This window comes from Paraburkholderia sp. GAS448 (genome assembly GCF_050435685.1).
Lineage (GTDB): Bacteria > Pseudomonadota > Gammaproteobacteria > Burkholderiales > Burkholderiaceae > Paraburkholderia.
The window spans coordinates 1-114,287 of sequence record NZ_JBNDKT010000010.1 but is presented as its reverse complement, the minus strand read 5'-3'; the positions used below and the strand labels follow the sequence as shown (position 1 = coordinate 114,287).

Annotated in this window: 96 protein-coding genes, 5 tRNA genes, 2 pseudogenes and 1 riboswitch (1 of these 104 running past the window's edge); of the genes and pseudogenes, 59 read left to right on the top strand and 44 right to left on the bottom strand. The window is 63.5% G+C overall.

The window, feature by feature from the left end; translation table 11 throughout:
* Nucleotides 1-493, bottom strand: partial view of a LysR family transcriptional regulator gene (locus tag P3T23_RS19840; RefSeq protein WP_429317842.1) — the 5' portion only. It extends 443 nt beyond the left edge of the window; 493 of the gene's 936 nt are visible here — the first part of the coding sequence; the start codon lies at nucleotides 491-493; its stop codon lies beyond the left edge, outside the window.
* Nucleotides 494-667: 174 nt separating this feature from the next.
* Here P3T23_RS19840 and speB point away from each other — a divergent pair, with 174 nt between their 5' ends.
* The gene (gene speB / locus P3T23_RS19835; RefSeq protein WP_429317841.1) at nucleotides 668-1,660 is read left to right on the top strand and encodes an agmatinase; all 993 of its coding nucleotides are present in this window, start codon (nucleotides 668-670) and stop codon (nucleotides 1,658-1,660) included.
* A gap of 89 nt (nucleotides 1,661-1,749) precedes the next feature.
* Here the strand turns inward: speB and cytX are convergent, their stop codons facing one another.
* Nucleotides 1,750-3,066 (bottom strand): putative hydroxymethylpyrimidine transporter CytX, encoded by a 1,317-nt coding sequence (gene cytX, locus P3T23_RS19830; protein ID WP_429317840.1) that lies wholly within the window; start codon nucleotides 3,064-3,066, stop codon nucleotides 1,750-1,752.
* Between the two features lie 256 nt (nucleotides 3,067-3,322).
* Here cytX and P3T23_RS19825 point away from each other — a divergent pair, with 256 nt between their 5' ends.
* From P3T23_RS19825 to P3T23_RS19815, 3 genes are all read left to right on the top strand, one after another.
* Nucleotides 3,323-4,636 (top strand): replication-associated recombination protein A, encoded by a 1,314-nt coding sequence (locus P3T23_RS19825; protein WP_429317839.1) that lies wholly within the window; start codon nucleotides 3,323-3,325, stop codon nucleotides 4,634-4,636.
* Nucleotides 4,637-4,734: 98 nt separating this feature from the next.
* Complete coding sequence (serS, locus tag P3T23_RS19820) at nucleotides 4,735-6,033, top strand: serine--tRNA ligase (RefSeq protein WP_429317838.1); 1,299 nt, start codon at nucleotides 4,735-4,737, stop codon at nucleotides 6,031-6,033.
* 154 nt (nucleotides 6,034-6,187) lie between these two features.
* A tRNA-Ser gene (locus tag P3T23_RS19815) sits at nucleotides 6,188-6,278 on the top strand.
* Between the two features lie 515 nt (nucleotides 6,279-6,793).
* Here P3T23_RS19815 and P3T23_RS19810 read toward each other — a convergent pair.
* Nucleotides 6,794-7,108, bottom strand: coding sequence for a DUF4148 domain-containing protein (locus tag P3T23_RS19810; RefSeq protein ID WP_429317837.1), 315 nt, complete (start codon nucleotides 7,106-7,108; stop codon nucleotides 6,794-6,796).
* Nucleotides 7,109-7,464: 356 nt separating this feature from the next.
* On the opposite strand from P3T23_RS19810, the gene P3T23_RS19805 reads away from it, so the two are divergent.
* From P3T23_RS19805 to P3T23_RS19770, 8 genes are all read left to right on the top strand, one after another.
* Nucleotides 7,465-9,807: an EAL domain-containing protein gene (locus P3T23_RS19805; RefSeq protein WP_429317836.1), complete on the top strand. Its 2,343-nt coding sequence runs from the start codon at nucleotides 7,465-7,467 to the stop codon at nucleotides 9,805-9,807.
* Nucleotides 9,808-9,894: 87 nt separating this feature from the next.
* Nucleotides 9,895-10,998 carry a DUF2817 domain-containing protein gene (locus tag P3T23_RS19800; protein ID WP_429317835.1) on the top strand — a complete coding sequence of 368 codons (1,104 nt, stop codon included), beginning with the start codon at nucleotides 9,895-9,897 and terminating at the stop codon, nucleotides 10,996-10,998.
* 286 nt (nucleotides 10,999-11,284) lie between these two features.
* Complete coding sequence (gene map, locus P3T23_RS19795) at nucleotides 11,285-12,070, top strand: type I methionyl aminopeptidase (RefSeq protein ID WP_429317834.1); 786 nt, start codon at nucleotides 11,285-11,287, stop codon at nucleotides 12,068-12,070.
* Between the two features lie 179 nt (nucleotides 12,071-12,249).
* Nucleotides 12,250-12,786, top strand: coding sequence for a GNAT family N-acetyltransferase (locus tag P3T23_RS19790; RefSeq protein WP_429317833.1), 537 nt, complete (start codon nucleotides 12,250-12,252; stop codon nucleotides 12,784-12,786).
* 161 nt (nucleotides 12,787-12,947) lie between these two features.
* A complete protein-coding gene (minC, locus tag P3T23_RS19785) occupies nucleotides 12,948-13,745 on the top strand; it encodes a septum site-determining protein MinC (protein ID WP_429317832.1) in 798 nt (265 codons plus the stop codon).
* Between the two features lie 107 nt (nucleotides 13,746-13,852).
* Nucleotides 13,853-14,668 (top strand): septum site-determining protein MinD, encoded by an 816-nt coding sequence (minD, locus tag P3T23_RS19780; protein ID WP_429317831.1) that lies wholly within the window; start codon nucleotides 13,853-13,855, stop codon nucleotides 14,666-14,668.
* Nucleotides 14,669-14,682: 14 nt separating this feature from the next.
* Nucleotides 14,683-14,937, top strand: a complete 255-nt coding sequence (gene minE, locus P3T23_RS19775; protein ID WP_133662032.1) for a cell division topological specificity factor MinE — start codon at nucleotides 14,683-14,685, stop codon at nucleotides 14,935-14,937.
* Between the two features lie 327 nt (nucleotides 14,938-15,264).
* Entirely contained in the window at nucleotides 15,265-15,576 is a 312-nt protein-coding gene (locus tag P3T23_RS19770; RefSeq protein ID WP_429317830.1) for a YXWGXW repeat-containing protein, read from the top strand.
* Between the two features lie 208 nt (nucleotides 15,577-15,784).
* Here P3T23_RS19770 and P3T23_RS19765 read toward each other — a convergent pair whose 3' ends face one another.
* Entirely contained in the window at nucleotides 15,785-17,179 is a 1,395-nt protein-coding gene (locus tag P3T23_RS19765) for a chloride channel protein (protein WP_429317829.1), read from the bottom strand.
* A gap of 719 nt (nucleotides 17,180-17,898) precedes the next feature.
* On the opposite strand from P3T23_RS19765, the gene P3T23_RS19760 reads away from it, so the two are divergent.
* Entirely contained in the window at nucleotides 17,899-18,027 is a 129-nt protein-coding gene (locus P3T23_RS19760) for a hypothetical protein (RefSeq protein WP_429317828.1), read from the top strand.
* Nucleotides 18,028-18,141: 114 nt separating this feature from the next.
* Here the strand turns inward: P3T23_RS19760 and P3T23_RS19755 are convergent, their stop codons facing one another.
* From P3T23_RS19755 to rph, 7 genes are all read right to left on the bottom strand, one after another.
* The gene (locus P3T23_RS19755; RefSeq protein WP_429317827.1) at nucleotides 18,142-18,321 is read right to left on the bottom strand and encodes a hypothetical protein; all 180 of its coding nucleotides are present in this window, start codon (nucleotides 18,319-18,321) and stop codon (nucleotides 18,142-18,144) included.
* A 208-nt stretch (nucleotides 18,322-18,529) separates the two neighbouring features.
* Nucleotides 18,530-19,837: an MFS transporter gene (locus P3T23_RS19750; RefSeq protein WP_429317826.1), complete on the bottom strand. Its 1,308-nt coding sequence runs from the start codon at nucleotides 19,835-19,837 to the stop codon at nucleotides 18,530-18,532.
* Between the two features lie 417 nt (nucleotides 19,838-20,254).
* The gene (locus tag P3T23_RS19745; RefSeq protein ID WP_429317825.1) at nucleotides 20,255-20,758 is read right to left on the bottom strand and encodes an energy transducer TonB family protein; all 504 of its coding nucleotides are present in this window, start codon (nucleotides 20,756-20,758) and stop codon (nucleotides 20,255-20,257) included.
* Nucleotides 20,759-21,064: 306 nt separating this feature from the next.
* Nucleotides 21,065-21,154, bottom strand: a tRNA-Ser gene (locus tag P3T23_RS19740).
* A gap of 53 nt (nucleotides 21,155-21,207) precedes the next feature.
* Nucleotides 21,208-22,428, bottom strand: coding sequence for a radical SAM family heme chaperone HemW (gene hemW, locus P3T23_RS19735; protein ID WP_429317824.1), 1,221 nt, complete (start codon nucleotides 22,426-22,428; stop codon nucleotides 21,208-21,210).
* Nucleotides 22,425-23,075 (bottom strand): RdgB/HAM1 family non-canonical purine NTP pyrophosphatase, encoded by a 651-nt coding sequence (rdgB, locus tag P3T23_RS19730; RefSeq protein ID WP_429317823.1) that lies wholly within the window; start codon nucleotides 23,073-23,075, stop codon nucleotides 22,425-22,427. The genes hemW and rdgB overlap by 4 nt, the downstream gene beginning before the upstream one ends.
* On the bottom strand, nucleotides 23,068-23,808 hold the full coding sequence (rph, locus tag P3T23_RS19725) for a ribonuclease PH (RefSeq protein ID WP_429317822.1): 741 nt from the start codon (nucleotides 23,806-23,808) through the stop codon (nucleotides 23,068-23,070). The genes rdgB and rph overlap by 8 nt, the downstream gene beginning before the upstream one ends.
* A 203-nt stretch (nucleotides 23,809-24,011) precedes the next feature.
* Between rph and P3T23_RS19720 the strand changes: the two genes are divergently transcribed.
* The 5 genes from P3T23_RS19720 to P3T23_RS19700 all read left to right on the top strand — a co-directional run bounded on the left by P3T23_RS19720 (nucleotide 24,012) and on the right by P3T23_RS19700 (nucleotide 29,049).
* Entirely contained in the window at nucleotides 24,012-24,935 is a 924-nt protein-coding gene (locus P3T23_RS19720; RefSeq protein WP_429317967.1) for a YicC/YloC family endoribonuclease, read from the top strand.
* A gap of 7 nt (nucleotides 24,936-24,942) precedes the next feature.
* Nucleotides 24,943-25,626 (top strand): guanylate kinase, encoded by a 684-nt coding sequence (gene gmk, locus P3T23_RS19715; RefSeq protein WP_429317821.1) that lies wholly within the window; start codon nucleotides 24,943-24,945, stop codon nucleotides 25,624-25,626.
* A 58-nt stretch (nucleotides 25,627-25,684) separates the two neighbouring features.
* Nucleotides 25,685-25,888, top strand: a complete 204-nt coding sequence (rpoZ, locus tag P3T23_RS19710; protein ID WP_006025620.1) for a DNA-directed RNA polymerase subunit omega — start codon at nucleotides 25,685-25,687, stop codon at nucleotides 25,886-25,888.
* A gap of 93 nt (nucleotides 25,889-25,981) precedes the next feature.
* Nucleotides 25,982-28,348 (top strand): RelA/SpoT family protein, encoded by a 2,367-nt coding sequence (locus tag P3T23_RS19705; RefSeq protein ID WP_429317820.1) that lies wholly within the window; start codon nucleotides 25,982-25,984, stop codon nucleotides 28,346-28,348.
* 212 nt (nucleotides 28,349-28,560) lie between these two features.
* Entirely contained in the window at nucleotides 28,561-29,049 is a 489-nt protein-coding gene (locus tag P3T23_RS19700) for a phage protein NinX family protein (RefSeq protein WP_429317819.1), read from the top strand.
* 103 nt (nucleotides 29,050-29,152) lie between these two features.
* On the opposite strand, the gene P3T23_RS19695 is transcribed toward P3T23_RS19700, so the two are convergent.
* Together P3T23_RS19695 and P3T23_RS19690 are read right to left on the bottom strand one after the other, a co-directional pair.
* Nucleotides 29,153-29,229 (bottom strand) — tRNA-Arg (locus tag P3T23_RS19695).
* Between the two features lie 80 nt (nucleotides 29,230-29,309).
* Nucleotides 29,310-29,386 (bottom strand) — tRNA-Arg (locus P3T23_RS19690).
* 115 nt (nucleotides 29,387-29,501) lie between these two features.
* On the opposite strand from P3T23_RS19690, the gene greB reads away from it, so the two are divergent.
* On the top strand, nucleotides 29,502-30,071 hold the full coding sequence (gene greB, locus P3T23_RS19685; protein WP_429317818.1) for a transcription elongation factor GreB: 570 nt from the start codon (nucleotides 29,502-29,504) through the stop codon (nucleotides 30,069-30,071).
* 147 nt (nucleotides 30,072-30,218) lie between these two features.
* Here greB and P3T23_RS19680 read toward each other — a convergent pair whose 3' ends face one another.
* Both P3T23_RS19680 and P3T23_RS19675 read right to left on the bottom strand, forming a co-directional pair.
* A complete protein-coding gene (locus P3T23_RS19680; RefSeq protein ID WP_429317817.1) occupies nucleotides 30,219-31,427 on the bottom strand; it encodes a porin in 1,209 nt (402 codons plus the stop codon).
* A 536-nt stretch (nucleotides 31,428-31,963) separates the two neighbouring features.
* Nucleotides 31,964-32,209, bottom strand: coding sequence for a hypothetical protein (locus P3T23_RS19675; RefSeq protein WP_429317816.1), 246 nt, complete (start codon nucleotides 32,207-32,209; stop codon nucleotides 31,964-31,966).
* Nucleotides 32,210-32,615: 406 nt separating this feature from the next.
* On the opposite strand from P3T23_RS19675, the gene P3T23_RS19670 reads away from it, so the two are divergent.
* Together P3T23_RS19670 and P3T23_RS19665 are read left to right on the top strand one after the other, a co-directional pair.
* Nucleotides 32,616-32,819 carry a cold-shock protein gene (locus P3T23_RS19670; protein WP_133662048.1) on the top strand — a complete coding sequence of 68 codons (204 nt, stop codon included), beginning with the start codon at nucleotides 32,616-32,618 and terminating at the stop codon, nucleotides 32,817-32,819.
* A 386-nt stretch (nucleotides 32,820-33,205) separates the two neighbouring features.
* Entirely contained in the window at nucleotides 33,206-34,375 is a 1,170-nt protein-coding gene (locus tag P3T23_RS19665) for an exonuclease domain-containing protein (protein WP_429317815.1), read from the top strand.
* Here the strand turns inward: P3T23_RS19665 and P3T23_RS19660 are convergent.
* Together P3T23_RS19660 and P3T23_RS19655 are read right to left on the bottom strand one after the other, a co-directional pair.
* Nucleotides 34,372-34,968 carry a chorismate mutase gene (locus P3T23_RS19660; RefSeq protein ID WP_429317814.1) on the bottom strand — a complete coding sequence of 199 codons (597 nt, stop codon included), beginning with the start codon at nucleotides 34,966-34,968 and terminating at the stop codon, nucleotides 34,372-34,374. The two genes, P3T23_RS19665 and P3T23_RS19660, sit on opposite strands and share 4 nt — an antisense overlap.
* 225 nt (nucleotides 34,969-35,193) lie before the next feature.
* Nucleotides 35,194-35,343 (bottom strand): hypothetical protein, encoded by a 150-nt coding sequence (locus tag P3T23_RS19655; RefSeq protein WP_429317813.1) that lies wholly within the window; start codon nucleotides 35,341-35,343, stop codon nucleotides 35,194-35,196.
* A gap of 223 nt (nucleotides 35,344-35,566) precedes the next feature.
* On the opposite strand from P3T23_RS19655, the gene P3T23_RS19650 reads away from it, so the two are divergent.
* Nucleotides 35,567-35,956 (top strand): DUF2946 domain-containing protein, encoded by a 390-nt coding sequence (locus P3T23_RS19650; protein WP_429317812.1) that lies wholly within the window; start codon nucleotides 35,567-35,569, stop codon nucleotides 35,954-35,956.
* Between the two features lie 65 nt (nucleotides 35,957-36,021).
* Here P3T23_RS19650 and P3T23_RS19645 read toward each other — a convergent pair whose 3' ends face one another.
* A complete protein-coding gene (locus P3T23_RS19645) occupies nucleotides 36,022-36,171 on the bottom strand; it encodes a hypothetical protein (RefSeq protein ID WP_429317811.1) in 150 nt (49 codons plus the stop codon).
* Between P3T23_RS19645 and P3T23_RS19640 the strand changes: the two are divergent.
* Nucleotides 36,107-36,755: pseudogene (locus P3T23_RS19640) on the top strand (TonB-dependent receptor plug domain-containing protein); the annotation flags it as partial. The gene P3T23_RS19645 and the pseudogene P3T23_RS19640 sit on opposite strands and share 65 nt — an antisense overlap.
* Here P3T23_RS19640 and P3T23_RS19635 read toward each other — a convergent pair.
* Nucleotides 36,678-37,838 carry an aldo/keto reductase gene (locus P3T23_RS19635; protein WP_429317810.1) on the bottom strand — a complete coding sequence of 387 codons (1,161 nt, stop codon included), beginning with the start codon at nucleotides 37,836-37,838 and terminating at the stop codon, nucleotides 36,678-36,680. The pseudogene P3T23_RS19640 and the gene P3T23_RS19635 overlap by 78 nt on opposite strands.
* 134 nt (nucleotides 37,839-37,972) lie before the next feature.
* Here P3T23_RS19635 and P3T23_RS19630 point away from each other — a divergent pair, with 134 nt between their 5' ends.
* A complete protein-coding gene (locus tag P3T23_RS19630) occupies nucleotides 37,973-38,893 on the top strand; it encodes a LysR family transcriptional regulator (RefSeq protein ID WP_429317809.1) in 921 nt (306 codons plus the stop codon).
* Nucleotides 38,894-38,917: 24 nt separating this feature from the next.
* Here the strand turns inward: P3T23_RS19630 and P3T23_RS19625 are convergent, their stop codons facing one another.
* Complete coding sequence (locus P3T23_RS19625; RefSeq protein WP_429317808.1) at nucleotides 38,918-39,850, bottom strand: LysR family transcriptional regulator; 933 nt, start codon at nucleotides 39,848-39,850, stop codon at nucleotides 38,918-38,920.
* Nucleotides 39,851-40,032: 182 nt separating this feature from the next.
* Between P3T23_RS19625 and P3T23_RS19620 the strand changes: the two genes are divergently transcribed.
* On the top strand, nucleotides 40,033-41,295 hold the full coding sequence (locus P3T23_RS19620) for a CaiB/BaiF CoA transferase family protein (RefSeq protein ID WP_429317807.1): 1,263 nt from the start codon (nucleotides 40,033-40,035) through the stop codon (nucleotides 41,293-41,295).
* The gene (locus P3T23_RS19615) at nucleotides 41,288-42,427 is read left to right on the top strand and encodes an acyl-CoA dehydrogenase family protein (protein ID WP_429317806.1); all 1,140 of its coding nucleotides are present in this window, start codon (nucleotides 41,288-41,290) and stop codon (nucleotides 42,425-42,427) included. The genes P3T23_RS19620 and P3T23_RS19615 overlap by 8 nt, the downstream gene beginning before the upstream one ends.
* A 30-nt stretch (nucleotides 42,428-42,457) precedes the next feature.
* On the opposite strand, the gene P3T23_RS19610 is transcribed toward P3T23_RS19615, so the two are convergent.
* A complete protein-coding gene (locus tag P3T23_RS19610) occupies nucleotides 42,458-45,127 on the bottom strand; it encodes an excinuclease ABC subunit A (RefSeq protein ID WP_429317805.1) in 2,670 nt (889 codons plus the stop codon).
* Nucleotides 45,128-45,403: 276 nt separating this feature from the next.
* Between P3T23_RS19610 and P3T23_RS19605 the strand changes: the two genes are divergently transcribed.
* Nucleotides 45,404-46,072 carry a 6-bladed beta-propeller gene (locus P3T23_RS19605; protein WP_429317804.1) on the top strand — a complete coding sequence of 223 codons (669 nt, stop codon included), beginning with the start codon at nucleotides 45,404-45,406 and terminating at the stop codon, nucleotides 46,070-46,072.
* A gap of 176 nt (nucleotides 46,073-46,248) precedes the next feature.
* Here the strand turns inward: P3T23_RS19605 and P3T23_RS19600 are convergent, their stop codons facing one another.
* A complete protein-coding gene (locus P3T23_RS19600) occupies nucleotides 46,249-47,628 on the bottom strand; it encodes a sensor histidine kinase (protein ID WP_429317803.1) in 1,380 nt (459 codons plus the stop codon).
* Nucleotides 47,615-48,298 (bottom strand): response regulator transcription factor, encoded by a 684-nt coding sequence (locus P3T23_RS19595; protein WP_429317802.1) that lies wholly within the window; start codon nucleotides 48,296-48,298, stop codon nucleotides 47,615-47,617. The genes P3T23_RS19600 and P3T23_RS19595 overlap by 14 nt, the downstream gene beginning before the upstream one ends.
* A 154-nt stretch (nucleotides 48,299-48,452) precedes the next feature.
* Between P3T23_RS19595 and P3T23_RS19590 the strand changes: the two genes are divergently transcribed.
* The 4 genes from P3T23_RS19590 (at nucleotide 48,453) to P3T23_RS19575 (ending at nucleotide 55,119) form a co-directional block, all read left to right on the top strand.
* The gene (locus P3T23_RS19590; protein WP_429317801.1) at nucleotides 48,453-49,130 is read left to right on the top strand and encodes a response regulator transcription factor; all 678 of its coding nucleotides are present in this window, start codon (nucleotides 48,453-48,455) and stop codon (nucleotides 49,128-49,130) included.
* Between the two features lie 93 nt (nucleotides 49,131-49,223).
* A complete protein-coding gene (locus P3T23_RS19585) occupies nucleotides 49,224-50,792 on the top strand; it encodes an efflux transporter outer membrane subunit (protein ID WP_429317800.1) in 1,569 nt (522 codons plus the stop codon).
* Nucleotides 50,793-50,875: 83 nt separating this feature from the next.
* A complete protein-coding gene (locus P3T23_RS19580) occupies nucleotides 50,876-51,997 on the top strand; it encodes an efflux RND transporter periplasmic adaptor subunit (protein WP_429317799.1) in 1,122 nt (373 codons plus the stop codon).
* Entirely contained in the window at nucleotides 51,994-55,119 is a 3,126-nt protein-coding gene (locus tag P3T23_RS19575) for an efflux RND transporter permease subunit (protein ID WP_429317798.1), read from the top strand. Before P3T23_RS19580 ends, P3T23_RS19575 begins: the two co-directional genes overlap by 4 nt.
* Before the next feature lie 220 nt (nucleotides 55,120-55,339).
* Here P3T23_RS19575 and P3T23_RS19570 read toward each other — a convergent pair.
* Nucleotides 55,340-56,642: pseudogene (locus tag P3T23_RS19570) on the bottom strand (epoxide hydrolase family protein).
* A 240-nt stretch (nucleotides 56,643-56,882) separates the two neighbouring features.
* Here P3T23_RS19570 and P3T23_RS19565 point away from each other — a divergent pair.
* Nucleotides 56,883-57,029: a hypothetical protein gene (locus P3T23_RS19565; protein ID WP_429317797.1), complete on the top strand. Its 147-nt coding sequence runs from the start codon at nucleotides 56,883-56,885 to the stop codon at nucleotides 57,027-57,029.
* The gene (locus P3T23_RS19560; protein WP_429317966.1) at nucleotides 57,011-57,223 is read left to right on the top strand and encodes a LysR substrate-binding domain-containing protein; all 213 of its coding nucleotides are present in this window, start codon (nucleotides 57,011-57,013) and stop codon (nucleotides 57,221-57,223) included. Before P3T23_RS19565 ends, P3T23_RS19560 begins: the two co-directional genes overlap by 19 nt.
* Nucleotides 57,224-57,855: 632 nt before the next feature.
* On the opposite strand, the gene P3T23_RS19555 is transcribed toward P3T23_RS19560, so the two are convergent.
* From P3T23_RS19555 to P3T23_RS19545, 3 genes are all read right to left on the bottom strand, one after another.
* Nucleotides 57,856-57,931, bottom strand: a tRNA-Thr gene (locus tag P3T23_RS19555).
* Between the two features lie 54 nt (nucleotides 57,932-57,985).
* Nucleotides 57,986-59,002: a class 1 fructose-bisphosphatase gene (locus P3T23_RS19550; RefSeq protein ID WP_429317796.1), complete on the bottom strand. Its 1,017-nt coding sequence runs from the start codon at nucleotides 59,000-59,002 to the stop codon at nucleotides 57,986-57,988.
* Nucleotides 59,003-59,094: 92 nt separating this feature from the next.
* Nucleotides 59,095-60,027 carry a LysR family transcriptional regulator gene (locus P3T23_RS19545; RefSeq protein ID WP_429317795.1) on the bottom strand — a complete coding sequence of 311 codons (933 nt, stop codon included), beginning with the start codon at nucleotides 60,025-60,027 and terminating at the stop codon, nucleotides 59,095-59,097.
* A gap of 136 nt (nucleotides 60,028-60,163) precedes the next feature.
* On the opposite strand from P3T23_RS19545, the gene metE reads away from it, so the two are divergent.
* The gene (gene metE / locus P3T23_RS19540) at nucleotides 60,164-62,470 is read left to right on the top strand and encodes a 5-methyltetrahydropteroyltriglutamate--homocysteine S-methyltransferase (protein ID WP_429317794.1); all 2,307 of its coding nucleotides are present in this window, start codon (nucleotides 60,164-60,166) and stop codon (nucleotides 62,468-62,470) included.
* 135 nt (nucleotides 62,471-62,605) lie between these two features.
* Here metE and pepN read toward each other — a convergent pair whose 3' ends face one another.
* On the bottom strand, nucleotides 62,606-65,308 hold the full coding sequence (gene pepN, locus P3T23_RS19535) for an aminopeptidase N (RefSeq protein ID WP_429317793.1): 2,703 nt from the start codon (nucleotides 65,306-65,308) through the stop codon (nucleotides 62,606-62,608).
* Nucleotides 65,309-65,504: 196 nt separating this feature from the next.
* On the opposite strand from pepN, the gene P3T23_RS19530 reads away from it, so the two are divergent.
* Nucleotides 65,505-66,200: a DUF4136 domain-containing protein gene (locus P3T23_RS19530; protein WP_429317792.1), complete on the top strand. Its 696-nt coding sequence runs from the start codon at nucleotides 65,505-65,507 to the stop codon at nucleotides 66,198-66,200.
* A 102-nt stretch (nucleotides 66,201-66,302) separates the two neighbouring features.
* On the opposite strand, the gene P3T23_RS19525 is transcribed toward P3T23_RS19530, so the two are convergent.
* Nucleotides 66,303-66,875: a TMEM165/GDT1 family protein gene (locus P3T23_RS19525; RefSeq protein WP_429317791.1), complete on the bottom strand. Its 573-nt coding sequence runs from the start codon at nucleotides 66,873-66,875 to the stop codon at nucleotides 66,303-66,305.
* 11 nt (nucleotides 66,876-66,886) lie between these two features.
* A riboswitch (yybP-ykoY riboswitch) is annotated at nucleotides 66,887-67,102 on the bottom strand.
* A 458-nt stretch (nucleotides 67,103-67,560) separates the two neighbouring features.
* Between P3T23_RS19525 and P3T23_RS19520 the strand changes: the two genes are divergently transcribed.
* Genes P3T23_RS19520 through P3T23_RS19435 form a run of 18 tightly spaced genes read left to right on the top strand, consistent with a single transcriptional unit; the run spans nucleotide 67,561 to nucleotide 84,274 of the window.
* A complete protein-coding gene (locus P3T23_RS19520) occupies nucleotides 67,561-68,256 on the top strand; it encodes a beta-ketoacyl synthase chain length factor (RefSeq protein WP_429317965.1) in 696 nt (231 codons plus the stop codon).
* Nucleotides 68,240-69,034, top strand: a complete 795-nt coding sequence (locus P3T23_RS19515; protein WP_429317790.1) for a lysophospholipid acyltransferase family protein — start codon at nucleotides 68,240-68,242, stop codon at nucleotides 69,032-69,034. The genes P3T23_RS19520 and P3T23_RS19515 overlap by 17 nt, the downstream gene beginning before the upstream one ends.
* A complete protein-coding gene (locus P3T23_RS19510) occupies nucleotides 69,009-69,308 on the top strand; it encodes a phosphopantetheine-binding protein (RefSeq protein ID WP_133662146.1) in 300 nt (99 codons plus the stop codon). The genes P3T23_RS19515 and P3T23_RS19510 overlap by 26 nt, the downstream gene beginning before the upstream one ends.
* Before the next feature lie 3 nt (nucleotides 69,309-69,311).
* Entirely contained in the window at nucleotides 69,312-69,563 is a 252-nt protein-coding gene (locus tag P3T23_RS19505; RefSeq protein WP_429317789.1) for an acyl carrier protein, read from the top strand.
* A complete protein-coding gene (locus P3T23_RS19500; RefSeq protein ID WP_429317788.1) occupies nucleotides 69,563-70,204 on the top strand; it encodes a hypothetical protein in 642 nt (213 codons plus the stop codon). Before P3T23_RS19505 ends, P3T23_RS19500 begins: the two co-directional genes overlap by 1 nt.
* Entirely contained in the window at nucleotides 70,201-71,889 is a 1,689-nt protein-coding gene (locus P3T23_RS19495) for an AMP-binding protein (protein ID WP_429317964.1), read from the top strand. The genes P3T23_RS19500 and P3T23_RS19495 overlap by 4 nt, the downstream gene beginning before the upstream one ends.
* Nucleotides 71,886-73,667, top strand: coding sequence for a glycosyltransferase family 2 protein (locus tag P3T23_RS19490; RefSeq protein ID WP_429317787.1), 1,782 nt, complete (start codon nucleotides 71,886-71,888; stop codon nucleotides 73,665-73,667). Before P3T23_RS19495 ends, P3T23_RS19490 begins: the two co-directional genes overlap by 4 nt.
* Entirely contained in the window at nucleotides 73,654-75,249 is a 1,596-nt protein-coding gene (locus tag P3T23_RS19485; RefSeq protein ID WP_429317786.1) for an HAL/PAL/TAL family ammonia-lyase, read from the top strand. Before P3T23_RS19490 ends, P3T23_RS19485 begins: the two co-directional genes overlap by 14 nt.
* Nucleotides 75,242-75,673, top strand: a complete 432-nt coding sequence (locus P3T23_RS19480; protein ID WP_429317785.1) for an acyl-CoA thioesterase — start codon at nucleotides 75,242-75,244, stop codon at nucleotides 75,671-75,673. The genes P3T23_RS19485 and P3T23_RS19480 overlap by 8 nt, the downstream gene beginning before the upstream one ends.
* On the top strand, nucleotides 75,661-76,332 hold the full coding sequence (locus tag P3T23_RS19475; protein WP_429317784.1) for an outer membrane lipoprotein carrier protein LolA: 672 nt from the start codon (nucleotides 75,661-75,663) through the stop codon (nucleotides 76,330-76,332). The genes P3T23_RS19480 and P3T23_RS19475 overlap by 13 nt, the downstream gene beginning before the upstream one ends.
* Entirely contained in the window at nucleotides 76,332-78,731 is a 2,400-nt protein-coding gene (locus P3T23_RS19470) for an MMPL family transporter (RefSeq protein ID WP_429317963.1), read from the top strand. Before P3T23_RS19475 ends, P3T23_RS19470 begins: the two co-directional genes overlap by 1 nt.
* On the top strand, nucleotides 78,728-79,912 hold the full coding sequence (locus P3T23_RS19465) for a beta-ketoacyl-[acyl-carrier-protein] synthase family protein (RefSeq protein WP_429317783.1): 1,185 nt from the start codon (nucleotides 78,728-78,730) through the stop codon (nucleotides 79,910-79,912). The genes P3T23_RS19470 and P3T23_RS19465 overlap by 4 nt, the downstream gene beginning before the upstream one ends.
* A gap of 8 nt (nucleotides 79,913-79,920) precedes the next feature.
* Nucleotides 79,921-80,421: a hotdog family protein gene (locus P3T23_RS19460; protein ID WP_429317782.1), complete on the top strand. Its 501-nt coding sequence runs from the start codon at nucleotides 79,921-79,923 to the stop codon at nucleotides 80,419-80,421.
* Entirely contained in the window at nucleotides 80,418-81,143 is a 726-nt protein-coding gene (locus P3T23_RS19455; protein WP_429317781.1) for a 3-ketoacyl-ACP reductase FabG2, read from the top strand. Before P3T23_RS19460 ends, P3T23_RS19455 begins: the two co-directional genes overlap by 4 nt.
* Nucleotides 81,143-82,369: a beta-ketoacyl-ACP synthase gene (locus P3T23_RS19450; protein WP_429317780.1), complete on the top strand. Its 1,227-nt coding sequence runs from the start codon at nucleotides 81,143-81,145 to the stop codon at nucleotides 82,367-82,369. Before P3T23_RS19455 ends, P3T23_RS19450 begins: the two co-directional genes overlap by 1 nt.
* Nucleotides 82,366-83,607: a beta-ketoacyl-[acyl-carrier-protein] synthase family protein gene (locus P3T23_RS19445; protein ID WP_429317779.1), complete on the top strand. Its 1,242-nt coding sequence runs from the start codon at nucleotides 82,366-82,368 to the stop codon at nucleotides 83,605-83,607. Before P3T23_RS19450 ends, P3T23_RS19445 begins: the two co-directional genes overlap by 4 nt.
* A 40-nt stretch (nucleotides 83,608-83,647) precedes the next feature.
* Nucleotides 83,648-83,821, top strand: a complete 174-nt coding sequence (locus P3T23_RS19440) for a hypothetical protein (protein WP_429317778.1) — start codon at nucleotides 83,648-83,650, stop codon at nucleotides 83,819-83,821.
* Between the two features lie 18 nt (nucleotides 83,822-83,839).
* Nucleotides 83,840-84,274, top strand: a complete 435-nt coding sequence (locus P3T23_RS19435; protein WP_429317777.1) for an excinuclease ABC subunit A — start codon at nucleotides 83,840-83,842, stop codon at nucleotides 84,272-84,274.
* Nucleotides 84,275-84,378: 104 nt separating this feature from the next.
* On the opposite strand, the gene P3T23_RS19430 is transcribed toward P3T23_RS19435, so the two are convergent.
* Nucleotides 84,379-85,104, bottom strand: coding sequence for a class I SAM-dependent methyltransferase (locus P3T23_RS19430; protein WP_429317776.1), 726 nt, complete (start codon nucleotides 85,102-85,104; stop codon nucleotides 84,379-84,381).
* 130 nt (nucleotides 85,105-85,234) lie between these two features.
* Here P3T23_RS19430 and P3T23_RS19425 point away from each other — a divergent pair, with 130 nt between their 5' ends.
* Nucleotides 85,235-86,482: an NAD(P)/FAD-dependent oxidoreductase gene (locus P3T23_RS19425; protein ID WP_429317775.1), complete on the top strand. Its 1,248-nt coding sequence runs from the start codon at nucleotides 85,235-85,237 to the stop codon at nucleotides 86,480-86,482.
* A gap of 889 nt (nucleotides 86,483-87,371) precedes the next feature.
* Here P3T23_RS19425 and guaD read toward each other — a convergent pair.
* From guaD to P3T23_RS19390, 7 genes are all read right to left on the bottom strand, one after another.
* Nucleotides 87,372-88,703, bottom strand: a complete 1,332-nt coding sequence (gene guaD / locus P3T23_RS19420) for a guanine deaminase (protein WP_429317774.1) — start codon at nucleotides 88,701-88,703, stop codon at nucleotides 87,372-87,374.
* Between the two features lie 73 nt (nucleotides 88,704-88,776).
* Nucleotides 88,777-89,826 (bottom strand): adenosine deaminase, encoded by a 1,050-nt coding sequence (locus tag P3T23_RS19415; protein WP_429317773.1) that lies wholly within the window; start codon nucleotides 89,824-89,826, stop codon nucleotides 88,777-88,779.
* Between the two features lie 69 nt (nucleotides 89,827-89,895).
* The gene (gene xdhC, locus P3T23_RS19410) at nucleotides 89,896-90,903 is read right to left on the bottom strand and encodes a xanthine dehydrogenase accessory protein XdhC (protein ID WP_429317772.1); all 1,008 of its coding nucleotides are present in this window, start codon (nucleotides 90,901-90,903) and stop codon (nucleotides 89,896-89,898) included.
* 91 nt (nucleotides 90,904-90,994) lie between these two features.
* A complete protein-coding gene (gene xdhB / locus P3T23_RS19405; RefSeq protein ID WP_429317771.1) occupies nucleotides 90,995-93,418 on the bottom strand; it encodes a xanthine dehydrogenase molybdopterin binding subunit in 2,424 nt (807 codons plus the stop codon).
* A complete protein-coding gene (gene xdhA, locus P3T23_RS19400; RefSeq protein WP_429317770.1) occupies nucleotides 93,415-94,965 on the bottom strand; it encodes a xanthine dehydrogenase small subunit in 1,551 nt (516 codons plus the stop codon). Before xdhA ends, xdhB begins: the two co-directional genes overlap by 4 nt.
* 358 nt (nucleotides 94,966-95,323) lie before the next feature.
* On the bottom strand, nucleotides 95,324-95,830 hold the full coding sequence (locus P3T23_RS19395; protein WP_429317769.1) for a disulfide bond formation protein B: 507 nt from the start codon (nucleotides 95,828-95,830) through the stop codon (nucleotides 95,324-95,326).
* Nucleotides 95,831-95,923: 93 nt separating this feature from the next.
* Nucleotides 95,924-97,300: an amidase gene (locus P3T23_RS19390; protein WP_429317768.1), complete on the bottom strand. Its 1,377-nt coding sequence runs from the start codon at nucleotides 97,298-97,300 to the stop codon at nucleotides 95,924-95,926.
* A gap of 242 nt (nucleotides 97,301-97,542) precedes the next feature.
* On the opposite strand from P3T23_RS19390, the gene P3T23_RS19385 reads away from it, so the two are divergent.
* The 3 genes from P3T23_RS19385 to P3T23_RS19375 all read left to right on the top strand — a co-directional run bounded on the left by P3T23_RS19385 (nucleotide 97,543) and on the right by P3T23_RS19375 (nucleotide 101,809).
* A complete protein-coding gene (locus P3T23_RS19385; RefSeq protein WP_429317767.1) occupies nucleotides 97,543-99,300 on the top strand; it encodes a cation:proton antiporter in 1,758 nt (585 codons plus the stop codon).
* A gap of 127 nt (nucleotides 99,301-99,427) precedes the next feature.
* Nucleotides 99,428-100,801, top strand: coding sequence for a gamma-glutamyl-gamma-aminobutyrate hydrolase family protein (locus P3T23_RS19380; RefSeq protein WP_429317766.1), 1,374 nt, complete (start codon nucleotides 99,428-99,430; stop codon nucleotides 100,799-100,801).
* 288 nt (nucleotides 100,802-101,089) lie between these two features.
* Nucleotides 101,090-101,809 (top strand): DUF2968 domain-containing protein, encoded by a 720-nt coding sequence (locus tag P3T23_RS19375; protein ID WP_429317765.1) that lies wholly within the window; start codon nucleotides 101,090-101,092, stop codon nucleotides 101,807-101,809.
* Between the two features lie 70 nt (nucleotides 101,810-101,879).
* Here P3T23_RS19375 and P3T23_RS19370 read toward each other — a convergent pair whose 3' ends face one another.
* Together P3T23_RS19370 and P3T23_RS19365 are read right to left on the bottom strand one after the other, a co-directional pair.
* Nucleotides 101,880-102,803 carry a hypothetical protein gene (locus P3T23_RS19370; RefSeq protein WP_429317764.1) on the bottom strand — a complete coding sequence of 308 codons (924 nt, stop codon included), beginning with the start codon at nucleotides 102,801-102,803 and terminating at the stop codon, nucleotides 101,880-101,882.
* Between the two features lie 234 nt (nucleotides 102,804-103,037).
* Complete coding sequence (locus P3T23_RS19365) at nucleotides 103,038-103,580, bottom strand: N-acetyltransferase family protein (protein WP_429317763.1); 543 nt, start codon at nucleotides 103,578-103,580, stop codon at nucleotides 103,038-103,040.
* Nucleotides 103,581-103,883: 303 nt separating this feature from the next.
* Here P3T23_RS19365 and P3T23_RS19360 point away from each other — a divergent pair, with 303 nt between their 5' ends.
* Nucleotides 103,884-105,182 (top strand): MFS transporter, encoded by a 1,299-nt coding sequence (locus P3T23_RS19360; protein WP_429317762.1) that lies wholly within the window; start codon nucleotides 103,884-103,886, stop codon nucleotides 105,180-105,182.
* Nucleotides 105,183-105,277: 95 nt separating this feature from the next.
* Here P3T23_RS19360 and P3T23_RS19355 read toward each other — a convergent pair whose 3' ends face one another.
* The 3 genes from P3T23_RS19355 to P3T23_RS19345 all read right to left on the bottom strand — a co-directional run bounded on the left by P3T23_RS19355 (nucleotide 105,278) and on the right by P3T23_RS19345 (nucleotide 110,138).
* The gene (locus tag P3T23_RS19355; protein ID WP_429317761.1) at nucleotides 105,278-106,840 is read right to left on the bottom strand and encodes a SulP family inorganic anion transporter; all 1,563 of its coding nucleotides are present in this window, start codon (nucleotides 106,838-106,840) and stop codon (nucleotides 105,278-105,280) included.
* An 87-nt stretch (nucleotides 106,841-106,927) separates the two neighbouring features.
* Nucleotides 106,928-107,533: a carbonic anhydrase gene (locus P3T23_RS19350; RefSeq protein ID WP_429317760.1), complete on the bottom strand. Its 606-nt coding sequence runs from the start codon at nucleotides 107,531-107,533 to the stop codon at nucleotides 106,928-106,930.
* A 757-nt stretch (nucleotides 107,534-108,290) separates the two neighbouring features.
* Entirely contained in the window at nucleotides 108,291-110,138 is a 1,848-nt protein-coding gene (locus tag P3T23_RS19345; RefSeq protein ID WP_429317962.1) for a tetratricopeptide repeat protein, read from the bottom strand.
* 231 nt (nucleotides 110,139-110,369) lie between these two features.
* On the opposite strand from P3T23_RS19345, the gene P3T23_RS19340 reads away from it, so the two are divergent.
* Nucleotides 110,370-112,103, top strand: a complete 1,734-nt coding sequence (locus P3T23_RS19340; protein ID WP_429317759.1) for an FAD-dependent monooxygenase — start codon at nucleotides 110,370-110,372, stop codon at nucleotides 112,101-112,103.
* Nucleotides 112,104-112,172: 69 nt separating this feature from the next.
* On the opposite strand, the gene P3T23_RS19335 is transcribed toward P3T23_RS19340, so the two are convergent.
* Both P3T23_RS19335 and fdhF read right to left on the bottom strand, forming a co-directional pair.
* Entirely contained in the window at nucleotides 112,173-112,415 is a 243-nt protein-coding gene (locus P3T23_RS19335) for a formate dehydrogenase subunit delta (RefSeq protein ID WP_429317758.1), read from the bottom strand.
* A gap of 9 nt (nucleotides 112,416-112,424) precedes the next feature.
* On the bottom strand, nucleotides 112,425-114,287 hold a 1,863-nt coding region (gene fdhF, locus P3T23_RS19330), incomplete at its 5' end, for a formate dehydrogenase subunit alpha (protein WP_429317757.1).

Sequence of the window (114,287 nt, the reverse complement as noted above, 5' to 3'; positions counted from 1 at the left end):
GCGATGGCACCCGATGCCAGAAGTAGCCGATGCCAACCTGGATGCGCTCGCTCAGCAACAGTTCTTCGAGTTCTCCCGGCGAGCGCACGAGAATCGAGAAGCGCACCGACTCGTCGCGCGTCCGAAAGCGCCGGATTGCCTCGCTGATCCGCGCGCTGGCGGCGACCGGCGTGTGGCCGATCATGCCGATGCCAAGCGTACCCACCAGTTTTCTGCCGACATTGCGCGCCTGCATCCCGAACGTATCGATCGCCGACAGCAGCGTGCGGGCGGCATCGACGAACTGCGCGCCGCGCGCCGTCAGACTGAAGCCGCTGCGGCCGCGTTCGCACAGCCTGTAGCCGAGCCGCGTTTCGAGCGTCGCGAGCTGCGTGCTGATTGTCGACTGGCCGATGTTGAGCGTCGCCTGGGCGGGCGTGACGCCGCCTGCATCGACAATGGCGAGGAACACGCGGATTAGCCGTAGATCGAGGTCGGTGAGCTGGGAAAACATGGGGTCGGTGGACGTGGAAACGGATACATCGATGCTTATCGATGTGAAGTTTAATCTGTTCGCATTTTATCTTGATGGAAAATGCACAAGAATGAAGATTCAACCGGCTCGGGTCGCATCGGGTTTCCCCCTGGCCGCCAGATTTCCCCGTTTCTTCTTCATTGGCCAGCCACGATGAAACCTTCCTCCTTCGCTTTCCCGGACGCCACTGCCGAGCGGCCGCAACCCCTTTCCGGCAACGAAATGGCTCGCTGCGGCGGCATCACGACGATGATGCGCCTGCCGTACGTCGCGTCGGCAGAAGGTCTGGACGCGTGCTTTGTCGGCGTGCCGTTCGATCTGGGCACGTCGAACCGTACCGGCGCACGTTTCGGTCCGCGCCAGATCCGTTCCGAATCCGTGCTGCTTCGCCCGTACAACATGGCGACGCGCGCCGCACCGTTCGATTCGCTTCGGGTTGCCGACATTGGCGACGTCGCGATCAATCCGTATAACCTGCTCGATTCGATTGCGCGCATCGAAACGGCGTACGACGAGATCCTTCAGTACGGTACGAAGCCGATCACACTGGGCGGCGACCACACGATCGCGCTACCGATCCTGCGCGCCATTCATCGCAGGTACGGCAAGGTCGGGCTGATTCATGTGGACGCGCACGCGGACGTCAACGACACCATGATGGGCGAGAAGATTGCCCACGGCACGCCGTTTCGCCGCGCAGTTGAAGAAGGGCTGCTGGATACCTCGCGCGTCGTGCAGATCGGTCTGCGCGGCACGGGCTACGCAGCCGAAGACTTCGACTGGTGCCGCGACCAGGGCTTTGAGGTGGTGCAGGCGGAGGCGTGCTGGAACCAGTCACTGGCGCCGCTGATGTCGCGTGTACGGGAACGGATGGGCGACGGCCCGGTGTACATCACGTTCGATATCGACGGCATCGATCCGGCGTTCGCTCCGGGGACAGGTACGCCCGAAATCGCCGGACTGACCGTGCCTCAGGCGCTGGAAATCATTCGTGGCGCACATGGACTGAACATCGTTGGCTGCGATCTGGTCGAGGTGGCGCCGCCGTACGATCCGTTCGGGACGACTGCGCTGCTCGGCGCGAATCTCGCGTATGAACTGCTGTGTGTGTTGCCAGGCGTCGAGTATCGGGCAGCGACGCATTGAACTTTGCGGGCGGGCGCTTTAGCTTTATCACATCGCGTTCGCGTTCGTCACGACACCGGAAAGGCCCGCATTGCGCGGGCCTTTCTCATTTACGCGTAGGCTTCGCGCCGCGCCGATATGAACGCGAGATAGCACAGCGCGCCAATCGCGAGTGCGGGCAGTGTGGCACCGAGATTCGGTAGCCATTGGTTGATCACCTGGTACGCCGCGATACCGATCGCCCACGCGATGAACGCGCTCACGTGCCAGCCGCCCGTGAAGCCATAGCGGCCGCCGGGATCACCGAGCACGGCGGCTTCGATGCGGCGCTTGCGGACAATGAAGTGGTCGACGAGCACGACGCCAAAGAGCGGCGCGAATATCGAGCCGATCAGCAGCAGGAAGTTCTGGTACTTCGCCATCGGCACGGCCAGCGCGATGAGCGTACACAACGCGCCGAACGCGAGCGACAGGACCGGCACACTTCCGCGCGTCCAGAACGTGCCTGTCGACACGGCGGCCGAGTGAATATCGGCGAATGCGTTGTCGATTTCATCGATCAGAACCAGCAGCAGTGCGAGTCCGCCGCCCGCCTGCGCGAGCGCCGTGGTCAGCAGCGCATCGCCGCCACCGGCTGCAAGGCCGTAGATGGCCCCAAGCCCGTAGAACCAGATGTTTGCAATGCCGTAGCCAAGCAGCGTGCCGCGGAACGTCTCGCCTGGGCGGCGACCGAAACGCGTGTAGTCGGCGATCAGAGGCAACCACGACAGCGGCATTGCCACCACCAGGTCGATTGCGCCGCCGAAAGACATCTCGCCCGTGCCCGGACGCCGCATCAGCGCGCCGAGGTCGTGCCTGGCGAGCAGGTTCCACGACAGCCACGCGGCGCCGGCGAGCAGCAACCAGATGCCCCATGTGCGCAGGAAGCGCCGCACGAAAGAAAGCGGGCCGCTGATCGCGAGCAGCGTTGCCAGCAGGCCGAAGATCACTGTCCACACAAGGGGCATCGAGAGGCCGAACGACTGTTTGGCCAATGCGTCGGCGGAATCGCGCATCACGATGACTTCGAATGAGCCCCAGCCGACCAGCTGCACCGCGTTCAGCACAGCCGGCACTGAGGCGCCGCGTACTCCGAGGGTAGGACGCAGCGACGACATGGCGGCGAGCCCCGTATCCGTGCCGATCACGCCCGCGAGCGCGAGCAGCACGACGCCGATCGCCGTGCCGATGACGATCGCCGCGATGGCTTGCGGCAGCGACAGGCCAGGCACGAGCAGCGCGCCGGCCTGCGCGACCAGCAGGCCGATACCGAGCGAGAACCACAACGCGAAGGCGTCGCCGGTACGGAACGCGCGGCGCGAGTCGGGCACCGGCGTAAGCGGTGCGTAAGTGGGACCGGCTTCGCCGGTGAGCGGATCGTTTGCCATCGAAGGATGTTCCTGAGCGTTGCTGATCGTTATCTGGTTAATCGGTCGGTACAGGACTGACTGCATTGTGCCTCGCGCGCGGGCAACTGCGCCCCAGGCCGGATGGCTAACTTCACGTCGTTCCGTCTCGCGCTCGCGCGCGGCTGTCATAATGCAGGACCGTGCCGCAGCACATGCCGGCCTCGCACTGCCTTTCGCTCAATGTCCATGCATGCGCCTTGCTGCACCGAAAAGCCGAGATTATCCCCAAAACGCCATGTTTGAAGAAACCCGTGCCAACGTGCCGCTCGCAGAACGCCTGCGGCCCCGCACCATCGACGAAGTGATCGGCCAGAAACATCTGCTCGGGCCGAACAAGCCGTTGCGCGTCGCATTCGAATCTGGCGAAGCCCATTCGATGATCCTCTGGGGGCCACCCGGCGTCGGCAAGACCACGCTCGCGCGGTTGATGGCCGATGCGTTTCACGCGGAATTCATCGCGCTGTCGGCGGTGCTCTCGGGCGTCAAGGACATTCGCGAGGCGGTCGAGACCGCGCAGATGCATCGCGCACGCGGGCGCCAGACGCTCGTGTTCGTCGATGAAGTGCACCGCTTCAACAAGAGCCAGCAGGACGCTTTCCTGCCGCACGTCGAGTCGGGGCTGTTCGTGTTCGTTGGCGCGACGACGGAAAATCCGTCGTTCGAGGTCAATAGCGCGCTGCTGTCGCGGGCCGCAGTATACGTGCTGAAGAGTCTCGACAACGACGAGCAGTGCGAACTGCTCGACCGCGCGCAAAAGGAGCTCGGCGGCCTCACGTTCAGTGACGAAGCCCGCGACGCGCTGATCGGCTCAGCCGACGGCGACGGCCGCAAGCTGCTGAACAACCTCGAGATCGTCGCGCGCGCGGCTGCCCAGCAAAAAACCACGGAAATCGACGGCGCGCTGCTCGGCAGCGCGCTCGCAGAAAACCTGCGCCGCTTCGACAAGGGCGGCGACGCGTTCTACGACCAGATCAGCGCGCTGCACAAGTCGGTGCGCGGCAGCAACCCGGACGGCGCGTTGTACTGGTTCTGCCGCATGCTCGACGGCGGCGCGGACCCGCGTTATCTGGCGCGGCGCATCGTGCGCATGGCGTGGGAGGACATCGGTCTGGCCGACCCGCGCGCGGCGCGAATCGCGCTCGATGCCGCCGAAACCTACGAACGGCTCGGCACGCCGGAGGGCGAACTGGCGCTTGCCCAGGCGATCATCTATCTGGCGGTGGCGCCGAAGTCGAACGCCGGCTACATGGCCTACAACGAGGCGCGGCGCTTCGTCGGCAAGGACCAGTCGCGCCCGGTGCCGGTGCATCTGCGCAATGCGCCGACGAAGCTGATGAAGGAACTCGGCTATGGCCACGAGTACCGCTATGCGCACGACGAACCCGACGCGTACGCGGCAGGCGAGACCTATTTGCCCGACGGCATGCGCGAGCCGCATTGGTACGAGCCGACCCCGCGCGGGCTTGAAGGCAAGATCGCCGACAAGCTCACGCGTCTCGCCGAACTCGATGCGCAGTGGCGCAGCGAAAACAGGTCGAAGAAGAGCTGAGCATGCACACGACGCCCGCATCGCCGCCGCGCGCGAGTTGATCCACCTGCCGGTGCGCTAAAATCGCATCCTCATACAACGAACACCCGCCCCATCCCATGCTCGACATCCAGCTGCTGCGCAAAGACCTCGACGGCGTCGCCAAACGCCTCGCCGACCGCGGCTACACCCTCGACGTAGCGGCGTTCTCCGCGCTCGAGGCAGAACGCCGTTCCATCCAGACCCGTACTGAAGAGCTGCAGGCGCGCCGCAACAGCCTGTCGAAGCAGATCGGGGCGATGAAGGGGCGAGGCGAGGACACGTCGGCGGTGATGGCCGAAGTGGGCGGGCTCGGCGACGAGATGAAGGCGTCGGCGGCGCAGCTTGAAGAGATCCAGAAGGGTCTGTCGGATCTGCTGCTCGGCGTGCCGAACCTGCCGCACGAAAGCGTGCCCGCTGGCAACGACGAAGCCGATAACGTCGAAGTACGCCGTTGGGGCACGCCGCGCCAGTTCGATTTCGAGGTGAAAGACCACGTCGATGTGGGCACGCCGCTTGGTCTCGATTTCGAAACCGGGGCAAAACTGTCGGGCGCACGGTTCACGATGTTGCGTGGACAGATTGCGCGGCTGCACCGTGCGCTCGCGCAGTTCATGATCGACACACACACGCTGCAACACGGCTATACCGAGATCTACACGCCTTACATCGTCAATCCGGAAATCCTGTACGGCACGGGCCAGTTGCCCAAATTCGCCGACGACATGTTCCGCGTCGAGAAGGGTGGTGGTGAGAACACGGTCACGCAGTACCTGATCTCGACGTCCGAAATTTCACTGACGAACACCGTGCGCGACAGCATCGTCGAAACCAGCGCGCTGCCGATCAGGCTGACTGCACACTCACCGTGTTTTCGCTCGGAGGCCGGCTCGTACGGCCGCGATACGCGCGGCATGATTCGCCAGCATCAGTTCGACAAGGTCGAGATGGTGCAGATCGTCGCGCCCGAAACGTCGTACGACGCGCTCGAGCAGATGGTCGGGCATGCCGAGGCGATTCTGCAGAAGCTTGAACTGCCGTATCGCGTGATCACACTGTGTACCGGCGACATGGGCTTCTCCGCGACGAAGACCTACGATCTCGAAGTGTGGCTGCCGGCACAGAACACGTATCGCGAGATCTCGAGCTGCTCGAACACCGAAGCGTTCCAGGCACGCCGGATGCACGCGCGCTATCGCAATGCCCAAGGCAAGCCGGAACTCGTGCATACGTTGAATGGCTCGGGCCTGGCAGTCGGCCGCACGCTGGTTGCGGTACTCGAAAACTTCCAGAACGCGGATGGCTCGGTGACGGTGCCTTCGGCGCTGCGTCCGTACCTCGGTGGGATCGAGCGGCTGGAAGTGCCGGCTGCAAGCTGAGGTTGTGTGAACGAAACCGCGAGCAGGCGTCTTTCTGCTTTTTGCTAAAAGGGACTTGGAAAGCGGTTTCAACTGTTCTATAATCTTCGCTTCGCCAAGCAGCGACCCGCTTGGTGCAGAGACGGTGGCGTATTAACAGGCCGTCAACAATGCCGGAAAGGTGGCAGAGTGGTCGAATGCGCCGGACTCGAAATCCGGTGTACAGTTATGCTGTACCGTGGGTTCGAATCCCACCCTTTCCGCCAGAACATTAGAGAAGCCCCGCAGATCCAAAAGTCTGCGGGGCTTTTCGCTTTCCGGCTTGACCATCGCACCGGTAAGCGGAGCCGATTCATTGTTCATGATGCTGCCTCGTGGCGCACAGGGACTTGCCCGTCGGCATGTTGGGGAGGCGCGCAAGGCGATCCATCTGGTTAGTACTTCTTGAGAATCCGAGCATGTCGGACACAGCCTGACGCGATTCGGAATCGGGGGCGCGCGCCGTGCGCTGCGATAGCCTCGAAGGCCAGGCAGGCATCGCGTCCCGCAGACGAAAAAAAGCCCAGACCGGGAAGCTGGACAAATCCAACAGGATTGGATGATCCGTTGGAGGAGGTATCGATACACGAAGGCCTGGCCCGCTATCGGAGTTACCGCGATAGCGGGCCACGTCTTCTTTGATCGGGGGCGCGGAGCGATGCTGCAACCATGCGCCCGGACTACGATGCCCGGCTTAAGTACGCTCTACGTCCTGCCTTAGCGATGCGCATCAATCAACCGATCAGGGATGGCTGTACATCGCGTTCCAGTCGGTTGACGAAACAGCTGCGCGGCCACCCGAGTTCGACGAACCGCTCGCGACGCCCCCATAGCTGTTTGCCGCGCCGTTCTCTGCTGCTACGCGTGCTTCGGCGGCCTGGATCTCAGCCGGGTAGGTGGCATCGTTGCGGCTTGCCTGGTTGTAACCCGCCTTCTCGAGCTGGACCAGCTCGGCGCGCACCTGCGCACGGGTCAGCGGTGCATTCGATTGAGCGAACGAGGCGATCGGTGCAGCGAGTACAGCGGCAACAACAGCGGCTTGAATCAGGGACTTCATGATTGACTACCTCCAGATTTCTTGTCCTGCTACGAACAGCCCTGTCCGTAATCAGTGCTCGTAGTCTAGGTAAGTAATCGCTTAAAATTAAGGCCCTTGTCTGGAAGGGATCTTTGCTGGATTTGGGTAAACCCTGAGTGAGCCGCACGAACGCGCGAGCCGTATCACGCGTGAAATCCTGTTCCGGCTCTCGCGTCCCGCCTGCGTCATTCCCGTCCGCCCACCCCCGCTCCACGCCCCGCAACCTCTCCACACAGGGTCCGGCATCAATTTCGTATGAGGTATTAACCATGCCCCGATTTTGCCGTTATACAAGGGCAAAGTGACCGGAGCCGGCCTGATTTCCATCGACCAATATGCTTTCTTCCTCAATGCAGCAGATGTCGGACGCCGGCTTCCGTAGCCGGTTTCACCGCCGCTCTCTCGAGCACCAGCGACCACTTTCGACGGTCACGATGGCGTTCACCGTCGTCGCCTATCTGGCGTTCGTCGTGGCGCGCAGCCTCGAGGCGGGCCCGGCCGTCCCTATTCAGTACCGGCTCGCCTGCGCGCTCTGCCTCGCGTTGCTCGTCGTCGCGATTCCGGGATCGAAATCGACCTGGGTATTCGGCGGGATCGGCATCGCGTACGCGCTCGTGATGCAGGCCGGTATCGCGCTGAACATCGTCGGCCTCGAGCAACCGCTGTTGTGGGCGCTGCCGGCGATGGTGGTCATCCCGATCTGCGCGGCGCCTCTGTGGTTGACGCCGGTGCACTTCCTCGCCGGCACCTTGCTTTTTTACGCGACCGGCCTGCCTTTGCTGCTCGACTCGCCGCAACCACAGGGCGAAGTCGGCGTCGTGTGCTGGATGTGGGTGGTGATCGGCCTGCCGACCGCTGCGGTGTTTCACCTCGGTTTTTACTGGTTCAGGCGCAATCATTTCCTGCTGGAAGACCGGCTGGCGCGACTTGCCGCGACCGACCCGCTGACCGGTCTGCAAAACCGCCGTGCTTTCATGGAGGCGGCAAAGCAGCAGTTGTCGTCGCTCGGCGAAGACGCGAAGGTGAGCGCAATCTTTATCGACATCGACTACTTCAAGTCGCTGAACGATCAGTTCGGGCACGCGGCCGGCGATCAGACGCTCGTCGATGTCGCCCAGGTATTGCGGGACTGGGTCACGACGGCGGACTGCGTCAGCCGGATCGGCGGCGAAGAGTTCGCCTTGTTGCGGCCTGAAGGTCTGCGGGCGGCGGTGGATTATGCCGAGACCCTGCGCACGGCGATTGCGGGCGTGGCGCGGCCCGATGGCTTTCTGAGCGCAAGCTTCGGCGTGGCTGAATATCGGGCCGGCGAAAGCGTCATGGCGCTGCTCGACCGCGCGGACGAAGCGTTGCTGCGGGCCAAGCATTCCGGCAGGAATCGCGTGTGTGCGGAACGCGCGATGCTCGCCGACTCCGTGCGGTTGACGTGGAACGAAGGGCACGACCTGGCCGGAGCGTCCGGGCCGATACGCCAGCGTTGGGAAGACCACTACCTGACCTCGCATTTCCAGCCTCTCTACAGTCTGTCGCATCAGAAGCAGGTTGGATTCGAGGCGCTGCTGCGTGGCGAGCGTGACGACGGAACGCTCGTGCCGCCCGTGGTCCTGTTCGCGCCAAAGCCATTCACCGACGAAGGCGACCTCGACCGGGCGAGTCACGTGCTGCATCTCGGCAACGCGAGGCGGCTGATTTCCGACGACGCCTGGGTGTTTCTCAACATCCTGCCCGCGACCTTCGTCGCAGAGGGCTATCCGGACGAACTCGCCGCCATTGCCCGCTCGGCGGGTCTTAAGCCGGAGCGGGTCGTTCTCGAACTGCTCGAGTCGCACGGCGGCAGCGTGGACGACCTGTCGCGCGCGGCCAGCCAGTATCGCGATCACGGTTTCCTGATCGCAGTCGACGATTTTGGCGCGGGCCATTCGAACCTCGATCGTCTGTTCCGGATCAGGCCCGATCTCGTGAAGCTCGACGGCGAACTCATCCGTGCCACGAGCCCGGGCGCGCAACAGCCGATCCTGCCCAGGCTGGTGGCGCTGCTTCATCAGGCGGGGATGCTGGTGGTTGTGGAAGGCGTCGAGACGACGGAGGAGCTGATTCTCGCGGTCGAATCGAATGTCGACTTTGCACAGGGCTACCTGCTTGGCCGGCCTGCGCCGTCGATTACGCCGCCTGACGCAGTGCACCTCCGCATCGATCACGCGTTCGACGTGATCGCAGAAGGGCGGACGTCTCAGCACGCGTTGTTCGAGTCGGAAGTAGAGCCGTACCGGCTCGCCCTCGATATCGCTGCAACCGCGTTGCTGAAGGGCGTCCCGAAGGAGGACGCCTTCGCCGATCTTGCGCAGCGCGAGCTTTGCATCAGCTGTTTCATTCTCGACGAAGGCGGCCGGCAGGTCGGTCTCGAAGTGCCTGGAATGGCGGCGGGGGTTCAAGGCGGTTCGCTGCATCCGGTCGCCAATCCGCGTGACGCGCGTTGGGATCATCGGCCATATTTCCGCAACGCCGTGCTGCGGCCCGGTGTGCCTGTCACGAGTAGCCCATATCTGTCGCTGGCGAGTGGCCGGCCTTGCATCGCGGTGACGATCGCATTGCAGACGGAGGGACGACGCTGCGTCATCGGCGTGGAGCTGGACTGGTCGTTGCAGCGCTTGCCCTGGCCGGCGAGCGAACAGTGGTGACGAGGGACCTGCGCGGGCTTACCCTGTGGCATTGACGCGCGCGAGACGGCATCATCACGCTTTCGCTCACGCTTCACGGATCAGACCATGGCCTCCGCTTTCATCGACACCCCCAGCTATGAAGACCAGCGCCAGCGCTTCGCGCAGGCCGCGGACGACGCTGGCGCCGAACGCGTCGAGTACCTTCATCCGCTGCGCGGCCCGCGCGGCGAAACGCTCGCCACCGACGTCGCGTTGCTCGGCGATCGCAATGCGGAGAGGCGGTTCGTCGCGATTTCAGGCACGCACGGCATCGAGGGCTATTACGGGTCCGAATGCCAGATCGAACTGCTGCACGATCTGCGCCATCGCGGAGTGCCGAACGACGTATCGGTGGTGCTGGTGCACCTCGTCAATCCGTGGGGCACGGCATGGATGCGTCGCGTGAATGAAGACAACGTCGACGTGAATCGCAACTACGTGGACTTCAGCCACCCGCGGCCGGTCAATTCCGCGTACGAGACATTGCACGAAATCTACCTGTGCAAGGACCTCGACGGCCCGGGCCGTCGCCAGGCCGACGACATCCTCGCCACGCACATTCGCAACCTCGGGCAGACGGCGACGATGAACATCGTTGAAGCCGGGCAATACCTGCACGGCGATGGGCTGTTCTTCGGCGGCAAGGAGGCGACGTGGACCAACCGCACCGTGCGCGCGATCCTGAACGAGCACGTGGCGGGTGCACGCACCGCGATGAGCTTCGATCTTCACACCGGCGCCGGCGCATTCGGCCATCCGATGCTGATGACGATCGCCCAGCGCAAATATGCTGCGCATGATACGGCACAGTCGATCTACGGCCCGTGGCTGCATACGATCATCACTTCGGCCGATGCGACGTCCGACACCGGCGTCACGGCAACCGCAACCGGCTACACATCGCAGGCCTTGCTCGATCAACTGGGTGACGTGCAACTGATGCCTTTCGTCATCGAATGCGGAACGTATGACGGGAGCGTCGGCCATTCGATTCTGCGCGACGATCACTGGCTGCATCTGCACGGCGATCCGCTCGACGCGACGGGGCGCAGGATCAAGGAAGCGATGCTCGAGCAATACTTCCCTGCCGATGCCGACTGGCGCGAACTGACCGCGCTGCGCACCCGGCAGGTGTGGCAGCGTGCGCTGGACGCGCTCGCGCGACTGTAACGAACGGCAAGGGCGGTACGGATCGCTTCGCCCTGCAGTCCATCCACGGCATCGGGGCGCGGGCCGCTCCGCAAACGCCGCGCCGTGCCGTGAACCGGCCCGGCGAGCGCGTCGTTCATGCGGCGTTGACATCATCTGTACAATTGGTCGATCGACAACCCCGGCGGCTGCGTCTTCCGGCCCGGTTTTGCGGGCGTTGCGGCCCATGCGAACTCACGCGGCGATGCGTGCGGTTATTGCATGTCCGTGGCACGCCTGCCGCCCTGCACCAAACGAATACGATCTCATGGCCATCACTTACAAGACTCCTGACGACATCGCCCGGTTGCGCATTTCAGGCCGTCTCGCGGCCGACGTCCTCGCGATGATCGGTGAACACGTGAAGGCCGGCGTCTCGACCGATTATCTCGACGGACTGTGCAACGACTTCATCGTCAATACGTTGAAGGCGATTCCTGCCAACGTGGGCTATATGGGCTTTCCGAAGACGGTCTGCACGTCGGTGAACTCGGTGGTGTGCCACGGCATTCCCGACCGCGCCGAAGTGCTGAAAGACGGCGATATCATCAACATCGACGTCGCCGTGATCAAGGACGGCTATTTCGGCGACACGAGCCGTATGTACTGCGTCGGCGAGCCGAGCACGGTTGCCCGTGAGCTGATCGACACGACCTATGAGGCGATGCTTGCCGGTATCCGTCAGGTGAAACCGGGCGCGACGCTCGGCGATATCGGCTACGCGATCCAGCAGACGGCGCAGCGCAAGGGCTTCTCGATCGTACGCGACTACTGCGGTCACGGCATCGGCAAGGTCTATCACGAGGAACCGCAGGTGCTGCACTACGGCCAGCCCGGGCAGGGCATGCGCCTCAGGCCCGGCATGGTCTTCACGATCGAGCCGATGGTCAACTCGGGCCGGGCGGGCACCACCGTGCTGCGCGACGGCTGGACCGTCGTGACGAAGGACCGGTCGCTGTCGGCGCAATGGGAACATATGATCGCCGTCACGGACGACGGCTTTGAGCTGCTGACACCATGGCCCGACGGCACCGGCGCCTATGAGGCTCCCTAATTCCCATGAGGCCACGTGGGGCGCTCCATGTGCCACGTTGAGGCCCTGCGGGTCCATCGGGGCGCGCTGGGCAACCCCTGGTCCGCGCGTGTGGCCGCACGCGTTCTGAAAATAAGGATTTGACTCGCGCGCCGGTTCGGTTAAAGCTACGCGTTAGCGCTTCAAGGGATTTCGTCTGCATGAGTCCGTCACTGACCGTTCGCCGTATTGCTGCCGACCAGGGCGCCGTTTTTCGCGAACTTCGTACAGCGTCGCTGCGCGAAGCGCCCTATGCCTTTGGCGAAACGCTCGAAGACGCGCTGTCCGCCGATGCCTCCACGTTTGATGCTACCGCCGCCGACCACGCGGTTTCGATGACGGCCACGTCGTTCATTCTCTACACCGAGGGGCATCCCGCCGGCCTCATCGGCGCATGCTTCGAAGACACGGCAGTGCGGCGCGCGTTCGTCAGTGAGTTGTGGGTTGCGCCGGCAGTGCGGCATCTGCGTGGCGGCGAACTGCTCGTGAACACCGCGAGCGAGTGGCTGGCGAGCGAGGGTGCACTGGAAATCTACGCATGGGTGGCGGATGCCAACCGCACGGCGATGCGTTTCTACGAGCGCCTCGGCTTTGGTCCGACCGGGGAGCACACCACCCGTACGGCACGCTCAACCGATCAGTGGGAGACGCTGCTCGTGCGCCATGTGCCTCCGCCTGCGGAGTCGTTCGCGTCGTGACCGGCCAGGCGGTGCTGCCGGGCGCCGCCGGTTTTGTCTCATCCCCGCCGCTGCGGTGTTCGCCGCGCGTGATTTTCCTTGAATGCCCGTCCTTTATTGCCAAAAAACCTGGCTACGCTCGCGGACGCCTGTAAAATACGCAAAATTTTTTGTCGAATGCTATGTCGCCCAAGAAATCGCCATTTTTCGAACTCCGCAGTGGCACTGTCGACACGCTTCTGTTCGTGGTCAAGACCACCGACCTCGACGCGATCCGTACCGAACTGACCCGCCGCTTCGAGGCGACCCCCGAATTTTTCGCCAACGATGTCGTCGCGATCGACGTGCGCCGTCTCGCCGCTGACGAGCGCGTGCCGCTCGCCGACATCGCCAGCCTGCTCGACAGCGTGCGCATGCGCCCGGTTGGCGTGGTCGCGGACGCCGCACAGCAGGCGTGGGCGGTTGAATCCGGCCTGCCGTTTCTCGAAGCGCGCGACCGCCGCGGCGCCGCGACGAAGGTAGACATCGACGAAGCAGCCGAAGCCGTTGCCGCTGCAGTTGCAGCCGGCGTGACTGCCGAATCTGCAGCCACCGACCCCGCCACGCCGACGCAAAGCGTCGAGCCGGTGCGCCTCGCGACGTCGGCACAGACGCTGGTGATCGAAAAGCCGTTGCGCTCCGGCCAGCGGATCTACGCGAAGGGCGATCTGGTAGTGCTCGGCCTCGTGAGTTACGGCGCCGAGGTGATCGCGGAAGGCAACATCCACATTTATGCGCCGTTGCGCGGGCGCGCGCTGGCAGGCGTGCATGGCAATCACGACGCGCGCATTTTCTGTACGTGCCTCGAGCCGGAACTGGTCTCGATCGCCGGTATCTATCGAACGACCGAGAACCCCTTGCCGGATGACGTGCTCGGCAAGCCGGTACAGATCCGGCTCGATGAAGAAAAGCTGATGATCGAACCGTTGCGGCTCACGTGAACATCCGACGCGCGCGCTGCATAGTGATCGCGCGTGCTGTCGACGTGAACGGCTGGCGGACTTGATTGACGAATTTGAACGAATTTGACGGACACAAGGTAAGGGTAATGGCGAAAATCATTGTGGTGACATCGGGCAAGGGTGGCGTGGGCAAGACGACCACGAGCGCAAGTTTTGCATCGGCCCTCGCAATGCGTGGCAGCAAGACGGCCGTGATCGACTTCGATGTCGGTCTGCGCAACCTCGACCTCATCATGGGCTGCGAACGCCGTGTGGTGTACGACCTGATCAACGTGATCCAGGGTGAAGCGAACCTGAACCAGGCGCTCATCAAGGACAAGAAGTGCGAGCACCTGTTCATCCTGCCGGCGTCGCAAACGCGCGACAAGGATGCGCTGACGATGGAAGGCGTCGAGAAGATCATCAACGATCTGATCGCGATGGACTTCGCATACATCGTCTGCGACTCGCCGGCGGGCATCGAATCGGGCGCGCTGCTGGCGATGCACTTCGCCGACGAAGCACTGATCGTAACGAACCCGGAAGTGTCGTCGGTGCGCGATTCGGATCGCATTCTCGGCATTCTGTCGTCGAAGACGAAGCGCGCGATCGAAGGCAAGGAGCCTATCAAGGAACACCTGCTGATCACCCGCTACAGCCCGAAGCGCGTCAACGAAGGCGAAATGCTGTCGCTCACCGACATCCAGGAAATCCTGCGTATCGACCTGATCGGCGTCATTCCGGAATCGGAAGCGGTGCTGCATGCGTCGAACCAGGGCCTGCCGGCAGTCCATATGGATGGCACCGACGTGGCTGAAGCCTACAAGGACGTGGTGTCGCGTTTCCTCGGCGAGCAGAAGTCGCTTCGCTTCACCGATTACCAGAAGCCAGGCCTGTTGCAGCGCCTCTTCGGCACCAAGTAAGGGGAGCGCACGTAATGTCGATTCTTTCGTTTTTGCTGGGCGAGAAGAAGAAATCCGCGTCGGTAGCGAAGGAACGCCTGCAGTTGATCATCGCGCATGAGCGCGCTGGCGGTCACGCCCCCGCCGATTACCTGCCCGCGTTGCAACGTGAACTGGTCGCCGTGATTTCGAAGTACGTGAAAATCTCGGACGAGGATATCCGTGTCAGTCTCGAACGTCAGGACGACCTCGAGGTCCTGGAGGTCAAGATCGAGATTCCGCAGGCCTGATTTCTGGCTGCTGCCGGGCAGTCGTTGTCCGGTTGTTGTGCACGCTACGCGCTGCCGGTACGGGGGCGCGTAGTGCTGGTCGTGTCGTGTCGTCGGTCTGTCTGTTGCACCGTCTACGCGCTGTCTTCCTTTCGTTGTCTCGCCAACTTCCCCATGTTTCGCCTCGAGTCGCGTCCCTCTCTGCGTGAAAGACCGCGGCGTGAAGGACTGCGGAAATAATCCGTTGCACATCGGGCCATGCCGTAACACGCGCGATGTCAGCGCAAAGTCCGCCTCGCGCATTGAACGGATACCGCCATCGTCGGCGTCTCTATCCAGAGGTGAACAATGAAAACATCCCTTCGTTCGCTGCTTGCGCAGGCCGCCCTGATCGCCGCCGGCGCCTGTGCAGTGGCGTCTGCTTCGGCGGCTGAGGTCGTCGTCATCGCACCGACGGCGCCGCCGCCTGTGCGCTATGAGCCGGAGCCTGCGCCACGCATGGGCTATGTGTGGGACCACGGTCACTGGCGCTGGGACCACGGCCGCTACGAGTGGATGGCGGGCCACTGGCAGGCCGAGCGCGTCGGCTATCACTGGCTGCCCGGTCACTGGGTCGCGCACGGTCCGGACTGGCATTGGGTGGGCGGGCACTGGGCCTAAGGCCGGTTCCGATCGACGCTCAGGTACGTGACCTCGCGTTCAGTGCGGCGCGGCCGGTGAGACCGCTTGCGCCGCATCGTCCGACTTCCACGGAGGAATACGCAATGAAGAAGAGACTGATTGCGGCGGCGCTTCTTGCGCTGACGCTCGCCGGCTGCATCGTGGTGCCGGCGCGGCCTGTGTATTACCGTCCTGCGCCGGTCGTCATTTATTGACGTGTGGCCGCATCGGCCGATGCAGCGTCGGCCCCGTCTCCGATCGGTGCTTCGGGCACTTCGGGGACCGTAGCGGGCGCTGGCTGCGGCAGCGGCGCCATATAACGCTGGGCGAGCGCTTCATACAGCGGCGGAGCGAAGACGCGCGAGACGCGGCTCGAGATCAGCGCCGTCGCCATCAACGAGATCACGAGCGCGTGTCCGTTGATCATCTCCATCACGATGACAAACGACGTGATCGGCGACTGCGTGACGGCGGCGAGATAGCCGACCATCGCGAGTGCGATCAGCATCTGCAACTGCATGCTGCCGAATACCATGTGAAGCACATTGCCGAAGCCCGCGCCGATCGACAGCGACGGCGCAAAGATGCCGCCCGGAATCCCCGGCAGGTACGAGCCGACCATCGAGATCATCTTCAGAAGCGGATAGAACATCGACAGGTGCTCGGTGCCCTCGAGCAGTCCGCGTGCTTCCGCATAGCCGCTGCCAAAGGTCGTGCCGCCGGAAATCAGGCCGACCACGGCAATCAGCAGCCCGCACAACGCGGCGAATACGACCGGCCGTTCGCCATGCAACTGTCGCAGCGGCGCGGGAATCCAGCGCGCGGTATTGAGGATGAGCCAGCCGAAGATGCCGCCGGCGATGCCCGTCACGATGGCCGTGATCACCACCGCCACCGCGAGCAGATCGGGAAAATGCGCGCCGATCTCGATCGTGCCGAAATACGTGTAGTTGCCGTTGATCCCGAGCGCGATCACGCCCGCGATGATGATCGCCGTGATCAGCACGCCGCTTGCGCGGGATTCGAAGCTGCGGGTGAGTTCCTCGATGGCGAACACGATGCCGGCGAGCGGCGTGTTGAATGCAGCGGACAGACCGGCCGCCGCGCCGGCGAGCACCAGTTGCCGCTCGATCAGCGCGGTCGAACGTGGATAGAGCCGCCGCAGATTGAACATGAGCGCCGCGCCGACCTGCACCGTCGGTCCTTCGCGACCGATCGTAAAGCCGCCAAGAATCGCGAGAAACGACACCGCGATCTTGCCGGCGAGGATCCGGAATGTGAGTAGCCGCGAGCCGGTATTGCTCGTATTCGTGTGCAGCGTGGCGATGACCTGCGGGATGCCGCTGCCTTCGGAGCCGCGAAAGAATGTTCGGGTAAGCCACGCGCAGGCGGCGCCGATGGCGGGCGTCAGAACGAGCGGCAGCCATACGTGCTGGTGTCGCATTGTGCGGAACGCGTCGTAGCCCCAGTCGATGAGCCGGGCATAGAGCACGGCAACCAGACCGACAGCAATCGCGCCGAGCCAGAAGATGCCGTACTGGCGCCAAAGACGTCGTGCGCGTCGCGCAATGTTCGAAGTCAGGGGAAGGGGAGCCCGGGACATGGTGTGTCCGTCGAAGCAAAGGTTGGATTATAGCGGCCTGTTCCTGCCGGTCGCTCCGGCGCCTCTACGCGCAGCACAGGCGCCGATGCCGCGCAAAAGAAAGGGGCGTGACGCGCGGCACCCCAGTCGAACAGGTGCCTTCGCGGTACGCCCCTCAAAACGCTCTCGTCGGGGTGGCGAGAGCGAAGAGGATTCCACGCAAAGCTTATCGCTCCAGTTTCTGTTAGACCGTGCGGCACGGTCCCTGGGTTCCGGGTGCCAGATCCGGAAATACGCGAGGAAGTACTCCAGGGAGTACAGCTTCTTTCAGGTAACGCCTTCGGCTGGCGCGGCACATTACATGCTTGTTAAAACTGTCGCTTTTCGTTGGCGGCGGGCGCGCAATTTGCACAGACCTACAGTCGGGTCGTTGTGCCTGAATTGCGTCGCAGTGGGTCTCTGGGTTGCAAGCGTCGGCGCCCCTGCCTTGGCGAGTTCCGCCATGGGCGTGCCTCGCTGCGTGCCCGAACGCTGGCCGCCCCGAATTGGGGCAATTCGTGCACCCGGTTCACGCAGCGCCGATGGCTCCACGCACTACGCCGCCGACGCGTAAGTTATCCCGAGCGTGTAACACGATGCACATCTCCCCTTACAAATTGCAACGGTTGCGGCGCGCGCCGTCGTGTCCAATCGAGTCATTCGAGATCGCTCGAATATCACTGACTCGACGGGAGAACGAAGTGAAACGCTTGACGCTAACCTTGATTGCGGGAGCGCTCCTGGCCGCTGCGCTGGGAGGGTGCGTCGTCGTACCCGCTCCGGGCTACTACTACGGTGGCGGCTATTACCACGGAGGCTATTACCGGTAACGGGACGTGCCGGCAGCCTGGCATTTCCAGTGCGCCGGTACGGGTGGGGAGGTCGCGCGGTCTGCGCCTGCGGATCGCGCGATTTTTTTTGCTGCTTTGGTCTGCGGCTTCGGGTTACGCCAGAAGCATCTCGAAAGCGACGACCGCGGCAATGGCGGCCAGGTTTGCCGCCAGGGCTTCCACGACGATGCCCTTCCACGTGGCGGGCCTGAAGCGGACTGCCAGCAGCAAGGCGCCAAGCAGTGCGAGGGCAATGATCATCACGATGTCTGCGTTATGCAGGTAAATATTCATCGTCGACTCCTGTGGGCATCGCTAAAGCGGATATCTGCCGATCCGTTCGATTGGGCTGGCCGGTTCATCGGAATTCGATCCGAGTATAGGCAGGCCAAAAAGCCGTGCAAGTGAGGGAAAGCACGACCTGTTCCCGGCGATGCGCGCGCTGACGCAAGATGCTGCGCCAGCCGGGAGTGCGATGAAATGTGCTGTCAGCGACCCGTGTTTACATCAGCCTTGCATCGCGCGTTTCGCGCATGCACAGCACGCCGATCAGGCTGACCGTCGCGGCGATCGAGACATAGGCGCCGACCCACGTCAGGCCGCCACGCGCGACGAGCACCTGAGCGATATACGGCGCTACCGACGCGCCGAGAATCCCGCCCAGGTTGTAGGCAACGCCTGCACCGGTGTAGCGCACGCTGGTCGGAAAGAGTTCGGGCAGCAGGGCGCCCATGGGAGCGAACGTGACGCCCATCAGGAACAGTTCGATGATCAGGAACAGCAGCACCAGCGGCGTTGAACCGCTGCCGAGGAGCGGCGCCATCGTGAAGCCTGACAGGATCGCGGCGACGATCCCGACGATCAGCACCGGCTTGCGGCCATAGCGGTCGCTAGCCCACGCGGAGAGCGGCGTGGCGAGCGCCATGAACAGCACCGCGATGCACAGCAGCCCGAGGAAACCCTGCCGCGTAAACTTCAGCACCGACACGCCGTACGACAGCGAGAACACAGTCGAGATATAGAACAGCGTGTAGCAGACGACCATCGCGAGTGCGCCGAGCAGCGTCGGCCGCCAGTGTCGAGAGAGCAACGTCGCGAGCGGCACGCGCACGCGTTCCTTACGATCGATGGCGGCCTGGAACGCCGGCGTTTCGGCGATCTTCATGCGCACGTACAGACCGAGCACGACCAGCACCGCGCTGACGACGAACGGCACACGCCAGCCCCAGCTGCGGAACTGGTCGTCGGACAGCGACAAGGCGAGGCCGAAGAACAGGCCGTTCGATGCGAGAAAGCCGATCGATGGTCCGAGTTGCGGAAACATCCCGAACCAGCCGCGCTTGCCGGCCGGTGCGTTCTCGGTGGCGAGGAGCGCCGCGCCGCCCCATTCGCCGCCAAGGCCGATGCCCTGCCCGAAACGCAGGATGCACAGCAGGATCGGCGCGAGGCTGCCGATCGAATCGTAGCCGGGGAGGAAGCCAATCAGGGTGGTCGACAGGCCCATTACGAGCAGCGACACAACGAGCGTCGACTTGCGGCCGATGCGATCGCCGAAATGGCCGAAGATGAACGAGCCGATCGGCCGCGCGATAAAGGCGATGCCGAACGTGACGAACGCCGACAGGGCCTGCGCTGTTGCCGAGCCGTGCGGAAAGAACACCGGGCCGATCACGAGTGCCGCCGCCGTCGCATAGACGTAGAAATCGTAGAACTCGATCGCGGTGCCGATGAAGCTGGCGAAGATGACGCGCGAAGCGCTGTTCTTCCTGGCCACGTCGGCTGGTGCCGTGGAAACGGGTGATGAGGACATCCAGGGTCTCCAGTTGTCGTGACACAGCCGTGCCGGCGGAAAGCGTCCTGCGCTTCGTCGGATGGGCCGGGGCGGACCGTGTCTTTGTTTGTAATCGATGCTGGCCGGGAACGGAGGACCGGTCGACGTAAGCGCGGCTTGTTGCTCATGCAACATTTGCAGGCATGCATCAGCTTACCTCGTCACGGAACTGCCGGCGCACGGGCGTCGGGACACGTAGCGATGCAATCCGGACGGTCGCGCGAGTGGCGCGGCGAAGCCACGGTCAGGCTGTTCGGCGCACGCGGATGGGCGGACGGCGAAAGCGGTGCCGGAGGGCTCCGGCAGGCGTATCAAAAAATTATAACGAGCGTGCGCACCGCGCCGCAACCCGATGCGGCACGGATGGGTGAAAGGCGAGCGGATGCGCTTGCCCTGTCAATCGGTCGTTTGCGCTTGCGGCGATGCAAATTCGCGCAGCTGGAACTTGCCGTTGTCGTTGAAGAGCCAGTCTTCCATCAGTTCGAGATGGCCGCGGCCGTCGAGCAGTTTGGCCGGTGGCTGCGGCAATGGCGACGCGCGACGCAGCGAGGCAAGCGCGGTGCCTTCGGCTTCGTCATCGCCGTTGGTGCGATAGACCGACGACGTGACGAGCTTTCCGTCGCGGTCGACGGTGAACGCGACGACGACGAGCGAGCGCAGCATCGCCTGCGGCGTGCCATGCAGCACATACGACGGGTTGCGTTCGAGAATGCGCTGCGCGACGGCGCTGCGGTACTGATCGAGCGAGACGCTGTTGATCGCGGCTGGCGGAACGTAGGTCGTCGGTCGCTCGGGCGGCGTGATCGTACAGGCTGCGGTGGTTGCCAGAAGGATCAGTGCGGCGCCACGCACGATTGAAGTCAACAGGGCGGAACGGCGGCGGCGAGCGAGGGGCAGCATGGCAGGGTGAATCTCTAGGGTGGGGCGTACATTCATGCTAGTGCATGCGCGTGGCTTTTCAATCCGCGTTGCCCCTGCTTTTAGTGCGCTCGACCACGCTTGAATTCGTTGCGCATAAAGACGGTCCCGCTTGATGCGATGCCGGTAGGAGGCGCTTCGATATCGGCGCCTACCCGCTTCGGATTCCGGATCCGGACGTCGCCTTGATATAGCTGTACGCGCTTCGTTGTGCCTGCGTTATGCGGTACCGCAGAAAAGCAAAAAGGCATTGGATCCGTGAAGAATTCAATGCCTTTCGTGTATGTCTGGCGGAGGCGGTGAGATTCGAACTCACGGAAGGATTGCTCCTTCGCCGGTTTTCAAGACCGGTGCCTTAAACCGCTCGGCCACACCTCCAAGCCGCGAATTGTAACCCGAAATCGGTCAGCGGCGGCGACCTCCGCCTGCGATCAATGCCCGTCCTTCAGAAACAGCGCCTGCAGATCGTTGAGGAAGTTCTGGCCGCGAGCAGTCGGCGCAATCTTTTCGTGATCGCGGACAATCAGGCCGCGCTTCTCCGCTTCCTGCAACGCCGGCTCGATCGATGTCATCGGCAGACCGGTGCGTTCGATGAACCGGTGCACTGGAAACCCTTCCACCAGGCGCAGCGCGTTCAGCATGAATTCGAACGGCAGATCGCGCGGCCCGACTTCGTGTTCTTCCTGCACCGGTGCGCCGGCTTTCGCCTGCTCGATGAACGTCGCCGGATGCTTGTAGCGCGCCTGGCGCAGGATGCGGTTCGGAAACGACAGCTTCGTATGCGCGCCTGCGCCGATACCGAGATAGTCGCCGAAGCGCCAGTAGTTCAGGTTGTGTCTGCTTTGCCGATGCGGCTTCGCATACGCCGACACCTCGTAGCGTGCATAGCCTGCAGCGGCGGTGCGCTCATGGATCCAGTCCTGCATGTCGGCCGACTGATCGTCGTCGGGCAGCGGTGGCGGAAACTTCGCGAACAGCGTGTTCGGTTCAAGCGTCAGGTGATATAGCGACAGGTGCGGCGGCGCAAACGACAGCGCCGTTTCGATATCGGCCTGACATTCTGCGAGCGTCTGCTTCGGCAACGCGAACATCAGGTCGAGATTGAAGTTGTCGAAGGTGTTCGCCGCGACTTCGACCGCGTGACGCGCCTGCGTCGAGTCGTGAATGCGTCCGAGGGCTTTCAGATGCGCCTCGTTGAAACTCTGGATTCCCACCGACAGACGGTTCACACCGCTTGCGCGAAACTGCGCGAACTTCGCGGCCTCGAACGTGCCGGGGTTGGCTTCGAGCGTGATTTCGGCGTCGGCGTCGAGCGGCAGCAAGGCCCGTACGTCCGACAGCAGCCGGTCGAGCCCGGCCGCCGACAGCAGGCTCGGCGTCCCGCCGCCGATGAACACCGTATGCACCTGGCGTCCCCACACGAGCGGCAACGCCAGTTCGAGGTCGGTGCGCAGCGCATCGAGGTACTCGTTCTCGGGGAAGCTGTCGCCCTTCCACTCGTGCGAGTTGAAATCGCAGTACGGACACTTGCGCACGCACCACGGAAAGTGCACATACAGCGCGAGCGGCGGCAACGACGTCAGGCGGATGCCGCCCGGCGCCGTGAAGGCCTTGATGACGCCGACGCCGGCGCCCGTCGATGCGGCGCTCACGCCGCCTCCGACAGACGCGCAAGCAGATGCCGCAACGCGATCGCGCGATGGCTGGTGGCGTTCTTCACGGCGGGATCCAGTTCGGCGGCCGTCGCCTTCAGCGCCGGCAGAAAGAAGTACGGGTCGTAACCGAAGCCGTTCGCGCCGCGCGGCGCATCGAGCACTTCGCCGTGCCAGCGGCCTTCCGCGATCAGCGGTTCGGGGTCGTCGGCATGCCGCACGAGCGCGAGCACGCAGAAGTAGTACGCCCGGCGATCGTCGTGAGACCTGAGTTCATCAACGAGGCGCGCATTGTTGGCGGCGTCGCTCTTCTCGCCGCCGGCCAGTTGCGCGTAACGCGCCGAGTAAACCCCCGGCGCGCCACGCAATGCGACGACGCACAGGCCTGAGTCATCGGCAAGCGCCGGCAGCCCGGTGAGCTTGGCCGCATGACGCGCCTTCGCGAGCGCATTTTCGACGAAAGTCGGATGCGGTTCTTCGGCTTCGGGCACATTGAACCGGCCCTGCGGAATCAGCTCGATCCCGACGGTTTCGAAGAGCGCCGCGAACTCGCGCAGCTTGCCCGCGTTGTTCGACGCAAGCACCACCTGTTCAAGCGCCGACGCGATCGTACGGCGCGCACCGTCGATGTTGTTGCGATCAGTCACCCTTCAACTCCAGTGCTTCCTTCTGTTTCGCGATCAGCGTTTCAATGCCGCTTTGCGCCAGATCGAGCAGTGCGTTCATCTCGTTGCGCGAGAACGGCACGCCCTCGGCCGTACCCTGAATTTCGACGAAGCCGCCCGCGCCCGTCATCACGACGTTCATGTCGGTGTCGCACTGCGAATCTTCGTCGTAGTCGAGATCGAGCACCGGCAGGCCGTTGAACACGCCAACCGAGATCGCCGCAACGTAGTCGGTGATCGGCGATTTTTCGATGCGACCGGTGGCAAGCAGCTTCGCGACCGCATCGTGCGCCGCGACGAAGGCGCCCGTGATGCTCGCCGTACGCGTGCCGCCATCGGCCTGGATCACGTCGCAATCGATGTGCAGCGTGCGTGCGCCGAGGCGCTCCAGATCGAACACCGAGCGCAACGCGCGGCCGATCAGACGCTGGATTTCCTGCGTGCGGCCCGTCTGCTTGCCGCGTGCGGCTTCGCGGTCGCTGCGGGTGTGCGTCGCGCGCGGCAGCATGCCGTATTCGGCCGTCAGCCAACCCTGACCGCGATCGCGCAGGAAGGCCGGAACCTGTTCGGCGATGCTCGCCGTGCAGATCACTTTCGTGTCGCCGAATTCGATGAGCACGGAGCCTTCTGCATGCTTCGTGTAATGACGCGTGATGCGCACGTCGCGCAGGCGGTCGGCGCGGCGGCCGCTGGGACGTTGGGTGGTGTCGTTCATCGTCGGGAACCGGAGAAAGAGAGGGCAGAGGGGAAACTGCGATTTTACCGCCGATCGGCCCGGTAAGCCCTGGCGCCTCGCGCGAGGCGCTCCCGCAAAAATGGGATAATGCGCGTTCCACGCCCCGCGCCTCGTACACGCCGGGCGGCCCGACTCCACCGGCCGTATCACGAGCTGAACGGCCTCCCATCGCGAGACGAATGATGATCTACAGCATGACTGGCTATGCGAGCGCCACGCGCGAACTCGCAGCCGCCTCAGGTACTGGCGGCGTAAGCGTGTCGGTCGAACTGCGCACGGTGAACTCGCGCTTCCTCGACCTCAATTTCCGCATGCCCGAAGACGTGCGCGTCTGCGAACCGACGCTGCGCGAGATGCTGATGAACAAGCTGTCGCGCGGCAAGGTCGATATCCGTATCAACCTGCAGCGCAGCGAACAGTCGGCAAATGCCGGCGCGGTCAATCGCGACACGCTGGACCAGCTCGCGTTGCTCGAGCGCGCGGTGCTCGGCGTGTTTCCGGAAGCCGGCCGTCTGCGGTCCGGTGAAATCCTGCGCTGGCCCGGCGTGCTGGCCGAAAGCGGCGTGGCGCCGGAAGTGCTGCGCGATGCGGTGCTCGCGTGCGGCAAGCAGGCGATCACGGATCTGATCGACGTGCGTGCCCGCGAAGGCGCGCAACTCGCGACGATGCTGATCGCGAACGTCACTGAAATGGAAACGATCGTCGCGAAGATCACGCCACTCGTGCCGGAACTGATCACGAAGCAGCAGCAGAAGATTGTCGAGCGTTTGCAGGAAGCGCTCGGTATTGCGGTGCCGGATACGGCGGCCATCAGCATTTCGCGCGAGGAGATCGCGGAACGCATCCGTCAGGAAGTGACGATGTACGGTATCCGTATCGATATCGCCGAAGAGCTGTCGCGTCTGACCGCCCACCTGAACGAAACGCGGCATGTGATCGAGAAGGGCGGCAAGGTTGGCAAACGGCTCGACTTCATGATGCAGGAGCTGAACCGCGAAGCGAACACGCTCGGCTCGAAGGCGGCCGCGAAGGAATTGGCGGATTCGTCGATGACCCTGAAGCTGCTCATCGAGCAGATGCGCGAGCAAGTACAAAACCTGGAGTAAAGAGCCCATGACCGGCCAGACACGCGAAGGCCACGCGCCACGCAACCCTTATTCCGGAGCTTATCCGGGCAACCTGTTCATGGTCGTCGCGCCATCGGGCGCGGGCAAGTCGACGCTCGTGAACGCACTGCTTGCGAAAGACCCGGCAATCCGCCTGTCGATCTCGTACACGACGCGCCCGCCGCGGCCGAAGGAACAGGATGGCCAGCACTATCATTTCACGACCGTCGACGATTTCCTCACCCGCCATGCGCAGGGCGAGTTCCTCGAAAGCGCGGAAGTGCACGGCAACTACTATGCGACTTCGCGCCTGTGGATCGAAGAGCAGATGAAGGCAGGCCACGACGTGCTGCTCGAAATCGACTGGCAGGGCGCGCAGCAGGTGAAGAAGCAGTTCCACAATGCCGTGGGAATCTTCATCCTGCCGCCGTCGCTCGATGCGCTCGAAGAGCGTCTGAAGAAGCGCGGCCAGGACGAGCCGAACGTGATTACACGACGCCTGCTGGCAGCCGGCAGCGAGATGGCGCACGCGGCCGAAGCCGAGTATGTAGTGATCAACGAGAACTTCGATCGCGCACTGGCCGAGCTGCAATGTCTCGTCGCCGCGACGCGCTCGCGCTTCGCTTCGCAGTACGCCCGGCACACAGATCTTTTCGTGCAGCTCGGCATTCATCTGCCGCACGCCAGCTGACGGCGGGGTGACCGGCACATAAGGTAGAATAAGCAACATACTGAGAAGGAATTCCAACATGGCCCGCATTACCGTCGAAGACTGTCTGAAACAGATCCCGAATCGTTTCGAACTGGCGCTTGCCGCAACCTATCGCGCGCGTCAGCTCGCACAAGGTCATACGCCGAAGATCGAAAGCCGCGACAAGCCCACCGTTGTCGCGCTGCGTGAAATCGCGGCTGGCCAGGTCGGCGTCGAAATGCTGAAGAAGGTGCCTGTCTAAGGCCCATCTGCATCTGTTTTCGATTGCCATGTAATTGAAGCAACGCGTGCAGACCGGCGTTCAACCCACGAGCAACCCGACACGGAGGCGAACATGAGCACTACCCCGTCGCCTGCCGCTTCGGACGTGGAACACGACACGCAGGATAGCGATTCGCCTTCGTCTGCACGCAAGTACATCGACGCGGTTCTCGAACAGTCGTTTCGCCATCTGTTCGGGCCGACCGCCACGCCGGAGCAACCGCGCCGGCATGACGTCGTTTCGATCGCGAAGCTGACGTCCGCGCTTGCCGAATATCTCGCGCCGGAAGAGATCAAGGACGTCAAGGCGGCCTTTCATTTCAGCGACGAGGCCCACCTCGGCCAGTATCGCCAGAGTGGCGAACCTTACATCACCCATCCTGTCGCCGTCGCGGAAATCTGCGCCAGCTGGAAGCTCGACGCCCAGTCGATCATGGCGGCACTGCTGCATGACGTGATGGAAGACCAGGGCGTGACCAAGGCGGAACTCGCCGAGCGCTTCGGCGCCAAGGTCGCGGAACTGGTCGATGGGTTGTCGAAACTCGACAAGATGGAGTTTCGTAACCGCGAGGAAGCGCAGGCGGAAAATTTCCGCAAGATGCTGCTCGCGATGGCGCGCGACGTGCGCGTGATTCTGGTGAAGCTCGCGGACCGGTTGCACAACATGCGCACGCTGGGCGCGGTGCCGTCGGAAAAGCGCCGCCGCGTGGCGCGCGAAACGCTGGATATTTACGCGCCGATCGCACACCGGCTCGGTCTGAATAATACCTATCGCGAGCTGCAGGATCTGAGCTTCGCGAACTTCAATCCGCATCGGTACGCGACGCTCGAAAAGGCCGTGAAGGCCGCGCGCGGCAACCGGCGCGAAGTGGTCGGCAAGATTCTGGAATCGGTGCAGCGGGCGATCGCCGACGCGAAGATCGACGCCGAAGTCACGGGCCGCGAAAAAACCATCTTCAGCATCTACAAGAAGATGCGCGACAAGCAGCTGTCGTTCTCGCAGGTGCTCGACGTGTATGGCTTCCGTGTCGTCGTCGATAGCGCGCTGGAGTGCTACACCTGCATCGGCGCGCTGCATGCGCTCTACAAGCCCGTGCCGGGCAAGTTCAAGGATTACATCGCGATTCCGAAGGTCAACGGCTATCAGTCGTTGCACACCACGCTGGTCGGCCCGTTTGGTGCGCCGATCGAGTTCCAGGTGCGCACGCGCAAGATGCACGAGATCGCGGAAGCGGGCGTTGCCGCGCACTGGCTGTACAAGAACGGCGGCGCGGATCTGAACGATGTGCAAAAGCGCGCGCACCAGTGGCTGAAGTCGCTGCTCGACATCCAGAGCGAAGCGGGCGATTCCAGCGAATTCCTCGAACACGTGAAGATCGATCTGTTCCCGGATGCGGTGTACGTGTTCACGCCGAAGTCAAAGATCATGGCGCTGCCGCGCGGCGCGACTGCACTCGACTTCGCGTACTCGATCCACAGCGACCTGGGCAACCAGTGCGTCGCGGTGAAGATCAACAACGAACTGCTGCCGCTGCGCACCGAACTGAAGAGCGGCGACATCGTCGAAGTGATCACCGCGCCGTATTCGAAGCCGAATCCGGCGTGGCTCGGTTTTGTGCGGACGGGCAAGGCACGCTCAGCGATCCGTCACTATCTGAAGACCATGCGGCTCAATGAGTCGGTGCAACTCGGCGAGCGGCTCGTCGATCAGGCGCTGAAGGGCTACGGCCTTGCGCTGTCGGATGCGACACCCGAGGTCTGGGAGAAGCTGGTTCTGTGGACGGGCAACAAAAACCGTCAGGAAATTTTCGCAGATATCGGCCTCGGCCGGCGGGTCGCTGCGGTGATGGCCAAGCGCATCGAAGTGCTGATGAGCGGCCGCGACGCCGATGACGACAGTCCGCGCCCGGAATCCACGTCGCATGCGCCGCCTGTCGTGATCACCGGCACGGAGGGCATGTCGGTGCAGCTGTCTGCCTGCTGCCGTCCGATTCCGGGCGACGACATCATGGGCTACATCGGCATCGGCCTCGGCATGGCGATTCACACGACCGATTGCCGCGTCGCGCAACGCATCCATCGCCGCGATCCGGGCCGCTGGATCGACGTCGCATGGGCGCCGCAGCCGGGTCGTCTGTTCGATGTCGCCGTGAAGGTGCTGGTGAAGAACACGAAGGGCGTGTTCGCTCGCGTCGCCGCGGACATCACCTCCGCCGATGCCAATATCGTCCACATCGCGATGGACGAAGACCTGTCGCAGGAATCGACGGTGCTCCGCTTCGTGATCCAGGTCAGCGACCGTGTGCATCTCGCGAACGTCATGCGCCGGGTACGCACGAATCCGGACGTGATGCGCATCGCACGCGAACGGCCGAGCGAGGAAGGTCACCATCGCCACGACGGCGGCATGCGGATCGATCGGGAGCGTGCCGACTACTGACGCGTAGTCGGGCGCTCGTGTCACGTGCCTGCGGTGTGGGGAGCATGTCCGTCGGCTGCGGCGAATGCTTGAGCCGATCGACGGGCGCTAACGATTCGCCTGAATTTGCCTGAGTTTGCCGATCAACGCTCGCCGTCTTCATTCTGTACGGCGCATCTTTTCGCTGCTTTGCAGCACCCCGACGCTCTTCAACTCGCCCTGGAGTGAATCTGATGAACGTAGCTGATCTGACCGGCGTTGCGCTCGATTACTGGGTGGCGCGCAGCCTGCATGACTTCGTGCGCGAAATCCACTTTACCGATAGCGGCCAGACAGTCGCGATCCGCGGCAGCGACCGAGGGCGTCCATGGGACGGCCGTTTTACGCCTTCGACGTCGTGGGAAGCTGCAGCGGTCGTGCTGGAGCGGGCGCAGCGACTGGAGCTAAGCGAACGCGCACACCCAGGCGTGGCGCATTGCGTGGCTGCCTTCGAGGGTGGGCATCGGACGGTGGAAGGGCGTGGCGAGTCGTTGAGAACTGCCTTGCTGCGGGCGTTTGTAGCGAGTCGCTTCGGCGACACCGTTTCGGACGTGCTGCGCCAGTCGCAATCGCTGGTTGGCACGCGGGCGGAGCCGATTGGTGAGCAGAGAGCGTCGACTTCGTTCGAAGACCCGCCGTCGCCCGATGGCCGGATCGGCGATATTCAGTCTGCGCCGCGCTGAGTCCTTCATGCCGCCGGGTTTGGTTCGACGATGGACCACAGAGAGGAAAATCCGCGCCGCAAAAGACAAAGGGCCTTCCAGATGGAAGGCCCTTCTTCAGAGGTGGCGCGGCTGGCAGGATTCGAACCCACGACCCCTTGGTTCGTAGCCAAGTACTCTATCCAACTGAGCTACAGCCGCACGCAAAACCGATACTGCTTACAATCTGGCAAAACTTTCTGAAACGAAAGGGCCTTCCCGGAGGAAGGCCCTCGAATAAGTGGTGCGGCTGGCAGGATTCGAACCCACGACCCCTTGGTTCGTAGCCAAGTACTCTATCCAACTGAGCTACAGCCGCACGCAGAAACGAGATTATAGCAAAGCTTCAAAAAAAGGGAAGCGACAAACGCCGATTTGTCCCATTATTCTGATATGTACCCTTGATGGACGGGCGTTTGCCGCGTTGATGCACCATGAACAAAGCTTTTGTCAAAGAATCGACCGAGGATCAGGACGACGATCTCGACGTCGCACAGCCCGAGATACCTGCGGGCACCAAGAACTACATTACGCCCGCCGGCTACCGGCGCCTGCGTGACGAACTGCTGCATCTGATCGACGAGGAGCGGCCGGAAGTGGTGAGGCTGGTGTCATGGGCCGCGTCGAACGGCGACCGCTCGGAAAACGGCGATTACATCTATGGCAAACGGCGTCTGCGCGAAATCGATCGGCGCATCCGTTTTCTGACGAAGCGACTCGATCTGGCGGAGGTCGTGGACAGCAGCAAGCAGGAGAATGTCGATCAGGTCTTCTTCGGCGCGACCATCGATTACGCGACGCAGGATGGCGAAGTGCATACCGTGACAATCGTCGGCGTAGACGAGGTCGACCTGGATCGCGGTCATGTCAGCTGGATCTCGCCAGTGGCGCGGGCTCTGCTGAAGGCGCGGATCGGAGATCAGGTAACGCTGCACACGCCGGCTGGCGCGGAACCGATCGACGTGCTCGATGTGCGGTATCCGCCTGCGGAGGTTGGGACTTGAATCACACCTGGCTTGCAGGACACCAGTCTGAGGCAGGATCGTCCCATCACCGTCCCATCTTTTCGTGGGCTTCCAGGCGGACCCGGCAACAATGAAAAAAGGCGCCGCATGCGGCGCCTTTCGATACTGCAGATGCTTCCGTAAAGCTTAGAAACGGTGACGCAGACCTGCCGTCACAGCAACCTGGTTGCTGGTCGACGATGCGCCGGCGCTACTGCCGTTGGAGGTGTTGTTGATCATCGCGTTGATCGTGGTGCCATTCAGGCCTTCCCCGTTCATTACGTGTTGATATTCACCCTGCAGATAGACGTCGGTACGCTTCGACAGCGCGTAGGACGCTAGCAGGTTGAGTTGGCCCCACTTCGGTTCCGAGCCTGTGCCGAAGTTGGCCTGCGTGTACGTGTACGCGCTTGCAAGGGTCACGGCCGGCGTCAGAGCATAGCGCCCGTTCAATTCGAAGTTCTGGAAGTGAACGCTGTTGCCACCAAAGCCGATGGACTGTCCACCCGCAGTGCTGGGGTTGATGCCGAAACCTTGGGTCAGGTTCGTTTGCGTGTACACAAAGCCAGCCGTTGCCGGTCCAAACGAGTAGTTCGCGCCTGCGCCCCAGGTTTGCTGGCGGTGTGCGAGCAGTGTAGCGTCACCGGAAATCGCGCCGTTCGAGTTCAAAGACGCGAGCGCTGCGGCCGGCGTAGTGCCCGAGAGGCTGTTGTTCAGCTGCAGGTACGCAGCCGCCACGTTGAGGGGGCCGTAAGTGTACGAAGCGCCCAAGCTGTATGCGCGGTTGTTCGCGAATTGACCCGCGGTGTTCGAGAAACCATACATCCCACCGAACTTGAAGCCGGCGTAGTCCGTGCTTTGGAACTTGACCGAGTTGTTCACACGGAACGTGTTGTTCAGGTTGTCGTTATCGAAAGGGTGGGCCGTATACGTGCCGCCGTACTGCGTGCCGGTTAGCGCGAGCGGGGCGACGTAGTCGACCACGCTGTCGTATTGGCGACCGGCGGTCACCGAGCCGAACTGGTTGCTCGACAACCCGACGAATGCCTGACGGCCGAATAAACGGCTGCCATTGCCAAGGGCGCCGCTGTTGATGCTGAAGCCGTTTTCCAACACGAAGATGGCCTTCAGACCGCCACCGAGGTCTTCAGCACCACGCAGGCCCCAGCGGCTACCGTTGATTGCGCCGCTCGTCTGTTGCCAGTTCGCGCCGTGAGCACCGGTAGCGGAGTTCTTCACGTTGTTCGTGTAGGTGATGCCGGCGTCGATCAGGCCGTACAGCGTGACGCTGCTTTGCGCGTGAGCTGCCGTAGCAAAAACGCCCGACAGGGCCGCGACCATGAGTGTCTTTTTCATCTTTGTAGCTCCGAGAACAGGATGGGTTTTGGAAACCCAGGCTTCAGGGAAACGATCACGCAACGCTGCGAGAGGCGAAATTCACGTGAAAACGCGCCAATACAATCAGCGCGTTCGTTTCCAGACAGGGCAGAGTGTAGAGACGTGCTCAGAGGGCAGACATTCCGAAATCCGCAATAGAGTATTACGCGATCGACAATGATGAGAAATTGCGCCCGGAGCCTTACTGGTAACGGCTTCGGCGAGTTCGGCGGGGGTGGCGAGAGTAATGTCAACCTTACGGCGTTGCGCAATTACTACAACAAATAATGCGCAAAAACGACGCAGGATTCGGTTTCTGGATGATTATTGTTGTTTATGAAATAGATGGTTGCAATTACTGTTGTCAATCGCCCTGCCACTGGGCGCTATACTGAAAGTTCTGCTTTCCGAAGCAGACTTTTTCGTTGACGAAAAAGATCTCCAAACCTTTGTCGGCGCGGCCTTCCAGCCGCGCTTTTTTTTTGCCCCTCGCGTTCCGGGGCTTGATTACCCTGCTAGTTGCCGCTGGCTGTCGGGCTTGCAGCGGCAAGCTCGAAGCCGGAGGACACGCTCCAATCTTCCATTACGTAGCGTCGGGCGTCCATAGGGGATGACAGCAGGTTCTGCCAGTGATCGCCATGCCACATGGGATCGAACTCGGATGCGGAGGCGGCCTTCCCAGGCTCAGCGCCGGATGATGCCGTTGACTCACGAGAATGAAAAAGCCAGCGGGTCAGTCGGCGGAATTCACCAAAAAACATGACAATCTCCCGTTACATACTGCTGCTTTGCATGTTGATGTGAATGCATTACTTGAACAACCGGTATAAACACTTACGAAAGACACTTTTTGTTACACCTATGGTAAATATTTCCTGTATTCGTTTAAAAAAACTCATCTGGGCGTAATATTGACCTGTTTGAATGGCTTGAGCGATTTTAACCAGGCAGTCACTTCAGATTGGTTTATCGTGAAATTCACCGGGTCGTCTCCAAGAATTCGCTTGACGGCCGCTCTTCGTTCCCCGTATAACGGCAATGCTGAATATCGAGTGCCGTGCGTTATGCTGAATAGCGCTTTCGCGCACCTTCAGTAATGGAATGCAGTATCGTAATCAGCATAAGGGCGTTGCCCGTTTTGATTAAAATCTCGAGGGAAACTGGAATATGGAAACCGGTATCGTCAAATGGTTCAACGATGCTAAAGGCTTTGGCTTCATTACGTCGGATACGGGCGGCGAAGATCTGTTCGCGCATTTCTCGGAAATTCGCGCGGAAGGTTTCAAGTCGCTAAAGGAAAATCAGCGCGTATCGTTTGAGGTGAAAGCGGGCCCGAAGGGCAAGCAGGCGGCAAATATCCGTCCGCTGTAGGGCGGCGCCCGCCGCGCGGCCTCGCTGCGGCAGCCGGAAAAGCCCTCGACAGGTCGAGGGCTTTTTTGTGATTGTAAAAGAGCGCGTGGACTTATCAGAGGCGGTAACCGCGCCTTCGCCTGTGTTTTTTCGGATCGGTGCGGTTAAGGTCGTACGGCGAGCCGGCTTTATCCTTCAACTGCTGGGCGTTATTCTGGCTGCTGTATTAATCAACTGGACGTCGCTTGGGCAGTTGAAATAACAATATAACGTTGATCTCCGGTATGTGATTCCAGATGAGTGCCTCGCGTTAATCCTCGCGGCTCGACAAAAACTTCGCCGCCGGCTCCTGCCTGCGCGGTAACTGGTGCATACTTGCCCAAAGTCACGCCGGAACCGCATTTCTCATGTCTCAACAGTTTTTGCCGACCCCGGCAATTGACGTACCCATTGCATTCGTCGACCTGGAAACCACGGGTGGATCAACCAGCGAGCACCGCATCACCGAGGTCGGCGTTGTTGAAGTAGGGCCGCAAGGTGTTTCCCGGTGGAGCACGTTGCTCGATCCGCAGCAACCTATTCCGCCTTTCATCCAGCAGCTCACCGGCATCACCGATGCAATGGTCCGCGGCGCGCCCACGTTCGAAGCGATCGCGCCGACGCTGCTCGAGCGTCTGAAGGGCAAGCTGTTCGTCGCCCACAACGCCAGTTTCGACCGCGGCTTCCTGCGCGGCGAATTTGCCCGCGTCGGGATGTCGTTCAATCCGGATGTGTTGTGCACGGTGCGGCTGTCGAGGGCCTTGTTCCCGGCCGAAAAGCGGCACGGTCTTGACGCACTGGTCGAGCGCCACGCGCTCGTCCCATCCGACCGGCACCGTGCGCTCGCCGACGCCGATCTGCTATGGCAGTTCTGGCAGCGTCTGCATGGCCTCGTGCCACTTGATGCGCTGCGCACGCAGATCGAGCGGACTACGCGCTATTTCCAGCTTGCAGGCGACATCACCGAGGATCTGCTCGACACCGCGCCGGCCGGCTGCGGCGTCTATGTGTTTTACGGGGAAGAGGATCTGCCGCTCTACGTCGGACGCAGTGTGCGGGTGCGTCAGCGGGTGCGGGCGCATCTGACTGCCGAACGTCGCTCGGCAAAGGACATGCGCCTTGCGCAGCAGGTGCGGCGCGTCGAATGGCTCGCGACAGGCGGTGAACTGGGAGCGCTGCTCGCCGAGGCGCAATGGATCTCGACGCTGCACCCGCTTCACAACCGTGCGCCGCGCGTCGGAAGAGGCGACCCGATGGACGCGCCGTGGCCGTTCGCTGGACCGGTCGCCTTTGAAGAGCGCGATGCCGAACTGCGGACGGCCGTTTTTCACGTTGTCGACCGGTGGCGCTACCTCGGCAGCGCGTCGTCCCTGGAAGAAGCTGAGACGCTGCTTGTGCCTGGTATCGCCGGCGCGTTTGAACTGTCGACGTACCGGATCCTGCAAACCCATCTGGCCCGCGGCCTTCAGGCGACGCTGCTGACGGCGCCGGCGAGCGCCGCTTCGCCAGCCATCGCAGGTGCCGCGAGCGTCGCTTAACCGGTCGCGCCTACTCCACCCGATTCGCAGACGTGACCGAGTGCGTGCGTGAGCGCGCTCGAATGTGCGGCGTCGTAGCGGGTCAACGATTTCCAGTTAGCGATTCCCTGCGCTACCCGCGACGGGCAATCTGCTGCGGTGCGCAATGGCTGCACGCGCGCGAGTCCGGCCACCATCGCCTGCGTCAAACGGTCAAGCTGAGGTCGCGTATTCGTGGCCAGATCAGGTGCGGCGCCCGTGGGCGGCTGGCCGCTGCGCCACGCTTCGAACAGTGCGTTCTGCACCTCCTTGCTCGCATCGATCTGATCCTGAAAGAACGCCTGTGCGAACGCCGGGTCGACATTGAGCGCGGTCGCGCGTTTCGCTACGTCGGCAAGCAGGGCGTTTTCGCGCGGCGTGTCGGTAATGTCCTGGTGATTCGCCCACTTATAGCGGGCGACAGGCTCAGCCAGTGCGAGACGCTGTGACGCAAGTGCGATGAGGTTGGTGAGGGCGGTATCGTCACCGTCGGCGGATGCGGGAAGCGGATTGACCGCAAGCACGGTCGCAATCGCCGCGGCGCATAGCGCGCCAGCGCGAGTCATGAGTTTCATGGGCAGGAGATTTGGCCGGATGGCCGGAGCAGGAAAAGCAGAAGAATAGACCAGGTACTACAGATCGGCAGCAGGCAGGCAACGCCACGCCCGCCGAATCCTGCCGGATTCAGCGGTGCTCAGGCGATTGACGCCCGCGCACGCGTGCTCAACGCAATGCCTCCACGCGACCAGCATCACCACGCCGGCAGCGCGGAGTTTCGCGAAACGTCACAAGCACCAACGTTACTTCTGCTCGCACGACTTGCGTTGTTCGTCGAAAAACGCGCGGACGTGCTCCGGTAGTTCAGCCCCGAGGAACTCAACGCCTGCGGGTTCCGGATCCGGACACATTACCTTGTCCGGGGTCGGAATTCTTGGCGGTTTGTTATCCATGATCTTCTCCTTTACGAATCGATTATCTGCCTCGGTCCCCGTTTAACACCAGTGCTGCGAAGCTGCGTTATCGGTTTCGCCGTTTGATTGTTGCTTTAACGGCACACTACTGTTCGTTTTGATGGCGCTTGAATAGAATTTAACGATTGCCTGCAATTCACGTTATACATACCGCGTTATCGGACGCTTGCCATACTGCGCGCTCACTTTTCCTTGAGACGCGATGAAACGTTCGACGACGCGCTGGATCGGCCTCGTATGGCTGGCGCTGGTGCTCAATGTACTGGCGCCCGTCATCGGCTATGCGCGCATCGCAACCGCGCAGGGTCCGCTCACCGTCGAGTTCTGCCATGCCGGCGGCGCACAGAACGTCGTCCTCGATCTCAACGGAGACAACAAGGACGACGGCACCTCCACGCCTCATCCCGTCGCTCCGCACTGCGTCTACTGCCCGGGCTTCGCCGCGAACTTCGCTCTCGGCTCGAGTTTTCCGCTACTTGCCGCACCAGTCTCGACACCTGCCTACGTGCGGGTATTCGAGGTCGCGCCTGTTTTTGTGCGGCGCAGCGTGCGCGTCGCGCAACCACGCCCCCCACCTGTAACGCTGATCTGAAGCTCTTCGCCCGTCCGTGTGCTGTGCCTCTCGCGGCGCACGGAACGTCGCTGTACGTTCCTCGCTCACGCCTTCAACGCCATTGAGCGCAGGCGTTGGTGTTGGTCGTGTGCGGCGTCTTCGATCACGTTTTCAGGATTTTTCAGGCGCATCGCTTTCGCTGCGCTGCCCGCGCGTCGACCGCTTTCGGTCACATGCGCGGCGGCGTTCGCCATTCAAACTGCCTGGGGCGAACAGACAGCCCCTGATTTTTTAATAACGAGTGATTCCGCTATTCCGTTGACGAGCGCGAATACTTTGCAGGCAGTCACGGTTAATGCGGCACGTTCGGCATTTGCAGCGGATACGCCCGCGGTCGTTGAAACGATCAATCGTTCGAAAATCGACGCTCGCAATATCGTCAATACGGAAGACGCCTTGAAGTACGCGCCCAATCTGATGGTGCGCAAGCGCTTCATCGGCGATCGCAATTCGGTTTTTTGCCGGCCGCGATTTCAACAAGCTGCAAAGCGCTCGCGGTCTCGTCTATGCCGACGGGCTGCTGCTGTCGAACCTGCTCTGCTCGAGTTACGCCTATCCGCCGCGCAGGTCGCTGATCACGCCCGGCGATATCGCGCAGGTCGAAGTGCTCTGCGGACCGTTCTCGGCGCTGTACCCCGGCAACTCGCTCGGCTCGACCGTGCAGACCACGACGAGGAAGCCAGCGAAGCTCGTGGCATCGCTAACGCGTCTCGTCCGTGCGCGCTTCAGCCGGAGCCGGAGCCGGAGCGGGCACGCGTACCGGACGGTCGTAGCTGGCCGGCTTGCCGGTCACTTCGACCTGTCCGTGGATGCGGGCCTGGTGGCCGTCCGCGAACATGTAGTACGGGAAAGGACGTGCGGGTTCCGACACCGCGTCCAGACGCGCGACGAGTTCTGGCGCAAGCGTGAAGTCGAGCGAGCCGAGCGACTCCTGCAACTGTTCGGGCTTCGTCGCGCCGACGATGATGCTCGACACCCCCCGCTTCTGGTGCAGCCAGTTCAGGGCGACCTGTGCCATCGGCCGGCCGGCTTCGTTGGCGACGGCTTCCAGTTCCGCGACGATGCGGAAGTTGCGCTCGGTCAGTTTGTCGAAACCCGGAGGCGGCGCGCTCGCGAGGCTTGCGAGGCGCCCGCTGCCGGACACGTTACCCGCGACGTTACCCGCGACGCCACCTTGCGACGGCCGGTACTTGCCCGACAGCACACCCATCCCGAGCGGGCTCCAGGGCACGAGCCCCATCCCCAGGTTGGCGGCGAGGTCGGCGAATTCGTTTTCCGCGTTGCGTTCGATCATCGAGTATTCGAGCTGCATGGCCGCGACCGGCTCGAAACCTCGCCAGTCGGCGAGTGTCTGGGCGCGGCCCGCAAACCATGCCGGTGTATCCGAAAGGCCGACATAGCGGATCTTGCCTGCGCGCACGGCGTCGTCCATTGCGCGCATCACCTCGTCCACCGGCGTGACGCGGTCCCACGTGTGCAGGTAGTACAGATCGATGTAGTCAGTGCCGAGGCGCTTCAGTGAGCCGTCGAGCGCGCGGATCAGGTTCTTGCGGTGATTGCCACCCGCATTCGGGTTGCCGCTTTCGGCGTTGTAGCTGTACTTGGTGGCGATCACCAGACGGTCGCGCAAGCCGCGCGCCGCGGCGAACTTGCCGACCCACTTCTCGCTCGTGCCTTCGGTGTAGAGGTCGGCGCTATCGATGAAATTGCCGCCCGCGTCCACGTAGAGATCGAACAGGCGCTGGGCGGCCTTTTCGTCCGCGCCCCAGCCCCATTCGGTGCCGAAGGTCATCGTGCCGAGCGAGATCGGGCTCACGCGCAGGCCTGAGCGGCCGAGCAGGGTATAGCGGTTCATCGTCATGGCTGTCTCCTTGAAGGTGTCCGGAAAATCTCCGGGGTGACGCGGCGATAGACGTATGGTGCGCTCATTCTTTCTGTGGAAAAATCCGCTCTGTCTGAATGGATTGTGAAGCCGGACTTCACAATGGAGATCGTATGGATCCCGCGCAATTACCCGCGTTGATGGCGTTCGATTCGGTGGCCCGGCATGGGAGCTTCACGCATGCGGCGGGGGAGACGGGCGTGTCGCCGTCGGCGCTGTCGCAGACCATCCGCGCGCTGGAGACGCAACTCAACGTGCGGCTCTTCAACCGGACGACGCGCCGCGTCGCGCTGACGGAAGCAGGCGCGCAGTTTCTGGAGCGCGTGCGGCCCGCGCTGGCGGCGCTCGACGCCGCCTTCGATTCGCTCGACGAGGCGCGCGATCATCCTGCCGGCACATTGCGCATCAATCTGCCGCGAGTGGCGAGCGAGTTGCTGGTGCTGCCGCATCTCGCGGAATTCACGCTCGCGTATCCGCACATCCGGCTGGAACTGGCGCTCGACGACGGACTCGCCGACCTCGTCGGCGAAGGTTTCGATGCCGGTATCCGCCTTGGCGAGCGTGTCGCGCAGGATATGGTCGCGGTTCCGCTTTCCAGCGAGGTCCGGATCGCAGTGGTCGGCTCCCCGGCGTATTTCGTGCGCTTGCCGAAACCCGGGACACCGGACGATCTCGCCGCACACAACTGCCTGCGCTACCGCTTTTTAACCAGCGGCGGGATCTATCGATGGGAATTCGCTCAACCCGGCAACGCGCAGCGGGTGTTCGAGGTCGAGACACAGGGGAGCTTCGTCACCAACGATCTGCGGACCATGGTGCGGGCGGCGGAGGACGGCGTCGGTCTGCTGCATGTGATCGACGACTATGTGCGCGAACAGATCGAGGATGGCCGCCTCGTCCGCGTGCTCGGTGAATGGTGCCCGTCGTTTCCGGGGTTTTATCTGTACACCGCAAGCCGCGCGCAGATGCCGCTGAAGCTCAGGGCGTTGATCGATTTTCTGGTGATGAAGAGGCGCGAGCGCGAAGGGCGGTGAAGTGCCCCCGAGCGCCGCCGGGTTTCACCTTGTTCGGCTTCCCCGCGTCCGCCCTGAGTGTGCGGTCATTGCTTCCTTGACGGCATCCCGGATACAGCCCGCGAGCAACTCTGACGCGCGCGTGCGCGACGCCCTCATCGGGCGCGCGATCACGAGCGGCTGCCGGATCGTCTCTTCGCGAATGGGCCGCTCGACGACGCCGGTGGTGCTTGCGGCCGCTGCGCTCTGGGTAATGAGCAGCGACACGCCCAGCCCGTTCGCGACCATGCCTCTCACGAGTTCGAGCGAGGTCGCCTTGTAGCGCACCTCCGGCGACAGCCCGCATTGCCAGAAAGGCGCCATCAGAAACTCGCGGCTGTGCGGCAGATCGATCAGGATGAGCGGCTCTTTCGCGAGTTCGTGCAATGACAATCCGCCGCGCGCTTTAGCAAGCCGCGAGCCGGCAGGCACCAGCCCGTACGGACGCAGTTCAGCGAGACATTCGCGATCGATATCGGTCGGCAACCCGACGTCGTAAGTCAGCGCGAGTTCGATGTGGCTGCTGTGAAGCCAGTCCTCGAGTTGCACCAGATCACCTTCGACGAAACGAACCGCGAGATTCGGAAAGCGCGTTCGTGCGATGCGCAGCAGCACGGGCAGATACACCGGCGCGAGCGTCGTGAAGACGCCGATCTGCACTTCGCCCGATGCGGCGTCGCCGCTATCGTCTGCTTCGAAGGCGGCAGCGGCGGTCAGCAGTTGCCGCGCTTCCGCGAGCTTGCGTACGCCGAAGCGCGTCAACGCCATCTTCGAGCCTGATTCGCGGGCAAACAGCGCCTCATCGAAAAGCGTTTCCAGTTCACGGATGGCCACCGAGATAGACGGCTGCGAAACGTTCAGTTGTTTCGCGGCCGCCGTCGTGCTGCCCGTTTCCGCTGCAGCCGCGAAATACCGGAGAAGCCGCAAGGAGATGCGCATTAAAAAATCCTATACGTCATAATTTATTTGAATATTTTACTTGATAGGTTGGGATGTCGAGAATCGGGCCGTTGGATGTCGATCCGGCGTGCAGTGCGACCCGCGTTTTCGTAAGACGCAACAGGCGCCGGAAACATGCAGTCGATCGATCGTCCAGACCTGATTTCACCAAGGAGTGTGCTGTGGCCCTTCCCAACCTCCCGCTCGCCGGCGTACGCGTCGTCGACTTTTCACGCGTACTTGCCGGGCCTTTCTGCACCGCGCTGTTGAGCGACCTCGGCGCCGACGTGATCAAGATCGAGCCGCCCACGGGTGACGACTATCGCTCGGTGGGGCCCTTCGCCGATGGCGAAAGCGGCCTCTTCGCAGCGATGAACCGCAACAAGCAAAGCATCGTCATCGATCTGAAAATCGACGCGGGCCGCGATCTCGCGCAGGCATTGAGCGCGAGCGCGGATGTGGTGGTCGAGAATTTTCGGCCCGGCGTCGCGGACAAGCTCGGGATCGGTTATGCGCATCTCAGCGAGTTGAATCCTGCGCTCGTGTACGCAAGCGTGTCGGGATTTGGACAAACCGGTCCGGAGTCGCATCGCCCCGCCTATGACATCATCCTTCAGGCGATGTGCGGCCTGATGGATGCGACCGGCTCGCCAGACGGCACGCCGACGCTCGTCGGCGAATCGGTGTCGGACGTCGTGAGCGGCCTGTTCGCTTCGTGGGGGGTGCTGGCCGCGCTACTGTCGCGCGAGAAGACGGGCAAGGGCACGCACGTCGATGTGTCGATGTTCGATGCCACGCTGAGCCTGAGCGCCACACTGGTCGCGCGCTTTGCGGCGACGGGTATCGCGCCGCAGCGGGTGGGCAACCGCCACCCTTCGTCTGCGCCGTTCGGTGCATATCGCGCAGCCGATGGTTTTTTCGTCGTGGCAGTACTGAACAACAAACTGTTCGAGACGTTTGCGCACGCGATCGGGCAGCCGCATCTCGCATCTGATTTACGGTACATGTCCGACGAATCGCGCTGCCGCTTCGAAGCGGATCTGCGCGCCAGCATCGAAGCGTGGTCGGCCGAACGCACCGTCGACGAGGTCAACCGCGTTCTGGGCGCAGCCGGCATTCCGGTTGCGCCGATCCGCAACGTGCAGCAGGCGCTCGAGAGCGATCACGCAGCGTTTCGTGGCTTGTTGACCGACGTGCCGCACAACGATGGCCGCCCGATGCGCCTGCCGTCGCAGCCGGTGAAGTTCTCGGCGTACGACAGGAACCGCGTCACATCCGCGCCTGGACTTGGCGAGCACACGGAGCCGGTATTGAAGGCGTTGGGCCTCACCGCCGGGCGGATAGGCGAACTGCGCGCGAGCGGCGCACTAGGCCGTGACGTGAGCGCGGCGGCAACTGCCGCTACAACAGAAAGCGAACTGACGAAGGAGAAACACCATGCTTAAGCGGATGGGCGTCGAGCAGACCGACATCGAGATTGCGGATGCCATCGAACGCTTCGCCCAAAGCGAGCTGGCGCCGCAAGCCGCGCAGGTGGACCGGGAAGAGATTCCGACGACACGTTATGTGAAGCAGCTTGCCGAACTCGGCGTGATGGGGATGAACCTGCCTGAGCGGTGGGGCGGAATCGGTGCGTCGCCGGTCGCGATCATTCTGTCGCTGGTGGAAATCGCGAAGGCTTGCGCGGCCACGTCGTCGATGATCGGTGCGCACTATCTGGCAACCGATTCGATTCTGATCGGCGGCGATGACAGCCTGCGCGACCGTTACCTTCCCGAAGCGGCTGCTGGCACGAAGCTCGGCGCGTTCGCGCTGACCGAGCCGCGTGCAGGATCGAATCCCGCCGATATGGCGACGCGCGCCACCGTCGAAGGCGACGGGTACCGCATTCGCGGCGTGAAGCACTTCATTTCGAATGCGGATGCGGCGGACTTCATCGTGGTGTACGCGAAGACCGATCCTGAGGCGGGCGCGCGCGGCATCAGTGCGTTCGTCGTCGATCGTCATACACCGGGCGTCGATGTGTCGCCGGCTGAGAAGCTGATGGGTATTCGCGGCGCGCCGGCGCACGAAGTCGCGCTCGACTGTTTCGTGCCGGCGGCCAACCGTGTTGGTGCTGAAGGCACGGGCTTTCGCACCGCGATGAAAGTGCTCGATAACAGCCGGCTCGATGTCGCGGCAACGAGTCTCGGTATCGCGGAAGCGGCGCTCGCGGGCGCGGTCGAATGGGCGAAGCAGCGTCAGGTGGGCGGCGAGCCGCTTGCACGCAAGCAGGGTCTGCAATGGATGTTCGCCGATATGAAGACGCGACTCGAGGCCGCGTGGCTGCTCACGCTGCAGGCGGCTGCCCGGCGCGCGGCGGGCGAGCCGTTCACGGATGCGGCGTCGATGGCGAAGCTTTATGCATCGGAGACGGTCGCGTTCGTCACCGATACCGCGTTGCAGATCCACGGCGGCTACGGCTTTACACGCGAGATGCCGCTTGAGCGGCTGGTGCGCGACGCGCGCATTTTGCGCATCTACGAAGGATCGTCGGAAATCCAGCGCACGGTGATTGCGCGTTCGGTGCTTGCGTGATTGATCAGGAAAGAGGGAGTCCTCGCGAACCTACACGGCGACGTGTCCCTCAAGATACGCGGCCGTGCGACTTTCCATGGTGCGCGCGATCACATCCGGCGTGCCCGACGCGACGATCCGGCCACCCGTTTCTCCCGCCCCCGGACCGACATCGATGATCCAGTCGCTCTGCGCCGCGACGCGCATGTCATGTTCGACCACCACCACTGTGTTGCCCGCATCGACGAGTCCTTGCAACTGGACGACAAGCCGGTCGACGTCGGCGGGATGCAGGCCGGTGGTGGGCTCATCGAGGACGTAGAGCGTGTCGCCGCGCTGTGCGCGCTGCAGTTCCGTCGCGAGCTTGATGCGCTGCGCCTCGCCGCCGGATAACTCGGTCGCCGGTTGCCCCAGCCGCAGATAGCCGACACCGATGTCGCGCAGCACCGCCAGCGGCCGCATCACGTTCGGCTCGTCGGCAAAGAAGTCGCATGCGGCATCGACCGTCAGTTCAAGCACCTCGGCGATGTTGCGTTCGCACCATTTAGCCTCCAGTGTCTGCGGGTTGTAGCGCGTGCCGTGACACGTCGAGCAGGGCGCATAGACGCTCGGCAGAAACAGCAGTTCGACGCTGACGAAGCCTTCCCCTTCGCACGTCGGGCAGCGCCCTTGCGCGACATTGAACGAGAAGCGGCCGGCGCTGTAGCGGCGCTTGCGCGCGAGCGGTGTATCGGCGAAAAGCTTGCGCACGTGATCGAAGAGGCCGGTATAGGTCGCGAGATTCGAACGCGGCGTGCGACCGATCGGCTTCTGATCCACGCGCACGAGACGGCGCACTGCGCTCATGCCTTCGGTGATCTTGCCGCCTGTCGGGACGTCGGCGGTGACGAAGAGCGGATCGCGCTCGTCCTCGTCGTCGCTTTCGATGACGCGGCCAAGCTGCCTGCCAACCAGTTCCGGCAAGGCTTGACTGACGAGGCTCGACTTGCCTGAGCCAGAGACGCCAGTGACCGTCGTGAAGCAGCCAAGCGGAAACGCGGCGTCCAGCTCATGCAGGTTGTTGCGGGTGACTTTCGCGAGTCGCAGCCAGCCCCTGGCAGCGCGTGGTGCGCGCCTGACCGGCGCATGCAGGCCGAACAGGTGACGGCCGGTCTGCGATGCTTCAACCTTCGCGAGACCCTCAGGCGGTCCGCTATAGATCACGTGGCCGCCATGCTCGCCGGCCGCCGGGCCGACGTCCACGAGCCAGTCGGCAGAGCGCATCATCTGCAGATCGTGTTCGACGACAAAGAGCGAATTGCCACCCGCCTTCAACCGCTGCAACGCGGCGAACAAGGCTTCGCCATCGGCGGGATGAAGGCCCGCCGACGGCTCGTCGAGCACATACACTACGCCGAACAGTTGCGACGACAACTGCGTGGCGATTCGCAGACGCTGCAACTCTCCCGACGACAACGTCGGCGTGCTGCGATCCAGCGCGAGGTAACCGAGCCCGAGATCGATCAGCGTGGACAGACGCTCGAGCAGCTCTGCGGCGATGCGCTGCGCAGCGACGCGCTTCTCGTCGGACAGATTGGGCGTGCGTCGTACATCGGGAGAGGCTTTGTGCGCCGAACCGCCCGAGGCAACGCGACGCTCGGTGGCGGCGCGCATCGCCCGTTTGCTGAGAATGCCGCTCGCTTTGGCGGCGCCCGCATCGAACCATTCGCCGAGCGCGACTGGGCGCAAAACCTCCGCCAGACGGTCGAGCGGCAAGCGCGTGAATTCGGCGACGTCGAAACCCGCGAAGGTCACTGACAGCGCTTCCCGTTTGAGCCGTTTACCGTGGCAGGTCGGGCACTCGCTGCTCACCATGAATTGCGACACACGTTTTTTCATCAGCGCGCTCTGCGTGTTGGCGAAGGTGTGCAGCACGTAGCGGCGCGCGCCGGAGAAGGTGCCCTGATAGCTTGGCTCGGCCTTGCGTTTGAGCGCCGCGCGCGTTTCCTTTGGGCTCAGGCCGGCATAGACGGGCACGGTGGGTGTTTCGTCCGTGAAGAGGATCCAGTCGCGGTCTTTCTTCGGCAGAAGACGCCATGGCGTATCGACGTCGTAGCCGAGCGTCACGAGTATGTCGCGCAGATTCTGTCCGTGCCACGCCGGTGGCCATGCCGCAATTGCGCGCTCGCGGATGGTCAGCGAATCGTCGGGCACCATCGATTGCTCGGTAACTTCGTAGACGCGTCCGAGGCCGTGACACGTCGGGCACGCGCCCTGGACCGTGTTGGGCGAGAAGTCTTCGGCAAAGAGCATCGGCTGCTTTGGCGGATAGGAGCCCGTGCGCGAATACAGCATGCGCACGAGGCTCGACAGGGTCGTGACGCTGCCCACCGACGAGCGCGCGCCTGGGGATCCGCGTTGCTGTTGAAGTGCGACGGCGGGCGGCAGACCTTCGATCGAATCGACTTCGGGTACGCCGACCTGTTCGATCAGGCGCCGCGCGTAGGGCGCGACGGATTCGAAATAACGGCGCTGGGCTTCCGCGTAGAGCGTGCCGAAGGCAAGCGACGACTTACCCGAGCCCGACACGCCAGTGAACACGACGAGCGCATCGCGCGGTATGTCGACATCGATGCTCTTCAGATTGTGTTCCCGGGCGCCGCGTACGCGCACGAAGCCCGTGGGCGTGGTGGCGGGGATGTCCTTGGCGAGTGGGGGAGGGCGGCGACGGGAGGTGTTCATATTGGCGAGGGGGGCAGTTTCGTCTGTGAAGACCCTGCCTGGGGGCGGACGTTCAATGCCCAGGCAGTGCCAGTGGTCGCATAGGGAGGACGGTGCTGTTGATGTCGCGCGCAAGGCCCTGGATGCTGGGAGCCACTTTAACTGATACTGGTGGGCGCGTTCGGGTCGCGTGCCGCCGATCGCAGCCTGGCGACGTTGAAGCTGTGTATGCCAATTGCATGACGCAGCACCCGGCCAACTCCGGCCGCCAGGCTTTGCGCAAGAGCTGACACTCAGATGTCCGGTGCACATGCCGACGAAGACACCGGCCCGCTAAAGCATCCTAACCCGCCGCTGCCCGCCGAGCCTGGCCGCTTCCGCCAGGTGACTGACGTCGCGTGGGACGTCGCAGGCAACACCTACATCAGCGACGGCTATATCAACTCGCGCGTCGCGAAAGTCGATCGCGACGGCGACTGGATCAAGTCCTGGGGCGACCGCGGCACCGGGCCGGGGCAGTTTCATACTCCGCATAGCATCGCGGTCGATGCGCACGACAACACCTATGTCGCGGACCGCAGCAACCGGCGCATTCAGGTGTTCGACACCGAGGGCAATTTCCAACGGCAATTCACGATCGACGTTCCGGTGCCGCCGGACGCACGTCCGCCGATCGGCAACATGCCGGATGAAGCGGCAATCGCGGCCGGCACGTTTGCGCCAGGCTCTCCGTGGGCCATCTGCATCTCGCCCGGACCGAATCAGGTGCTCTACAGCGCAGACGGTTTTCCAGGCCGTATCTACAAGATGACGCTCGACGGCCGGGTCCTCGGCGTGTTTGGCAAATCAGGCAAGCAGCCGAAGCAATTCGGCTGGATTCATCAGATGGCGTGCCCATCGGAGAACGTGCTGTTCGTCGCCGAACTGCTGAACTGGCGCGTGCAAAAGCTGGTTCTGCACGCTTGATCCGCGGTTGGGTCGAACATGTTTGTCGCCCACAGGTGCATGTCCCGCTTTCACTGGCAGCGAGCTGCCAGTCCCGTGGCCATGGTGTAGGTCAATAGAGGTCGACGATGGCCATGACGCGCTTGAGATTGTTCGCGAGCACATGCAGGTTCATCCCGATGCTGGCGCCGTCATCGTCAGTCCGCCATTCGGATAAGCGCCGCTCCGCTATTTCTGAAGAGCGTTACGCTGCAACCCGTGGGCACATCGTTGAAACGGATCGACATGCCATGCATGCCGGCGACCGCGTGCGTCAGGCTCAGTCCGAGACCGTTGCCGGGCGTGTGCCGGCTTGCCTCGCCACGATAGAAGCGGCGCAGCACCGCCTGCCTCTCCTCCGGCGCGATCCCCGGGCCGTCGTCAGCAATCGTGATGCCGAAGCCCACAACGTCGTGGAACAGATGCACTGACACGTGACCGGCTTCCGGCGCAAACTTGATTGCATTTTCGACCAGGTTTGCGAGTGCTTCAAACAGCAGATTGCGGTCCCCCTGTACCTCGATCGCGCCGGTGGCAGTGCGTCGATAGTCGAGCGCGACGCGCTTTTCTTCTGCAGTCGGTTCATAGAACTCGATGACGTCGTCGGCGACCGCGGCGAGATCGACCGTCACGAAGTTTCCGCGCCGTGCGTTGCTCTCGATTTCCGAAATGCGCAGCAGAGCGTTGAAGGTGCGCAGAATGCCGCCCAATTCCACGATCGCATCCTCGGTGGCAGCCCGATAGCTCTGTTCCGAAACGGCGCGCCGTTGCGCGCGCTCCAGTCCTGCCAGCAACCGCGTGAGCGGCGTACGCAAGTCGTGGGCGATGGCGTCGCACACGCCCTTGACCTCGTGCATCAGCCGTTCGATTTCGTCGAGCATGCCGTTCACGACGCGGACCAGCCGGTCGATGTCGTCCTGCTTGGCCTGCACGGGCAACCGGCGGCTGAGATTGCCCGCCACAATTTCCTCAATCGACCTGGTCACCGCATCCAGCCGCCGGACGGCGCCGAAGCCGACGATTGCCGCGCCGGCCAGGCCAGTAATCAGCATCAGGACGCCGGCCGACAGTAGCGCATGCAACAGTTCTTCGTCGAAGTGGTCGAGTTCGCGAATGTTCTGACACAGCAATGCCGTGCGCCCATCCGGAATCTGTGCAGCGATGCAGCGCCCAGGCACATTTCTCTCCGGCAGTGCAAGGCGCATCGAAAACGGCTGGTTGAAGTACGGCAGCGCCGGCCGGTCGCCGGGGAAGCCGCCCGCAATGTGATTGCCCCGCGCGTCGAACAGCGCAAACGGACGCTGGTGACGTGGATCGAACTGGCTCTGGTGATTGAAGCGTGCCACCAGTTCTGCAGGGCGCTCCCGTGTGAGCGCCGCGTGCTCGCGCAGCAGCCAGTCATCGACGCGCTCCATCTCGAAGCCCGTGATCTCGACGTACAGGTAGGCGAATAGCAGGAGCGAGACGACGCCGAACAACACGAGAAACAGCGTCGCGAGACGAAAACTGGTGGTGCGGCGCAGATCAATCAGGCGCACGGAGCGTATATCCCGAACCGCGTACGGTATGGATCATTGGCATCGAACCGGCCGGGTCGAGCTTCTTCCTCAGGCGACTGATATGGACGTCGATCACGTTGGTACGCTCGTCTAGACGATAATCCCACACGGCCTCGAACAGCATTGTGCGGCTGATCGTCTGGCCGGCGTGCTGCATCAGATATTCGAGCAGCCGGTATTCGCGCGGCAGCAGCCCAACGGGGCGTCCGGCGCACGTGACTTCGCGCGTGAGCAAATTGAGCCGCAGCGGCCCCACCTGATATTCCTGGACGCTTGCAGGCACATCGCGGCGGCGCATCAGTGCGTCGAGACGCGCGGTCAGTTCGATGAATTCGAAGGGCTTGGTCAGATAGTCGTCGCCGCCGGCGCGCAAGCCACGCACACGCTCGTCCACCGCGGAGAGCGCGCTCAGGATCAGCACGGGCGTGACGACGCCTGCGCTGCGCAATGCGGCCAGCATGCCAAGTCCTTCGAGGCCGCCGGCGAGCATGCGGTCGAGCACGATGGCGTCGTACTGCCCGGCGACGGCCAGCATCAGGCCATCACGGCCGGTTTCGGCCGAGTCGACGCGACAACCGTGATCGGTGAGTGCGCCGATGATTTCTTCACGTGTCTGGCGGTCGTCCTCGACGACCAAAACGTTCGACATGCCGGGTTCCGGAGTATGGGCGTATTGAGACGCCACGGTCGGACAGATGGGTTTGCGCTACGCTATGCGGTCACAGTATGCATTGGCGCGGAAAACATCCGCTTCGCGCCAACATGAAAAAAATTTAACACAGTCCAGCTTAAGGTTGTTTAGCATGCGAATCCTGATCGTGGAAGACGATGCGCGCGGCAGTCACTTCATCGCACGTGGCCTGACAGAAAGCGGCCACATTGTCGATACGGCTGCCGATGGCGCAACTGGCCTCGCACTCGCGCGGGAAGGCATCTATGACGTCATCGTAACGGATCGCCGGCTGCCCGCGCTCGGGGGTATCGAACTCGTGACGCAATTGCGCACGCATGGTCACGCGACGCCGGTATTGATGTTGTCTGCCGTCGCGGGGCTGACTGACCGGGTCGACGGGATTCGTGCGGGATGCGACGATTATCTGGCCAAGCCGTACGCGTTTGCCGAGTTGCTTGCCCGTGTGGAAGCGTTAGCGCGTCGGGCCGATCGCGCGCGTCTGCGGGACGTTTTGCAAGTGGCCGATCTGGCGCTCGACAGGCGCGCACGCCGCGCAAGCCGGGCCGGGCGGGACCTGCATCTGCAGCATCGTGAATTCCTGCTGCTGGAATGCCTGATGCGTCACGCCGGACAGATCGTCACGCGCAGCATGCTGCTGGAATCTGCGTGGAACTACCAGTTCGAGCCGCGCGGCAACATCATCGACATGCACATGCACCGGCTGCGCGGCAAGGTCGACCGGGACTTCGGCAAACCGTTGATTCACACCGTGGTGGGCGCAGGCTACGTGCTCCGCGCGGACAGCTGAGCGCGCGGTCTCGCCTATGCCAGCCAGCATTAAAGTTTTTTAATAATCGAGCGAGAGGCCGGACAGGACGGTCTCGCTATCCTCGCGACGTTCATGTTGCGAGGGATCCTGTTTATGCCCCGGTTGTCCGGTTCAGCAGCGCCCGGTCGAGTTGCGCCGCTCGCGCCGCTGCTCGCGTGCGTGCTGATGCTTGGTCTGTTGTCCGGCTGCTCGCTCGTGCCGGCCTACAGGCGTCCCGATACGCCGATGGCGATGAGCTGGAGCGGTGCCGCGCAGGCATCGCTGGCCGATACGGTGCCGGTCAGAAGCGGCTGGTGGCGTGCATACCAGGATCCGGCGCTCAACGCGCTGGTCGAGCGTAGCCTCCAGCACAATTTCTCACTGGCGTCGGCCATCGCGAGTGTCGCCGCAGCGCGCGCCAATGCCGAAAAGGCCGGTGCGCCGCTGTATCCGTCGCTGACCCTCAACGGCACGTTCAACCGTATCCATCAGCATGGCAGCAGCGGCAGTTCGGGTTCGTCGAGCCAGGGTCAAAGCCTGTTCGCGGAAGCGGGTTACGAGATCGACTTCTGGGGGCTGAATGCCGCCAATGCCAACTCGGCGCAGATGCTCGCGCGTGCGACCAGTTTCGACCGCGATACGGTGGCGCTGACGTTGACTGCGTCGGTTGTCGATACCTGGTTCCAGGTTCAGAGCCTACGGCGACGCGTTGCGCTCGCGCAGACCATTTCAGACGATGCCGAGAAGATTCTGGCGCTGCTGCAGGCCCAGCAGGATGCGGGTGTCGCGACGGAATTGCAGGTCCAGCAGCAACGCAACGCGCTGGCGACATTTCAGGCGGCGATCCCGGCATTGCAGCAGCAACTCGACCAGAACGTGCACCTGCTCGCCACCCTGGCCGGTGCGGCGCCCGAAGGATTTGTCGTGGCCGATGCGCAGCTGACCAGCATCCCGGTGCCACAACCGCACCCGGACCTGCCGGCGAGCCTGCTCGATACGCGGCCCGACATCCGCGCGATGGAAGCGCAGTTGCAGGCGGCGAACTACAGCGTCGGCGCCGCGCGGGCCGCGTTTTTCCCCAGTATCGTGCTGACTGCCGACGGCGGCTTGAGCAGCCGTTCGCTGTCGAACTTTCTGTCGAGTCCGTTCACGAGCGTTGCGGCATCGCTCGCCGCGCCGATCTTCGACGGTGGTGCGCTGCGCGGGCAGTTGCACGCAAGCGAGGCAGCCGTTGAAAAGAGCGTCGCCGACTATCGCCAGACCGTGGTGAGCGCGTTGCAGGACGTCGAGGATTCGTTGTCGGCTGCCGCTCAGCAGCAACAGGTTGAAGTTGCCGATCAGGCCGCCACCAATGCCGCACGCAAGGCCGCCACGCTGGCCGACGCGCAATACAGACTCGGCACGATCGATTTCCTGACGGTGCTCGACACGCAACGCACCCTCTATCAGTCCGAGGACACGCTCGTGCAGACACGCCTTGCGCGCTTGCAGGCGTCGGTCAGTCTGTTCCGGGCGTTCGGCGGTGGCTTCGGTCTGACCGGCGAGAACGGCGAGCACATTGCAACCGGCACCCCCGGTTCCAGCGGCAACGTCGCCACGACCGCAGTCGCCGCGGGCGCCGCCCCGGATCGCGAATCTTCATCGAATCCCATCGAACCATGAATCACGCAGCCGATATTCCTCCGCAGCAGCGGCCCCGGCGCCGTCGCCGGTTGCCCCTTCCCATCATGGCAGGACTCGTGGTCATGCTCGCTCTGCTGGCGTGGTGGCAGTGGCCAAGGCACTCCGCCAGCGCAGCGATAGCTGCCGTCCCGGTGAATGCCGGCCATGCGGTCGTCGCCGACTTTCCGATCCGGGTGGCCGCGGTTGGCACCGTGCAGGCGCTCAACACCGTCGATGTAAAAGTGCGCGTGGACGGCCAGTTGCAGCACGTCGCCTTCAGCGAAGGACAGGACGTGGAGTTCGGGCAACTGCTCGCGCAACTCGACCAGGGGCCGCTTACCGCGCAGTTGCGGCAGGCTGAGGCGGCGCAGCGCAAGGACCAGGCGAGCCTCGAGAACGCGCAACTCGACCTCGCGCGCTTTTCGAAGCTCGTCGGCATCGGCGCGGCGACGTCGCAGAGCGTCGATACGGCAAGGGCGCAAGTCAAGGCGCTGGCCGCGACAGTGGCTGCCGATGCCGCGCTGGTGCAGAGCGACCGTCTCCAGCTCGGCTTCACGACGCTGACTGCGCCGTTAACTGGCCGGGTGGGCGCCCGTGAGGCCGATATCGGCGCGATCGTCCACCCCACCGATACCACCGGCGTCGTCACGGTGACGCAGATGGAGCCGATCGACGTACTGTTCTCCGTGCCGCAGGACGTGCTGCCGGACCTGCTTGCGAATCAGGCGAAGGCGCCGCTGCCGGTGAGCGTCACGACGCGTACCGACGGCGAGGCGCTCGCGCAGGGATCGCTTGTCTTCATCGACAGCCAGGTCGATCCGACTACCGGCCAGATCAAGCTGAAGGCATCGTTCGCGAACACGGACCGCAAGCTGTGGCCGGGGGAACTGGTCAATGCCCGCGTGCTGGTGCAGACGGACCTTCAGCGCGTCGCTGTGCCGAGCCGCGCTGTCGTCAATACGCAGGCCGGAACGCAACTGTTCGTGCTGGCGCCGGACGACAAGGTGGAGATGAGAGCGGTGCAGACAGGTGTGAGCGTCGACGGCATGACGGAGATCAAGAGCGGCATCAAGGCGGGCGACCTGATCGTGTTCGACGGGCAGAGCCGCCTGAATCCAGGTGTGCGGGTCGCGGCGACGATCGTCAGTGCGAACGCGCAGGCATCCGCTGCCGCGCCCACGACGAATATGGACGCTCCATCATGAGCCTCCTCGAATTGTTCATCCGGCGGCGTGTCGCGACGACCTTTCTCGCGATTGCGGTGCTGCTGAGCGGTATCGTGGCGTATTTTCTGTTGCCCGTTGCGCCATTGCCGCAAGTGGATTTTCCGACCATCCAGGTCATTGCGAAACTGCCCGGCGCAAGCGCGGACACGATGGCGACCTCGGTGGCCACACCGCTGGAACGGCAGCTGTCGAACATATCTGGCATCACGCAGATGACATCGTCGAGTTCGCTCGGCACGACGTCCATTGCGATCCAGTTCGATCTGTCGCGCGACATCAACAGCGCGGCTCAGGACGTGCAGACCGCGATCAACGCGGCCGGCGGCACGTTGCCAAAGAACCTGCCGAATCCGCCGACTTACGAGAAGGTCAATCCAGCCGATTTCACGCTGCTGTCGCTCGCCCTGACTTCGCCGTCGCTCACGCTGACGCAGCTCGACAGCTACGCCGAAGACTTTCTCGCGCAGCAGATCTCACAGATGCCGGGCGTCGGCCTCGTCGATTTCCACGGACAACAGCGCCCTGCAGTGCGTATCCGTGTCGATCCAGACAAACTCGCCGCGCGCGGTCTGACGCTGGAGGATGTGCGCTCGATCGTCGGCGTGCAGACCGTCAACGCACCGAAGGGCAGTCTGAACGGCCCGGACCGCTCGGTGGTGTTCAACGCGACCGACCAGATCACGACGGCAGCTGGCTATCGCGACCTCGCCGTTGCGTACAAGAATGGCGCGCCGATCCGCCTGCAGGACCTCGGCACCGTGGTCGACGCCGCCGAAGACACACAGCAGGCCGCGTGGCTGCAGCACGAGCGCGCAATCATTGTCGACATCCACAAGCAGCCCGGCTACAACGTCGTCGAGACCATCCACAACATCACAGCCCATTTGCCTGCGCTGGAGGCGTCGCTGCCCGCGGCGGCCCATGTCCACGTGGTCGGCGACCGAACACAGACGATCAACGCGTCGGTGCATGACGTGCAGTTCACGCTGATACTGACGATCGCGCTTGTCGTGATGGTAATTTTTTCGTTTCTGCGCAACGTCTGGGCAACAGTGATTCCGAGCCTCACGATCCCGCTCTCGCTGGTCGCAACGTTCGGCGTCATGTACCTGCTTGGTTACAGCCTCGACAATCTGTCGCTGATGGGGCTGACTATCGCCGTTGGCTTCGTCGTCGACGACGCGATTGTCGTGATCGAGAACGTGATGCGCCACATCGAGGAGGGCGTGCCGCGCGTGCGCGCCGCGTTGCTCGGCGCACGCGAGGTGCGCTTCACAATCGTTTCGATGACGATTTCGCTGATCGCCGTGTTCATTCCGATTCTGATGATGGGCGGGATCGTCGGCCGCCTGTTCCGTGAGTTCGCGGTGACGGTGAGTGCGGCCATTGTGATGTCGGCACTGGTCTCGCTGAGCGTCACGCCGATGCTGTGCGGTTGGCTGATCCGCACGCCGGCTACGAACCGCGGGCGGCCGGGCAAGCTCGAACGCTGGCTGGAGAGCGCCTTCGTCGCGATGGAACAGCGTTATGAACACGGGCTCGACTGGGTGCTGCGCCACCAGAAGACGATGCTGGGTGTGACGATTGCGACCGTGATCGCGACCTGCGCGCTGTTTGTCCTGATCCCGAAGGGCTTCTTCCCGCAAGAGGACTCGGGGTTGATCCAGGGTGTCGCGCAGGCCGCGCCAGATATCTCGCCGGAATCGATGGCGGCGAAAATGCAGCAGCTCGGCCAAATCGTCGAAGCCGACCCGGCGGTGGACAACGTCTACTACTGGATCGGCGCGAATCCGACCGTGAGCCAGGGCCGCATGATGATCAACCTGAAACCGTTCAATCAACGTACGGCGAGCGCCGCGCAGGTGCTCAACCGTCTGAGGCCGAAGCTGGCGACGGTAATGGGGATTACGCTATCGATGCAGGTGCGCCAGGACATTCAGGTCGGTGGACGGATCAGCGCCGCACAATACCAGTACACGCTGCAGGACCCGGATGTGCAGGAACTGGGCCACTGGGCGCAGGTACTCGCGACGCGCCTGGCCAGCCTCCCTGAACTGACCGACGTGACGTCGGACCAGCAGGCGTCGGCGACGAGTGCGACACTGGTGATCGATCGCAGCACGGCCTCGCGTTTCGGCATCACCGCACAGGCAATCGACGACACGCTCTACGACGCGTTCGGCCAGCGCCAGATCGCGACGCTCTTCACGCAGCTGAATCAGTACCACGTAGTCGAAGAGGTTGATCCGAAGTTTCAGTTGACGCCCGATGCGCTGGCGCATCTCTATGTGCGCTCACCGCTGACGAATGAACTCGTCCCGTTGAACGTGCTCGTGAGCATCGAGAACAACGTGTCGCCGATTGCCGTGAACCACCAGGGATTGTTCCCGGCAGTGACGATCTCGTTCAATCTCGCGCCAGGACAATCGCTCGGCAACGCGGTTACGGCGATTCGCGCGGCCGAAGCCGCAGCCGGCAAGCCGGACTCGCTGAGCGGCACGTTCCAGGGCACCGCGCAGGCATTCCAGGCATCGCTGCAAAGCGAACCTTACCTGATCCTTGCGGCACTCGTGGTCGTGTATCTGGTGCTGGGCATCCTTTATGAAAGCCCGATTCATCCGCTCACGATCATCTCCACTCTACCGTCGGCTGGCGTGGGTGCGCTGTGCGCGCTGATGTTGTTCCGCCAGGATCTGTCGATCATGGGCATGATCGGGATCATCTTGCTGATCGGTATTGTCAAGAAGAACGCCATCATGATGATCGACTTTGCGCTGGTGGCGGAGCGCGAGCAGGGGCTTTCGCCCACCGCAGCGATCCGTCAGGCGTGCGTGCTGCGCTTTCGTCCCATCATGATGACGACGCTTGCCGCGCTGTTCGGTGCATTGCCGCTGGCACTGGGTCATGGCGCAGGTGCGGAATTGCGCGTGCCGCTGGGCATTGCGATCGTCGGCGGTCTTGTGCTTTCGCAGATGCTGACGCTTTTCACGACGCCGGTGGTGTACTTGTGGTTCGACCGTCTCGCCCACCGGATCGAACGCGATCGGCGCGAAGGTGATATCGCTTTCGAGCCGGTGCGTGAGACGCGAGCGCAGAGCTGAGGCGCGCAGCCCGCCTGCCGGCCCATAAGCCGCTCGCGAGCATCGACTAAGGATAGAGCGACCCCTCAAAACCTCACGAAAGCGACGGTGACCGAGTTTCTCAACGTAATCGGCCGATTCCAGTCTCATGATGGTGTGTCCCTCTTGCGCCCGGCCTTGCGACCGAGCTTTCCTGATCGTCATAGCCACCGGAAGCGCCGTGCTAAGTGCTTGCTCCCCTTCAGCGCAGTCGGCTAAAGCAAGCGCGCAATTCGGCGACGAAGAGGTCCGGCTGCTCGAAGGCGGCGAAATGCCCACCTTTCGCAACTTCATTCCAGTAGAAGAGCTTTGAGTAGGTACGCTCGCCCCAAATTCTGGGTGGTCGCGAGATCTCACCGGGAAAGACGGACACGCCGACGGGGATATCAAGTTGCTGCCGCGAAAAGTCCGTCGCGTAACTTTCAAAGTAAAGGCGCGCGGAGGAGGCTCCTGTATTAGCAAACCAATAAAGCGCGATGTTATCGAGCATCTCATCGCGCGAAAGCTCTCGTTCTGGCTCATTGTTGGTGTCGCTCCATTGGGCGAACTTCTCATATATCCACGCAGCTTGACCGGCCGGCGAATCCGAAAGGCTATAGCCAATCGTCTGCGGTCTTGTGGCCTGTAGCTTTGAATATCCGATGCCGTTATTGGCGAACGCTGTAAGTTTAGCGATAGCGGCCTTTTCTTCGGCGGTCGGTTCTCCTTCGAGGGGTGGTGGAAACAGAATGGGAAGGTTCAGGTGGATAGCCTTTAGTCCCTCCACATGCTGCTTAGCCATCCATGTAGTGACTCCCGCACCCCAGTCTCCACCTTGCGCAACCCAGCTTGTATAGCCCAATCGATTCATTTAGCACGGCCCAAGCTTTCGCAATATGAGGCAAGCCCCACCCGCGCTCAGTCGGCTTGTCAGAAAATCCATACCCTGGCAGCGACGGTGCGACGACATGGAAAGCATCATCGGGTGTGCCGCCGTATGCTGTGGGATCCGTTAGCGGCTCGATAACTTTGAGGAACTCTATAACGGAGCCTGGCCACCCATGGGTAAGGATGATCGGCAACGCGTTCTGATGTTTCGACCGCACATGTAGGAAATGAATGCCAAGACCGTCGATCTGGGTCCGGTATTGAGGAACGCTATTCAGCCGCCGTTCGATACGGCGCATATCGTAGCCGGATCGCCAATACTGCACGAGCGCTTTCATCTTCGCCAGCGGCACTCCTTCGGACCAGTCGCCGACAGTCTCCTTCTCGGGAAAGCGCGTTGCTGCGAGTCGTACCTTAAGGTCTTGGAGCGCGGCAGCTGGAATGGCGACCTGGAACGGCGTTACGGCTTCTGAGGTGGGCGGAAGCACAATATCTGTCGCTTTCGCCTCTGCTTCTCGTACCGCAGCCAGGCCGGTTCCAAGGCCCAGCGCGCCAAGCCACGCGGTAGCTCGAAGCACTTTGCGGCGCATTAAGTCCATGCCAGGTGATCTCGAAGCGTCGGACGAGGATGATGTCATGGGAAACCTCAATACGTTTGATGGGGCGAAATTCCTGGCCTTGTAGAGCTGGGAAAAATCACGAGAAGTCGATATTCCAATTTGGATCAATCAGTTCAGAACTGATCTATGACGCCAAGACGGCACCGTGCCGCTTCAATGTCGCGCCATTGCTCGTGCCGGAGCCACTGTACAAACTGGAAGAATGTTGAATAAAGTGGCTAAACTCGATAACTTTATCTACGTGGGTGGATAATTGACGTGGACCAACTGCTTGCCATCCGCGTGTTTGCCCGCGTTGTCGAAGCGGGCGCATTTACGCGTGCCGCCTACTCGCTCGACATGCCGCTCGCCACAGTGAGCAAAGTAATGCACATGTCGCGGCTGCGCTGGCCGGCCTCGGTGTGATTCAGACCTTCTCGTCTGCTGTGAAAGACGCGATCGCTCGTGGCGAGCTTGTACCAGTATTGTCGGCGTGGCAGCCGGATCCACACCCCTTGTTCCTCGTGTATCCGCCAGACAGACACATGAGCCAGCGCTTGCGCGTCTTCATCGAATGGGCGACGCAGCGGTTTGCACACAAGTTCGATCGGGCAACGTAGGCGTCGTCGCGAACCCGGCCGTTCCGAATGGCCGGTTATCGGGTGAAACTCCGCCCAAACATCGTCAGTTCCGCTTCGGTGTCGCGCGGCGGTCTTACTTTGCGAGTCTCAAACGAATCTCCGACCGGCAACGTAGCGGGTGTTCCGAGCTTGCTACAGAGCGAATAGTCGGGAACCTCTGGAAGTTGGTCTGGAGATTGCTCAATCGCGGCAACACCCGTAACCGTAACGGCCGAACCGCTCGCGCTGGGATGATTGGCTGTGGATGGGACTGGACGCGCGTAAGCGCAACAAGAAGCGGATAGCGCGACGGCGACGGCAACGCTCTTGAACATGCGGGTGTTCTTCTTTGGGCACGGGATCGCAAACGGCCCTTGATGGCACTTCGCAGCGCTTCTGGCGTCGAACCGGCTCGCGGCATCATTCGACCGTAAGGTAATCCGTCGTATCGTGCGCGCGCGAATGTCCCTATGCAGCCAGCACCGGCTATAGGCCGCGTGGTGCCGCGAGCAAAAATTCATCGGGTCGCGCGATACGTCCGACCTGCTGAAAAATGCGTACACCAGCGCCTACACGGATTCCAGAAAGCAAAAAGCCCAGTCGCGAGGACTGGGCTAAGTGCTTGAATCTGTTGGTGCCGGAAAGAGGAATCGAACCCCCGACCTTCGCATTACGAATGCGCTGCTCTACCGTCTGAGCTATTCCGGCAACCGGAGAAACGAGATTATAGGGACTAAATTACCGGTTTGACAAGCCCCTCGGTCAACTTTTTGTTTCGAGATGGTAGCGGGTCACGCGATCGACCTCGTTCTTCGAACCGAGGAACACCGCGACACGTTCGTGCAGGCTCTTCGGCCTGACGTCGAGAATACGCTTCTCGCCGTTGGTCGCAGCGCCCCCGGCCTGTTCGACGATGAAGGCCATCGGATTCGCTTCGTACATCAGGCGCAGCTTGCCTGGCTTGTCTGGCGTGCGCTTGTCGGCCGGGTACATGAAGATGCCGCCGCGGTTCAGGATACGGTGCACGTCAGCCACCATCGACGCGATCCAGCGCATGTTGAAGTCCTGCTGGCGCGGGCCGTCGTTGCCGGCATTCAGTTCGCTCACGTACTGCTGGACCGGCGGATACCAGTGCCGCGCATTCGACGCGTTGATGGCGTACTCACGCGTTTCCACAGGAATGCGCAGGTCGCTTTGCGTGAGCACCCACGAGCCGAGTTCGCGATCGAGCGTGAAGCAGTTCACGCCATTGCCGGTGGTCAGCACGAGCACCGTTTGCGGACCGTACACCGCATAGCCCGCCGCGACCTGCTGCGTGCCGGGTTGCAGGAAGGACTGTTCGGTCGGCTGCTGGCCGTCCGGGCAGCGCAGCACCGAGAAGATCGTGCCGATCGACACATTCACGTCGATGTTCGACGAGCCATCGAGCGGATCGAACACCAGCAGGTATTCGCCCTTCGGATAGTTGCTCGGAATCGGGAAGAACGTTTCCATTTCCTCCGATGCCATGGCGGCGAGGTTGCCGCCCCATTCGTTCGCATCGAGCAGGATTTCGTTCGACAGGATGTCGAGGTTCTTCTGCACTTCGCCCTGCACGTTCTCGCTGCCAGCGGTGCCGAGCGCCTCGCCAAGCGCGCCCTTGCTGACGTGGTAACTGATCGACTTGCACGCCCGCGCAACGACCTCGATCAACAGACGCAGATCGGCCGGCAGATTATTGTTTTCGCGTTGCTGCTCGATCAGGTACTTCGTAAGAGTGGTACGACGTTGCAAAGACATTGCTGTACTCCGGGAGAGGCGTAGGAATGCCCCGATTTTACCTGCTCGCCCCTGTCGGCTTTGTGGTTTTCAAATGACAGCGCGATTTTGCTTCACAGCAGCTCGATCTGCGGGAGGTTCAGCAGACTGGTTTCGCGCATGATCGACACGAAATCGGCCGCATACGGGCGTGTGGAGAACGCGGGCAAGGTCGCCGCATACAGTTCGCCTGCGAGCGGCGCGCCGTCGGCCGCGTGCACCGGGCGTGGCGTCACGTAGCGTTTGTCGAGATAGGTCGCGACGGCCCACAGCGGCAGCGCAGCCACGCCGCGCCGGCTCGCAACCAGCTGCAGGATCGCAACCGTCAGTTCGGAAGTGCGCCGCTTCGGCTCGATACCCGCGGGCTTCAGTACCTGGCGGACGATGTCGAGCATATCGTCGGGCACGGGGTAGGTGATCAGCGTCTCGTCGCGGAAATCGTCGGCTTCGAGCGCGGGTTTGTGCGCGAGCGGGTGATCGTTGGCGACGAGCCCGACGATCTGGAAACGGAATAACGGATGATGGTCGACGGCTTCGTCAGGGTCGGCCTCCGCCACGATCGCCAGGTCGGCGCGGTCCTGATGCAGCAGGCCGATCGGGTCCGCATGGAAGCCGGACACGATATCGAGTTCGATCTCGGGCCACCGCTGGCGAAAGGAGTCCATGGCGGGCATCAGCCAGTCGAAGCAGGTGTGACATTCCACGGCGATCCGCAACGTCCCGCCCTTGCCCTGCGCAAGCCGCGCGACGTCGCGTTCGGCTTCTTCGATCGCCGGCACGACGCCTTCCGCCAGCGCCAGCAGCCGCTTGCCGCCTGGCGTGAACGCGAGCGGCGCCGATTTGCGCACGAACAGCGGCATGCCGAAATGCGCTTCGAGCGCCTTCAACTGGTGCGATAGCGCGGACTGCGTCAGACACAGAAACTGCGCGGCGCGCGACAGATTGCCGGTGTCGCGCAGCGCGATCAGCGTTTGCAGATGCCTGAGTTCCAGGGGCGAGCGGATCATGACGGGCCGCCAGATTGGCGTGATGTTGAAAAAAATTAATGATAAATCAGAAAAACTTTCGTTTGAATAATATTCAGTCGAATTCGATACTGGCGCTCATTCACTGACTTCTGCGAACGAACCATCCGACACGGCCATGAGCACCGCACACATTCTGGGTTTCCCGCGCATCGGCGCGCATCGTGAACTGAAATTCGCCCTGGAGCGCTACTGGCGCGAAGGCCCGACCGCGGACGGCGAACACGCGCTGCGCGAAACCGGCCGCGCGCTGCGTGCCGCGCACTGGCGCGCACAACGTGAAGCCGGGTTGACGTTCGTCACCGTCGGCGATTTCGCGTGGTACGACCATGTGCTGACCACGCTTGCGCATGTCGGCGCACTGCCGCAGCGCTTCGGTTTCGACGCGGCCGAACTGACGCTCGCGCAGTATTTCGCGATGGCGCGCGGCACGGCGGCGCAGCCAGCGATGGAAATGACCAAGTGGTTTGATACGAACTATCACTACCTTGTCCCTGAGTATTCGCCGTCGACGCACTTCGGCGCGGGCGTGTCATGGCTCTTCGACGAGGTGAGCGAGGCGCAGGCCGCTGGCCACGACGCGAAGGTGGCGCTGGTGGGACCGCTGACGCTGTTATGGATCGGCAAGGAGCGCGATGGTCTCGCTGACCGGCTCGCGCTGCTGCCGGCGCTGTTGCCGGCCTATCAGGCGCTGCTTGCGCGGCTGCGGGAGGAGGGCGTCGAATGGGTGCAGATCGACGAGCCAATCTTCGCGCTCGATCTGCCTGACGCATGGCGCGACGCCGCGCCGGCTACGTATGACGCGCTGGTGCCGCACGCGCCGAAGCTGATGCTCACGACGTATTTCGACGACGTCAGCGAACACGCCACGCTGCTGAAATCGCTGCCGGTGGCCGGGGTGCATATCGACCTGGTGCGCGCGCCGTCGCAGCTGGACGCGTTCCTCGACGCGTTTCCCGGCGACAAGGTGTTGTCGTGCGGGATCGTCGATGGTCGCAACGTGTGGCGCAACGATCTGGACGCCTCGCTGGCTCGACTGACGGCGGCGCATCAGCAACTGGGCCCGAGGCTCTGGCTGGGGACGAGCTGCTCGCTGCTGCACACACCGGTCGACCTCGCGAGCGAAGCGAAGCTCGACGCCGAACTGCGCGCATGGCTCGCGTTTGCCGTGCAAAAGGTGCGCGAAGTGGCGCTGCTGCGGGATGCATTGACGCGCGGACGCGCGTCGGTAGCCGCTGAGTTCGACGATGCCCGTGCAGCCTGTGCGAGCCGACGCACGTCGGTCCGCATCCACAATCCGCTCGTGAAGCGCCGCGTAGAAGCGTTGACCGACGCCGATGCGACGCGTCGCTCGCCGTACGTAACACGCGCGGCAACCCAGCGCGCGCGCTTCAATCTGCCGCTTCTGCCGACCACGACGATCGGTTCGTTCCCGCAGACCGCGGAAATACGAACGGCGCGCGCCGCTCACCGGCAAGGCGGGTTGAGCCACCTGGACTACCTCGAAGCGATGCGCGCGCATGTCCGTTTCGCTGTCGACCAGCAGCTCGCGTATGGTCTCGACGTCCTGGTGCATGGCGAGGCCGAGCGCAACGACATGGTCGAATATTTCGGCGAGCTTTTATGGGGCTTCGCGATCACCGGGAACGGCTGGGTTCAGAGCTATGGTTCGCGCTGCGTGAAGCCGCCATTGATCTACGGTGACGTGTACATGCCGGAGCCGATGACGGTCGGTTGGGCGACCTACGCACAGTCGCTCACCGACAAGCCGGTGAAAGGCATGCTGACCGGCCCGGTGACGATGCTGCAATGGTCATTCGTGCGTGACGACCAGCCGCGTGCGCAGACCGCGTTGCAGATCGCACTGGCGCTGCGGCAGGAAACGCTTGCGCTCGAAGCGGCGCAGATCGGCATGATCCAGATGGACGAACCGGCGCTGCGCGAAGGCTTGCCGCTGAAGGCGCGCGACCGCGCACATTACCTGGACTGGGCCGTCCGCGCATTCAAGGTGGCCGTATCGGGCGTCGCGGACGATACGCAGATTCACACTCATATGTGCTATTCGGAATTCGGCGACATCCTGCCTTCGATCGCCGCGCTCGATGCCGACGTGATCTCCATCGAGACGACCCGCTCGAACATGGAACTGCTCGCGGCTTTCGAGACCTTCGAATATCCGAATGAGATCGGCCCCGGTGTCTATGACATCCATTCCCCCCGCGTGCCGGGCGCCGATGAAATGGCCGGGCTGATCGGTCTCGCGCTGGAGCGGATTCCTGCGGAGCGGCTGTGGGTGAATCCGGACTGCGGTCTGAAGACGCGCGACTGGCAGCAGGTAGGCCCAGCGCTCACGTCAATGGTCGAGGCGGCGAAGAAAGCGCGCGCGGCGCTCGCGCTGAAGTTCAGGGCCTGCGTCGCGGCTTGACGGAGGGTGCGGTCGATCGCGGCCGCCGCGAGGGCGGCCGCGCGTGTGGCTGCGCGGCGGCCGGACCCAATCAAACGGACGAAAAAAAACCGGCAACGCGTGCCGGCTTTTCATGTGCCCAGGAAAAACAGCCCGTCAGGCCAGCGCCTTCTCCACAATCTCACGCACGTCGCGCGATTTCGCCTGTGCCGCAACCGCTTCCAGCGCGGAGCGCATGCCGTCGCGCAAGGCCGGCGTGAAGCGGCGCCACAGTTCCAGCGACCGCGCGAGGCGCGCCGCGACCTGCGGATTGATCGCGTCGAGGGCAATCACCTGTTCCGCCCAGAACCGGTATCCCGAGCCGTCTTCGGCATGGAATTGCGCCGGGTTCGCCGCGCAGAAGCTGAAGATCAGCGAGCGCGCGCGATTCGGATTCTTCAGGTTGAACGCCGGATGCGTCATCAGCCCGCGCACGATGTCGATCACCGGGCGCTGCGCACTGCCGCGCTGCGTGGCCTGCAACGCGAACCATTTGTCGATGACGAGCGGTTCCTTCTCGAAGCGTCGGTAGAAGTCTTCGAGCGCAGCCTGCGCGAGCGCACCGCCGCCTGCCGCGGAGGTCGTCAGCAGCGCCGCCAGCGCCGCCGACCGGTCGGTCATGTTGTCGGCTGCGTCGTATTGGGCGTTGGCGAGGCGCACGGCATCGTCGGGACTATCCAGCTCGGCGAGATAGGACAGCGCGAGATTCTTCAGCGCGCGATGACCGGCGGCGTCCGGCGTCGCTTCATACGTGCCGGGTGTCTGGTGTTTGTCGTAGATCGCAAGCCATTCGCGGTGCAACGCGCTGGCGAGGCGCTTGCGGACGAACTGTCGTGCGCTGTGTACCGCAGCCGGATTCGATTCGGCCATCTGCTCGGCGAGATACGCCTCCGACGGCAGCATCAGCGCAAGTTCGCGGAACGCCGGCGACAGCGATTCGTCCGTCAGCACGCGCGAGAAGGCAGCGACAACCGCATCGTCGATTTGCAGTGCAGCGTCCGTCGCGGCACGCGACGCTAGCGTCATCAGTTCGCGGGTCGCCAGGCGTTGACCGGCTTCCCAACGGTTGAACGGATCGCTGTCGTGCGCGAGCAGGAAGGCGAGCTCGTCGTTCGTATAGTCGTACTCGACGATCACCGGCGCCGAGAAATTGCGCAGCAGCGATGGCAGCGGCCGTTCCGCGACGTCGACGAACGTGAAGGTCTGTTCGGTCTGGGTGAACTCGAGGACGCGCGTCGTGCCCTGCGCCGCAGCGGCTTCACCTTCGAGGCGAAGCGGCAGGTCCGTGCCGTCGTGGCCAATCAGGCCGATCGCGAACGGAATCAGGAGCGGCCCCTCTTGCGTTTCGCGTGCGGTGGGCGAACCTTCGCCGTAACCCTGCGTGAGCGTGACGCTATAGCTGCGCTGTGCGGGGTCCCACGCGGTTTTCACCGTCACGCGGGGCGTGCCGGCCTGGCTGTACCAGCGCTCGAACTGCGCGAGGTCGCGGCCGTTTGCATCGGCGAGCGCATTGCGGAAGTCGTCGCAGGTCACTGCCTGGCCATCGTGACGCTTGAAGTACAGATCCATGCCGCGCCGGAAGCCGTCGCGGCCGAACAGCGTCTGATACATCCGCACCACTTCCGAGCCTTTCTCGTAGACAGTCATCGTGTAGAAGTTGTTGATCTCTACGTAGCTTTCCGGGCGGACCGGGTGCGCCATCGGGCCTGCGTCTTCGGCGAACTGCATCTGGCGCAGCACGCGCACGTCCTCGATGCGCTTGGTCGCGCGGGCGGCTTCATCGCTGCCGTTGAGCTGGCCACCGGCCATGTCGGCTGAAAACTCCTGATCGCGGAATACTGTCAGGCCTTCTTTCAGGCTCAGCTGGAACCAGTCGCGGCAGGTCACGCGATTGCCGGTCCAGTTGTGGAAATACTCGTGGCCGACCACCGCCTCGATGTTCGCGAAGTCGTTATCGGTCGCCGTTTCGGGGTTCGCCAGCACGTACTTCGTGTTGAAGATGTTGAGCCCCTTGTTCTCCATCGCGCCCATGTTGAAGTCGCTGACCGCGACGATCATGAAACGGTCCAGGTCGAGTTCGAGCCCGAAGCGTTTCTCATCCCAGCGGATCGAGTGGATCAGCGAATCCATCGCGTGGCGGGTCTTGTCGAGATCGTGCGGCTCGACCCACACCTGCAGCAGCTTTTCCTTGCCGGAGCCGGTCTTCACGCGCTCCTCAAGCGCGACCAGCTTGCCCGCGACCAGCGCGAACAGATAGCTCGGTTTCCTGAACGGATCTTCCCAGCGTGCATAGTGGCGGCCGTCCGGCAACTCGCCTTCTTCGATCAGGTTGCCGTTCGACAGCAGCACCGGCCAGGCCGCCTTGTCTGCGGTGAGCGTCATCGTATAGGTGGCCATGACGTCGGGCCGGTCGAGGAAATACGTGATGCGGCGAAAGCCCTCGGCCTCGCACTGCGTGAAGAAATTGCCGCTCGACACATACAGTCCCGACAGCGTCGTGTTCTCCGCCGGATTGCAGACGGAGACGAGCGTCAGTTCGAACGCATCCGGCACATTGTCGAGCGTGAGACCGTGCTCATGCGGATGCGCGGCGGCATGCGGCGTGCCGTCGATCGTCGCGCTGACGAACTCCAGCTGCTCGCCCATCAGTTCCAGGTGCGGCGTGCGGGCGGCGTCGGGATTGCGGCGCACGCGCATCGTGTTCCGGACCGTCGTGCGTTCCGGGACGAGATCGAACTCGAGCGCGACGGTGTCGATCAGGAAGGCGGGCGGTGCGTAGTCGGCGCGGCGGATCACGGCAGGCGTAGCGGTGTCGGACATGGTGGTTTGGGTGTGGAGAGTGCAGGGTGGCCGCCTCGCGCGCAGGGTGCGCCGGACGAGCCTGTCGGGCCATTGTACAAAGCCTTGCCGCTTCGTGCGGGCGAACTTTTTACCGATGGCGCGGGTCAGCGTATTATCGGGCCGCCGCGCCTGGACGCGCGGCCTGGATCAGAAGCTGAAGAACACGAGGAAGACCATGACGCTCGACCGATGGACCCGTCGCGCCGCGCTGGTACTGGCGGCACTGGCAGGGATGCTTTCCGGCTGTACGACCTACGTGCAAACCCAGGTCACGGCCTTCTCCGACTGGAGCGGCAGCGACGCTACCCGCACTTACGCGTTCAGGCGCAGCCCCGACCAGCAGAACAATCTCGAACAGTCGACCTACGAACAGCTCGTCGCAAACGAGCTCGCCACCCACGCGTTCCAGCGCGTCAGCCTGTCGGAAGCGCGCTATCTGGTGGCGCTCAGCTACGGGATCCGCAGCGATACGGTGACGGTTTCGCAGCCCGTCTACTACAACCCGTGGCCAGCACCCTACTACTGGGGGCGTCCGATGATCGATCCGTGGGGTCCGTTCGGCCCGTTCCCGGCGGGCTATGTCGATCAGAGCTATCCGGTCTACACGCATGTGCTCGGTATCCGCATCACCGAGCTCGCGACCGGCAAGGAGGTGTACAACGTGACGGCGCGCAACTCGGGTGCCGAATCGTCTCTGGTGCGCGCGATGCCTTATCTTGCGCGCAGCGCGCTGTCGGGCTTCCCGCTTGGCAACGGCGCCGTGCAGACCGTCAAGCTCCCGCTCGACAGCAACGGCGGGGTGCCTCCGAACGAAGTGGCGGCGTCGCCTGCTTCCGGCGCGCCTGCTTCCGCGCCGAAGGTCGTGCAGTAACTTGCGCCGCCGTATTCAGCGCGCAGGATGCGCGGATGAAAAACAGCCGGCCAATTCAAAGGCCGGCTTTTTTGTGCGGACAGGATCGGCAAACGATGCCGCTCAGGCGCCCACGCCGAAGAGGGCGAGCGCTCCAAGCACGACGAACATGACTGCGGCGATACCGTGCACGAGCTTCGTCGGCAGCCGGTGGGCGAACCGGTCGCCCAGCAGGATCGCCGGCACGTTGGCGATCATCATGCCGAGCGTCGTTCCTGCAACCACCCAGAAGAAGTCGTGAAAGCGGGCGGCGAGCGCGACCGTGGCGATCTGCGTCTTGTCGCCCATTTCCGCGAGGAAGAACGTCACCACCGTCGCGCCGAACACGCCGAGCCGGCTGCGGTTGGTGTTGGCTTCCTCGTCGTCGAGCTTGTCCGGCACGAGAATCCACAGCCCCATGCCGATGAACGAGGCGGCGAGCGCCCAGCGCATGACAGTCGGTGTGACGAGCGTGCCGAGCCATGCGCCCAGCGCGCCGGCGCCCGCGTGATTGATCAGCGTGGCGACGAGGACCCCGAGAATGATCGGTAGCGGCTTGCGATAGCGGGCAGCGAGGACGAGCGAAAGCAGTTGCGTCTTGTCGCCGATTTCAGCGAGCGCGACAGCGCCGGTCGAGACCAGAAAGGCTTGATGCACGGTGTGATGGTTCCTCGGGCCGGAATATGAACGAGCGACGACCCACTACGCGCCGGGCCCTGTTGCGGCGGTGGTGGATCATCGGTCTCGCCAGGCCAGAGGCTGCGTCTGCCATGGCCTTACAGGCCAAGTCTGTTGACAGGCGCCCCCGCGTGTCACGCGCGCGGCGCAGGCGTTTCGGCTTGCGCGGGCGTGGTGCGGGGCGGCTACTCCCCAATGAGGGGCGGATTATAGCATCTGTGTTTGCGCGCGCGGCAAAGCGTCCGGGAAGCAAACGTTTTACAGAAAGTAAAGCCGGGCGACTTGCCGAACTGGGTAGACGAATAGGGTTATCCCATTAATGACGGGCCTTTGGAGGTAATCTACAAGTTTGTCTGACCTTCCGTCGCGCAGGCGACACGGATACAGATGGATACGTCTTTTGTGGCTGATTTAATCCAGAATATTCAGTATGATTCCGGCGATTCCGGGGGAGTCCGAGTCGAATTAACCCTCATGGCCTTGCGGCCCGGCCCTAAATAATACGGGGCGAATGCCGTTAATTCGCTGAACACATAACAAGACTGGATCAACCCCCCGGTTGGCGTCTACTAGAGCTGGGCTATGCGTCCACGTCGCGCCGTTGGCCGGCGCGTGCGGTGAGATGCCCGTAGCCCTGGCAGCTTTCAATCGCGCGAACACCGATATGCCCGATCTGCACTGGACCATTCCGGTTGCTCGCTGGTCTTCCTGGCCTGCCGTCGCAGCCACCGCCCCCGATATTGGCTTTATCGAGCCGATCGTGCGTCGGCGTCTGAGCACGCTGTCGCGGGCGGCGCTCAAGGTCGCGCACGACTGCACCGGCGATCTGGCTGGCGTGCGGGTCGTATTCGCGTCGCGGCACGGGGAATTGCGCCGTACCACCGACATCCTGCGCACGATCAGCGCGGGCGAGCCCGTTTCGCCGACCGCGTTCAGCCTGTCGGTTCTCAACGCGATGACGGGCGTGTTCAGCATTGCGCGTCGCGACCGGTCAGCGGCCAGCGCCATTTCGGCGGGGGCCGAAACAGTCGGTTATGCGATGCTCGAAGCGCACGCCCAATACGCGGCCGATCCCGCCACGCCCGTCCTGATCGTCTACGCCGACGAACCGGCGGATCCAGCCTACGGCACGATCGAAGATGAAGTGCAGGGCGGCGCACTCGCGATCCTGCTGGATGCGGGTCGCGCCGAAGGGCAACTGACGTGCGCGCTCACCCGCGAGCTTTCGGCGGACGCTGCGCCCGCCCGCTTTCCGACGCAGAGCCAGGCGCTGGAGCATTGTCTCGACACGCACTCGGCGGCCGCGTGGCAAGGCGCGAGCGCGACCTGGCACTGGAGCTGGCATGATGGCGCGGCTTGATTTCGCCTGGCGCCTGTGCGCCACCGGCATGGCCTTCGTGGTGTTCGGCGTGTGCGGCGTGCTGTTTTCGGTGCTCGTGTTCCCGCTCGTGTGGTTGTGGCCGCATCGCGCGTCGCGTCAGCTTGCGGTGACGACGGTCATCCACTGGTTTTTCCGCGCGCTGGTTGCCGTGCTGCGGCGCGGCGGCGTGATGGAACTGGAAGTAGAGGGCGGCGACGCGCTGCGTACGCGCCGTCCTGCGATCATCGTCGCGAATCACCCGACTTACCTCGACGTGATGGTGCTACTCTCGCTCACGCCGCACGCGTGCTGCGTCGTGAAGAACGCGCATTGGAGCAACCCGTGCTTCTACGGCATCGTGCGTGCGGCCGAATATGTGAGCAATGCCGATCCCGTCGAACTCGTCGAAGCCGGTTCACGGCAGCTCGAAGCCGGCTACACGATGATCATTTTCCCGGAAGGAACCCGCAGCCCCGCGCCGAACCGCCTGCATGCGTTTTCACGCGGCTTCGCGCACATGGCGCTGAAGGCGGGCGCGCCGATCCTGCCGGTGCTGATGGACTGCGATCCGCCAGCCTTCACCAAGCAGATGCGCTGGTACGACGTGCCGGCGCGTGCATTCCGCATGCGCGTTAGCGTGCTTGAACCCCTCGGGGTCGACTGTCTTGCCGCCCACGATACGCCGCCGGCGATTGCCGCGCGCACCGTGACCAGCGCTATCGAGGCGCACATCACACAGCATCTGTTCGATTATGGATTCTTTAAAACTGGAAATTAAACAGCTCCTGATCGAAGCACTTGATCTGGAAGACCTGAGCCCTGCCGACATCGACGACGATGCGCCGCTCTTCGACACCGACGGTATCGGTCTCGATTCGATCGACGCGCTCGAAATCGGCATCGTCTTGCGAAAACAATACCAACTGACCATTGCTGCAAACGACGAACGCACGCGCGAGCACTTCCGCTCGATCAATACTCTGGCCGCGCTTGTCGCGAGCCAGCGCGAGCCGGCGCATGCAGCGGACGAAACCGTCAAAAAAGGGGAATAAATCGTGACCGACGCAGAGATCCTTGAGCGCATCCGCGCCATCTTCAAAGAGAACTTCGCGATAGAGCCTGAGCGTGTGACGCCCGAGGCTCATCTGTTCGAAGACCTCGATCTGGACAGCATCGATGCCGTCGACCTCGCGATCAAGCTGCAGGAAATGACCGGTCGCCGCATCAAGCCGGAAGAATTCAAGTCGGTGCGCACGGTGGGCGACGTGATCGGCGCAGTCGAGTCGCTGCTCGCGGCGCAGGGCTGATGCAACCGGCTCAGTCGGGTGCGCAGGAGCCGGCCGCCGGCAGGATTCGTCCGCTGGCGCGCGGCGTCATGCAGGTGCTATTGAAGCTGGCCTATCCGGCGTTGATCCTGAGTGCATGGAAGTGGGATACGCCGCGTTATATCGGGCTGATGCTGCTGGCCATTCTCTGGCTGCAGCGTTTCGCCGGCACGGGCAGCTTCGCGTCCTCGCTGCGTCGTTTGACGACTGTCGACTGGTGGGTCGCCGGCTTGCTGAGCTGCGCGTCGGCCGCGATCGTGTTGACCAACAGCGAGATGTTGCTGCGTATCTATCCTTCGCTGGTGAATCTCGGTTTGCTGATCGCGTTCGGTGCGACGCTGGTGCGCGGCCCGACGATGATCGAAAAATTCGCCCGCATCCGCACGCCTGATCTCAGCGCGCCCGCAGTGCTGTATACGCGTCGCGTCACGCAGATCTGGTGTGCGTTCTTCGCGGTGAACGGCGCGTTTTCGGCTTACACGGCGTTCTACTGGACGCGCGATGCGTGGTCGCTCTATAACGGCGCGATTGCCTATTTGCTGGTCGGCGTGCTGCTGGTCGGAGAAATCGCGTGGCGCTATCTGGTGATGCTGCCGCGTGCCGCGCGCTCGGAGGCGGCATGATCGCGCTGCATGACCTGCTGTGCGCAGTGCGGGCCGATGCGACACCGGTTTGCCGCGATGGCGACAGGTTGCTCGATTTCGCCGCGTTCCGCGCGCGCGTGCGGGCGATTGCCGCGATGCTGCGTGCGCAGCCCGCGGCGAGGCGTTATGCACTGTGTGTCGATGATCCGTTCGACTTCGCGTCCGCGCTCTTTGCGCTCTTTGCATGCGGCAAGGAGCCGGTCATTCCCGCCAACGCGACGCCAGGCTATCTGGCCGACCTGTCCGGCGCGTTCGATGCGGTGCTGACGGATGCCGATCTGCGGGATCCCGGGACGCCCGCGCCGCTGGTCGAACACAGCAGCACGTCGATCGATCCGGATGCGCCGCTCACGCTGTTCACGTCGGGCAGCAGTGGCACACCGAAGCCGATCCACAAGACGCTCGCCCAGTTCAACGCCGAGGTGCACACGCTCGAAGCGCAATGGGGCGCGCTCGTCGGCGACGCGACGATGCTCGCGAGCGTGCCGCATCACCACATCTACGGACTGCTGTTTCGGGTGCTGTGGCCGCTTGCTGCAGGGCGCGCCTTCGATCGCACGATCAGCATCGAACCGTTGCATCTCCAGGAACGTATCGACAGGTGCGGCGCGACGGTGGTCGTGTCTACACCTGCGCAACTGTCGCGCTGGCCTGCGTTGTCCGGATTCGCGACGTTGTCCCCGGTGCCGCGCGCGTTCTTTTCGTCGGGCGGCCCGCTTGCCGCCGAAGCCGCTTTTGAATACGCCAACGCGTTCGGTGCAGCTCCGTTCGAGATCTACGGCAGCACCGAGACGGGCGGCATCGCCTGGCGCCGGCAAAACGAATCGGATGCCTGGCAGCCCGTGACCGGGATCGAAGTGCGTCGCGACGAAGACGGCGCGCTCAATGTGCGTTCGCCGCATCTGGGTCACGACGGCTGGCACCGTACCGACGACGCAATTTCCTTTGACGACGACGGGCGCTTCCGCCTGGCGGGCCGCCTCGATCGCGTGATCAAACTCGACGGCAAGCGCGTGTCGCTGCCCGAACTCGAAGCACGGCTCGCGCTGCACCCCTACGTTGCTCAGGCCGCCGTGGTGCCGCTTGAAGGCGCGACGCGCGAGCGCGTCGGCGCACTTGTCGCGCTCACCGACGCAGGCAGCGACGCGCTGCAAGGCGAAGGGCGGCTCGCACTCGCGAAAACGTTGCGCCGTCATCTTGCGGCTTACTTCGACGTCGTCGTACTGCCGCGTCACTGGCGCTTCCGGATCGCGTTGCCGTTCGATGAGCGCGGCAAGCTGCCGGTCGCCGCGGTTGCCGCTGCGTTCGGCGCGCGCGCGGACGGCGTCGAAGTGCTCGCCGAAGCACGCAGTGGTGACACGGTGCGCTATGAGCTGCGCGTGCCGCCGACGCTGGTCCACTTCGCCGGTCACTTTCCCGGTCTGCCGATCCTGCCGGGTGTCGTGCAGATCGACTGGGCGGCGCGCCTTGCTTCCGCGCATGTTCCGGGCGTCCGGGCGATCGCGTCGGTCGACCGGCTGAAGTTCATGGCGCCGGTGTTGCCGGGCGCGATACTGGACCTGACGCTCGCGCACGATGCGTCGCGGCGTCGCGTGCAGTTCAACTTTCGGCATGAGGGGCGCGACTGCTCGTCCGGCGTGATTGTGTATCGGGAGCGCGCATGAACTTCGCGCCCTGTATCGTCATCCCGATCTACAACCACAAGGACGCGATCGGCTCGACCGTTGCCAGTCTCGTGGTGCATGGGCTGCCGCTCTTCGTCGTCGACGACGGCAGCGACGAGGCGACCCAGCAGGTGCTCGCCGCGCTGGCCGAACGTTACGCAGGGCAGCTCACGCTGCTGCGCCTGCCGGTCAACGGCGGCAAGGGCGCGGCGGTGATGGCCGGCCTGCGCGCAGCGCGCGCGGCCGGCTACACGCATGCGCTGCAGATCGACGCCGACGGCCAGCACGATGCCGCCGATGTTCCGCGCTTCCTCGATGCCGCGCGCGCCGAGCCGGGCGCGGTGATCCTGGGGCGGCCGGTCTATGACGAAAGCGTGCCGAAGTCGCGCCTCTATGGCCGCTATCTGACGCATGTGTGGGTGTGGATCGAAACGCTGTCGTTCGATATCCGCGATTCGATGTGCGGTTTCCGGATGTATCCGCTCGATGTCGCCTGCGCGCTGATCGACAGTGTCCAGTTGCCGACGCGCATGGACTTCGACATTGAGATTCTCGTACGCCTGCACTGGCGCCGCATCGCGTTCCGCGCGATTCCGACGCGCGTGACCTACGCGACCGACGGCGTCTCGCACTTCGACGTGCTGTGGGACAACGTGCGCATCAGCCGCAGTCATACGCGGCTTGTGACCGGGATGGTCCTGAGGCTTCCGCTACTGCTCGCGCACAAGCTGAAGCCGCGCCGCGCATCGCGGCCAGCATCGCAGGAAGGCGACGGCCCACGCCCATGGTGGGGCATCGCGGAGCGCGGCAGCTCGCTCGGCATGACGTTGCTGGCGCTCAGTTGCCGGTTGTTCGGCATGCGCTTTACCGCGCTCTGGCTGCATCCGGTCGTTGCCTATTTCCTGCTGACGGGGCGCGCCGCACGCCACGCGTCGCGCGACTACTTCACGCACCTTCAGCAGGTGTCTTTGCCCGGCGCGAAGACGCCGCGTCCTGGCTGGCTTTCCGCGTACCGCCAGATGCTCGCCTTCGCGCAGTCCGGTCTCGACAAGCTCGCTGCGTGGTCGGGCCATGTCAACACGGCCGACGTGCGGTTCGACGACCCGAAGCCGTTCGAAGCGCTGATTGCGAGTGGCCGCGGGGCGCTTGTGATCGGTGCGCACCTCGGTAACCTGGAAATGACGCGCGCACTCGCGACGCGCGGCGCGCACGCGAAAGTGACGGCCATCGTCTACACGGAACATGCGCGCCGTTTCAACCGCGTGCTGGCGTCGGCGAACAGCGAGTTTGCGCAGCGCCTCGTCGAGGTCAGCGACTTCGGTCCCGAGACCGCGATGATGATGCAGGAGCGCGTCGATGCGGGCGAACTGCTCGTGATCGTCGGCGACCGCGTGCCGGCAAACGAATCCGGCCGCACGACGGAAGCGCGGTTTCTAGGCGAGATCGCGCCGTTCGCGCAGGGCCCCTACGTGCTCGCGCATGCGCTGGGTTGCCCCGTGTATCTGTTTTTCTGCATCAAGGAACCCCCGGGATACCGGCTCTATTTCGAACCGTTCGCGGAGCGCATCGACCTGCCGCGCCGCGAACGCGCGCAGCATCTGGCTGCGTGGGCGCAACGCTATGCGGCGCGTCTTGAACATTACTGCTGCAAGGCTCCTTTTCAATGGTTCAATTTTTTCGATTTCTGGGCGCGCTCCCCACGGGAGCTGCCTGCGGAGCGTCCCGCAAGGACACTTCCAACGGAATCCGCCAACGGAGGCGCGAATGGCCGAACATGATCTGATCCGCGACGACGCGGTCGCGGCGATCGGGGCCGACGCCATCGTGATCGGCGGGCGGCGGCTGACGATCGAAGAGGTCGTTGCGATCGCACAGCGTCGGGTGCCGGTAGTGTTGAGCGGCGATCCTGCGTGGCGCTCGCGCATCGAACGCGGCGCGGAATTTCTGCGCAGGCATCTCGCCTCGGGCGCGACCGTGTACGGCGTCAACACCGGTTATGGCGATGCGTGTGTCGTCGACGTGCCGATGGAGCTTGTCGAGGCGCTGCCGCTGCAGCTCACGCGCTATCACGGCTGCGGCATGGGACAACATCTCGACGACGCGCAGACGCTCGCCGTCATCGCCGCGCGGCTCAATTCGCTGGCGTATGGTTTCTCGGGTGTGCGCCCTGTATTGCTCGAGCGTCTGGCGGACCTGATCAACCATCGCGTGTTGCCGCGCATTCCGTCGGAAGGGTCGGTGGGCGCGAGCGGTGACCTCACGCCGCTGTCGTACGTTGCTGCGGCGCTCATCGGCGAACGTGACGTGCTGTTCGACGGCCAGTTGCGCGATGCATCGGGCGTCTGGGCACAGCTCGGACGCGCGCCGCTGACGCTCGCACCGAAGGAGGGCCTCGCGCTGATGAACGGCACCGCGGTGATGACGGGTCTCGCGTGCCTCGCCTACGCGCGCGCCGATCACCTGAGCCGGCTGGCCGCACGCCTGACAGCGCTGTCGACGGTGGCGCTCGACGGCCGCGCCGCGCATTTCGACCCGATGCTATTCGAAGTGAAGCCGCACGCAGGCCAGGCCGAAGCGGCCGCCTGGATACGTGAAGATCTCGCCGACCGTGCCGATACGCCGGGCCATCGGTTGCAGGATCGCTACTCGATCCGCTGTGCGCCGCATGTGATCGGAGTCGCGCGCGATGCGCTGTCATGGGTGCGTCGCGATGTCGAGAACGAACTGAACAGCGCCAACGACAACCCGCTGATCGATCCGGACGGCGAACGCGTGCTGCACGGTGGCAATTTCTATGGCGGCCACATTGCGTTCGCGATGGATTCGCTCAAGGTCGCCGTCGCGAATCTGGCCGACCTGATGGACCGCCAGCTGGCGCTCCTCGTCGACGACAAGTTCAATAACGGCCTGCCGCGCAACCTGTCGGGCGCATCGGCCGCGCGCGCGCCGATCAACCATGGCTTCAAGGCCGTGCAGATCTCGTCGTCCGCATGGACCGCCGAAGCACTCAAGCAGACGATGCCCGCCAGTGTGTTTTCCCGTTCGACGGAAGCGCATAACCAGGACAAGGTGAGCATGGGCACGATCGCCGCCCGCGATTGCCTGCGCGTGCTGGAACTCACCGAACAGGTCGCGGCGGCCCACACGCTCGCAACTGTGCAGGCTGTGCAGTTGCGCCTGCGGATCAACGAGGCGACGCCGGTGCCCGCGCCATTGCGCGCGTTTGCCGATCGCGTGACGGCGGCTTCGCCCTTCGTCGGCGAAGACCGCGCACTGGAGCGCGACCTGCGCGCGTTGACGGCGCGCATCGCCGCTTGCGCGTTGGTCGACGGCTATCGCGGAGACGCAGTGCATGACTGAATCCGCGAAAGTGCTGACGGCAAGCGCGACGGTCGAAGTGCCGTTTCATGACGTGGACGCAATGAACGTCTGCTGGCACGGGCACTATCTGAAGTACTTCGAGATCGGCCGCGCGGCGCTGCTGCGCGTGTTCGACTACGACTATCACGAGATGCGGCAGTCCGGCTATCTGTGGCCGATCGTCGAGGCGCATCTCAAGTACGTGCGGCCGGCAACCTACGGCCAGAAAATCGACGTGTGCGCGACCTTGCTCGAGTATGAAAACCGGCTGAAGATCGGCTATGAGATCGTCGATTGCGCGTCGGGCACGCGTTTGACGAAGGGTTACACGATCCAGGTGGCGGTCGATGCCGCGACGCAGGAACTGCAGTTCGTGTCGCCGCCGGTGGTGTTCGAGAAACTGGAGCGCGCATGGTCACGCTGAAACTTCGCGCGTGCATCTGTGCGGCGCTGATCGCTGTTGCGTTGCCTTCGGTTGGCGCTTTTGCCGCTGCTTCTGTCGCGTCACCATCCGCATCGGCGGGCGACACGCAACTGGTGCAGCAGATCACGGGCAAGCTCGCTCAGGCGAAGGGCGTGCGCGCGCAGTTCACGCAGACGCAGACCCTCTCGGCGATGAACAGGCCGCTCGTCAGCACGGGTTCGCTGGTGTTTTTCCGTGAGCGCGGGGTCCTCTGGCAGATCGACACGCCGTACAAGGCAACCTACGTCATCACCGACGCGGGCGTCGCCGAAGTCAACGCAGCGGGTCAGCGCGTGAACACGAACGCACCGCAGGGCGCACGCGGCGTCGCGCAGGTCTCGAAGATGATGCGCGCCATGCTCGGCGGCGATCTGTCGGCGCTGTATTCGCAATTCGACGTCAAGGCCGAAGGCACGCCTCTTCAATGGCGCATGCAGTTGACGCCGAACCAGCCGCAGCTCGCGCAGGCGATCAAGGGTCTGCAGATGGAGGGCGGCGATTATCTGAAGACGCTGCGCATCACGCTCGCCAACGGCGACGTGACCCAGATCGAGTTCGCCAATAGCCGCGCGGTCGATGAACTGCAGCAGTCCGAGCGCACGCTGCTGGGAGCGAAATGATGTACGCGTTGCAACGGCACGCAACAAAACATGCGTGGGGCATGCGCGCCGCGTGGCTGCTGCTGGCCGTCGTGGCGACGCTGTACTGCGTGTGGCGTTTTGCTGCGTCGTCGCCGTTGCAGACCAATCTGCTGGCTCTGCTGCCGGCCACCGAAGCCGACCCCGTCGCCGAACAGGCCGTCGATACGCTCGCTACTGCGCTCGGCGATCGCACGGTGTTTCTCGTCACCGCGAACGATGCGGCGCACGCGAAGGCGGCCGCGAAAGCGCTGGGCGCGACGCTCTCGAAGAGCGGCGCGTTCGGCTCGGTCATCGCGGAAGTGCCGCCATTCGACCCGGCGCAGATCACGCGGCTGTACCTGCCGTATCGCTTCAACCTGCTTGCGCCGGCCGATCGCGCGGCGCTTGCCGACGGTTCAGCGCTGCACGATGCGCTTCTTCGGCGTCTGTACAGCCCGCTGCAGGGCGGCCTTTCGACACCGGTTGCCGACGATCCGTTTGGCTGGCTCGAACACTGGCTGGCGACCCTGCCGCTTGCGACATCGAATCTGGAAATCGAAGACAACCTGCTGGTCGTGCATCGCGGCGCTGCGACGAGCGTCCTGATCGTCGCGACGCTGCCGGGCTCGGCCTATGAATCGAAGACCCAGCATGCGGTGCTCGACGCGGTCGCAAGCGGTGAATCGGCGCTCAGGCAGCAATATCCCGACGTGACGCTTGCACGCACCGGCGCGGTGTTCTACGCGGAATCGGCGCGTTCCGCGTCGGAGCGCGAGGTGCACCTGATCGGCGCGGTGTCCGCATGCGGGATTGCGATGCTGATGCTGTGGGTGTTCCGTTCGCCGCGTCTGTTGCTGCTCGGATTTGTCTCGACGGCGCTCGGCATCGTCTGTGCGCTCGCCGTGACGATGCTGGTATTCGGCAAGCTCCATCTGCTGACGCTTGTGTTCGGCGCGAGCCTGATCGGTGAGGCGGTCGACTACTCGATCCAGTACTTCGTCGTCTATCTCGGCGCGCGAGACGACTGGGAACCCAGGCGCGGTGCCCGCGAGGTCCGGCCTGCGCTGACGGTCGCGCTCGTCACGAGCCTGCTCGGCTACGCGATCCTCGCCTGGGTGCCGTTTCCGGCGCTCAAGCAGATTGCGTGCTTCGCGATAGCCGGCATCTGCACGGCGTTCGCCTCGGTGCTGTGGTTGCTTCCGGCGTTGCTGGTGCGGCCGCCGAAGCGCCGTCCGCGGCGGCTTTTCGTTGCCTCGGCGAAGCTGCTGGCGCGCTGGCATGCAGCGATTGGCGGCCGGCGCGCGTGGGGCGTGGCGGCGTTGATTCTGATTGTCGCGGTGCCTGGCTGGCTGCGGCTCATCAGCGATGACGACATCCATCTGCTGATCCAGCGCGATCCAGTGCTGGTCGCGCAGGAGCAGAAGGTGCGCGACGCGATCGGCGTCGACAACAGCGCGCAGTTCTTCGTCGTGCGCGGCGAGACGCCCGAGATCGTGCTGCAGCGCGCGGAAGCACTTGGCACCCGGCTCGATGCGCTGCCCGCCAACATGAAGGTGGATGGCTGGCAGTCGGTGACTTCCTTTGTGCCTTCCGCGAAACGCCAGCAGGAAGACCGGATGCTGATCGCGCAGCACGTATTCAACGATCCCGCGGCCTTGCGCACGATGCTGACCGACGCTGGTTTCCGTGACGACGTGGTCGATACGTGGCTGAAGACCTACGCGCAGTCGGAGCATTCGGTTCTGGGTGTCGACCAGTGGCTTGCTGCGCCCTGGTCGCAGCCGTACCGGCATCTCTGGCTGGGCGCGGTCGATGCCCCGTCGCACGGCTATGCTGCGGTCGTGATTCCGCAGCGCGTCACGCCTGAGAATCAGCCGACGCTCGTGGCGACCGCGCAGACGCTGGAGGGCGTCACTTTCGTCGACAAGGCGGCGAGCGTGTCGAAGCTGTTCGGCGCGTATCGCGTCGACAGCGGGCTGTGGCTCGCGGGCGCACTGGCGCTCGTGCTGGGGCTCTTGATGCTGCGCTACCGGCCCCGTGGTGGCCTTGCGTTGACACTGCCGGTGCTGCTGGCGGTCGGCGTGACGCTCGCGGTGTTCGGCTACGCCCGCGTGCCGCTCAATCTCTTCAACTGGCTCGCGCTGATGCTGGTGCTTGGCGTAGGCGCAAACTATGCGGTATTCCTGCGCGAAGGCTGCATGCGCGCGCCGCAGGAACTCGGCGCAGTGTGGACCGGCGTGCTGCTGTCCGCAGCCACGACCTTGCTGTCGTTCGGCTCGCTCGGCTTGAGCGACATGCCCGCGCTGAAGAGCTTCGGCGCCACGCTCGCGCTTGGCATTGCCGTGTCGGTGCTGCTCGCGCCGATCGGCATGCCATCGGATGAAAGGAGGGTCGCATGAACGCGCCACGAGTCTATTTACACGCGCTCGGCATGATCAACGCGCTTGGCGACGATGTCGAGTCGATCCTGCCGGCGCTCGCGGCGACGCAGTCGCCCGGGATGGGCGTGGTCCAGATGCGCGCCGGCGAATCGTTTGTGGGTCGCGTGAAGGCGTCGCTGGATGTCGCACCGCATGCGTCGCTGGCACGCTATGACTGCCGCAATAACCGCCTGTTGCTGGCCGCACTTGCACAGATTTCGCCACACATCGAAGCGGCGCGTGCGCGCTACGGCGCACACCGGATCGGCGTGGTACTGGGCACCAGCACCTCGGGGATCGAGGCGGCCGAAACCGCGTTTATCCACCAGGCGCAGGCGGGACAGCTGCCCGAGAGCTTCAACTACCGGCAGATGGAAATCGGCACCGCTGCACCGTTCGCGGCCGCCGCGCTCGACCTTCACGGTCCGGCTTTCACCATTTCGACGGCATGCACATCGAGCGCGAAGGCGTTTGTTTCGGCGCGCCGTCTGCTGCAGTTGCAACTGTGCGATGCGGTGATCATCGGCGGTGTCGATTCGCTGTGCGAGCTGACGGTTCAGGGCTTCGCGTCTCTCGAGTCGACCAGCAGCGCACGCACGAACCCGATGAGCCGCAATCGTTGCGGGATCAACGTCGGCGAAGGTGCGGCCGTGTTCCTGATGAGCCGTGAAGAAGGACCGGTGGTGCTCGCAGGCGCGGGTGAATCGAGCGACGCGCATCATATTTCAGCGCCGGACCCACGGGGCGTCGGCGGTGAGATCGCGTTGCGCGCGGCGCTGGCCGAAGCGGGCCTCGCGCCCTCGGCGATTGGCTATGTGAATCTGCACGCGACCGCCACACGCAAGAACGATGAAATGGAAGCTCGCCTGATGGCGCGTGTATTCGCGGATGGCGTCGCCACGAGCGGCACGAAGCCGCTGACCGGTCACCAGCTCGGCGCGGCCGGTGCAACTGAACTCGGCTTCGCATGGCTCGCGCTCGCCCGCGATGACGTCGCGTTGCCACGCCATCTGTGGGACGGCGAAGCGGATCCCGAACTGCCGGCACTCGACCTCGTCGAGAGCGAACGCTATCTGTCTCGCGCGTCTGGCCCGCAACATGTGATGAGCAATTCGTTTGCATTCGGCGGCAGCAATGTCAGCCTGATCCTTGGACGATGACGGAAGCGATGACAGAAGTAACCGACAACCGCGTCACCGGGGCGACCGGCACGGCCTTTCCGCCGATCGACGCAATCCTGCCGCATCGCGGCACGATGCTGCTGATCGATGCCGTGCTGACGTGCGCGGACGAAAGGCTTACCGCTGAAGCAATTGTGCACAGCGACGCGTGGTACGCCGATGCCGACGGCGCGATGCCCGCCTGGATCGGCATCGAACTGATGGCGCAGACGATCGCCGCGCACATCAGCCTGCTCGCGATGCGTGCAGGCGGCAGGGCCCGGCCCGGTGTGCTGCTCGGCACGCGCAGCTATACGGCGCTGCTGCCGGCATTTCCCGCCGGCGCGCGCCTCGTCGTCGAAGCGACGGAACTGCTGCGCGGCGAAGAAGGCCACAGCGCATACGAATGCGCGATCGACCACGACGGCATGCGTTGCGCCGAGGCCGTCATCAAGGTCTTCCAGCCGACCGATTTTCAGACATTCATCGAGGGGAGCTTCAGCTCATGAGCCGGCGTGTTCTCGTAACCGGTGCAAGCCGCGGCATTGGCCGCGCGATTGCCTATCAACTGGCTGCCGATGGCTTCATCGTCTCCGTCCATTGCCGCACGGGCCGCAGCGAAGCGCAGGCCATCACCGCCGGCATCGCCGCCCAGGGCGGCACGGCGCGTGTGCTGCAGTTCGATGTGCGCGACCGCGCGACGTGCCGTGAAGTGCTCGAAGCGGATGTCGCCGCGCACGGGCCGTACTACGGCATCGTCTGCAGCGCGGGCGTCACACGCGATGCCGCCTTTCCCGCGCTGACCGAAGAAGACTGGGACGTCGTGATCGAAACCGGTCTCGACTCGTTCTACAACGTCGTCCATCCATTGACGATGCCGATGGTGCGCGCACGCAAAGGCGGCCGGATCGTCACGATCGCGTCCGTTTCGGGCGTGATGGGCAACCGTGGCCAGGTCAACTACAGCGCGGCGAAAGCCGGCCTGATCGGCGCGACCAAGGCGCTCGCCGTCGAACTTGCGACGCGCAACATCACGGTCAACTGCGTTGCGCCTGGGTTGATCGAAACCGGCATGCTCGACGAAGTGCCACTCGAACACGCGCTTAAGACCGTGCCGATGAACCGCGTCGGCCAGCCGGTCGAAGTGGCGTCGGTGGTGAGTTTCCTGATGTCGGATGCCGCGTCGTATGTGACGCGGCAGGTGATCGGCGTCAACGGCGGGATGGTCTGATGAAGCGCGTCGTCATCACCGGCATGGGCGGCGTCACGGCGTTCGGCAGCGACTGGAGCGACATCGAGGCCAGGCTGAAGAGCGGCCGCAACGCCGTGCGGCGCATGCCCGAATGGGACTACTTCACGTCCCTGCATACGCGGCTTGCGTGTCCGTTGCCGGAGTTCACGCTGCCTGCGCACTATCCGCGCAAGAAGACGCGCTCGATGGGACCCGTCTCGATGTATGCGGTGCGCGCGAGCGAGTTCGCGCTGGCCGATGCGGGCCTGCTCGACGATGCCTCCATCAGCGATGGCCGCATGGGCGTCGCATATGGATCGTCGTCGGGATCCGTGCAGCCGATCCGCGCCTTCGGAAGCATGCTCGAAACCGGCTCGATGAGTGAGGTGACGTCGAACAGCTACGTGCAGATGATGCCGCACACGGCCGCCGTCAACGTCAGTCTCTTCTGGGATCTGAAAGGCCGCATCGTGCCGACTTCGTGTGCGTGCGCGTCCGGCAGCCAGGCAATCGGCTATGCATACGAGACGATCGCGACCGGCAGGCAGACGCTGATGCTCGCGGGCGGCGCGGAGGAACTGTCGGGGCCGGCGGTGGCCGTGTTCGACACCCTCTATGCGACCAGCACACGCAACGACGAACCGCATCTGACGCCGCGTCCGTTCGACGTTGCACGCGACGGGCTCGTGGTGGGCGAGGGCGCGGCGACGCTGGTGCTGGAAGACTACGACCACGCGCTTGCGCGTGGCGCGAAGATTCACGCGGAGATCGTCGGTTTCGGCTGCAATTCGGATGGCGCGCACATGACACAGCCGACCGCTGCAACGATGGCGGGTGCGATGCAGCTCGCCTTGCGCGATGCGCAACTCGCACCGGAAGCGATCGCGTACGTGAATGCACACGGCACGTCGACCGATCGCGGCGATGTCGCTGAAAGCCAGGCGACCGCACAGACTTTCGGCGCACGCATGCCGATCAGTTCGCTGAAGAGTTACGTCGGCCACACGCTCGGCGCGTGTGGCGCGCTCGAAGCGTGGTGGACCATCGAGATGATGAAGCGCAACTGGTATGCCCCCACGCTCAACCTGACCGACGTCGATCCCGCCTGCGCAGCCCTCGACTACATCATGGGCGAAGGCCGCGCGATCGACGCGGAACACGTGATGAGCAATAACTTCGCGTTCGGCGGAATCAACACATCGCTGATTTTCAGGCGCGCGCCGTGAGTGAGCTGAAGGGGCTGTCGCGGGTGGTCGTCACCGGGATGGGCATCGTGTCGTGCCTGGGCAATACGCTCGACGACGTGTCGGCCGCGCTACGTGCGGGGCGCGGCGGCATCACGCGGATCGATGCGTGGCGTGAGCGCGGTTTCGAAACCCAGGTAGCGGGGGTTGCATCGGTGGCCGGCGAGACGCCCTTCGACCGAAAGCTCGAGCGTTTCATGGGCGATACCGCGCGTTTCGCGGCGCATGCGGCCCGCAAGGCGCTCGACGACGCGGCGCTCGATCCGGCCGCTCTACGCTCGCCGCGCGCAGGCGCGGTGATCGGCTCGGGCGTCGGCACGATGTCGGCCTATGATGCGGCGTTGGCGATCGCCAACGCACGCGGCGTCGAGAAAACTCCGCCGTATACGGTGCCGCAGGCGATGAGCAGCACCGCCTCGGCGAACGTCGCCCAGGTGTTCGGGGTGGAGGGCGTGACGTATTCGCCTTCGTCCGCGTGCACGACTTCATCGCTGGCGATCGGGCAGGCGATGCAGCTGATCCAGACCGGCCGCCAGGACATCGTGCTGGCCGGCGGCAGCGAATCGCTGCACGACAACATGACACTGATGTTCGATGCGATGGGCGCGTTGTCGCGGCGCTTCAACGACACGCCCTCGCGCGCATCGCGGCCCTACGACGTCGCGCGCGACGGCTTCGTGATCGCTTCGGGGGCTGGCGTGCTGGTGCTGGAATCGCTCGCGCACGCGCTGGCGCGCGGCGCGCGCATATACGGGGAACTGACCGGCTTCGGCCATTGCACCGACGGCGCCGGCATGGTGACACCGCACGCAGAGGGCATTGCGCGCGCGATACGCGGCGCGCTCGAAGAAGCGGGCAAGCAGCCGGACTACATCAACACCCATGCGCCGTCGACGCCACGCGGCGATGCAGAAGAATTGCTCGCGCTGCAGACAGTCTTCGGCGCGCAGTTGCCGGCGTTTTCGTCGACGAAGGGAATGACTGGGCATCCGCTTGGCGCGTGCGGCGCGCATGAAGCGATCTATGCGTTGCTGATGATGCGCGACGGGTTCATCGCAGGCACGACGGGAATCGAGACGGCCGATCCCGATCTGGGCATTGAGCATATGCCGCTCGTGAGGGCGTCGCGGGGTGCGACGATCGAAGCGGCGATGTCGGTTTCATTCGGGTTTGGCGGCAGTTGCGCCAGCCTGATGTTTAGCGCCTGGAAGGGCGTTTGAAGTACAGAAGAAGACCGTAACCACAACGAGGGAAATAATAATGAAGCTTGGCTACACACTCGGCGCGCTGGCTGTCGCCGTGTTCGCACAGAGCGCGCAGGCGACCACCGAGGTCAAGACGTTGTCCTTGCAACCTGTGCTGTCCTGCGGCGTGAGCGGCAGCGCGGCTGCGCTGCGCGTGCAGGGCGATGTCGTCGTGCTCGAAGCAAAATAATCAATACGAGGAGAGACCATGAAACGCCAACTGATGCTTGCGACCCTGTTCGCCACACTTGCTACCTCGCACGCCTTTGCGCGCGACACTGTGCATGACTACCCGGTCGATGAAGCGCTGCAGAGTGAGCCGGGCAAGGTAAGCGACGATATCCCGTTGTATTTCGCCGGCCAGCGTCATCCGGCTGTCGTGAAATCGCAGGGCGAATTCTCGACGAACAAGAAGACCAACGCGTTCGGCAAGAGCGATGAAGTGGCCTGCAAGCACGTGTTTCTGTCGGCCGTCATCGAGTTGCAGGAGCGCGCACGCAAGGAAGGCGGCAATGCCGTCATCAACATCAAGAGCAACTACCGGAACGAACTGCGCGAGAGCGCAACCCAGTATACGTGCGGCGCCGGTGCCGTCATCGCCGGCGTGGCGCTGATTGGCGATGTGGTTACGCTGAAGAAGTAACGACCTGCTGCGACCTGGGGGGCGACGCACCGGGAGTCGGTGCTGCCGCCTCAACGGTCTTATTGGCGAGTTGCGTCAGGTAACCCGGGACGTTTCGGGCCGCCTCAGGTCGATCGGATCGCGGCGACATTGACGAGCGTTTCGCGACGCTTGCCAGGTTGCGGACGATGCAGGCCGAGCCGCTCGAAGAGCCCGAAATCCTTCGCACGGCTCCACCAGAGATAAGGCAGGGAAATGTTCCGCGAAGAGAACGTAAAGCCCGCATGACGGATCATGTCGAGGTAACCATCGGCGCTTTTCTGCACATGCATCGGATGGCGGAACAGCAGGCGGATGACCCACGACTTGATGTACGCATCGGTCGATTCGGCAAACAGCAGCACGCCGCCTGGCTTCAGCACACGGCGGAATTCCGTGAGCGCGCGTTCCTGTTCGACGAGGTGATGGAACGTCTGGTGACAGAACACGATGTCCGCGCTGGCGTCGGCGAGCGGCAACTGCGCGCAGTCGCCATGCATGACTTCGATGGTGGTTTGTGGTGGGCAGGCGCGGCCCGCATGTGCTGCAAGCGCCAGCGACGGCCTGTGAAAGTCGATGCCGACGATGCGCTCGGGCTTGAATGCTTCGGCCAGCAGGCGAAACGAGATACCCTGACCGCAGCCGACGTCCACGATGACGGGTGCGACGGGTAGTGGTGCGTCGATCAGTCGTTTGAGGTCGTTGATTGCGACGCGCAGGACGTGATGTTCCCAGGTACGGGTACGCAGAAACCAGATGCCGAAGGCCGTTTCCGGCACGAAAGGCACGTGGGATGTTTCGGATGGCGACATGTGATCTCCTCGCCGGGATAGTGTTGTTGATTGTTGATCCGCGCGCCATTGTAATGGCAAGCGGATATGTCGTGGGCGAAGAGATGGAGCGCAGGAAGCTGTCCAGTGAAGGCAACCAGAAGAGGGTGTGTTGAATACGATTTCAGGTTCATCAGGCAACGACGTCGATGTGGCCATCATTGGCGCGGGACCGTCGGGTGCTGTTGCGGCGGCGTTACTCCGGAAAGCGGGGCGTTCGGTGCTGGTGCTCGAGCGCCAGCATTTTCCGCGTTTCTCCATTGGCGAGAGCTTGCTGCCGCAAAGCATGGCTTACCTCGAAGAGGCGGGCATGTTGCAGGCGGTGGTTGAAGCGGGCTTTCAGTACAAGAATGGAGCGCACTTTATCCACAAGGAGCGTTCATGCGCATTCGATTTCCGCGACAAGCATTCGGCCGGGTGGGGCACGACCTATCAGGTAGACCGCGCGACCTTCGATGACCTGCTGATTCGGTGTGCCGCGCAGCAGGGCGCCGATGTGCGTTTTGGCCACTCAGTGCGTGCGATGCAGACGGGCGATGCGCCGGTGCTCGATGTCGAAGATGAGGCGGGCCACGTCTATCAGGTGCGTGCGCAGTTCGTGCTGGACGCGAGCGGATTTGGGCGCGTGCTGCCACGGCTGCTGAATCTCGAAGCGCCGACGCGGATGCCCACACGGGCTGCGATTTTTACGCACGTGTGCGATGGGATTCCCTTTGGCGCGATCGACCGGAACAAGATCGTGGTTGCCGTTCATCCTGAGCGGCGGGACGTCTGGTACTGGATGATTCCGCTGGCAGGAGGGCGATCTTCGGTGGGGTGTGTGGCTGAGGCGAGCTTTCTTGATTGCCCCGATGAAGAGCGCGACGCGCGGTTGCGGGCGTTGATCCTGGAGGAGCCTACGCTGGGGGCTTTGATCGGCACTGCGCCGTTCTTGATGCCTGTGCGGCATATCGGTGGTTATGCGGCCAATGTGGCGCGGCTGCATGGGCCTGGGTATGCGCTGCTTGGCAATGCCGGCGAGTTTCTTGATCCTGTTTTTTCTTCTGGTGTGACTATTGCGATGCGGTCTGCGCATCTTGCCGTGCAGACTTTGTTGCGGCAGTTTGCGGGTGGTTCTGTTGACTGGCAGGTTGATTATGATTTGCCGCTGCGTAAAGGGATCGATACGTTTCGGGCTTTTGTCGAGCGGTGGTACACCGGCGAGTTGCAGGAGATCATTTTTTATCCCGAGCAGACGGCTTCTATTCGGCGCATGATCAGCGCCGTGCTTGCTGGGTATGCATGGGACGAGAGTAATCCTTATGTTGCTGATCCTCAGCGGCGGTTGAATGCCTTGTATCAGGTTTGTGTGCAAGGGTGATGGTTGGGTTTGCTTTTGTTGTTGCCTTTCCTTGATTGGCTTCTGGTTTATTAGCGTCGCCCCTGTGCGGGGCGGCACCTACTTTTCTTTGTCTTGCCAAAGAAAAGTAGGCAAAAGAAAGGCGCCGAAAACGCGTCTTGTCTCGATGTGTCGCTGACGGGGAACGGTAACCCATGAAGTGTCGCCCTCGCAAGGAAACGACTTTGGTCCGACGCCAGACCGTCCCTCGCACCGCAGCGCCAGTGACAAAGGGCTCATTCATCCGACTCCGCACTGCGTGCGTCGCCGTGCGGCACCGCGCCTTTTGCATATCGCATTGCAGCTTTGGTTTTTGCGCTGGTTTCGGTTCTGGCTCAGGCTTTGACTCTGACTCTGACTCTGACTCTGGCTATATCCCTGGCCGTGGCTTGGTGTGGCCTCCGGCTTCGCAATTTCTCGGATAGCACAACCGAGTTCTATGCGCCCCGCCGGTTCATCGACGCTGAGTAGTTTGGATTAACGCGTGCGCGGAACGACGACTAGTTCACGCGCAAAGGCGTGCGGCGGTGCTTCGAGAGTGTAAGCGCGTGAGTACCGTAACATCGCGAAACCTGTCCGCGACGCACGCAGTGCGGAGTGGGATGAATGAGCCCTTTGTCACAAGCGGTACTGCGCGAGGGACGGTCTGGCGTCGGACTAATGTCGCGTCCCTTGCGAGAGCGACACCTCATGAGGTGCCATTCCCCGTCAGCGACACATCGAGAGAAGATGAGCTTTCGGCGCCTTTCTTTTGCCTACTTTTCTTTGGCAAGACAAAGAAAAGTAGGTGCCGCCCCGCACAGGGGCAACGCTAATAAACCAGAAGCAAAACAAGAAACCGCAACAACATAATCAAACAGAAGAAAAAAACTCAGACAGCAGCAATACAAACAACCTGCTCCTTGACAACATCCCTCTGATGCACCCGCTTGCCAGCGGCATAAGTCTCAAACACAGCCCGATCATCCCCAAGCAACGCAAACGAAAACAACAACTCCTCGAGCGACTCACACCGCGCATTACGCCTTGCAAGCAAAGGCGTCGCCGCCGGATCGAGCACAACAAAATCCGCCTCCGCGCCGGCGCGAAGCGTGCCAACCTTGTCGGCAAGATCAAGCGCCTCCGCCGCGCCGGCGGTCGCAAGCCAGAACATGCGCGTCGCCGTCAGGTGATGACCATTGAGCCGGGCGACCTTATGCGCTTCGTTCATCGTCTGCAGCATTGAGAACGACGTGCCGCCACCGACGTCGGTAGCCAGCGCAACCGGCATTCCCGCTTCACCGGCCTTGTCGAAATCGAACAGCCCGCTGCCAAGAAACAGGTTCGACGTCGGGCAATGCGACGCAACCGCGCCAGTCTGCGCCATCCGCCTGCGGTCCTCGTCGTCGAGATAGATACAGTGCCCATACACCGCGCGACGACGCAGCAAGCCGTAGTGATCGTAAATGTCGAGATAACTGCGATGCCCTGGGAACAGATCCGCGACCCATTTCACTTCGTCGGTGTTCTCGGCGACGTGGCTCTGGATAAACACATCCTGATGCTCGCGCGCGAGGACCCCGCACGCTTCCAGCTGCGCTTCGGTCGAAGTGGGCGCAAAGCGTGGCGTCAACGCGTACATCTGCCGGCCGCGGTTGTGCCAGCGGTCAATCAGCTCCCTGCTGTCGTCGTATCCCGACTGCGCGGTGTCGCGCAGGAACTCAGGACAGTTCCGGTCCATCAACACCTTGCCCGCCACCATCCGCAGATTGCGCAGTTCGCTTTCGGCAAACAGCGCATCCGCCGACTGTTTGTGCACCGTGCTGTAGACCAGCGCGGTCGTCGTGCCGCACGCGAGCAGCTCGTCGACGAAGAACATCGCCGTGTCCCGCGCATAGGCCATGTCCTCGAAGCGGCGCTCCGTGGGGAACGTATAGGTGTTCAGCCACGGCAGAAGTCCAGGCGCCGGCGACGCAATCATGTCCGTTTGCGGATAGTGGATGTGCGTGTCGATAAAGCCCGGCACGATCAGCTTGCCGCGCATCTCTGTGACCTGCGTGTCCGGCGCGAGCTGGTTCGACAGGGCCGCATACGCACCGCTCGCGACAACGTGTCCGTCCTCGACGATCAGCAGGCCGTCTTCGTTGAAGACCGCTGCGTTGGACGATTGCGCGGGATCGCCATGGAATGTCAGCAGTTGTGCGCGGTAAGCCGTCTGATTCATGAGAAACACTGTCTCCGTAATAGCCTGGGATCGAGAGGCCGGCCGGCCTCTCCGTCACCTTCGATGCCTGCTGTCAGGCAGGCAATGCAGCACCGGCGGCATGCCAGTGCGCGTCGAGTCTTGCGATGAGCGCATCGCGCTCCGCCTGCGTCACGAACGACGCCTCGAAGCTGTTGCGCAAAATGGTGTAGACCTCCGCGTCGGTCAGCTTCAGCGCGTCGATGGTTGCGAGATAGTTCGCGTTGATGTAGCCGCCGAAATACGCCGGGTCGTCCGAATTCACCGTGACGGCCACGCCGTGGTCGAGCAGGTCCTTCAGCGTGTGCTTCGTCAGATCGTCGAACACGCATAGCTTGAGGTTCGACAGCGGGCACACGGTCAGCGCGACGCGCGTATCGGCGAGCCGCGTCACAAGTGCCGGATCTTCAATGCTGCGTACGCCGTGATCGACCCGGTCGACCTTCAGCAGATCGAGCGCTTCGTAGATGTACGACGGCGGTCCTTCCTCGCCGGCATGGGCGACGAGCTTCAGCCCCTTCGCACGCGCCCTGGCGAATACACGTTCGAACTTCGACGGCGGGTGGCCGCGCTCAGACGAATCCAGACCGACACCAATCAGGCGATGGCTGTATTGATCGAAAAGCGGCAACGCGGCGTCGAACGTCGCGAGCGCATCTTCTTCCGACAGGTGGCGCAGGAAGCACAGAATCAGCTTGCTCGTCAGGCCACGCTTTTCCGCGTCCGCCAGTGCGCGTTCGATCCCGGCAACCGCCGTCGCGATCGAAACGCCACGCTCGGTATGCGTCTGCGGATCGAAGAAGATCTCGGTATGCACGACGTTATCGGCAAGCGCGCGTTCGGCGTACGCCATCGTCATGTCGTAGAAATCCTGCTCGGTCAGGAGCACGCTTGCGCCCGCGTAGTAGATGTCGAGGAACGATTGCAGATCGGTGAAGGCGTAGGCAGCCCGCAGCGCGTCGATCGAGTCGTACGCGAGCGTCACGCCGTTGCGCTCCGCGAGCCTGAAGATCAGCTCGGGTTCGAGCGAACCTTCGATGTGGATATGCAGTTCTGCCTTCGGCGCGCCTGCCACCTTGCTGGCGAGAGAGGAAGTAGTCGTCATGGCTGGTATTTCGCTGGTTCTGGTGTTCTGGTTTGAGGGAGCGGGTCTCGCTCCGGATGTGTTTCCGCTCTATGCAGGTTGCGCTGCATGTGCGTTGGCTTCGACGGCCTGCAACAGTTGCGCGGCCGCCGAGATCGCGATGATCTCGGGCGACTTGTCGACAATGCCCTCGACGCCGAGCGGGCACCTCATCCGCGCGATCTGCGACGGATCGATGCCGCGTGCGGCGAGCCGGTGCTCGAACTGCTTGCGCTTCGTGTGCGAGCCGATCATGCCGAAGAACGCATAGTCGCCGCGACGCAGGATGCGTTCCGCGAGTGCGAGATCGACCCGGTGATCGTGCGTCATCACGATGAAATACGTGTTCGGCGCAGCCTGATCGACGGCTTCGTCAGGGGCGTCGTTGGCGTCGATCGTGAGGTTCGGCGCAGCGAGCGTGGCGGGCGGAGGAAACTGCGCGTCGCGTTCGTCGACCCAGCGTACGTGGCACGGCAAGGTGGCCAGTACCCGCACGAGCGCGGCACCGACGTGGCCTGCGCCGAACAGCACGACGGCGAAGTCGCGTGGCGCGATCGTCTCGGTGAGGAGCGCGCTGCTTTCGTCGAAACCGGCGCCGTCCCATAGCAGGCAGTCAGCGCTTTCGACGCCGGGCTCCGGGTCGGACAGCATCACGGCATCCGGGGCGGGCCCGAATGATACGCTACGGACCGTCGAAAGACCGGCGGCATTGCGCTTCGCCAGCGAGCTCACCCAACCGAGATCGCCGATATCGAGCCGCTCGAACGCGAGCACGACTGCACCACCGCAGCACTGTCCAAGGCTTGGGCCCAGCGCGAACCGTTCGAGACGCCGCATATGCGGCGTGCGCATGCCGTCCTTCAGCACCTGGCGCGCGCTTTCGATGGCTTTCCATTCGAGATGTCCGCCGCCGATCGTATGCCGCGCCGAGTCGCGCGTCACGATCATCTTGGTGCCGGCCTCGCGGGGCGCGGAGCCTTCGACGCGCGCGACCGTCACGAGCACGGCGGCGTCGCCGTGAACAAGCAGTTGTTGCAGATCGGGTAGCCAGGCTTGCATCCGGCGTTTCTCCATACAGGGCCTCACGGGATCGCCGTGCGGCCGGTTGATCGTGGCGGCCCGCGCGCTTCATGTGCGCGCGGGCCGCCTGTTAAATCCAGGCAGTCGTATCGGCGGTTGCGGGCGCGGGAGCGGGTCCCGCAGCCGCCTTTGCATCCGTCGCAGCCTGCAGTGACTCGAGCGCGTCCAGAATCGCTTCGGGTGTCGCCGGCGCGCGCAATGACGGTGCGCCCGGCGCATCGGGCACGGCGGCCGCGATCGCATCGCGCAGCGCCAGAAACACCGAGAACGGCAACAGCAACGGCGGCTCGCCGACCGCCTTCGAACGGAACACGGTTGGCTCGGCGTTTTCGTTGCGATACAACTGGACGTGGAACGCGGCCGGTGTGTCGCTGATAGCGGGAATCTTGTACGTCGATGGCGCATGCGTCATCAGACGGCCATCGCGGTTCCACCAGAGTTCTTCGGTGGTGAGCCAGCCCATGCCCTGGATGTATCCGCCTTCCACCTGGCCGATATCGATGGCCGGATTGATCGACTGCCCGACATCGTGCAGGACGTCGGCGCGCACGAGCTTCCATTCGCCGGTCAGGGTATCGATCACGACCTCGGACACCGCAGCGCCATAGGCGAAATAGTAGAACGGATGACCGGTCAGCGTCTTGGCGTCCCAGTGGACTTTGGGCGTCGTATAGAAGCCGTCGGACCACAGTTGCACGCGGGCCAGATACGCGGCGCCCGTCAGCTGTTCAAACGGCATGGCCGCGCCGTTGACGCTCACCATGCCGTCAGCGAACTGCACGTCTTCGGCCGCGCCGCCGAGTACTTTGGCAGCGAGTGCCGCGAGCCGCTCGCGTATCGTGCGTGCGGCCGCTTCGGCGGCCTTGCCGTTCAGGTCGCTGCCTGTCGACGCCGCCGTCGCCGATGTGTTCGCGACTTTCGACGTATCGGTTGCGGTTACACGCACGCGCGACAGCGCCACGCCGAATTCGCCGGCGACGACCTGGGCGACCTTCGTGTTGAGCCCCTGGCCCATCTCGGTGCCGCCGTGATTGACGAGGATCGAACCATCCTTGTAGATGTGCACGAGCGCGCCCGCCTGATTCAGGAACGGCACGTTGAACGAGATGCCGAACTTCACAGGCGTCAAGGCTATCCCGCGCTTGAGCACCGGGCTCGCCGCGTTGAATGCGGCAAGGGCGGCACGCCGCGCGCGATAGTCGCTGGTTGCGAGGAGTTCGTCGGTGAGCGGCGCGATGATGTTGTCCTCGACGCGTTGTCCATACGGTGTCACGTCGCGCTCGCCGATACCGTAGAAGTTGGCGAGTCGCACGTCGAGTGGATCGCATTTCAGCTGCCGCGCGATGCTGTCGAGCATCACCTCCATCACGAGCGCGCCCTGCGGGCCGCCGAAGCCGCGAAAGGCGGTGTTCGACTGCGTATTCGTCTTGCAGCACAGCGCGACGATGTCGACGTCGGACAGGTAATACGCATTGTCGAAGTGACAGACGGCGCGTGTCGCCACGGCACCCGACAGGTCCGCCGAATAGCCGGCCCGCAGCGCGATTTCGACGCGTGCGCCGAGAATCCGGCCGGTGTCGTCGAACCCGGCTTCGTATTCGTAGAAGGCGTCATGGCGCTTGCCGGTGATCATGAAGTCGTCGTCGCGGTCGGCGCGCAGTTTCACCGGACGCCGCAGCTTGTGCGCCGCGAGCGCCGCGACGCAGGCGAACAGCGCCGACTGTGATTCCTTGCCGCCGAAACCCCCGCCCATACGCCGACATTCGCAGATCACGTTGTGCGTCGGCCAGCCGAGCATGTGCGCGACGACGTGCTGCATTTCGCTGGGATGTTGCGTCGAACTGTAGACGAGCATGCCGTCCATCTCTTTCGGCAGCGCGTACGCGACCTGTCCTTCGAGATAGAACTGCTCCTGGCCGCCGACCTCGAACGTGTCCTTGATCCGGTGCGGCGCCGACGCGATCTTCTCGAGTGGCGCGCCGCGCGTCAGATGCAGTGGCGGCAGCACGAACTGTTTTTTCGCTTTGGCTTCGGCCGGCGTAAGCACGACTTCGAGTGGCTCATAGCGGATCACATCGTCGCTCCTTGCGAGCGATGCGGCGCGGCGCGCTAGTTCATGGCTCTGTGCGATCACGGCGAACACCGGTTGGCCGAGATACAACACTTCGTCGGCGGCGAGGATCGGATCGTCGTGCAGCACGGGACCGCAATTGTTTTCGCCGGGGATGTCGGCGGCGGTCAGGACCGCGATCACGCCAGGCGCATTGCGCACTTCGTCGAGATCGAGCGAGACGATGCGCGCATGCGCATGGCGCGAAAGACCGAGCGCGGCGTGCAGTGTGTCCTGGAGTTCGGGGATATCGTCGGTGTAGGTGGCTTCGCCACTCACATGCAGCGCCGCCGATTCGTGCGGCAACGCCGCGCCGATCGCGGCCGCGGCCGTTGTGTTGCGACCGCTGGCCTCGACGATGAATGCATCGGTCTGCCTGTTCATGGCGACGGCTCCTGTGCAGTTGCGGCCTGCGCTTCGTTTGCTTCAAACGCGAAGGCATTCACGTCGCACAGAGCGAGCGGCGCGGTGTCGCGCGTTTCCAGATGGAAGCGCCACAGCAGATTGCGCGCGACCTTCAACCGGTATGCGCTCGATGCCCGCATGTCGGTCAGCGGCTGATAGTCGGTGGCGAGTGCATCCATTGCGTGGCGCGCGGTTGCATCATCCCAGAGCGCGCCGTTGAGGGCCGCTTCGGCGTGTGCGGCCCGTTGCGGAGTCGCCGCCATGCCGCCGAATGCGATACGTGCATCGATGATCGCGCCGCTATCGTCGATGCGCAGCGCGAACGCCGCGCATACGGCCGAGATGTCCTGATCGTACCGCTTCGAAACCTTGTAGGTGCGAAAGCGCAGATCGCGCGCGGGGCGCGGCACGCGGATGGCCGCGACGAACTCGCCCACGTGCAGCGCGCTTTTCTGATATCCCAGGTAGAACGCGTCGAGCGGCAGCGTGCGTGTTCTGTCTGCCTGCCGCAGCACGACCTCGGCGCCGAGCGCGATCAACGCTGGCATCGAGTCGCCGATCGGCGACCCGTTCGCGACGTTGCCGCCGAGTGTGCCTGCGTTGCGGATCGGCAGCGAAGCGAAGCGCGTCCACATTTCGGCGAGTTCGGGGTAGTCGACGGCGAGTGCCGCGTAGGCATCTTCAAGCGATGCCGCCGCGCCGATCGTCAGCGTCTGCGCATCGCGTTCGATGGTCTTCAGTTCGGCGACGTTGCCGGTATACAGGATGTCGCCGAGATCGCGAAACTGCTTCGTCACCCACAGGCCGACGTCGGTGCTGCCCGCGAGTATGCGCGCGTGCGGATGCAGCGCGCGCAACATGGCGAAAGTGTTGATGTCGAGCGGCGCGTAAAACGTCGATGTGTCGAATTCAGGGCCGCGTGCATCGGGCGAGGTGTACTCGAACGTGTCATGACGCTGGATGGCCTGCAGCGTTTCGGCGATCTTCGCCCGGTCGAACGGCACGCGCGGATATTGCTGGTAGTCGAACATCTTCTGCGCGGCTTCGACGATCGGCCGGTAGCCGGTGCAGCGGCACAGGTTGCCGGACAGGGCGGTGTTGATTTCATCGCGTGTCGGCAGACCGGCCGCGGCGGGCTGGTTCTCGTAGAGCGCCCACATCGACATGACGAAACCGGGCGTACAGAAGCCGCATTGCGAACCGTGGCAGTCGACCATCGCCTGCTGGACCGGATGCAGCGCGCCGTCCGCATCGCGCAGGTCTTCGACGGTGAAGAGCGCGCGGCCGTCGAGCGTCGGCAGGAACTGGATGCACGCGTTGACCGCTTTCAGCTGGAGCGCGCCGTGCGCGTCGCATTCGCCGACCACGACCGTGCATGCGCCGCAATCGCCTTCCGCGCAGCCTTCCTTGGTGCCCGTGCAATGGAGATCCTCGCGCAGATGCTGGAGCACCGTGCGCGACGCAGGCACGTCGCGTATTTCACGGACGGACCCACGATAATAGAAACGGATGGTTTGCGTTGTCATGGCCAATCCAGAAGACATTGCGGACCGGGCGCGCGTTACGCTTGGGGTCGCGCCGTAGCCGGCCTCGCGCACGTAGATCGCCATCCATGACTGAAGATAGCACTGACGGGCTCCGGAAAGTATTTCCCGGCAATGATGCGGGTTATCAGCACGCAATCATGACAATCGTACGATTCGCGCGCGGCGCGGAAGTTGCGCGCCGGGGAAATGGCGCGGGAGTGAGGCGGGGCGGGCCACACAGCCTGTGTGGCTGGACCCCGTACGGGACGCAGAGGCGGGAATCGCGGCGGCCTCGTACGGCCAGGTGTTTACGCGCAGGCGGCCTTGAGCTGGGCGTACCTGCGCGATGTCGTTGCGCTTATCCGCGTCGGCGGTTGCGCAGCAGGCTCAGCGCGAGCGGCACGAAGGCGACCACGAACGCGATCAGCGACCAGCCGGGCAGCGAGATGCCGAAGATCGGCGGGTAGGGCGTTTCGCACAGGCCCGCCACCTTGAACACTCCAGGCAGCCAGTGCGCGGGAGGCAGGCTGTCGACGACGGGCTGCAATGCGTCGAAGCCGCAGCTGAAGCCCGGATGGGCTTGCACAAAGACATGGCGCGCGGCGGTGACGATGCCGCCGAGTGCCGACAGGGCAGCGAGAAATTCCAGCAGGCGCACACCGCGCCAGCTATGGAAGCGCGCGCCGAGGAACGCGAAGATGGCGATCAGCAGAAAGAAATAACGCTGGATGATGCACAGCGGACAGGGATCCTGGTGCTCGACGTATTGCAGATACAACGCGCCGGCGACCAGCGCCACGCAGATCAGGCCAAGCAGGACCAGCAGCGTGCGCTCACGACGCAGCACAGGGTCGTGGTTTCTCATCAGATGGGTTAGGGCCATATATTTAAATTGGGGCTGAATTAGCGTGGTGGTGAGCGCGATTCTAGCGCGAACGCCGCTTGCATCGCGTTTGGTCTAACGGATTGTGTTGAGAACGGCTTCAGCGGCGCGGCCGATGGCGAGCAGGGCATCGTCGGCGTGCGGCGCGCCGGCGAGCATCAGCCCGACGGGTGCACTGCCGCGCGGATGGCACGGCAGCGACAGGGCGCACGAATCGAGGAAATTGAACGCGCTCGGATTCCGCAGGATCAATGCGTTGACCCGGCCGAAAGCGTCGTCGTCGTGTTCCAGATCGGCGACGCGCGGCGGCACGACCGGCACCGTCGGCGCAACGATCGCGTCGAAACGTTGCCACAGTGCGCGCGCAGCCTCGAGCAGGGCGTTGCGTTCGGCGACGAGGTCGAGATAGTCGGCCGCGCTGGCTGGCTGGCCTTTGAGAATCCGCGCCAGTACGCGCGGGTCGTACTCGTCGCGGTGTTTCTCGAGCAACGGCCGGTGCCATGCATACGCCTCGATCGGCGAAAAGCCGAAGCGGTTGATCTCTGGCAGCCGGTCGAGCGGTGCGAAGCGAACCTCGCTGACAATCGCACCGGCCGCTTCGAGATGCTTGAGCGCGGTATCGATTGCCTCGGCGACGGCGGGCTCCACGCCGTCCGTGACATGGTTCGTGAGCACGCCGAGCCGCACGCCTTCGAGCGGCCGCGCGGCTGGAATGCGCGGCTCGAGCCCGGCCAGTATCCGGTCGATCAGCGCGCAGCACGCCACCGATACGCCGATCGGGCCGAACGAATCGAGCGTCGGCGAGAGCGGCACGCCGCCCTGCTTGGGAATGCGGTCGGCGGTCGGCTTGAAGCCGGTCAGGCCGCAGAGCGCAGCCGGAATGCGGATCGAGCCGCCGGTGTCCGTGCCGAGCGCGACCGCGGCCATGCCGTCCGCAACCGATGCCGCTGCGCCCGACGACGAACCGCCCGAGATGCGTTCGTCGCCTTTCACCCCGCGCCGGTAGGGCGACAGCGGGTTGCCATAATGCGGATTGAGGCCGAGGCCGGAGAACGCAAACTCGCTCATGTTGGTGCGGCCGACGATGACAGCGCCCGCCCGCTTCAGCCGGGCGACCGCAACAGCATCGGCGGTGGCCGGGGCGGCGTTTTCGAGCGCGCGTGAACCGGCGCGCGTCACCTGGCCCTGAATGTCGAACAGGTCCTTCACCGAGACGGGGATGCCGGCGAGCGGCGACAGCACCGTGCCGGCGGCGCGCAGGCGGTCGTGCGCGTCGGCGGCGGCGCGGGCGCTGTCGGCATCGACGTGCATGAAGGCAATGGCGCCCTGGCCCGCCGGATCGGCGATCCTGTCGAGCGCGGCTTCGACGAGTGCGCGGCTGGTGGTGCGTCCGGCGGCCAGATCGGCGGCGAGCTGGGCGAGCGGCGGGAAGGGCGTGAATTCGGTGGCCATGGCAGTCCGGATCGGTTGGATGATGCGTGGACCGGCTTCGCTACGTGCCGCAGGGCTGTCTCAATGGCGTGGTACCAAGGGACAGGACAGGCGGGCGGCGGCGAAACCGTCAGGCGATATCGTCCGCATTGTAGATCGGCTCCCGTCAGCTGGCGGATGACTGAACCTGTAACCGGCTGAAATCGATCCGCTGCGGGTCTGGGTTACCATTCAATTTTTACGTTTTGTAAGGATACTCGCGCATGCACCACGGAATCGGCTTCATTCAGGACCTGGCGGTGGTGATGGCGATCGCGGGCGTCGTCACCGTGCTGTTTCATCGCCTGAAACAGCCGGTGGTGCTGGGTTATATCGCGGCGGGGCTGATCATTGGGCCATACACGCCGCCGTTCCAGTTGATCCACGACGAGCAGACGATCCAGACCCTCGGCGAACTCGGCGTGGTGTTCCTGATGTTCTCGCTCGGACTCGAGTTCAGTCTGCGCAAGCTCTTTCGCGTGGGGGCGACGGCGATTGTCGCCGCCTTGTCCGAGATCGTGCTGATGCTGTGGCTGGGCTATGAAATCGGCAGCGCGTTCGGCTGGAGCCCGATGGATTCGCTGTTCCTCGGCGCGATCCTCGCGGTTTCGTCGACGACGATCATCGTCAAGGCGCTCTCGGATCTCGGTCTCAAGCGAGAGCGTTTCGCGCAGCTCGTGTTCGGCATCCTGATCGTCGAGGATATTCTCGCGATTGCGATGCTCGTCCTGCTTTCCGGCATCGCGCAGACGGGCCAGCTTAGCCCGGGCATCGCGTTCGTCACGCTCGGCAAGCTGCTGCTGTTCATGACGGTGTCGCTGGTGGTCGGGATTCTCGTCGTGCCGCGCGCGCTCAATTATGTCGCGCGTTCGAACAGCGACGAGATGCTGCTCGTGTCGGTGCTTGGCTTCTGCTTCGGCTTTTGTCTGCTCGTCGTGAAGCTCGACTACAGCATTGCGCTTGGCGCCTTCATGATCGGCGCGATCATGGCCGAATCGCGTCATCTGCATCGCATCGAGCATCTGATCGCGCCGCTGCGCGACGCCTTCTCCGCGATCTTCTTCGTCACGATCGGGCTGATGCTGAACCCGGCCGTGCTGGTCGACTACGCATGGCCGATCGCCGTGATCACGGTCGCGGTGATCCTGGGCAAGATCGTGTCGTGCGGGCTCGGCACTTTTCTCGCCGGCAAGGACGGGCGCACGGCGATGCGGGTCGGCATGACCGTCTCGCAGATCGGCGAGTTCTCGTTCATCATCGCGTCGCTCGGCCTCACGCTGAAGGTGACGAGTGCGTTTCTCTATCCGATCGCGGTTGCCGTGTCGGCGCTCACGACGCTCTTCACACCCTACCTGATCCGCGCTGCAGACCCGCTCACGCGCCGCCTCGGTGCGGCGCTGCCGTCCACTGTCGTGACCGTCTTCGGCATGTACGGGCAATGGCTCGACAGCTTGCGGTCGGAGGCCGGCGGTCCGACCGTGTTCAGCATCACGCGCCGTATCGTCCTGCAGATCGCGGTGAATCTTGCGCTCGTCGCGGCGATCTTCCTGGGCGCTTCGTATGGCGCGCCGTATGCCAGCGCGTGGCTCGCGCGCTGGGTGCCGTCTGAGCCGATCCAGCGCGTCGTGCTGTGGAGCGCGGCGCTCGTCGTGTCGATGCCGTTTCTTGTCGCGGTCTATCGCAAGACCAGGTCGCTTGCCTTGCTGCTCGCCGAAGTCAGCGTGCAGCCCGCGAAGGCCGGGCGCTTCACCAGTGCGCTCCGTTACGCGATCTCGGACCTCGTGCCGGTGGTCTCGATGATCGGCGTGTTTCTGCTCGTCGCGGCGCTGTCGGGCGCAATCCTGCCGCCGACTGGCCTGCTCGTCGCCGTGCTGGTCTGCGCGGCATTGCTGGTGACGCTGCTGTGGCGCTGGTGCGTGAAGATCCACGCCTCGATGCAGATCGCGCTGCGCGAAACGTTCGACGAGCAGCCCGACCCGTGATCCGGCGACGCCGAAAAGAAACGCAACAATGTGAGTAATTGTTTGGAGGTTTGCCCGCCATCGCCCGGTGGCGGATAATCAGATCTGGTCCATTCGTTCGCGTGCACGGCGCGCCTGCCCCACAGTCATGAGCGAAAACAAGTCAGCCAATCCCGGCACGCCCGGTTCTCCTGCAACCGACCTGCCTGGAGTTTCGACGTCTGCCTCGACGTCTGAAACACAGCCGGGATCGACGGGGCCTTCCAGCGAAACCAGCGAGGAGGCGGCACGCGCCTCAATCGATGCGCCCGCAAGCGCACCGACCGTGACGCCAGCCGATCCTCCCAGGACCCAGCAACAGCTCGATGCGGCACAGGCCCGCGCAGCCGCTGTAGAGGCGACCGCGAAGCAGGAAGCCGCAGTGCATGAGCGGGACAAGACTTCGAGGCATGGCAGCCCGGCGTCGCCGACTTCAGCCGCTCCGGCTGCACAACAGGCTCAGAAGGCAGCGGCGGGCGCCCCCGAGGCAGCATCGGACGCTTCGGCGAAACCCGCGCCCGGGTCGCCGCCCCCGGGCTTTACGTCGCAACCCGATTTCACTGCCTTCAACCCGCCGCCGGCCAGTGCGCTGCCGCCGGCAGCGCCGCGCTATCTACGGCAGAGCGATTCGGCCTGGTCGGTGTTCGGCCGGATCATCGCGGCACGTGCCCGGCAGCTGTTCGATCGCGCCGGTCAGAGGATTACCCAGCGCACGCTGCGCATCGGCGTGTCCGCGCGGATCTTTCACCCGGAACCGGGTGCGAAAGGGTTGCGCGGCAAGACGTTGCAGTATCTGGAAGAATCGATTGCCCACTGGGTGATGTCGCGCGACGTGATCGTCTTCATGATCCCGACGGTCGGTCATCAAGGCATGCTGCATCCGAGCAACATCCGGCTGCGCGACTATGCAAAGCATCTCGATGGGCTGTTGCTGCAGGGTGGCGCGGACGTGTCGCCGCAGTCGTACGAGGAAGTCGCAACGCGGCCGGAATGGCCCGGCGACCGTGTCAGGGACATGTACGAACTCGAGCTGCTGCACGAATTCGTCGAGTCAGGCAAGCCGGTGCTCGGCGTTTGCCGCGGTTGCCAGCTGATCAACGTCGCGTTCGGCGGCTCGCTGTACCAGGACATCGCCACCGAAGTGCCGACCGCCGGCGTGCACGTCAGCGAACATTACGACCAGCACCGTCACGCGATCCACTTCCCGGACGGCTCCACGCTGGCGAACATGTTCCCCGGGCGCCGCGAGGCGATCGTCAATTCGATCCACCACCAGGCAGTGAAAACGCTAGGGCGCGACCTGAACATCGAAGCGGTGTCGGCAGCGGATGGCATCATCGAAGCCGTGCGCTATCGTCGCGCTCCATTTGTGATGGGCGTGCAGTGGCACCCTGAGTTTCACCGCGCCGGTGGTCCGGAACTGCTCGACTGCACGCCGTTGCTCGATACCTTCCTGCGGGTGGCGCGCGAGACCCGCTTCTAGCGCATGCCTTCCCGGGCGTATCCGAGGCTCCGAGGCACAAGAAAAAACCGGCTTCAAGCCGGTTTTTTCTTGTCGTTGTCCTTGATTGTTCAGCCGGTCGGCGCGGCGAAATTTCTATGCATCGCGGCGACGGCCGGGTGGGGCGGATCAATCGACAGCACCGTCGACATCGCCGGTCGATATCTTGATTTAAAGTCCCGCCGCGCGACTGTCGAACGCTTCGCTTTGCTGCGAATCCGCGCGATAATAACCGGCTCTACTGGATTTGTTTCGCTTGGAGCGTGCACGATGAAGTACTCCTTATCTCTGCGGCGCGTGGCATGGCTCGCCATGGCGGGAGCGTCGCTGCATGGCGCGTTGGCGCTGGCGCAGGAGAGCGAGGCGACGGTGCCCGTCGTCGGCACGCGGCCTGCGTTGAGCGCACTGACGGCGCAGCCCGCCACGTCCGCGCCCGCACCGCAGGCCGCAGCCGGCGTCGCATCGGGAAATGACGCGGACGTGCAAGGCTACGTTGCCGAACTGATCCAGATGATCCACGACGCGAAGCTGGTCGAGTTGCGTACGACGTACAACGGCAGCTTCGGTGCGAGTCTCTTTTTCTATCCGGACGACATGACGTACTACGTCGCGCTGTTTCAGGACCGTCATTTCTGGCGCGTAATCAAGTCCCAGGACGACGCGCGTGCCGAAGCGATCTATGCGGGCTTCGTGCAGCAAACGTCGCAGCTGGCTGAAATCGAGATTCACCGCGCGCAGTTGCAGGCACAGAACGCGTTTCTCGATCGCGTGATTGCGTCGTCGGCAGATCGCGCACGGCGTCTGCAAGCTGATCTCGAAGTCGCCCGCACGCAACAGGCGCAGGTCAGCGATCGTCAGCGTCAGATGCGGGCCGAGGCCGTCGCGTTGCGTGTCGAGAAAGAGAAGGCCCAGGCACAGTTGCGTGATCTGCAGCGCCAGGTTCAGATGTTGCAACGTCAAAATGAGGCGGGTTTGCCCACGGCCAAGTAGCCGCGCGCAATCGCATGATCAAAAGAGAACAGCCCTGTACGTACAGGGCTGTTCTCTTTTGCGCTGTCAGCTATGGTGCGAAGCGCTCAGGCACCTCGGTAACCCGACGCTGCTTCATGTGGTCCATCCAGCTGATGTCGTCTGTTCGCGCTGCATGGTGCGACGGTGCAAGATCGCCGCTGTGCGGGCGTGCCCATATCGTAATGGAAGCGTACTCGTCAGTGACGGCCGGCGTGTTTTCGCGCGATGAAAAGCGCCCCGCCGCTGACGGCATCGCAGCGGAATGATAGGTCGTTGAGGCTGGCAATTCGGTGTGGCGGCGAGTATCAACGTTGTGGGACGCGGCGCGATACTCTCCATTTCGCGCATGAGCCGTGGCGGCGCGATTGCTGTGACGGGTGGGTTTGTTGGTGGCCTTTGCGTTTGCGTGCGCGACGGTATTGTGTGTCTTCCTTACGTCGACTTCTGTATGTGTACCCTGAGAGGTCGCTGTGGCTGCCTGCACTTCAGGTGGCAACGGCTGCGCGACAGGGCGCGCAGTGGTGTCGGGCCTGGCGACGTTCTGTACCTGGTGAACCGGCGTGTCTTTCAATGCGATCCATGTCAGCAGCGCGATGCCCCCCGCTGCGACGGCGCTGCCTGCGAGGGCGGCACGCTTGCGTGTCGACGGGGATAGTGCGACCGACGCCACGACAGTTTCCGTCGGTGTGACGAGCCTGTCGACCGTCGACACTATACAGGCTGTTTGAGCACCAACCTCGGTGGGGGCGTTTGCGAGGGGCGACTCCCAGCGACACATCGAACGTATCGCATCTGCGCTCAGACAGAACGTGCGCAGCATCGCGGCATAAAGCGCCTTGAGCTGCGGGCGAATGCTGAAGTTGGGCGGCAGCAGTGCCCATTCGCGCCCAAACGGAACGGGCAGGCCATCGAACGGGCGCGCTCTCGGGAGGGCTATGTGGCCTTCGATCAGGGTGAGGGGGATAGTCGACATCGACGTTTTAGCGACTCCTCGCAGCGGGATCCTGGAGCCTCACGGCGACGTGCGGAGCGGTATCGTTCAACGTGCGCATACCCGTTCAGCGGCCACAGACAACTCACGCCAAAAGCCATGGAGGAAGCAACGCATGATGCACCCAGCGAGGGGCGTCAACGATCAGACGCGTCTTAAAATGGCAGTCAATTGAACAGGAGTGCTGATATTCCAGAAGGCATCAACTTCGCAGCATTAGCCGTCAACGCTGGTGCCTTCATTCCCCGCGTCGAGGCGGTACACATAACGCAGCGCGGTAATGTCCACGCCACCCATGTGATCGGGCTCGGCGCCCGCGGGTTGCCAGCCCTGCCGTTCGTAGAACGCGATCGCTTGCGCATTGCCTTCGAGCACATACAGATAGAGCTGCGCTTCGCCGTGCGCGCGAGCCCAGTCGAATGCGGCGCGCATCAGCAGCTTGCCGACGCCGATGCCCTGACGGCCCGGCAGCGTGTGCAGATTGTCGAGCAGCACGCCCCACGGCGAATCGACCTGCCGTTCGACGCACGCGAAGCCGATCGCTTCTCCCGCACGTTCGGCGATGACGACGAGTCGCCTGTTTGCGCCCGGGGCATTCAGGCGTGCCTGCCAGTGGGCCGCACGTTCAGTGACAACATCGTTGTCAAGAAACGCATCGGGCAGCAGGCCGCGATAGGTCTCCCGCCAACTGGTGGCGTGAATGGACGCGATGAGCGCTGCGTCGTCGGTCGAGGCAGGACGCAGGTTGAGTTCGGACATTGCGAAACGCTTTAAAAGAGATCAGGCCGCTAGTGTACTGCTCGCGTACACCGCCGGTTTCGTAAGGATTTTGTATGAAATGCAATATGGCAGCAGTGGCGGTAAGATCCTGCCAGGCGGGCGCTTCGAGCCCGCTCCAGGTATTACCCGGATATCGCGTCGATGCCCGGCGAATCAAGATCAATTGCCTCTCTGCGCATTCATCCTGATGTCTAGCCGCGCGCATCCACTTGCCGACGCCGTGGATTGTTTCAACTGCGCTTTGCCGTCGCCGGCACTGCGAAGCGCCAATCAGAGAATGTCATGTCTACAGCGTCCCACGCATCTTCGCCCACAGAATCAAAGGTCAAGACAGTATTCCGCGTTGTCAGCGGCAACTTTCTTGAAATGTATGACTTCATGGTCTACGGCTATTTCGCATCCGCGATTGCCAAGACCTACTTCCCGAGCGGCAGCGACTTTGCCTCGTTGATGCTGGCGCTGTCAGTGTTCGGCGCGGGTTTCCTGATGCGCCCGATCGGTGCCATCGTGCTTGGCGCATACATCGACCATCACGGCCGTCGCAAGGGGCTGATTCTCACGCTCGGGCTGATGGCGGTCGGCACGCTCACGGTGGCTTCGGTACCAGGCTACGCGACAATTGGCCTGATCGCACCCGTGCTCGTTCTGTTCGGCCGGCTCTTGCAGGGCTTTTCGGCCGGCGTCGAACTGGGCGGTGTGTCTGTGTATCTGTCCGAGATCGCGACGAAGGGCAACAAGGGTTTCTATTGCGCATGGCAGTCGGGTAGCCAGCAGGTGGCCGTCGTGTTCGCAGCGCTGATCGGCGTGATCCTGAATAGCGTGCTGCCCGCCGAGCAGATGACGGCGTGGGGCTGGCGTGTGCCGTTCCTGATCGGCTGCCTGATCGTCCCGTTCCTGTTCCTGATCCGCCGCTCGCTGAAGGAAACGGAAGAGTTCCTCGCGCGCAAGCATCATCCTTCGATGGGCGAGATCATGAAGACGATGGCGCAGAACTGGGGCATCGTGCTGGCCGGCATGGGCATGGTCATCATGACGACGGTGTCGTTCTACATGATCACCGCCTACACGCCGACCTTCGGCAAGGAGGTGCTGAAGCTGTCCGCGATCGATGTGCTGGTGGTTACCGTATGCGTGGGCGTGTCGAACCTGATCTGGCTGCCGCTCGCGGGTGCCTTGTCGGATCGGATCGGGCGTCGTCCGGTGCTGCTGACGTTCACGATTCTCACGATCCTCACGTCGTATCCGGCGGTGCAGTGGCTGGTTGCCGATCCGTCGTTCCTGCGCCTGCTCGGCGTGCTGCTGTGGCTCTCGTTCCTGTATGGCAGCTATAACGGTGCGATGGTCGTCTCGCTGACGGAAGTCATGCCGGTCGAAGTGCGTACCGCTGGCTTCTCGCTCGCCTACAGCCTCGCAACGACGGTTGGCGGCTTCACGCCGGCGATCTCGACGCTGCTGATTCATGTCACCGGCAACAAGGCTGCGCCTGGGCTGTGGCTGGGCGTGGCGGCTATCATCGGCCTGATCTCGACGCTCGTGCTGTACCGCACGCCGGAGGCGCGCAATCAATACCGCGCGGCCTGACGACGGACGTGCGCGGCGTCGCGCGATGACGTGCAACCCGGCGCATGCAGCTGGAGTCAAGTCGAAGAGGGGCCGAAGGGCCCCTCTTTGAACCCTTACCTGCTCTCGACGCCGGCGACCGCCGCCGCTGCGTCCACCCGGCGCTCACGCGCCGGGCCTTCCAGTTGCCGGCATTCCACCGTGATACCCCTGCGCGGTGCGTCGAGAACAAACCGGTCGATCAGCTCGCGCACGTCCGGATCGATAAAGTCGGCACGCGTCGCATCGACGATCACGAACGCATTGTCCGGAATCTGCTGAAGGTGGTGCCGCAGCGATACCTTGCCGAGGAACGACACGTCCTTACGAAACGACAGCAGAAAATGGTCGCCATGTTGTGCGATTGTGATGGGACGTTGCAGATTGGCGCGGATCGCCAGCGCGATGCTGCATGCAATGCCTAGCAGGATGCCGATCAGCAGATCGGTCAGCAGCACGCCGACGACCGTCACGGCGAACGGCGCAAAACGCTCGACACCCTGTCGGGCGATCGAGGTAAAAAGCGAAGGGCTGGCGAGTTTCAAACCCGTGAAAATGAGAATCGCGGCCAGGCAGGCAAGTGGAATCAGATTGAGCACACTCGTGAGCACGAACACGCTGCACAACAGCAGCATGCCATGCACCACCGCCGACCAGCGGCTTTGCGCGCCCGCGTGAACATTCGCGGAGCTACGCACGATCACCGATGTGATGGGCAACGCGCCGATCGCACCCGCCATCATGTTACCGATACCCTGCGCCTTTAGTTCGCGAGCGGGATAGACGGGTCGTTTCTTCGGATCGATCTGCTCGACCGCTTCAAGACTCAGCAGCGTTTCGAGACTCGCGACGATAGCCAGCGTCATCGCCAGACGCCAGACGTCGGGGTTCATCAGTTGGGCGAACGCAGGAAATCTGAACATGTCGCTCACTGCATCGAGCGAATCGAGCGAAGGCAACGCGACGCGATGTTCGACCGGAGGCGCAAACGCCGGCGCGAAGGCATCGAGGACCAGCGTCGCCGCGATGCCCAGCATGACAACCACGAGAGGGGCCGGCATCGCCCGGACCGCCGCGAAGCGGCGCAGGGCCTTCGATTCCCAGCCCGCGAGTACCGCAAGCGAAAGCACTGCAATCAGACTGGCCGCGATCGACATCGAACCGATCGGCGTATGAAGCACGCCGGCGTTCGCGCCGACGATCGCTGCGCCGTCGTTCGCCAGGCCGGCCGCGAGAGGCAACTGCTTGATGATCAGCATCAGGCCGATCGCAGCGAGCATGCCCTTGATCACCGACGACGGCACATACGCGGCAAAGCGCCCCGCTTTCAACATGCCAAAGCCAAACTGGATGACACCCGACAGCAGCACGGCGATCAGAAAAGCGGAAAAGCCGCCGAGCCGGGCAATGCCTTCGACGACGATCACGACAAGCCCTGCCGCCGGTCCGCTCACGCTCAGCTGGGAGCCGCTCAGGAGCGCCACGACCAGCCCGCCGACGATGCCGGACAACAGACCCGCAAACGGTTCGACGCCAGAAGCATTCGCGATGCCAAGACAAAGCGGCATCGCGACCAGAAAGACAACGGTGCCGGCAAACAGATCGCGCGGCAAGGTGATAAAGGTTTCACGTAGGCTCATGTTTTTCCGGAGAAATGAAAGTCTGCGGCGGCGGGCACCGCGCGGTTAGATCGATACGCGACCGGTGGACGGCTTACGAGGCCGCGGCTATTTGACCGGATCCCCGGTGAAGCCGGAGGCAAGGACCTTGATCAGTCCGTTGTGCAGGCCGAAGATCCAGCCATGCACGCGTGGCGCAGACTCGGCATCACACAAGATCGGCGTCCTGCGCAGTTCACGGACCTGTTCCAGTACATTCAACTCGGCCAGGCGGTTCACCCGCGACTCGCCTTCGGGCAAGCCGTCCAGCTCCCGCCGGTGTCGCGACGCCAGCGCGCATAGCGGAGCAATCCGCCGGGTCACGTGCGGCAAATCCGGCGAGGGCAGCAGCAGCGACGCACGCACCCCGCCACAACCGTAGTGGCCGCAGACAATCACGTCGTCGATCTTGAGCACGTGAACGGCATACTCGAGGACGCTCATCACGTTGTCGTCGGACGAAGAGAACAGATTGGCGATATTCCGATGCACGAAGAGATCGCCGGGATTGGCGTGAGTCACCGTTTCAGCCGGCACGCGGCTATCCGAACAGCCGATCCAGAGCACCTTCGGATTCTGGCCTTGCGTGAGGCCGGAGAAGAATTGCGGATCGCTATCGGCGGTCTCACGCGCCCAGGCGACATTCTCGACAAGCATGCGTTTGGGATGATTCATCGACAGGCACTCCGGCGAAGAAAAGAACGGGCGTTATTGATCGTGCGTTTGCCGCTCGACGGACGGGCTTTTGTTGCATATAACGAGGTTCCTGCGAATTGCTTTGTAAAAGAGAGTTCCCTCATTCTCAAATATGAAGAGCAATACCATGTTTTATATGACCTGGTTCGGAAGTGGACTTACTTCTGCGTAACCGTCACCGCCTTCTCCATTTCCCGCTAGCCCCATACGCCAGGATTTAGCCCTGCGCCTCCAGGAGGCAGGCGTGTGATGTCCTCTGTGGCTAGCTTGGCGGTCAACACACGCCGCGCGGCGCAGAATGCTTGAACTCTGCAAGTGCAGGCTGGTAATCGTCAACCGCGCTTCAGAGCGGACGCTGTTGGTATGCGGTTTTTATACTAACACCTTATGCGCAGCAAAGTGTTGCACTTCAACATTTAAAAACAAAATTGACAATCGCTTTATTTATTTGGGAATAGTCCTATATTAATGCGCGTTATAAATGCAGTTTAGGCGTTGAGTGTCCACTATTGTTTAATCTATTAAGCGGGCTATTGACTCGAAGCGCCTTAATTTGGGCAGGTTATGAAATTTGCGCGCTGAATTGCATTTGTGCTCGCAGCTGCGGGTGCAATTCCGGCTGCTTCGTTTGCTGCTGACAGTGCCGTCACCGATGAACCGAGCTTGCCAGGCCGGGGAAGTGTTTATAGGTGGTGTGACAGGGGAGGGCCGTGAGGCCTGCTCCTATCCCGATTTTTCAGGCGTCGCGCAATGCGAGCGCAACGGTTGCGACGACCTCGTCCCAGGCTCCCGGTTCCGCCTGGCGAACGAGTTGCACGCCCGGATACCACGGGCTGCGCGTATCACCGACGAACCAGCGCCAGTCGGCGGCGAACGGGAGCATCAGCCAGAGCGGCTTGCGCAACGCGCCGGCGAGGTGGGCAATCGACGTATCGACCGACACGACCGCATCGAGCCGCTCGATGATCGCAGCGGTATCCGCAAAGTCTCCGATACGCTGCCCGAAGCGATGGATCGACGCGCTGCGCGGATGCGCGTCCAGCGCAGCCCGATCCGCTGCGTCAAGTTCGGGTTGCAGCACGACCCAGTCGATGCCCTCGAGCGCGAACAGAGGCTCGAGCGCGGCGAGCGGCATCGTGCGGTTTTCGTGCTGCTGGATGCGGCCGGACCAGGCGAGCCCGATCTTGCGCTTCGCCTGCCCGCCGATCGACCCGCGCCACTTGCGTAGATAGGCCGGCGGCACGGTGAGGTACGGCGTGCGCGCCGGAATGCTCTCGAGCGTCAGGCCGAGCGCGAGCGGCAGGCTCAACAGCGGACATTGCAGGTCGGCACGGGGCCGCGGGGCGCCCCGGGCAAGCAGCGTCACGCGCCAGTCTTGCGCCGCGGGAGCAAGGATCGGCAGCAGTTGCGGCTGCACTTCGAGCACGATACGTACGGCTTGCTGCGCAACGAGCGGCACGAAACGCACGAACTGCAGCGTGTCGCCGAAACCCTGTTCGGCGTGAATCAAGAGCGTCTTGCCTTTGATCGGCTCGCCGCGCCAGCGGGGCAGCGTTTGCATGCCAGGCTGCGCGGTGGTTTCGAGCCGCCATTCGTATTCGGGCAGACCGCGCGCGAAGTCGCCGAGCGTGAGCCGCACGAGCGCGCGATTCATATGCGCGGACGCGAGTGCGGGGCGCAGTCGCAGGGCCTGATCGAACGCGCGCACTGCTGCCTCATGCGCGCCGAGCGCATGGCGTGCGGTGCCAAGGCTAAGCCATGCCAGTGCGAATCCTGGATCGAGGCCGACAGCGCGCTCGAAATGTTGCGTGGCTTGCGCATGCCGCCCGTGTGCAGCAAGCGCATTGCCAAGACCGAATAGCGCAGGCACCAGATGTGGCTGCAACGAGAGCGTCGCTTCGAAAGCGGCGATGGCTTCCTCATGCCGGCCAACTGCGTCGAGCGTGTTGGCAAGATTGAATTGCGCAGCGACAAAGCGCGGTTGCGCGGCGAGCGCGGCCTGAAACTGCGCGATGGCGTCGTCGGCCCGGTTCAGCGCGTTGAGCGCCATCCCGAGATTGTTGTGCGCGCCCGCGTGACCCGGACGCAATTCGAGGGCCCGCCGGAACTCGGCGATCGCATCTTCGTGCTGCCCGAGCGCGTGCAACGCGTTGCCGAGATTATTGTGCGACGACGCGTCGCCTGGTTGCAGGTGCAGCGATTTCCGGAACGCGTCGGCGGCGTCTTCGTGCCTCCCGGCGGCCGCATACGCGTTGCCGAGGTTGTAATGCGCCATCGGAAAGGCCGGCGAGAGCGACAGCGCATTGCGAAAGCGCTCGATTGCGCCGTCCAGCTGGCCGAGCGCCTTCAGCGCGTTGCCGAGATTCAGGTGCAACGCCGCATCGTGCGGGCGCAGGTCGACAGCGCGCCGGACGAGATCGGCGGCGGCGGCGTGCTGGCCTTGCTGGTGGCGCAGCACGCCCAGCAGGTGCAGGGCGTCGACGTGGACGGGGTCGGCGGCGAGCGTCGCGAGATATTCGCGCTCGGCGTCGTCGAGTCGACCGTCACGATGAGCCGTCCAGGCGCGGGAAAAAGCAGGTTCCATGACGGTGGGAAGACGGTTCGGGTGAGACAGACGCCGCATTTTCCCACACTCGGCGGACCACACCCGGATTGACACGATCGGGGGTCGTTGCAGGTCGACCTCGGCACCTCGAATCACCGCTGCGTGCTCGATCATCCTCAGCACCGCCATTGAACGCATTTGATGCACCGCCTCGCCGGACAAAAAAACGGCGGCGTACACTAGTCGGCATGTCTGTGTCTGGAGCCCTGCATGCCCGCCGCTTTTCTCGACGCACCTCCGGTCCTCATCGTCGGCGCTGGTCCGACGGGACTCGCTGCGGCGATGAGCCTCGCACGCGCGCATATTCCGGTACGTTTGATCGACAAGGCGTTGCATCCTGCACCGTACTCGCGCGCGATTGGCATCCAGGCGCGCACGCTCGAACTGCTCGAACAACATCGCATCGTCGAGCCGTTTCTCGAGCTCGGGCATCGGGCGCGCGCGGCCAATCTCTACTCGAACGGACAGCGGCGCGCGCGGCTCGATTTCGATCCGCTGCAGACGCGTTATCCGTATCTGCTGTTTCTCGATCAGTCGGTCACGGAACGCCTGATGACGGAGCATCTCGCGACCCTCGGTGTGACGGTCGAGCGCGGCGTCGAACTGGCCGCGTTCACGCAGGGGTCGGCGGGCATCAGTGCGACGCTTCAGCGGGCCGACGGTCGCACCGAGACGTTGCATCCATCGTATCTGGTCGCCGCCGACGGCGCGCACAGTGCGATCCGTCACCGGCTCGGCGCAGCCTTCGCCGGCAAGACATTCGAGCAGACGTTCCTGCTCGCGGACGTGCAGGCGGAGACCGACTGGCCCGACGATGAGTTTCATATCTTCGCGTCCGGCGACGGGCTGGCTGCGCTCTTCCCGATGGGTAACGAGCGTTACCGGCTGATTGCGGATCACCCGGCGCCGCAGCTTGTCGTCGCCGCACCGCAGAGCGCTGCGGCCACGCCCGTACCGTTGCCGGGCGCGACGCTCTCTTCAGCGACACCGTCGCTCGATGAATGCAGGGCGATCGTCGGGCGTCGCGTGCAGCATCCGGTCGTCCTGTCGGGCATGACGTGGGCAGCGTATTTTCATCTGAACAGCCGGATGGTCGAGCAGCTGCGCGCCGACCGCGTGTTTCTTGCCGGCGATGCCGCGCATGTCCACAGTCCAGCCGGCGCCCAGGGGATGAACACGGGCATCCAGGAAGCGTTCAATCTCGGCTGGAAGATCGCGCGGGTTCTCTCCGGCGGCGCGCCCGACCGGCTCCTCGACACCTATCACATGGAGCGTCATCCGATCGAACGCGATGTGCTGCGGCAGACGAGCTTCGTCACGCACCTCGCGGAAGCCGATCACGGGCCGCTCAAGCTGCTGCGCGAACGGGTGATGCCGGTGCTGGCCGCACTCGGGCCGTTGCGTGATGCCGCACGGCGCACCGTCAGTGAGCTGTCGATCCAGTATCGCCGCAGTCCGCTGACGCTCGAACGCGTACTCGATGGCGGTCCGCGCGCAGGCGAGCGGGCCCCCGATGCGTGGGTGCACGTGCTCGATGGGCCGCTCGGCAGGGCGCCGGGCATTGGTTGTCTGTTTGATCTGCACGACCCGGCGTTTTTTTCGCTGCTGGTGCTGGTCGCGCCGGATGCGCAGGACGAAGAGGCCACGCACGACCCGGTCACGGCGCGTAGGGCCGTCCGCGATGCCGACCTGAAGCGGTTTGTCGAAGAGGTCGAGCAGCTATTGCCGGGTGCGGTGCGTATCTGGCGTCTGACCGACGTGGACGGCGAGGGCCGTCCGTCACTGACTGATGCATACGGGCGCACACGTCCGGCCTTTTATCTCGTGCGGCCGGATGGCTATATCGCCGCGCGTGGCCGCCCCGCATCCGATCTGAACGGACTGCTGCGGCACTGCGAGTCATGGTTCACCAGGAGCACGCTGCCGGAGCGGGAGGTGGACTGAAGGCGGCAAGAAAAAACGCCGGACGCGATTCACGCGTCCGGCGTTTGTGCCCCTTGCTTCGCCAGCTGGTCAGGCCGCGACGGGCGTCAGTTCGTCCCGGTGCTTCAGCACGGCTTCCCTGACGATCGCGGACATCTCCACCTGAGTCGCGCCCGGTGTATCGAGCGCGACCAGCAACGCACGCCGCATGCGCGGTTCCCAGAAACGGCGAATGTGGTCGGCGATACCGGTCAGCGCTTCTTCGTGGTCCGGCATCGACTCGAAGAAATCGCCGATCCGGTTCGCCATGTCGACCAGATTGTCTTTATCCATGGATCGTCCTCACTTGCCAGCCGTTGCGTTGGCTGCTTCGTTGGCTGTCTCGCGCTGTTTCAGCAGATCGAGCTGCTCTGCGTTGAAGCGCGAATAGTTCTGTTGCCATTCCGACGGCTGGGCGACCGGCATCACCTGGACCGCCGTGACCTTGTACTCCGGACAGTTGGTCGCCCAGTCAGAGCTGTCGGTGGTAATCACGTTCGCGCCGGATTCGGGGAAGTGGAACGTCGTGTACACGACGCCCGGCTGCATCCGTTCCGTCACCTTCGCGCGCAGTACGGTCTGCCCTGCCCGCGATTCGATACCGACCCAGTCGCCCGTCTTGATGCCGCGTTCCTCGGCGTCGTGCGGATGCACTTCGAGGCGGTCCTCATCGTGCCAGCGCGAGTTCTCGGTACGGCGCGTCTGCGCGCCGACGTTGTACTGCGACAGGATGCGGCCCGTGGTCAGCAGCAGCGGGAACTTGCGCGTGACCTTTTCAGGCGTTGCGACGAACTTCGTGATGACGAACTTGCCCTTGCCGCGCACGAACGTATCGACATGCATGGTCGGCGTGCCGTCAGGCGCGTCCTCGTTGCACGGCCACTGGATGCTGCCCAGCTGGTCGAGCTTGCGGTACGAGACGCCATGGAAGGTCGGCGTGAGGCGCGCGATTTCGTCCATGATTTCCGACGGATGCGCGTAGTCCATCTCGTAGCCGAGCGCGCGGGCGAGCAGCACCGTGACTTCCCAGTCCGCGTAGCCCGGCACCGGCGGCATCACCTTGCGCACACGCGAGATGCGGCGCTCCGCGTTGGTGAACGTGCCGTCCTTTTCGAGGAAGGACGAACCCGGCAGCAGCACGTGCGCATACTTGGCGGTCTCGTTCAGGAAGATGTCCTGCACGACGATGCATTCCATCGACGACAGTGCGGCCGACACGTGATGCGTGTTCGGGTCCGACTGCACGATGTCTTCGCCCTGGCAGTACAGGCCCTTGAAGGAGCCATCGAGCGCGGCTTCGAACATGTTCGGAATGCGCAGGCCGGGTTCCGGCTGCAGCGTGACGTGCCACGCGTCTTCGAAGAGCGCGCGCGTGGTCGTGTCGCTGATGTGGCGATAGCCTGGCAGTTCGTGCGGGAACGAGCCCATGTCGCACGAGCCCTGCACGTTGTTCTGGCCGCGCAGCGGGTTCACGCCGACACCTTCACGACCGATGTTGCCCGTTGCCATCGCAAGGTTCGCGATGCCCATCACGGCGGTCGAGCCCTGTGCGTGCTCGGTGACGCCAAGGCCATAGTAGATCGCCGCATTGCCACCCGTTGCATAGATGCGGGCGGCTTCGCGCACGGTTTGCGCAGGCACGCCGGTCACATCGGCGGTCGCTTCCGGCGCGTTTTCCGGCAGCGCCACGAACGCGCGCCACTGCTCGAACGCACGCGATTCGCAGCGTTCGGCGATGAACGCTGCGTCGAGCAGGCCTTCGGTGACGATCACATGCGCAAGCGCATTGACGATCGCGACGTTCGTGCCCGGACGCAGTTGCAGGTGATGAACCGCCTTCACGTGCGGCGAGTCGACGATATCGATCACCCGTGGATCGATGACGATCAGCTTCGCGCCTTCCCGCACGCGGCGCTTCATTCGCGAGGCGAACACCGGGTGACCATCGGTCGGATTGGCGCCCATCACGACGATCACATCGGCCTTGTCCACCGACGCGAACGTCTGCGTGCCGGCCGACTCGCCGAGCGTCGTCTTCAGCCCGTAGCCGGTCGGCGAATGGCAGACGCGTGCGCAGGTGTCGACGTTGTTGTTGCCGAACGCGGCACGTACGAGCTTCTGCACGAGGTAGGTTTCCTCATTCGTGCAGCGCGACGAGGTGATGCC

Excerpts from the sequence above, each read along its gene's own strand:
- P3T23_RS19360 (WP_429317762.1), top strand. The coding sequence starts at position 103,884 with ATGTCTACAGCGTCCCACGCATCTTCGCCCACAGAATCAAAGGTCAAG.
- P3T23_RS19700 (WP_429317819.1), top strand. The coding sequence starts at position 28,561 with ATGAACGTAGCTGATCTGACCGGCGTTGCGCTCGATTACTGGGTGGCG.
- minD (WP_429317831.1), top strand. The coding sequence starts at position 13,853 with ATGGCGAAAATCATTGTGGTGACATCGGGCAAGGGTGGCGTGGGCAAG.
- P3T23_RS19470 (WP_429317963.1), top strand. The coding sequence starts at position 76,332 with ATGTACGCGTTGCAACGGCACGCAACAAAACATGCGTGGGGCATGCGC.
- P3T23_RS19630 (WP_429317809.1), top strand. The coding sequence starts at position 37,973 with ATGGATCCCGCGCAATTACCCGCGTTGATGGCGTTCGATTCGGTGGCC.
- pepN (WP_429317793.1), bottom strand. The coding sequence starts at position 65,308 with ATGTCCGACACCGCTACGCCTGCCGTGATCCGCCGCGCCGACTACGCA.
- P3T23_RS19660 (WP_429317814.1), bottom strand. The coding sequence starts at position 34,968 with ATGAAACTCATGACTCGCGCTGGCGCGCTATGCGCCGCGGCGATTGCG.
- P3T23_RS19455 (WP_429317781.1), top strand. The coding sequence starts at position 80,418 with ATGAGCCGGCGTGTTCTCGTAACCGGTGCAAGCCGCGGCATTGGCCGC.
- P3T23_RS19705 (WP_429317820.1), top strand. The coding sequence starts at position 25,982 with ATGAGCACTACCCCGTCGCCTGCCGCTTCGGACGTGGAACACGACACG.
- P3T23_RS19745 (WP_429317825.1), bottom strand. The coding sequence starts at position 20,758 with ATGCTGCCCCTCGCTCGCCGCCGCCGTTCCGCCCTGTTGACTTCAATC.
- P3T23_RS19810 (WP_429317837.1), bottom strand. The coding sequence starts at position 7,108 with ATGAAGTCCCTGATTCAAGCCGCTGTTGTTGCCGCTGTACTCGCTGCA.
- P3T23_RS19550 (WP_429317796.1), bottom strand. The coding sequence starts at position 59,002 with ATGTCTTTGCAACGTCGTACCACTCTTACGAAGTACCTGATCGAGCAG.
- P3T23_RS19390 (WP_429317768.1), bottom strand. The coding sequence starts at position 97,300 with ATGGCCACCGAATTCACGCCCTTCCCGCCGCTCGCCCAGCTCGCCGCC.
- P3T23_RS19480 (WP_429317785.1), top strand. The coding sequence starts at position 75,242 with ATGACTGAATCCGCGAAAGTGCTGACGGCAAGCGCGACGGTCGAAGTG.
- P3T23_RS19675 (WP_429317816.1), bottom strand. The coding sequence starts at position 32,209 with ATGTTTTTTGGTGAATTCCGCCGACTGACCCGCTGGCTTTTTCATTCT.
- greB (WP_429317818.1), top strand. The coding sequence starts at position 29,502 with ATGAACAAAGCTTTTGTCAAAGAATCGACCGAGGATCAGGACGACGAT.
- P3T23_RS19430 (WP_429317776.1), bottom strand. The coding sequence starts at position 85,104 with ATGTCGCCATCCGAAACATCCCACGTGCCTTTCGTGCCGGAAACGGCC.
- P3T23_RS19460 (WP_429317782.1), top strand. The coding sequence starts at position 79,921 with ATGACAGAAGTAACCGACAACCGCGTCACCGGGGCGACCGGCACGGCC.
- P3T23_RS19585 (WP_429317800.1), top strand. The coding sequence starts at position 49,224 with ATGTTGCGAGGGATCCTGTTTATGCCCCGGTTGTCCGGTTCAGCAGCG.
- P3T23_RS19575 (WP_429317798.1), top strand. The coding sequence starts at position 51,994 with ATGAGCCTCCTCGAATTGTTCATCCGGCGGCGTGTCGCGACGACCTTT.
- xdhA (WP_429317770.1), bottom strand. The coding sequence starts at position 94,965 with ATGACAACGCAAACCATCCGTTTCTATTATCGTGGGTCCGTCCGTGAA.
- P3T23_RS19515 (WP_429317790.1), top strand. The coding sequence starts at position 68,240 with ATGATGGCGCGGCTTGATTTCGCCTGGCGCCTGTGCGCCACCGGCATG.
- P3T23_RS19520 (WP_429317965.1), top strand. The coding sequence starts at position 67,561 with ATGCCCGATCTGCACTGGACCATTCCGGTTGCTCGCTGGTCTTCCTGG.
- rpoZ (WP_006025620.1), top strand. The coding sequence starts at position 25,685 with ATGGCCCGCATTACCGTCGAAGACTGTCTGAAACAGATCCCGAATCGT.
- P3T23_RS19395 (WP_429317769.1), bottom strand. The coding sequence starts at position 95,830 with ATGAGAAACCACGACCCTGTGCTGCGTCGTGAGCGCACGCTGCTGGTC.
- P3T23_RS19385 (WP_429317767.1), top strand. The coding sequence starts at position 97,543 with ATGCACCACGGAATCGGCTTCATTCAGGACCTGGCGGTGGTGATGGCG.
- P3T23_RS19500 (WP_429317788.1), top strand. The coding sequence starts at position 69,563 with ATGCAACCGGCTCAGTCGGGTGCGCAGGAGCCGGCCGCCGGCAGGATT.
- P3T23_RS19615 (WP_429317806.1), top strand. The coding sequence starts at position 41,288 with ATGCTTAAGCGGATGGGCGTCGAGCAGACCGACATCGAGATTGCGGAT.
- P3T23_RS19720 (WP_429317967.1), top strand. The coding sequence starts at position 24,012 with ATGATCTACAGCATGACTGGCTATGCGAGCGCCACGCGCGAACTCGCA.
- P3T23_RS19645 (WP_429317811.1), bottom strand. The coding sequence starts at position 36,171 with ATGGCGAACGCCGCCGCGCATGTGACCGAAAGCGGTCGACGCGCGGGC.
- P3T23_RS19680 (WP_429317817.1), bottom strand. The coding sequence starts at position 31,427 with ATGAAAAAGACACTCATGGTCGCGGCCCTGTCGGGCGTTTTTGCTACG.
- P3T23_RS19335 (WP_429317758.1), bottom strand. The coding sequence starts at position 112,415 with ATGGATAAAGACAATCTGGTCGACATGGCGAACCGGATCGGCGATTTC.
- P3T23_RS19650 (WP_429317812.1), top strand. The coding sequence starts at position 35,567 with ATGAAACGTTCGACGACGCGCTGGATCGGCCTCGTATGGCTGGCGCTG.
- P3T23_RS19345 (WP_429317962.1), bottom strand. The coding sequence starts at position 110,138 with ATGGAACCTGCTTTTTCCCGCGCCTGGACGGCTCATCGTGACGGTCGA.
- xdhC (WP_429317772.1), bottom strand. The coding sequence starts at position 90,903 with ATGCAAGCCTGGCTACCCGATCTGCAACAACTGCTTGTTCACGGCGAC.
- P3T23_RS19805 (WP_429317836.1), top strand. The coding sequence starts at position 7,465 with ATGCTTTCTTCCTCAATGCAGCAGATGTCGGACGCCGGCTTCCGTAGC.
- P3T23_RS19485 (WP_429317786.1), top strand. The coding sequence starts at position 73,654 with ATGGCCGAACATGATCTGATCCGCGACGACGCGGTCGCGGCGATCGGG.
- P3T23_RS19355 (WP_429317761.1), bottom strand. The coding sequence starts at position 106,840 with ATGAGCCTACGTGAAACCTTTATCACCTTGCCGCGCGATCTGTTTGCC.
- P3T23_RS19770 (WP_429317830.1), top strand. The coding sequence starts at position 15,265 with ATGAAAACATCCCTTCGTTCGCTGCTTGCGCAGGCCGCCCTGATCGCC.
- P3T23_RS19340 (WP_429317759.1), top strand. The coding sequence starts at position 110,370 with ATGCCCGCCGCTTTTCTCGACGCACCTCCGGTCCTCATCGTCGGCGCT.
- P3T23_RS19665 (WP_429317815.1), top strand. The coding sequence starts at position 33,206 with ATGTCTCAACAGTTTTTGCCGACCCCGGCAATTGACGTACCCATTGCA.
- P3T23_RS19755 (WP_429317827.1), bottom strand. The coding sequence starts at position 18,321 with ATGAATATTTACCTGCATAACGCAGACATCGTGATGATCATTGCCCTC.
- P3T23_RS19625 (WP_429317808.1), bottom strand. The coding sequence starts at position 39,850 with ATGCGCATCTCCTTGCGGCTTCTCCGGTATTTCGCGGCTGCAGCGGAA.
- P3T23_RS19415 (WP_429317773.1), bottom strand. The coding sequence starts at position 89,826 with ATGACGACTACTTCCTCTCTCGCCAGCAAGGTGGCAGGCGCGCCGAAG.
- serS (WP_429317838.1), top strand. The coding sequence starts at position 4,735 with ATGCTCGACATCCAGCTGCTGCGCAAAGACCTCGACGGCGTCGCCAAA.
- P3T23_RS19610 (WP_429317805.1), bottom strand. The coding sequence starts at position 45,127 with ATGAACACCTCCCGTCGCCGCCCTCCCCCACTCGCCAAGGACATCCCC.
- P3T23_RS19800 (WP_429317835.1), top strand. The coding sequence starts at position 9,895 with ATGGCCTCCGCTTTCATCGACACCCCCAGCTATGAAGACCAGCGCCAG.
- speB (WP_429317841.1), top strand. The coding sequence starts at position 668 with ATGAAACCTTCCTCCTTCGCTTTCCCGGACGCCACTGCCGAGCGGCCG.
- P3T23_RS19375 (WP_429317765.1), top strand. The coding sequence starts at position 101,090 with ATGAAGTACTCCTTATCTCTGCGGCGCGTGGCATGGCTCGCCATGGCG.
- P3T23_RS19495 (WP_429317964.1), top strand. The coding sequence starts at position 70,201 with ATGATCGCGCTGCATGACCTGCTGTGCGCAGTGCGGGCCGATGCGACA.
- P3T23_RS19580 (WP_429317799.1), top strand. The coding sequence starts at position 50,876 with ATGCTCGCTCTGCTGGCGTGGTGGCAGTGGCCAAGGCACTCCGCCAGC.
- P3T23_RS19790 (WP_429317833.1), top strand. The coding sequence starts at position 12,250 with ATGAGTCCGTCACTGACCGTTCGCCGTATTGCTGCCGACCAGGGCGCC.
- P3T23_RS19655 (WP_429317813.1), bottom strand. The coding sequence starts at position 35,343 with ATGGATAACAAACCGCCAAGAATTCCGACCCCGGACAAGGTAATGTGT.
- P3T23_RS19380 (WP_429317766.1), top strand. The coding sequence starts at position 99,428 with ATGAGCGAAAACAAGTCAGCCAATCCCGGCACGCCCGGTTCTCCTGCA.
- metE (WP_429317794.1), top strand. The coding sequence starts at position 60,164 with ATGAGCACCGCACACATTCTGGGTTTCCCGCGCATCGGCGCGCATCGT.
- P3T23_RS19545 (WP_429317795.1), bottom strand. The coding sequence starts at position 60,027 with ATGATCCGCTCGCCCCTGGAACTCAGGCATCTGCAAACGCTGATCGCG.
- cytX (WP_429317840.1), bottom strand. The coding sequence starts at position 3,066 with ATGGCAAACGATCCGCTCACCGGCGAAGCCGGTCCCACTTACGCACCG.
- P3T23_RS19465 (WP_429317783.1), top strand. The coding sequence starts at position 78,728 with ATGAACGCGCCACGAGTCTATTTACACGCGCTCGGCATGATCAACGCG.
- P3T23_RS19530 (WP_429317792.1), top strand. The coding sequence starts at position 65,505 with ATGACGCTCGACCGATGGACCCGTCGCGCCGCGCTGGTACTGGCGGCA.
- P3T23_RS19490 (WP_429317787.1), top strand. The coding sequence starts at position 71,886 with ATGAACTTCGCGCCCTGTATCGTCATCCCGATCTACAACCACAAGGAC.
- map (WP_429317834.1), top strand. The coding sequence starts at position 11,285 with ATGGCCATCACTTACAAGACTCCTGACGACATCGCCCGGTTGCGCATT.
- minE (WP_133662032.1), top strand. The coding sequence starts at position 14,683 with ATGTCGATTCTTTCGTTTTTGCTGGGCGAGAAGAAGAAATCCGCGTCG.
- P3T23_RS19350 (WP_429317760.1), bottom strand. The coding sequence starts at position 107,533 with ATGAATCATCCCAAACGCATGCTTGTCGAGAATGTCGCCTGGGCGCGT.
- P3T23_RS19475 (WP_429317784.1), top strand. The coding sequence starts at position 75,661 with ATGGTCACGCTGAAACTTCGCGCGTGCATCTGTGCGGCGCTGATCGCT.
- P3T23_RS19635 (WP_429317810.1), bottom strand. The coding sequence starts at position 37,838 with ATGACGATGAACCGCTATACCCTGCTCGGCCGCTCAGGCCTGCGCGTG.
- P3T23_RS19435 (WP_429317777.1), top strand. The coding sequence starts at position 83,840 with ATGAAACGCCAACTGATGCTTGCGACCCTGTTCGCCACACTTGCTACC.
- xdhB (WP_429317771.1), bottom strand. The coding sequence starts at position 93,418 with ATGAACAGGCAGACCGATGCATTCATCGTCGAGGCCAGCGGTCGCAAC.
- P3T23_RS19670 (WP_133662048.1), top strand. The coding sequence starts at position 32,616 with ATGGAAACCGGTATCGTCAAATGGTTCAACGATGCTAAAGGCTTTGGC.
- P3T23_RS19605 (WP_429317804.1), top strand. The coding sequence starts at position 45,404 with ATGTCCGGTGCACATGCCGACGAAGACACCGGCCCGCTAAAGCATCCT.
- P3T23_RS19370 (WP_429317764.1), bottom strand. The coding sequence starts at position 102,803 with ATGTCGACTATCCCCCTCACCCTGATCGAAGGCCACATAGCCCTCCCG.
- gmk (WP_429317821.1), top strand. The coding sequence starts at position 24,943 with ATGACCGGCCAGACACGCGAAGGCCACGCGCCACGCAACCCTTATTCC.
- P3T23_RS19825 (WP_429317839.1), top strand. The coding sequence starts at position 3,323 with ATGTTTGAAGAAACCCGTGCCAACGTGCCGCTCGCAGAACGCCTGCGG.
- guaD (WP_429317774.1), bottom strand. The coding sequence starts at position 88,703 with ATGAATCAGACGGCTTACCGCGCACAACTGCTGACATTCCATGGCGAT.
- P3T23_RS19450 (WP_429317780.1), top strand. The coding sequence starts at position 81,143 with ATGAAGCGCGTCGTCATCACCGGCATGGGCGGCGTCACGGCGTTCGGC.
- P3T23_RS19750 (WP_429317826.1), bottom strand. The coding sequence starts at position 19,837 with ATGTCCTCATCACCCGTTTCCACGGCACCAGCCGACGTGGCCAGGAAG.
- P3T23_RS19440 (WP_429317778.1), top strand. The coding sequence starts at position 83,648 with ATGAAGCTTGGCTACACACTCGGCGCGCTGGCTGTCGCCGTGTTCGCA.
- P3T23_RS19595 (WP_429317802.1), bottom strand. The coding sequence starts at position 48,298 with ATGTCGAACGTTTTGGTCGTCGAGGACGACCGCCAGACACGTGAAGAA.
- P3T23_RS19510 (WP_133662146.1), top strand. The coding sequence starts at position 69,009 with ATGGATTCTTTAAAACTGGAAATTAAACAGCTCCTGATCGAAGCACTT.
- rph (WP_429317822.1), bottom strand. The coding sequence starts at position 23,808 with ATGAACGACACCACCCAACGTCCCAGCGGCCGCCGCGCCGACCGCCTG.
- P3T23_RS19765 (WP_429317829.1), bottom strand. The coding sequence starts at position 17,179 with ATGTCCCGGGCTCCCCTTCCCCTGACTTCGAACATTGCGCGACGCGCA.
- P3T23_RS19365 (WP_429317763.1), bottom strand. The coding sequence starts at position 103,580 with ATGTCCGAACTCAACCTGCGTCCTGCCTCGACCGACGACGCAGCGCTC.
- minC (WP_429317832.1), top strand. The coding sequence starts at position 12,948 with ATGTCGCCCAAGAAATCGCCATTTTTCGAACTCCGCAGTGGCACTGTC.
- P3T23_RS19590 (WP_429317801.1), top strand. The coding sequence starts at position 48,453 with ATGCGAATCCTGATCGTGGAAGACGATGCGCGCGGCAGTCACTTCATC.